The following is a 109,051-nucleotide window of genomic DNA, read 5'->3' on the forward strand; positions in this document are numbered from 1 at the left end:
GCGGCCCGGTACCTGGCCACGCTGGGCGCCGTCGACGCGGTCAACCTGGACGGCGGCGGATCCACCACCATGATCGTCGCCGGAGAGCTCCGCAACCGCCCCAGGGGCGGAGCGAAGGACGACGTCACCGAGCGGCCGGTCTCCAACGGGATCGGGATCTTCGACCAATAGCGCCCGACCAATGGCGCACTGCGGGCAGCACACAGGGGGACGAGCCCGGCTCGTCCCCCTGTGCGTACCGCGTGAGGACCGTCAGTCGAGGCGGACCGTGCCCGCGGGGGCGGAGAACAGGGCCCCGCCGCGGCTCATGGAGATGAAGACCTCGTATTCGCCCGGAGCCGCGTTCTTCAGGTCGATGCCCTTGTAGCCCGAGGTGGCGAAGTAGCCGTAGTCGTAGCTGTTGAAGTCCCCGCGCCGCATGTGCGCCCGCACCAGCGCGGCCTTGCCGGAGATGCCCAGCCGGAACGAGTAGGTGGCCTGGGGGCTGCGCAGGACCATGTAATAGGTGGCGTGCCCGTGCTGGGAGGCGTCCAGGCCGTGGATGAAGAACACGCCCTCCACGTGCAGGACGCGGCCCTTCTGCCAGGTCTTCTCCAGCGAGAAGGCAGTCTCCTGCGATACGTGCCCGATGATCGGGCGCCGCACCAGCTTGACGCTCTTCTCGTCGCCGGTCAGGCAGATCTCGAGGCTGCCGAAGGGGCGGCGCAGGTCGAAGGGGCGCCGGGCGACGAGCGGGGTCCGCCGGTCGATGCCCTCGGCCGGGCTGGTCACGCGTATCGACAGGTCGAACCTGCCGCCGGGTATGCCGGTCATCGCGATGCCGTTGGGGTGCTCCGGATCGAAGCCGCCGTTGACGTAGTCGCAGGCGTACTGGTCGAAGTAGAGGCTGTAGGTGTGCTTGGCCGGGGTGACGGCGAGCGGGAATTCCCAGCTCTTTCCGCCGCCTTCGACGACCAGGTGCTTGAGGGTCTGCACCTCCCCATAGGCGGATTCGCCGGGGATGAAGGCGTGGCCGCTGAGCTGGAGGTAGTTCGCGCGGATGTCCTGCTTGTTCAGAACGGCCAGCAGGGTGTCCGACTGGCGCCGCTCCATCAGGGTGTGCTGCCGCAGCGCCGGGTCGGGAACGGAACCGTTCTCCAGGAATCCCAGCCGGGGCTCGGCGCCGTCGGTGAGGGCGGTGAGCAAACCGCTCATCAGCGGCATGTTGTATCCGGAGACCTCGCCGTGCGCGCGGACCATATCGGACCTGGTCCGGATCACATTGAAGTTCTGGCAGTTCCAGAAGAGGTTCAGGTGCGGCGCGATCTCGACGGGGTACTGCTCGTCCGCCTCCGAGGTGAAGAGGTAGACGTTGTGGCCCTGGGCGCCGTACGTCTTCAGCAGTTCGGGAATGGCGTTGTTGAGCGCGTCCACATGCTGCTGCGGCATGTCCTCGCCCATCATGTACCGGCCGGTGTCGGCCCGGTCGCGCACGTAGTCGCCGATGAGGAACTGCGGCACCACGGAGACGATGTTCCGGAAACCGTATTTCAGGCCGTAGTACAGCGCCGCGCTGCCGCCCTTGGAGACGCCGAGCAGGCTGACGTCGCCCCGGGTCAGATTCAGCCCGGCCAGGGTGCGGTCGATGAGTGAGAGCACCGAGTGCTCGATGTCGAACGACATGTTCCGGCACATGTAATAGCTGTAGCGCTCGTCGAAGTGGTCGCGGATCCACAGGATGTTCGCGCGCAGGCCGAGCAGCGATTTGCCGGCGAAATGGTAGCCCTGGGGGGCGGCGAAACCGGAGAAGACGACGATCAGGTGGCGGGCGTCGCCTTCGGCGGGACGGAATTTGTACTCCACGGGCACCAGACCGGACGTGTCGGTTCCCGATACGATCGCGCGCCGGTCGATGGCCGCCGCATTGGGCACGAGCGGAGGGAGTGCTGAGTTCATGGAGTGTGCTTTCCTGCCCCTGTCGATATCCGTCGCCGCCTGCCGGAAGCCCCGGAAGTCTACCGAGAGCCCGATCCCGAGGTCGACCCCGTACGCCCCGGCCCGTCTGTGACGTTGGAAACGGACACCCCGAAAACGGCTGCTCCCGCACCCTGCCCGAGGGCCTGGTACGGGAGCAGCCGCAACGGTGCTACAGGTGTTAAGCGGGAATGCTGGCCACGCCCGGGGCCAGGAACTTCTTGCCGTTCACCCGCTCGGAGACGCCCTCACGGTCCAGGTACGGCGTGACGCCGCCCAGGTGGAAGGGCCAGCCCGCGCCCGTGATGAGGCAGAGGTCGATGTCCTGGGCCTCGGCCACGACACCCTCCTCCAGCATCAGGCCGATCTCCTGGGCCACCGCGTCCAGGACGCGGTCGCGGACCTGCTCCTCGGTGAGGACGACATCACCCTGTACGAGGAGGGCGGCGACCTCGGGGTCCAGCTCCGGCTTGAAACCGTTCTCGGCGGAGTAGACGTAGAAGCCGCGCTTGCCGGCCTTGACCACGGCCGCCAGGTTCGGGGAGACGGTGAAGCGCTCCGGGAAGGCGCGGTTCAGGGTCTCGGAGACGTGCAAGCCGATCGCCGGGCCCACGAGCTCCAGCAGCACCAGCGGGGACATCGGCAGGCCGAGCGGCTCGATGGCCTTCTCGGCGGTGACCACCGGGGTGCCCTCGTCGATGACGTTCTGGATCTCGCCCATGAAGCGGGTCAGGATGCGGTTCACCACGAACGCCGGGGCGTCCTTGGTGAGGACCGCGGTCTTCTTCAGCTTCCGCGCGACACCGAAGGCCGTGGCCAGCGCGGCGTCGTCGGTCTGCTCACCGCGGACGATCTCCAGCAGCGGGAGGATCGCGACCGGGTTGAAGAAGTGGAAGCCGACCACGCGCTCCGGGTGCTGGAGCTTGGACGCCATCTCGGAGACCGACAGCGAGGAGGTGTTGGTGGCGAGGATCGCGTGCGCCGGGGCGACCGCCTCGACCTCCGCGAACACCTTCTGCTTGACGGACATCTCCTCGAACACGGCCTCGATGATGAAGTCGGCGTCCGCGAAGCCCTCGGCCTTGTCCAGGACGCCCGTCACCAGGGCGGTCAGGCGGTTGGCCTTGTCCTGGTTGATGCGGCCCTTGCCGAGCAGCTTCTGGATCTCGGCGCGGACGTAGCCCACACCCTTGTCCACGCGCTCCTGGTCGATGTCGGTGAGGACCACCGGCACCTCCAGGCGGCGCAGGAACAGCAGCGCCAGCTGCGAGGCCATCAGACCCGCGCCGACGACGCCGACCTTGGTGACCGGACGGGCCAGCGCCTTGTCCGGGGCGCCGGCCGGGCGCTTGGCGCGCTTCTGGACCAGGTTGAAGGCGTAGATGCCGGAGCGCAGTTCGCCGCCCATGATGAGGTCCGCGAGCGCGGTGTCCTCGGCGTCGAAGCCCTTCTGCAGGTCGCCGTCCTTGGCCGCCTCGATGATCTCCAGCGCGCGGTAGGCCGCGGGGGCCGCGCCGTGCACCTTGGAGTCCGCGATGAAGCGGCCCTTGGCGACCGCCGCGTCCCAGGCCTCGCCGCGGTCGACCTCGGCGCGTACGACCGCGGTCTCGCCGTTCAGCACGCGGGCGGTCCACAGGAGCGACTGCTCCAGGAAGTCCGCGCCTTCGAACAGCGCGTCGGCGATGCCCAGCTCGAAGACCTGCTTGCCCTTGAGCTGGCGGTTCTGGTTCAGCGAGTTCTCGATGATGACCGAGATCGCGCGCTCGGCGCCGATCAGGTTCGGCAGCAGGGCGCAGCCGCCCCAGCCGGGAACCAGGCCGAGGAAGACCTCGGGCAGCGAGAACGCCGGGATGGCCTTGGAGACGGTGCGGTAGGTGCAGTGCAGACCGACCTCGACACCGCCGCCCATCGCCGCGCCGTTGTAGTAGGCGAAGGTGGGGACGGCCAGCGCGGCCAGGCGCTTGAAGACGTCGTGGCCGCCCTTGCCGATGGCGAGCGCCTCGTCGTGCTTCTTGAGCAGCTCCACACCCTTGAGGTCGGCGCCGACCGCGAAGATGAAGGGCTTGCCGGTGAGGCCCGCGCCGACGATGGAGCCCGCGAGGGCCTCCTGCTCGACCTGGTCGATCGCCGCGTTCAGGTTGGCGAGGGACTGCGGGCCGAAGGTGGTCGGCTTGGTGTGGTCCAGGCCGTTGTCCAGCGTGATGAGCGCGAAGCGCCCGGCGCCGAAGGGCAGGTCCAGGTGGCGGACGAGCGCGCGCGTGACGACCTCGTCCGGGAACAGCTCGGCCGCGCCCTTCAGGAGCTCAGTGGTGGTGGTGCTCACTTGCTGTCTCCCTCGGCGGTGAAGTTCGGGTTCTCCCAGACGACCGTGGCGCCCATGCCGAAGCCGACGCACATGGTGGTCAGGCCGTAGCGGACCTGCGGCTGCTCCTCGAACTGGCGGGCCAGCTGAGTCATCAGGCGGACGCCGGAGGAGGCGAGCGGGTGGCCGAAGGCGATGGCCCCGCCGTACTGGTTGACGCGGGCGTCGTCGTCGGCGATGCCGTAGTGCTCCAGGAACGCGAGGACCTGGACCGCGAAGGCCTCGTTGACCTCGAAGAGGCCGATGTCGTCGATCGTCAGACCGGCCTGCGCCAGGGCCTTCTCGGTGGCCGGGATCGGGCCGTAGCCCATGACCTCCGGCTCGACACCCGCGAAGGAGTACGAGACCAGGCGCATCTTGACCGGGAGGTTGTTCTCCCGGGCGAAGTCCTCGGACGCGATGATCGCGGCGGTGGCACCGTCGTTGAGACCGGCGGCGTTGCCCGCGGTGACGTTGCCGTGGACCCGGAACGGGGTCTTGAGGCCCGCCAGGTTCTCCAGGGTGGTACCCGGACGCATCGGCTCGTCGGCGGTGACCAGGCCCCAGCCCGTCTCACCGGCCGCCTCGTTGTTGTTGCGCACCGAGATCGGGACCAGGTCCTGCTGGATCTTGCCGTCGGCGTACGCCTTGGCGGCCTTCTCCTGCGAGCGCACGGCGTACTCGTCGGCGCGGAGCTTGGTGATCGTCGGGTACCGGTCGTGCAGGTTCTCGGCGGTCATGCCCATGAACAGGGCGGACTCGTCGACCAGCTTCTCGGAGACGAAGCGCGGGTTCGGGTCCACGCCCTCGCCCATGGGGTGGCGGCCCATGTGCTCGACACCGCCGGCGAGGGCGACGTCGTACGCACCGAAGGCCACACCGCCCGCGACGGCGGTCACGGCGGTGAGCGCGCCAGCGCACATGCGGTCGATGGAGTAACCCGGGACGGACTGCGGGAGGCCCGCGAGAATGCCGGCCGTACGGCCCAGCGTCAGGCCCTGGTCGCCGATCTGCGTGGTCGCGGCGATGGCGACCTCGTCGATCTTCGCGGGGTCCAGGTCCGGGTTGCGGCGCAGCAGCTCCCGGATCGCCTTGACGACGAGATCGTCGGCGCGGGTCTCGTTGTAGATGCCCTTCGGGCCCGCCTTGCCGAACGGGGTGCGGACGCCGTCGACGAAGACGACGTCCCTGACGGTACGAGGCACGTTGGCTCTCCTCCAGGTGCGGGTGTGCACTGCTGCGCGGGGGGCGTGCCCATTGCTGAGCGCCCGCTCACCTCTCCATGCTACTTGTCGGTAACCGGCATGCACAGCCCCCCTGGGAGGAGCGGCGAAGGTCACACTCCGCGGAACGGCGCAGCCGGGGGTTCGTGCCGGGCCGAGCCCGTGCGCGGGGCGGCCCCGCCCACGGGGTCAGCGGGCCGCCGGGACCGGGGCGCGCGGGACCGGGGTGCCGCGCATGGCGGCCGCCATGGCGGGGGAGGAGCGCAGGGTCTCCGAGACGAAGGTGCGGCGCGCCAGGCCCAGGGAGCGCAGCGCCGGGCCGTGGTCGGCCGCCACCACCGCGGCCGCGCCGGCGAGCAGGACCTGCCAGGCCAGGGTCGTCGCCCGGCGGGCGGGGCGGGCAGGGGCGCCAAGGCCTCCCGCAGCCGGACGCAGTGGAACGGCACGTGGCGCTCCTCGTCCGCCAGGATGCGGCCCGCCACCTGCGAGGTCAGGGGGTCGTCGCTGCCGTCCCGCACTGCGCGGTAGTACCGCAGGGCCACCACCTCCGCCACCATCAGCACCAGCAGCTCCACGCGCAGCCCCAGGAGCCTGCGCAGCCGGACGAACGCCGCGTCGCTCCAGTGTCCGGTCAGCGTCCGCGAGCCCCCGGCGGCCAGTAGCAGGGCCAGCATCCGCGCGTGGTTCCGCTCCTCCGCCACGAAGAGCCGTACGGCCCGCGCGTACGCCGCGTCACCGGCCCGGTCGGCCTTGCCGATGAGCGCGGAGCCGTCCCCGTCCTCGCCGACCTGGAACCGCTGCAGGCTCCGTGCGAGTTCCGGTGCGAGATCGGCGCCCCGGCTCCAGTCCGGATCGCCCAGCGCGGCCCGCCGCCCGCGTTCGGCCTCGAAGCCGGCCACCCACGCCTCGTACCCCTGATTGATCATGTTCAAAAACTAGCGATTCTTGAGCGTGTTCAAAAGGAGCGCTCGGCGGCTGTAGCGGAACCGGAACACGACGGAGCCCCCCGGCCGTCGTGGCCGGGGGGCTCCGCCGCGCGCGGCGCGGGTCAGTCGGTGTCGCTCTCGATGTCCGTGTCGGCGTCGGTCACGACCGGCGCCGGGACGGTGCCCAGTGCCGTGACCAGTGCCGCCGTCACCTGTTCGATCTGCCACGGGCGGGCCCCGTAGCCCGCCAGTGCCTCGGCCACCGCGTCGGCCTCCAGACGCTCCGGCGGCTCCCAGCACAGCCGGCGGACCGTGTCGGGGCTGATCAGGTTCTCCTGCGGCAGGTTCAGCCCCTCCGCCAGCGCCGACACGGCCGTCCGGGCGGCCGCGAGCCGAGCCGCGGCCTCCGGGTCCTTGTCCGCCCAGGAGCGCGGCGGCGGCGGACCGGCCGGGGTCGCCCCCGGCTGCGGCAGCTCGTTCTCGGGCAGGGCCTTCGCCCGCTCCACGGCGGCCATCCACTGGTCCAGCTGGCGCCGGCCCATGCGCTGCCCGTAGCCGGGCAGGGCGGAGAGGGCCTGCACGGTCAGCGGCAGGGCGAGCGCGGCCTCGACGATCGCACCGTCGCCCAGCACCTTGCCGGGTGACACGTCACGTCGCTGCGCGATCCGGTCGCGGGCCTCCCACAGCTCCCGGACGACGGCCATCTGCCGGCGCCGGCGGACCTTGTGCATGCCGGACGTCCGGCGCCACGGGTCCTTGCGGGGCGGCGCGGGCGGCGCGGCGGCGATGGCGTCGAACTCCTGGTGGGCCCAGTCCAGCTTGCCCTGCCGGTCCAGCTCCTCCTCCAGCGCGTCCCTCAGGTCCACGAGCAGCTCCACATCGAGCGCGGCGTAGCGCAGCCACGGCTCGGGGAGCGGACGGGTCGACCAGTCGACTGCTGAGTGGCCCTTCTCCAGCACGTAGCCGAGGACCCCCTCGACCATCGCGCCGAGTCCCACCCGCGGGAAGCCGGCGAGGCGGCCGGCCAGCTCGGTGTCGAAGAGGGAGGTGGGCGCCATGCCTATTTCGCGCAGGCACGGCAGGTCCTGGGTGGCGGCGTGCAGGATCCACTCGGTGCCGGACAGGGCCTCGCCCAGCGAGGAGAGGTCGGGGCAGCCCACCGGGTCGATCAGTGCGGAGCCCGCGCCCTCGCGGCGCAGCTGTACGAGGTAGGCGCGCTGGCCGTAGCGGTAGCCGGAGGCGCGCTCGGCGTCCACGGCGACGGGGCCGGTGCCCGCGGCGAAGGCCGCGACCACCTCGGCGAGAGCGGCGGCGTCGGCGACCACCGGAGGGATGCCCTCACGGGGTTCGAGCAAGGGAATCGGCAGCCCGTCGGACGAAACCTCGTCGTCCGGGGGGCCGCCCCCGGTGGTGGTGCGCAGGCCTGCTGCGGTTTCTTGGGCGTCGGTCACCGGTCAAGGGTATCCGTGGATGCGACGCGCCCGTCGCCGGAACGTTCCGGCGACGGGCGCGAGGGGGGAGTACGGAGGCTTCCCCGGGTTCTCCGGGAGTTCTCCCGGGGTCCGCCGAGGGGTATCGGCCGGGTCAGTGGATGATCCCGGTGCGCAGGGCGACGGCGACCATCCCGGCCCGGTCGCCGGTGCCCAGCTTGCGGGCGATCCGTGCGAGGTGGGACTTGACAGTCAGGGCGGACAGGCCCATCGAAACGCCGATGGCCTTGTTGGACTGGCCCTCCGCGACGAGGCGCAGGACCTCGACCTCGCGGCCGGAGAGCTCTCGGTAGCCGCCCGGGTGGCTCGGGGCACCCGGGGGGCGGCGGTGCATACGGGCCGCGGCAGCGCCGATGGGGGCGGCGCCGGGCCGGGACGGGAGCCCGATGTTGGTCCGGGTGCCGGTGACGACGTAGCCCTTCACTCCGCCCGCGAGGGCGTTGCGTACGGCGCCGATGTCGTCGGCGGCGGACAGGGCCAGACCGTTCGGCCAACCGGCGGCGCGGGTCTCGGAGAGAAGGGTGAGACCGGAACCGTCGGGCAGGTGTACGTCGGCCACGCAGATGTCGCGCGGGCTGCCGATGCGTGGACGTGCCTCCGCGATGGACGAAGCCTCGATCACGTCGCGTACTCCGAGGGCCCACAAATGGCGGGTCACGGTGGAGCGTACGCGCGGGTCGGCCACGACGACCATGGCCGTCGGCTTGTTCGGGCGGTAGGCGACCAGGCTTGCGGGCTGCTCGAGAAGAACGGACACCTAGGCCTCCTGGGGGGGAGTGGCGGGACGGCCGGCTCGGGGAAGGAAGCCGGTGCGAACCGTGCGGATGGTCACTGACTCCTTCGGCACGTCACCCGCCCGGCTTTAGGGAATGATCACGATTTGGTGAGTAACAATTCGGGCAATTCGGACGCACGATCGATCATAGGGTGATCAGAAGCCCACAAGGGGTGCACAGTTCCGACATTCGGCACGGGGCGCGGCCCCGCGCTTTCACCCCTGAGGGTGATGCGGACCGCGCCTCTGGGGCAGCGAGACCACGCCCGTCATCGTCTCGGTCGGTCCGACCGGGGGCAGCCCCGCGATCTGGCACAGCAGTTCGCACCATGCCGACAGGTGTGCGGCGGTGTCCGGCACCCCGCCCATTCCCTCGCGGGGCGTCCACGAGGCCCTGATCTCGATCTGTGTCGCCGGCCGCCGCTCTCCGAGCCCGCCGAAGTAGTGCGAGGCGGCCATGGTCACGGTCCCGCTCGCCTCCCCGTACGTCAGCCCGCGCGCGTCCAGCGCCCCCGTCAGCCAGGACCAGCACACCTCCGGGAGGAGCGGGTCCACGGCCATCTCCGGCTCCAGCTCCGCCCGGACGAGCGTCACCAGCCGGAAAGTGCCCTGCCAGGCGTCGTGTCCGGCCGGGTCGTGCAAGAGGATGAGCCGGCCGTCGGCCAGGTCCTCGTCACCGTCCACGACCGCTGCTTCCAGCGCGTACGCGTGCGGTGCCAGCCTCTGTGGCGGTTTGGTGGGGTCGATCTCGATCCCCTGCCGCAGCCTCGCCTTCTTCAAGCCGTCGACCGCCCGCCGGAACGGGAGTGGGACGGAGCTGTCCTTCGCGCTGTCCGTACCGTCAGCGCCATCTGAAAATCGTCCCTGAGCCGCAGCCATGCGGGGAAGACTAGGCGGAACGAGCGCCCGTACGGCGCAGGGACACCCGCGCCGGGCCGGGCACTTCTTCATACGTGCGAAGATTTGAGTCGTGAGCGCCAACACCCGCCCCACGGGCACGCCGAGCCAGACGTACGATTCCGCCTTCCTCAAGGCGTGCCGGCGCGAGCCGGTACCGCACACGCCCGTGTGGTTCATGCGGCAGGCGGGCCGCTCGCTCCCCGAATACCGCAAGGTCCGCGAGGGCACGCAGATGCTGGAATCCTGCATGCGGCCCGACCTCGTCACCGAGATCACGCTGCAGCCGGTCCGGCGCCACAACGTCGACGCGGCCATCTTCTTCTCCGACATCGTGGTCCCGCTGAAGGCCATCGGCATCGACCTGGACATCAAGCCCGGCGTCGGCCCGGTCGTCGCCCAGCCGATCCGCCGCCGCGAGGACCTCGCACAGCTGCGCGACCTCACCCCGGAGGACGTCTCGTACGTCACCGAGGCGATCGGCATGCTCACGGGTGAACTCGGCTCCACGCCGTTGATCGGCTTCGCCGGTGCGCCCTTCACCCTCGCGAGCTACCTGGTCGAGGGCGGCCCCTCCAAGAACCACGAGCACACCAAGGCCCTCATGTACGGGGACCCGGAACTCTGGGCCGACCTGCTGGACCGCCTCGCCGAGATCACCTCTTCCTTCCTGAAGGTCCAGATCGAGGCCGGCGCCTCCGCGATCCAGCTGTTCGACTCCTGGGTCGGCGCGCTCGCCCCGGCGGACTACCGGCGCTCGGTGATGCCGGCGTCGGCGAAGGTCCTGGAGTCCGTCGCCTCGTACGGAGTCCCGCGCATCCACTTCGGCGTGGGCACGGGCGAGCTGCTCGGCCTCATGGGCGAGGCCGGCGCGGACGTCATGGGCGTCGACTACCGGGTCTCGCTGGACGAGGCCGCGCACCGTGTCGGCCCCGGCAAGGCGCTCCAGGGCAACCTGGACCCGGCGGTCCTCTTCTCCACGGAGGAGGCCGTCCGTACCAAGGCGGACGAGGTCCTCGCCGCGGCGGCGGGCCTGGAAGGCCACATCTTCAACCTGGGCCACGGCGTCCTCCCGACGACCCCGCCGGACGCGCTGACCCGCCTGGTGGACTACGTCCACACCCAGACGGCACGCTGAGCCGGACCCCAACAGTTCCGACGACGTCGGTCCCGCGCCGTGCATGACATGGCGCGGGACCGACGTTTCGTACATCCGGCGGGGAGACCGACCGGACTCGCCGGGCCGGCGCGGCCGGGAGCCCCGGCGGGCTAGACCCCCGCCGCCCGCACCGCGGTGACCGCCTTGCGGGCCGCCACCAGGACCGGGTCCCAGACCGGGGAGAACGGCGGGGCGTAGCCCAGGTCCAGGGAGACGACCTGTTCCACCGTCATGCCGGCCGTCAGGGCCACCGCGGCCACGTCCACCCGCTTCGCGGAGCCCGGGCCGCCGACGATCTGGACTCCCAGCAGGCGGCCCGTGCGCCGCTCCGCCAGCATCTTCACCGTCATCTCCACCGCCCCCGGGTAGTAGCCCGCCGTGTTCGTCGAGCGGATCGTCGCGGTGACGAAGCGGAGGCCGACGGCCAGCGCGTCCCGCTCGCGCAGCCCCGTACGCGCGATCTCCAGATCGCAGACCTTGCTCACGGCCGTGCCGACCACGCCCGGGAAGGTCGCATAGCCGTCGCCCACGTTCGAGCCGATGACCTGGCCGTGCTTGTTCGCGTGCGTGCCCAGCGCGATGTGCCGCATACGGCCCGCCACCAGGTCCAGGACCTCCACGCAGTCGCCGCCCGCCCAGATGTTCTCGTGGCCCCGCACCCGCATCGACAGGTCCGTCAGCAGGCCCCCCGACTCGCCCAGCGGCAGTCCCGCCGCGCGGGCCAGCGCCGTGCGCGGCTCGACGCCGATGCCGAGGACCACGACGTCCGCCGGGTACTCCTCGCCCGAGGCCGTGGCCACGGCGCGGGCCCGGCCCTCCTCGTCGGGGAGGATCTTCGCCACCTCGGCTCCGGCGACCGTACGGATGCCCATGCCGTTCATCGCACTGTGCACCAGGCCGCCCATGTCCGGATCCAGCGTGGACATCGGCTGCTCCCCCCGGTGCAGCACGGTGACCTCGAAGCCCCGCCCGACCAGCGCCTCCGCCATCTCCACGCCGATGTACCCGGCGCCCACGACCACCGCCCGGCGGCCGGCCGTCCGCTCCAGGTCCGCCATCAGCCGCTGCCCGTCGTCCAGCGTCTGCACCCCGTGCACCCCGTGCGCGCCGATGCCCGGCAGCCGGGGGCGGACGGGGCGGGCGCCGGTGGCGAGGACGAGCTTGTCGTACTCCGTCCAGTACTCGGCGCCCGATTCCAGGTCCCGGGCGCGCACCCGCTGCCCCGCGAGGTCCAGTTCCAGGACCTCCGTCCGCGTCCGCAGGTCGATGTCCCGCGCGCGGTGCTCCTCGGGCGTCCGGGCGATCAGCTCGTCCGGGCCGCCGACCAGGCCGCCGACCCAGTACGGGATCCCGCACGCGGAGTACGAGGTGAAGTGCCCGCGCTCGAAGGCGGTGATCTCCAGCTCCGCCGGGCTCTTGAGCCGCCGGGCCTGTGACGCCGCCGCCATGCCCGCCGCGTCACCGCCGACCACCACCAGTCGCTGCCTGCCGTTCCCCATCCGCCCCTACCGTCCTTCCCCGCCGCCAGTGCCTACGGGGCCAACGCTACGGGCGGACGGGCGTTCAGTCCCGGACGTCCGTCGGAGGGTTCGCCGGATCGGCCGGTTCCGAAGGGGCGCCGGCCGGGGGCTTGGGCGTCTGCCACCCGGGCCCGGTCTGCGCCGGAAGCCGTCGCGTGGGCACAAGACCGGTCTTCGGCTTCGCGGGCCGCCACTTGCGGTACAGCCGGAAGCAGAGCAGCAGGACCCCGCCCGTCAGCAGGAACGGGGAGGCCGCGGCGAGCGCCATCAGCAGGTACAGGAGCGCGTCGGCGAAGACCCGCCAGCCACCGAACAGGGCGTCGCCCAAGCCCGGATCCGGCTTCTTCGGATCCTTCGCCGCCGACTGCCCCTTCTCCGTGAGCGTCAGCGTGATCGTGCCGAGCGAGGTCTGGTCCTTCAGCGCGGTCTGCTGGGCGAGCAGCGACTCCAGATCGGACTGGCGCTTGCTGAGCTCGGCCTCCAGCGTGACCACCTCACTCAGCCCGGTGGCCTTCTCCATCATCTCGCGCACCCGCGCCACGCTCGCCTGCTGGGTCTTGACCCGGCTGTCGACGTCCGCGACCTTCTGCGTCACGTCCTGCGCCTCGACCTTGCGGTCGAGCAGCTTCCCGCTGCCCTCCAGCGCGGCCAGGACCGCGTCGAAGCGCTCGCCCGGCACCCGCAGGGTCACCGTCGAGGTCATCGACCCGTCGGAATGGCGTGTGGTGGCCTCGTTGCCCACGTAGCCGCCCGCGTTCTCCGCCGCCGTCCGGGCCCCCGCCGCGGCCTTCTGGGCGTCCGCCGCCTCCACGCCCAGCGTCGCCGTCCGGATGATCTGGGTCCGGACCTCGGGGGTCTGCGGCTGCTTGCCGTCGGCGCTCGGCGCCGGTGCGCCCGGCGCGGCCGGAGCCGCCGCCGGGCCCTTCCCGTCGGCCTCCTGCCCCTGGAAGGCCGCCGAGTCCGCCGCCTTGTCCGAGGAGGCGTCGCCGGCGGCGCAGCCGGTGAGGACGAGGGCCCCGGCCAGGGAGAGCGCGGCCAGGGCCGTCGCCGAACGCCGCCCGTACCGTCCGTATCGTCCGTGCTGGGTGTGCATCGTTGGGTCCCCCCGGGAATCTGCGAATGTCGATGTCGAGGTTCTGACGTCCCGGGTCCCGTCCCGGGTTTCGTACGCACGGTCCCGAGGTGATGCCGAAGCGGTCACGGTCAGGCCTCGGTGACCGCCTGATGAGCGGTCTGAGACGATGTGTCCATGCACGAAGCGGACACGCGTACGGACCGGCCGGCTCCCGCCGGCCACATCGTCGTCATCGGCGGCGGTATCGCCGGCCTCGCGGCTGCCCACCGGCTGCTCGCCGAGGGCCTTCGCGTCACCCTCCTGGAGGCAGGCCCGCGCCTCGGCGGCAAGCTGCGCTCGGGCGAACTGGCCGGCCTGCGCGTGGACCTCGGCGCCGAATCCGTGCTCGCCCGTCGCCCCGAAGCGCTCGAACTGGCCCGCGCCGTGGGCCTCGGCGACGCCCTGCAGCCGCCCGCCACCAGCACCGCCCGCCTGTGGACCCGCGGCGTGCTGCGGCCCATGCCGACCGGCCACGTCATGGGCGTCCCCGGAGACCTCGGCCCGCTCGCCGCCTCCGGGGTGCTCTCCGCCGAGGGCCTGGCCCGGGCCGGGGCCGAGGAGGGACCGGCGCCCATCGAGGCCGACGAGGACGTGGCCGTCGGCGAGTACGTCGCCGCCCGCCTGGGCCACGAGGTCGTCGACCGGCTCGTGGAACCGCTGCTCGGCGGGGTCTACGCCGGCAATGCCTACCGCATCTCGATGCGCGCCGCCGTGCCCCAGCTCTTCGAGGCCGCCCGCACCCACGCCTCCCTGGGCGAGGGCGTACGGGACCTGCAGCGCCGGGCCGCCTCGGCTCCGAGCGGGCCCGTCTTCTCCGGCATCGACGGCGGCATCGGCAGGCTCCCGCTCGCCGTCGCCGACGCCTGCCGGGCGGCCGGAGCCCGGATCCTCCTCGACACCCCCGCGCGCGAGCTGACCCGTACCGCCACGGGCTGGCGCGTCGTCGCCGACACCCCGGCCGGCGCCGAGGCCATCGAGGCCGACGGGGTGGTCCTGGCCGTTCCGGCCGGTCCCGCCGCCCGGCTGCTCGACGGGTCCGCGCCCGTGGCGGCCGCCGAACTGCGCGGGATCGAGTACGCCTCCATGGCCCTGGTCACGATGGCGCTGCGGCGCTCCGAGCTGCCCGCCGCGGTCGCCCGGGGCGGCCCGAGCGGTTTCCTCGTACCGCCCGTGGACGGCCGGACCATCAAGGCCTCGACCTTCTCCAGCAACAAGTGGGCCTGGGCCGGGACCGATCCCGACATCTTCCTGCTGCGCACCTCCGTCGGACGCCACGGCGACGAGGGCGATCTGGGGCGCTCCGACGAGGAACTGGTCGAGGTATCCCTCGCCGACCTCGGCGCGGCCGTGGGGCTCGCGCCCGCCACCCGCCCGATCGCCTCCACCGTCACCCGCTGGGACGGCGGCCTGCCCCAGTACCACGTCGGTCACCTTGCCAAGGTGACCCGGATCCGCGCCGCCGTCGCGGCCCTGCCGGGCCTCGCGGTGTGCGGAGCGCTGTACGACGGGGTCGGCATCCCGGCCTGCATCGCCAGCGCCGGCAAGGCCGCCGACGTGGTGATCGCCACGTCGGGGACCGGTGGGGTACCCCTGGCACCGACCACTGATCAGCACACGGGACAATAGACAGATGACTGCACCAGAGAAGATTCCCAACGCGGGGAAGAAGGCGAAGGACCTCAATGAGGTCATCCGCTACACCCTGTGGTCCGTCTTCAAGCTGAAGGACGTCCTTCCCGAGAACCGCGCCGGCTTCGCCGACGAGGTCCAGGAGCTGTTCGACCAGCTGGCCGCCAAGGACATCACCGTCCGCGGCACCTATGACGTCTCCGGCCTGCGGGCCGACGCTGACATCATGATCTGGTGGCACGCGGAGACCTCCGACGAGCTGCAGGCCGCGTACAACCTGTTCCGCCGCACCAAGCTGGGCCGCGCGCTGGAGCCGGTCTGGTCGAACATGGCCCTGCACCGCCCGGCCGAGTTCAACAAGTCCCACATCCCGGCCTTCCTGGCCGACGAGACGCCGCGCGACTACGTCAGCGTCTACCCCTTCGTACGCAGCTACGACTGGTACCTGCTGCCCGACGAGGACCGCCGCCGCATGCTCAAGGACCACGGCATGATGGCCCGCGGCTACCCCGACGTGCGCGCCAACACCGTTGCCTCCTTCTCGCTCGGCGACTACGAGTGGCTGCTGGCCTTCGAGGCCGACGAGCTGTACCGCATCGTCGACCTCATGCGCCTCCTGCGCGCCTCCGAGGCCCGTATGCACGTCCGTGAAGAAGTGCCCTTCTACACCGGACGCCGCAAGTCCGTCGCCGATCTGGTGGCCGGACTCGCCTGATACCTCCCCTGGGGGGAAGAACCGGAGGACCGCCGACCGCGGTTCTGCCGGTGGATCGGGAGGCCCTGCCCCCGAATCGACGCAGCCGGAGATCCCGCCCGGAAGTTCAGACGACTGGCGGCAGCAGTGCCCTGGGGTGCCCCTGGGCCGTCGCTGCCCGGTCGTCCAGCGACACCGGTGCGGGCTCCGGATGCGGCGCACACGTGACATCCCGCCCCGGGGTGTCACCTGTCAGCAAGTACCGCTCCACGTGAGCGTCCACGCAGTCATTGCGTCCGCCGACCACTCCGTGGGTACCGGCCCCCTCCTCCGTCACCAGCGCGGCCCGCGGGCCGAGCCGCCGCAGCAGCTCCAGCGCACCCCGGTACGGGGTCGCGCCGTCCCGCTCGGCCGCCACGATCAGCGTGCGGGGGAGCGGGACGCCCGGCCGCAGCCCCACGTCCACCGGCCGCTGCCGCTCGCGGACCGGCCAGAAGGCGCAGGGCAGGTTCAGGAAGGTGTTGGTCCAGGTCTCGAAAGGGGCCGTACGGGCCAGCTCGGTGCTGTCGCGGTCCCAGGTCTCCCAGTCGGCGGGCCACGGGGCGTCGTTGCACAGGGTCGCCGTGTAGACGGCCGTCGCGTTCTCGGCCAGGGCGGCCGCCGCCGGGTCCGGGGCGGCGAGCTCCACGAGCGGGCGCGGATCGCCGCGCAGGAACGCCGCCAGGGCCGCCGCGCGGCCCGGCCAGACCTCGTCGTAGTACGCGGCCCGCAAGTACGCGGAGTGCAGCTGCCCCGTGCCGACCTCCCCGCCCGCCGGTTCGCGGGCGAGCGCGGCCCGCACCCGCTCGTAACTCGCCTGCACGGCCTCGGGGGTGGAGCCGAGCCCGTACGCGGCGTGGTGGCGGGCCGCCCAGGCCCGGAAGTCGGCCCAGCGGCGCTCGAAACCGGAGGCCTGGGCGAGGTTGTTGCCGTACCAGATCTTCCGCGGGTCGGGGTCGACGGCCGAGTCGAAGACCATGCGGCGGACGTGGCCGGGGTAGAGGGTGGCATAGACCGCGCCCAGGTAAGTGCCGTACGAGGCCCCCATGAAGGTCAGCTCGCTCTCGCCGAGCGCGGCGCGCAGCACGTGCAGGTCGCGGACGTTGTTCAGGGTCGTGTACGAGCCGAGGGACGCCCCGGCCCGCTCCGCGCAGCCGCGGGCATAGGCCCGTGCGGCGGAGATCCGGTCCTCCTTGGCGGTGGCGTCCGGCCGCGCGCCGGCGGCGTCCGCCGGGGCCTTGGCGTACTGCGCCGGGTCCTGGCAGGACAGCGGGTGCCCGGAGCGGCCGACCCCGCGGGGGGCGTAACCGACGAGATCGTAGGCCGCCCGGACGCGGCGCCACTCGGGCAGGTCGGCGACGAGCGGGAAGAACAGCCCGTTCCCGCCGGGTCCGCCGGGGTTGTACACGAGCGCCCCCTGCCGCCGGACCCCGCCCGCGCCGGAGGCTGCGGCCCGGCTGACGAGGAGCTCGGTCTGCGCCCCGTCGGGCCGGGCGTAGTCGACCGGGACCCGCAGAGCGCCGCACAGCACGTCCGGCCCGAGCCCCTCGGCGACGGGGCAGGGCCCGAACTCCAGCCCGTCGCGGGCACCCTGACGGCCTGTTCCCGAAGAGCCTGCCGGGCTGCCCGCGGGTCCCGTGCGCGCTGCGGCGGCCGCGGCCCGCCGGGCCACGAGCTCGGCGCCGGCCGCGGCCGGCGCGGCGGTCGCCGACGGGGGGCGGGGCGGGATCGGGGCAAGGATCGGCGCAACGGCCGGGGCGAGCGGTGGAGGGGCCGGTGGAGCGGACCCGGCGGCAAAGGCCGCCGGCAGGGAGGCGGCCAGCGCGACGGCGGCCAGCGCGACCGTGGCGGGCACCCGGGGCATGCGCATGGCGGGCCTCTCATCTCATCGGACAGTGCGATGAGATCCGGCGGGCGGCCTCCTGTACAGGACCGTCGGCCGGTGTCGTGCTCAATGCCCCCGTTGCCCCGGAATCCGCCCCCGCCTGCCGTAGGTGAGCGCCGCCCGCAGCTCGGGTTCGGTGACCGCGCGGAGCCCCCGCAGGGCCACCGCGGTGAGCGAGCCCCTCATGGCGCGCTCGCGCCCCAGTTCCACGAGCAGCCTGCGACCGGCGGGGGAGGCCCACGCGGACTGCGCGTGCCCCTCGACGCGGGCGATGGCCAGGCACCCCAGTGCGAGGATCAGCGGCAGTGCGAACCAGCACAGGATCATCGTGTTCGTGGTCTGCCCGGCGGGTACGCACAGTGCGGCCACCGCCATGGCGATGACCAGCCCGGTGGCCTGCCGGACCGACCGGATCCCCGCACCTATCTCCCGCTGGGCCCCGTCGCCCAGCGCGAGGCCGGCCTCTCCGAGCCGGTCCGCGAGGGCCCGTACGGCCGGATCCCGCGCCGCGACGGCCCGTACGGAGGTCACCGGCTCCTGCCCGTCCGGCCCGAACGCGCCGAGCACCGAGCGCTCGTACGGATCGAGGCCCACCGGGTCGACCACGGTCGCCCAGCCCGTGTACGCGAGCAGCAGCCGCCGCTGGCGCTGCATCGACAGCAGGGTCAGCTCGGCCACCCGCTCCGGGCCGCCGGCGAGGTAGGCGGCCTCGTACAGGTTCAGCTCGTGGTGGCGCGCTGCGGCGGTGCCCGGAGCGGGCTCCGCCGGTTCGGCGGCGGCCTTCAGGAGGCGGGCGCACGCGATCAGCAGCCCTGCCCAGGCGAGGAGGAGGAACAGGACCCAGAACATGTCCGAGTTCTACAATATGTGGAACCGGCCGGTACAGGTTTCTGTCGAGGTGTGAGCAGCTCGTGACGGCCCCGTGATGGAGGGTCAGGAACTGCTGCCGCAGCTGGAACTGGACGAACTGCTACAACTCGAACCGCTCGACCCGCTGGAGCAGCTCGAACCACTGGATCCACCGCTCCCGCAACTGCTCCCGGAGGAACCGCAGCCCGAGCCCGAGGAGCAGCTGCTGCCGCCCGAGGACCCGCAGCTCGACCCACCGGACCCGCCGCCGTCGGAGCTCGCGCACCAGACGACCGCGGCCCCGGCCAGCCAGGAGGACTCCGAGCTGCTGGAACGCGTGTGCGACTGGGCCGCCGCCAGCCGGGTCCCGCGGGCCGCCGGCACCAACTGCTCCCGCAGGTACGGGTCCCGCAGGCCCCGCAGCCCGAACAGCGAGGTCTGGACGTACGGGCTCAGGTCGGCCCGGTAGTGGGCCCGGATGTGGCGCAGCGCCGCTGCCCCCGCCGGGGTGATCCGCTGCCGGGCGCGGGAGGCGCCGATGGTGCCGAGGACGATGCCGCCCAGCAGAACGGGGAAGACCTCGACGACGAACGGCACGTGGAAGGAGCCGGAATCCTCCTGCAGCACGAAGCCGAGGAAGGAGAGCGGCAGCGAGAGCACCAGGCCCACCGCGCACACCACGGCCTGCACCACTCCGTGGCGCAGCCAGCGGTGCCGGCCGCCGGGGGTGGCGATCAGCCCGCGGGCAGCCAGCGCGTCGCCGGTCTCCTGAACGGCCGGGTCCCGCATGGCGGCGTAGCGGATCTGGTACAGCCACCCGGACGGGGCGCCTTGGTGGGCCTGGAGCACGGCCCGCTCGGCGGGGTCGGCGGCCCGCACCCCGGGCCGTACCTGGACGATGCCGGGCCCACCGACCAGCATCCGGCCGTCGCAGAGCAGCGAGACGAGCGCGGCGTCCACCACGGCGCCGGGCCCACCAGCCATGAAGGCGGCCTCGGACAGGTCGTGCAGGCGCGGGGCGGGGCCGAGCGAGGGCGGCTGCGACTGCCGCAGACCGCGCAGGAGGCTGACGCTGGAGGTGATGACGCCGATCCAGACGGCGACGGCGAGGAAGTCGAAGAGGTTCATGCGGCCCTCCCCACCAGGGCTCGGGCCCAGCGCACGGCCCGGCGCGGCGGCCGCGCCCCGGACCGCTCACGCCACCAGAGCGTGAGCCGGCGCCGGGCGGCGGGGTCGGCGGGCAGGTCCCGGACCAGCAGGTGCTCGGCGAAGTCCAGCGCGTCGCGCCGGTATCCGGCGGCCATGGGCCGGTGCCGGGCGTAGCCGAGGAAGGCCTCCCGGTACGCGTCCTCCCCGCCCAGGATCCCGGGCAGCTCGGGCGCGAGCCGGGCCACGACCCCGGCCCGCTTGGCCGCGAGCGCCCGCGCCTGGATCCGTACGCGCTGCCGGTCGAAGCCCTCGGGCACCGGCGTCCCGGCGACCAGCGCCGACAGCAGGGCGGTCTGCCCGATCCCGACCCTGGTCCGCACACCGTCCAGTCCGGCTTCGGCGGAGCGAACCCGAACCTCGGCGGGCCGAATCCCGGCTTCGGCGGAGCTCAACTCGGCCCCGCCGCCCTTCGAGGAGCCGGCCGGGGCGGACTCGGAATCAGCGCCGTCGGCGTTCGAGGCGCGGGTCCGGGCAGAGCCCGCAGGGCCTTTGCCCCGCAGCACCTCACGAATCGCGGCCAGCTCACCCGCGAGCTCCGCCTCCGCGGGAAAGTCGTCGTCCCGTTCCAGCAGCACTCCCGGCGGATCCACCCGCGCCCGGAGTTCCGCCAGCACGTCCAGCACCACCTTCGGTACGGGGTGCGCGTGCGTGTCGTGCCACACCCCGCCCCGCTCCACGCCCCCGGCGACGTGCACGTAGGCCAGCGCCTCCAGCGGGATCCCGTCCAGTACGGCGGCCGGGTCCTCCCCCCGGTTGACCCGGTTGGTGTGCAGGTTGGCCACGTCGATCAGCAGCCGCACGCCCGTCCGCTCCACGAGCTCCGTCAGGAACTGTCCCTCGGTGAGCTCCTCCCCGGGCCACGACACCAGTGCCGCGATGTTCTCCAGCGCGAGCGGCACGGGCAGGGAGTCCTGCGCGATCCGTACGTTCTCGCAGAGCACGTCCAGCGCGTCCCGGGTCCGCGCCACGGGCAGCAGGTGCCCGGCTTCGAGCACCTGCCCGGGCGCCACCGAGGAGGTCCGTACGAAGGCGATGTGCTCGGTGACCAGCGGAGCCCCCAGCGCCACCGCCCGCTCCCCGAGCGCGGCCAGCTTCGCCGGGTCCGGCCGGTCGGCGCCGCCGATCCCCAGCGAGACCCCGTGCGGCACCACGCGGACACCGCGTTCGATCAGCCGCAGCAAGGACTCCGGCAGGTGGCCGGGGCAGATGTTCTCCGCCACCACCTCGACCCAGTCCAAGCCGGGGAGGCCTTCCACCGCTCGCGCGATCTCCGGCCGCCAGCCGATGCCCACCCCCAGGTGTGCCATGGGCTTCATCTCCCCGCCCCCTCTCATCGGTCCGTGTGCCGATGTCATGGCCCCGACGGAGTCGGGCCAACCACCCAGGGGGACGTTCAGAGCAACATTTGAGGTTCCCTGCCGCGGGCCGCCCCGCCGGTACGCGTTACAGCCGTGCCCGCAGCGCCGGATGGTCCGCGACCACCGTGCACGAGCCGGGCGCGATCTCCGTGAACCCCGCGTCCCGCACCACCGGCAGCCCGCTCCCGGACAACTCCGTCCACCGCTCGCGCGCGGCCGTCCGTACGGCCAGGCGGAAGCCCGACTCGCGCCACGCGGCCCGCTCCGGGCCGGTCAGCTCCCACCACGCCAGCTGCGCCGCGTGACCGGCCTGGGCCATGGCCTTGCCGGCCGACATGTCCAGACCGGGGTTGAACCAGAGGACCGGCAGTCCGGCCCCGGCGGCCGGGGAAGGCTCCGGATCGTCCAGGTCGGTGCCCGACACCTGGAGCTTGGCCAGCTCCTTGGGCCAGCCGTCGAGCGGGACCGGCGGGAAGACCCGTACCTCGCAGACGGCGCCGTGGACCGTGAGACCCGGCAGGGTCCCGGCCTTGCGCCACTCCGCCCCGCGCGCCCTGCGCACCACCTTGCGGATCCGCGCGTCCTGCCAGTCCCGGACCGCCTCGGCCCACTCGCCCTCGCCGGCCGCCCGCTCGTCGGTGAGCAGTACGAGCACCGCGCGGGCGGCCGTCTCCAGGGCGTCGGTCCGGGCCGGCGGATCCGTCTTCTCGATCCGCACCACCAGCGGGAGGACGAACTGCGGTGCCTCGTCGCGGGCGATGCGCTCCTGCCGGAAGGGGCTGTCTGCCCCGACGGCGGGTACCTGGGTGTCGTGGCGCGTGTCCTCGGTGCTCATCCGGCCAAGTCTGCCAGCCTCCGCCCGCGGGACGGCCTCCGAGGTGGCCGCCGTCCGCCGACCGCGCCCGGTCGCGGCCCGGCGCGGGTGGGTAGGCTCGTACGCATGGACCAGACGGAGCAGCACGCGCCCGACTCCTCGTACTGCCCCGCCCCCGCGGCACCCGCCGGGCGGGTGGCCGGGCCGCCGTACGCCGACTGCGTGGAGTGCGGCAAGCCCACCGAGTACGGGGTCGCGACACCGGGCGTGGTGCTGTGCCCGGTGTGCGAGTGGCAGGACGCGCAGCGCACGGCCTGCTCCGGCTGATCCCGCGGGACCGGGGCTACTTTCCGATGAGCTCGGAGACCTTGACGAACCGGTAGCCGCGCTTGCGCAGCTCCGGGACGATCTTCCGGATGGCCTCCTCGGTGACCGGGGCGGCGCTGCGTGTGCAGTGCATGACCACGACCGAGCCGGGCTTCACACCGGCCAGGACCTGTTCGGCCACCGCGTCGGGGTCCTTCGCGAACGCGTCCCCGCTGACCACGTCCCACTGGACGGCCGTGACCTTGGCGGTGGAGATGGCCCGCAGCGCCTCGTCGTCGTAGCAGCCGCCGGGGAAGCGGAAGTACGGGACGGTGTTGACCGCGCCGGCCTTGTGGAAGGCCTCGAACGCCCGGTCCACGTCGGCACGGGCGGCGGCCTCGTCGAGGGTGGGCAGTCCGTAGCAGGGGGACTTGAAGGCGTGATGGCTGTACGAATGGTTCGCGATCTCGAAGTTCGGGTCCGTGCCGATGGACTTCGCCTGGTCCGGGTACTCCTCGGCCCAGCGGCCCGTCATGAACACCGTCGAGGGCACCTTCAGGGTGCGCAGCGCGGAAATCAGCTGCGGGTTGTCGAAGTGCTCGCCGCCCGCCGCGCGCGGCCCCTGATCGGAGGTCATGTCGGCGTCGAAGGTCAGGGCCACCGTCTTGTCGGTGTGCTGCTTCGCGCGGTCGAAGACGGGGGTCAGACCGCCCGGACCGGGAGCCATCGTCGGCGCCTTGCCGGGGGCTCCGGCCTGCGGGGCAGCCGGCGGACTGCTCTGCGGCCTCGACTGCGGGGCAGCGGAGACGGCGGCGGAGGGGGAGACCGGGGCCGGCCCGGAGGGGGCCGCGGAGGCTCCCATCCGGGCCTGGCCGCCGACGTCCGACGTACCGGCGCCAGCCGCGGAGGCTCCCATCCGGGCCTGGCCGCCGACGTCCGACGTACCGGCGCCGCTCCCGCACGCGGCGAGGGCGGCACTGAGGGCTGCTACGGCCGCGACGGCAGCCGTCCTGCGCACTGAGGTGATCACATACGCAAAATATATGACTATGTGGCGAGCAGGCGTGCGCGGCACTCCTCCACGTCGAAGTCACCCTTCGGGTACTGCGGCGCGATGCCCTCCAGATGCTCCAGCAGCAGTTTGCTGATCGCCCAGTTGCGGTACCACTTGCGGTCGGAGGGGACGACGTACCAGGGCGCGGCGTCCGTGGAGCAGCGCTCCAGGGTCAGTTCGTACGCCTGCTGGTACGCGGGCCACACGGAGCGTTCCTCGATGTCGCCCGCGTTGAACTTCCAGCGCTTGTCCGGGTTGTCGAGCCGCTCCAGGAGCCGCTTGCGCTGCTCCTCGTAGCCGATGTGGAGGAAGACCTTCACCACGGTGACGCCGTCGTCGGCGAGGGACTTCTCGAACCGGTTGATCTGCGCGTAGCGGCGGCCCAGCTGACTGCGCGGCACCAGGTCGCGGACGCGGGCGATGAGGACGTCCTCGTAGTGCGAACGGTCGAAGATGCCGATCTCGCCCGGTTGGGGGAGCGCCTTCATGATGCGCCAGAGGAAGGGGTGGTTCTGCTCCTCGGGCGTGGGCGCCTTGAAGGCCTTGATCCGGCAGCCGGAGGGGTTGAACAGGCCGATCACGTGCTTGACGGTGCCGCCCTTGCCACTGGTGTCCATGCCCTGGAGCACGAGCAGGACGCGGCGGCGGTCGCCGGCCGTGCTGGCGGCGTAGAGCCGCTCCTGCAGGGAGGCGAGCCGTTCGCCCATCTGCGCGGTGGCCGCCACGCCGGCCGCCTTGTCGGTGGGACCGGCCGGGGTGGCTCCGGTGCGGATGGCCCCGAGGTCGACGCGCTCACCGGAGGGGATGCGGAGCAGGGGGCTCAGAGGGGCGTCGTACCCGTGGCCGTGGCCTGCGGACTCGCCGCCCTTGGAACCCTTGGAGCTCTCGGCGGAGATGCGGAGCAGCTCGCGGAGCGAGAGGGGCTTGGACTTCGGCTTGCCACCGGTGGCGGCAGTGGCGGCGGCGCCGGCCCCGGGATCGGCCGGCTTCGCCGCCTTCACGGACGTGGCCGCCTTCGCCTCCTTCTCGGGACCGGCGGGCTTCGGGGCCTTACCCGCTTTCGGCTCCTTGGCGGGCTTCGCGGCCTTCACGTCCTTGGTGGCCTTCGCGCGCTTCTCTGCCTTGCTGTCCTTCTTGGCCACCGCTACCTACCTCGATCCCGTCGACTCCATACGATTTTCCACCACATCGCAGGTGGCCGCGATGTGGCGAAAGACCAGGCCGGGCGGGCCGGAAGGCGGTACGGGGTCACCGCCACGGACCCTTCACCGCGAAGGTGGTCCCGGGCGTGTACGCGTTCACGTACATCGTCCGGCTGTCCGGGGAGAAGGTGACGCCGGCGAACTCGCCCCACTCCGGCGCCCCCGGTTTCCCGACGTCGTCGGCGTTCCGGGCCATCGGGTAGACCTCGCCGCCCCGGGTCACGCCGAGGACGTACTGCCCGCCGCCGCCGTCCTCGCACACCATCAGGCCGCCGTCGGGGGCCAGGCAGATGTTGTCGGGGGAGTCGCCGGGGAGTTGGACGTCGGAGGCCGGGCCGAACACCACGTCCAGCCGGAGCCGCGCGCGCAGCGGGTCGTAGAACCAGACCTGGCCGTGGTGGTCGGCGGGGGAGCCCTCGCGGGTGCGGGAGTAGCTGGAGACGAAGTGGACGCCGCCGTTGCCCCAGTAGCAGCCCTCCAGCTTCTGGGCGTGGGTGATCCCGCCGGGTCCGAAGTCCTGGAGCCTGATGGGGGTCTGCGACGCGGACGGGTCCGGTACGGGGACCCACTCCACCGGGAACTGGGCCCCGGGTTCGTCCACCACGGCCAGGTTCGCCACTCCGGGGACCCGCAGGGCCTGCAGCTCGCCGCCCGCGCGCAGTGAGCCGAGGCCGCCGAGGGGGCGGGCGGGCAGGAACCGGTAGAAGAGCCCGAAGGGTTCGACGAAGGCGTCCTCGGTCTCGTAGACCACACCGAGGTACGGGTCCACGGCGACGGCCTCGTGCGCGAAGCGGCCCATCGCGGTGAGCGGGACGGCGCCGGAGCGGTGGGGGTCGGCGGGGTCGACCTCGAAGACGTAACCGTGGTCCTTGCCGTACCCCGAGGTCCCCGCCTTGTCCTCGGTCTCCTCGCAGGACAGCCAGGTGTTCCAAGGGGTGCGGCCACCCGCGCAGTTGACGGCGGTGCCGGCGAGGGCGACCCGCTCGGCGCTGACCCCTCCGGCGGGATCGAGCTCGAGGAGGGTGCAGCCGCCGAGGGCCTGGGGATCGTAGGTGAGCCCCTCGACGGGAGGGACCCGCAGGGCGGCCGTGGTCCGGTTCTCGTGGTTGCGCACCAGCCGGACCCGCCCGCCGCCCGCGCCGAAGGCGGCCATGCCGTCGAAGTTGCCCGGGACTGCGCCCTCTCCGGACCGCAGCGGGGTGCCGGCGCGCGAGAGGACCCGGTACGTGAACCCGGGCGGCAGATCGAGCAGCCCGGCGGGATCGGGCACGAGCGGCCCGTACCCCCGGGCGGCGGCGGGCGCGGGCCCGGTCCCGGCGAACAACGCGCCGAGGGCTCCGCCGAAGGCGACGGCGCCGGCCGTCATCAGACTGCGTCGGCTGAGGTTCATCGGCAACTCCGGTCGGTGAGACGGACAAGGGACGGGGCCGTGTTACCACGAGGCGCGGCGCCGTCCACGGCGGCACGGTGACCACGTCACCCCGCCGGCGGCAGCCCCCGCCCACGCCCCGCAAACCGTCCCGGGAACGGCCACGCATCGATTGTCGTAGGCCCGCGGCAGAGGCCGCGGTCATGGACACGGACACGGACACGGACACGTTCTGGGAGATCATCGAAACCGCGCGGGCCGAGGCGTCAGAAGCAGCCGACGTCCCGGACCGCTCCCCCGAGCGCACGCGCCCCCGCACGCACCGCGGCCCCGGGGCGCGTGCTCCGGGGCCGGGGTGGTGGTGCAGGGTGCCGCGACTGACCGGGCCCGGGGGCCCGTGGTCGGCGGTGGGGGTCAGGCCAGCTTGGCGCTGAGGGTGATGGTCGTGCCCGTCAGGGCCTGGCTGACCGGGCAGTTCTTCTTGGCGTCCTCGGCCGCGGCGACGAACGCGTCGTTGTCCAGGCCCGGCACCTCGCCCTCGACGGTGAGGTGGATCCCGGTGATGCCCTTGCCCGGCACGAAGGTGACGGCGGCCGAGGTGGTCAGCTTGGCCGGCGGGTTGCCGGCCTTCGCGAGACCGTTCGAGAAGGCCATGTTGAAGCAGCTGGAGTGCGCGGCGGCGATGAGCTCCTCCGGGCTGGTCCGCCCGTTCGCCTCCTCGTCGGTGCGCGCGGGCCAGGAGACGGGGTAGCTGCCGAGGCCGGACGAGTCGAGCGTGACGACGCCCTTGCCTTCGAACAGGTCGCCTTCCCAGACGGCATGTGCGTTGCGTGTGGCAGCCATGGTGGATCCCTTCGCGGAAGTGGAAACGGCCGGACCGTGGAACGGACCGGCGACTCCAAACCTACTGGGACACCAGGGGCTTCGCGTCGCGTGCCAGTGCGGTGAGCCGCGAGATGGCCCGGAAGTACTTCTTGCGGTAGCCGCCGTTCAGCATCTCTTCGCTGAACAGCCGGTCGAAGGCGACACCCGACGCCAGGACCGGTATCTCGCGGTCGTACAGCCGGTCGGCCAGGACGACCAGCCGCAGCGCCGTCGACTGGTCCGGGACCGGGCCGACATCGGTGAGGCAGACGGCCGTCAGGCCGTCGGTCAGGGCCCCGTACCGGCTGGGGTGCACCTTCGCCAGGTGTTCCAGCAGCCCCGGGAAATCGTCGAGGCTCGCCCCCTCGGTGGCGTACGCGGCCTTCGCCACCTGCTCGTCCGAGAACGGCGCGGGCGCCTCCGGCAGGCCGCGATGGCGGTAGTCCTGGCCGTCGATGCGCAGCGGACGGAACTGCGCGGAGAGCCCCTGGATCTCCCGCAGGAAGTCGGCGGCGGCGAACCGGCCCTCGCCGAGCTTGCCGGGCAGCGTGTTGGAGGTGGCGGCCAGCGCCACGCCCTGCTCGACCAGGCGGCTGAGCAGGGAGGAGACCAGCACGGTGTCGCCCGGGTCGTCGAGCTCGAACTCGTCGATGCACAGCAGGCGGTGCCCGCCGAGGGTCTGCACGGTCTGCTGGAATCCGAGCGCGCCGACGAGGTTGGTCAGCTCCACGAAGGTGCCGAAGGCCTTGAGTGCGGGCTCGGCCGGCGTGGCGTGCCAGAGGGAGGCGAGCAGGTGGGTCTTGCCGACGCCGTAGCCCCCGTCGAGGTAGACCCCGCGCGGTCCGGCCGCGGGAGCAGCCGGCTTGCGGGAGAACCAGCGCCGTTTGCCGGAGCCGCTCGCGTGCGCCCCGCCGAGGCCCGCGGCGAACTCCGCGAGGACGGTGACGGCCTGGGACTGGCTGGGCTGGGCCGGGTCCGGATCGTAGGTGTCGAAGCGCACCGAGTCGAAGCGCGGCGGCGGCACCATCTCGGCCACGAGCCGTTCGGCGGGCACTCGCGGCTCGCGGGCGCACAGGGACCCCGGCCCCGCGTCGGCTATCGGGGGCCGCCCGGAGGCTGATGCTGAGGGCGAGAGTGATGTTGACACAGCTCTTAACTCTACGGGGCGTGGCACACTGCACCGATGCGACGCCTGTTCCCTGTGACCGATCAGACATCAGCAGACCAGACCGACCGGGACTGGTCGCTGGACGAAATCGCCGAGGCGTACGAGTACCCCGAGCTCGGCCCGGACGGCCACTGGCTGCGGGCCAACATGGTCTCCACCCTGGACGGCGCGGCCCAGCACGACGGCCGCTCGCAGCCCATCTCCGGCGAGACCGACATGCGGATCTTCGGCACCCTGCGGGCCATCGCCGATGTGGTGGTCGTCGGTGCGGAAACGGTTCGCCAGGAGGGTTACCGCCCCGCGCGGGCCCGGGAGGCCTTCGCCGCCCGCCGTAGCGCGGCCGGTCAGGGTCCCGCCGCCGTCATCGCCGTGGTCACCGCGAGCCTGGACCTGGACTTCTCGCTGCCGCTGTTCACCTCCCCGCTGGTGCCCACCGTGGTGCTCACGGGCGCCGCCGCCCCCTCGGACCGGGTCGCCGAGGCCGTCGCGGCCGGGGCGCAGGTCGTGGTGGCCGGAGAGGGGGCGGGCGTGGACCCGGCCCGGGCCGTACGGGAGCTCGCGGACCGGGGGTTGCGCCGCCAGCTCACCGAGGGCGGGCCCCGGCTGCTGGGCCAGTTCGTCGCCGCCGACGCGCTGGACGAGCTGTGCCTGACGATCTCGCCGACGCTCACGGCGGGTGACGCTCAGCGGATCTCCGGCGGACCTTCCGTCACGGTTCCGCACCGGCTCGCGCCGGCCTGCCTGCTGGAAGAGGCCGGGTTTCTCTTCACGCGTTACCGTCGGATCTGAAGAGAGGCGGAATTTGTCGTTCCGCTTAGCTTCCGCTGGGCACATAACTGGGCAGGTATCCGCGCAGTCCCCGTGCGACAGCGGGGCAGGATGGTTTCCGCAGGGGCCGGCCGCCGGTCTCGGCCCACGAAGGAGAGGGCGTCCGTGTTCACGAGCGTATTGATGATCGAGCAGCCGCTTACCCCCGTAGACGTGGACTTCGTCACCACCCTCCACGGAGACGAGCCGGTCTCCTTCATCGTCCTCATGCAGCCCCGCGGTGACCGGGACCGGCTGCTGCGCGCCATCGACGACGTAGCGCTCGGTGAGCTTCCCGAGGCCATCCGCGAGGGTGAGGAACCGGAGGGCGACGCCGCCCGCGGCCCGGCCGAACTGGCGATCGAGCACTCCCTCGCGTCCCTGCGGGCCAAGGGAGCCAAGGCCGTCGGGCAGATCGTCGAGGACCACCCGCTCGACAAGCTGAAGGCGGTGGTGGCCGAGACCGGCGCCGACGAGGTGATCGTGCTGACCGCCCCGCACTACGTCGAGGAGTTCTTCCACTGGGACTGGGCCTCGCGGGCACGCCACAAGGTCGGCGTTCCGGTGCTCAAGCTCTTCGCCCACAAGGAATAGGGTGGAGGCGGCCGGACCCCGTGTCCGGCTGCCGTCCGTACCCGTTCGATCCTGGAGCTACCTGAATGAACCCCGGCCTGCCGACCGCCATGGAACGGCCCCACTTCATCGGCATCGGCGGCGCCGGGATGTCCGGCATCGCGAAGATCCTGGCCCAGCGCGGCGCCAAGGTGGCCGGCAGCGACGCCCGTGACTCCGAGACCGCCCAGGCGCTGCGCGCCCACGGCGCCACGGTCCACATCGGGCACGCCGCCGGCCACCTCGCAGACGACGCCACCTGTGTGGTCGTCTCCAGTGCCATCCGCGCCGACAACCCGGAGCTGGCCCGCGCCGCCGAGCTCGGCATCCCCGTCGTGCACCGCTCGGACGCCCTGGCCGGGCTGATGGACGGCCTGCGGCCGATCGCCGTCGCCGGCACTCACGGCAAGACCACCACCACCTCGATGCTGGCCGTGTCCCTCTCGGCGCTGGGCCTGGACCCCTCCTACGCCATCGGCGGCGACCTGGACGCCCCCGGCTCCAACGCCCACCACGGCGAGGGCGACATCTTCGTCGCCGAGGCCGACGAGAGCGACCGCAGCTTCCACAAGTACACCCCGCAGGTCGCGATCATCCTCAACGCCGAGCTCGACCACCACGCGAACTACGCGTCGATGGAAGAGATCTACGAGTCCTTCGAGACCTTCGTCGGCAAGATTCCGGCCGGTGGCACCCTGGTCATCGCCCACGGCCAGGCGGGCGCGGCCGAGATCACCCGCCGGGTCGGCGGCGCCGAAGGCCTCACCGTCGTCACGTACGGCGAGGAGCCCGAGGCCGACGTCCGGATCACCAAGATCACCCCGCGCGGGCTGACCAGTGAGGTCACCGTCGTCGTCGACGGCCGGATGCTCACCTTCACCGTGTCGGTGCCCGGGCGCCACTACGCGCACAACGCCGTGGCGGCCCTCGCCGCCGGTGTCGCGCTCGGCATCCCGGCGCACAACCTGGCCTCCGCCCTCGGCAAGTACACCGGGGTCAAGCGCCGCCTGCAGCTCAAGGGCGAGGCCGCCGGGGTCCAGGTCATCGACTCCTACGCGCACCACCCGACCGAGATGACCGCCGACCTGGAGGCCATCCGCGGCGCCGCCGGGGACTCCCGCATCCTGGTCGTCTTCCAGCCGCACCTCTTCTCCCGCACCCAGGAACTCGGCAGGGAGATGGGCCAGGCCCTCGCCCTCGCCGACGCCTCGGTCGTCCTCGACATCTACCCCGCCCGCGAGGACCCGATCCCCGGGATCACCAGCGAGATCATCATCGCCGCCGCCCGCGCGGCCGGCGCCGACGTCACCCCCGAGCACGACAAGGCCGCCGTCGCCGACGTCATCGCGGGAATGGCCAAGCCCGGCGATCTCGTTCTCACCATGGGTGCGGGCGATGTCACGGACCTGGGGCCGGCCATCCTGGCCCGTCTGTCGAACTGACGGCTCTGGAAGAGCGGGAAAGCGGGAGAGTCATGTCGTACGACGTAGAGAAGACGGACGAGCAGTGGCAGGCGGAGCTGACGCCGTCCGAGTACCAGGTACTGCGCCTCGCCGGGACCGAGCCCGCCTTCCGGGGTGAGTACACGGACACCAAGACGGAGGGCGTCTACAGTTGTCGCGGCTGCGGCTCCGAGCTGTTCCGCTCCACGGAGAAGTTCGAATCGCACTGCGGCTGGCCGTCCTTCTACGACCCGAAGGACTCCGACGCGGTCGAACTGAAGGCGGACGTCGCCCACGGCATGGTCCGCACCGAGGTCCTGTGCGCGAAGTGCGGCTCCCACCTGGGCCACGTCTTCGAGGGCGAGGGCTACCCGACCCCCACGGACCAGCGGTACTGCATCAACAGCATCTCCCTGCGGCTCACCCCCGGTGGAGGGGCCGCCGGGGCCTGAGCGGTCCGGCGCCCGTCCCGACGGCCCGGCGGACCCGCCGGGACGTCGGGACGTCGGGCGCAGCAGTCAGTCCTGGAGCTCGGTCGGGTACGTGGCGGCGCGGTTCGGGACGGGGGTCACGAGTGCTCTCGCCGCATGTGGCGTCCATGAGGACGGCGTCGAATCCGAAGAGGTGGGGGAACACCTGGAGGAATTCCCAGCCCGCCATCGGGAGTTCGTCGTATTCGACGGCCGGCTCGCGGTCGAGGATCCGTACCGTTTCGGCCAGCGTGCGCAGGTATTCGGTGGGCCCCATTCCGTCGGCGGACCGCGTCACTTTCTCCCTGGACTCCGGCGGAAACGACTCGAGCGTGCCGGACCGTGCGACGCAATCCCCGGCGAAGTCCAACACGCCGGCCGCGACATGGGCCGAGCAGTTCCAGCGGGGGGCCCAGTCCTTGCCGACCACCCGGATGCAGCGCCCGATCTCGTCGTCCGGATCGAGTGTCCCGCCCGACTCCTGGACCGAGACGGCGAGATCGACGAGCCGAAGCGCCGGGCCGCCCGTGAACAGTGACGGGGGGATGGCTGCACGTGCTCCACCTCTCTGGGGTGGGGGAGGGGGCGGTCAGTACCTGGGGCGGGCGTATGGGCGCGGGACGAAAAGCGGCCCGGGAGGCATGAACCGCCGCACGAGGGCTTCCGTTATCCAGGTGTACGGCCCACTGTCACGGAAGCAACGCCGACCGGTCCCCCGGGGCCGCTGTTCTTGGGGCGCCCCTGGAACAGCTTCCCTCCCCCCCCCCGCACCGTCTCACCCCGCAGAGGTCGTCGACACCATGGCAGAACTGAACCGCCGCAGGTTCCTGCAGATCGCAGGCGGCACCGCCGCCGTCACGATGCTGAACGAGAGCATCGCGCGCGCCGCCGCCATCCCGGCTCAGGGCAGCACCGGAACCATCCAGGACATCGAGCACATCGTCGTCCTCATGCAGGAAAACCGGTCCTTCGACCAGTACTTCGGCGCGATGAAGGGCGTACGGGGCTTCGGCGACCCGCGGCCGGTCCTGCAGGACAACGGCAAGTCGGTCTTCCACCAGTCCAACGGGACGAAGGACATCCTCCCCTTCCACCCGGAGGTGGCAGACCTCGGGATGCAGTTCCTCGAAGGACTGAACCACGACTGGGCCGGCGGCCACCAGGCGTACAACAACGGCAAGTACGACAAGTGGGTCCCGGCCAAGACGGCCACGACCATGTCGTACATGACGCGGAACGACATTCCGTTCCACTACGCCCTCGCCGACGCGTTCACCGTCTGCGACGCCTACCACTGCTCCTTCATCGGCGCCACGGACCCGAACCGCTACTACATGTGGACGGGCCACACGGGCAACGACGGGGTGGGCGGCGGCCCGGTCCTCGGCAACCAGGAGGCCGGGTACGGCTGGAAGACGTACCCGGAGCGCCTGGAGTCCGCCGGGGTCTCCTGGAAGGTCTACCAGGACGTCGGCGACGGCCTGAACGCCGCCGGCTCCTGGGGCTGGATCAACGACGCCTTCCGCGGCAACTACGGCGACAACTCGCTGCTGTACTTCAACAGCTACCGCAACGCCCAGCCCGGCAGCGCCCTGTACGAGAAGGCCCGCACCGGCACCAACGCCAAGGCGGGGGAAGGCTACTTCGACCGCCTGCGCGCCGACGTCGTCAACGGCACGCTGCCCCAGGTCTCCTGGATCGCCGCCCCCGAGGCGTTCAGCGAACACGCGAACTGGCCGACGAACTTCGGCGCCTGGTACATATCGCAGGTCCTCGACGCGCTGACCGCGAACCCGGCGGTGTGGGCGAAGACGGCCTTCTTCATCACCTACGACGAGAACGACGGCTTCTTCGACCACGTCGTGCCGCCGTACCCGCCGGCCTCCTCCGCGTGGGGCCTGTCCACCGCCGACGTCACGAAGGACCTGTACGCGGGCGGAGGCGGCTACGCGGCCGGGCCGTACGGTCTCGGCCCGCGCGTCCCAATGATCGTGGTCTCCCCGTGGAGCAAGGGCGGCTACGTCAACTCCGAGACCTTCGACCACACTTCGGTGATCCGCTTCATGGAGAAGCGCTTCGGGGTGCAGGAGCCCAACATCTCTCCGTGGCGCCGAGCCGTGTGCGGTGACCTGACCTCGGCCTTCGACTTCACCCAGGCGAACGCCGTGCCCGCCGGACTCCCTTCCACTGCCGGGTACGTCCCGCCGGACAAGAACCGCCACTCGTCCTACCACCCGACCCCGCCGGCGACGGGCGTCCTGCCCAAGCAGGAGGCGGGCGGCAAGCCGACGCGCGCACTGGGCTACGTCCCGTACGTGGACGGCAAGTCCGCAGTCACCACCGGCAAGTTCACCCTGACCTTCTCCTCGGGCCCCTCCCTGGGCGCCCACTTCCACAGCACCTCCGGCAACCGTACGGACGGCCCTTGGCCCTACACGGTCGAGGCGGGCAAGATCCTGTCGGACACCTGGAGCACCAGCAGCTCCACCGGCAACCAGATCGACCTCACGGTCTGGGGTCCGAACGGCTTCCTGCGCACCTGGAAGGGCCCGGCGAAGAAGGCCGGCCCGGAGGTCACGGCCCGCCACGACGCGGCCACCGGCAATCTGCTGCTGTCCCTGGCCAACGGGGGCACGGCGGCCGTCAACCTGACCGTCACCAACTCCTACGGCGGCGCGCCCCAGACCCTGCGCGTCGCGGCCGGCGGCACGGTCCCGTACACGGTGCCGCTGTCCGCCACGGCCCGCTGGTACGACGTCAAGGTCGTCTCCGACGCGGACGCCACCTTCCTGCGCCGTTTCGCCGGCCATGTGGAGACCGGCGCGACCGGAGTCTCCGACCCGGCGATCAAGACCGTCTGACGCGCCCCCCCGGAGCCCCGACCCCTCTCGTTCGCAACGGGGGCGGGGCCCCGGGGGGAGCGCGTGGCCCCGCGGTATGACCGCGGACCCGGTGGGCAGAACATACGGCGGCAATTGATTCAGCCCCCGTCACCGAGGGAGAACGCATGGCCATCGCCCACCGCAGGACCGGTACCGGCCCCGTCCGCGTCATAGTGCTGCACGACTGGTTCGGCACGTCCGCCAACTGGGGTTCCGTACTGGAGTACCTGGACCCGCAGGGGTTCTCGTACGCCTTCCTCGACTACCGCGGCTACGGCGACCGCAGGGACGTCCCCGGCCGCTACGGGCTCCCCGAGATCGCCGACGACGTCCTCGCCCTCGCCGACGAACTCGGCTGGGACACCTTCTCGCTCCTCGGCCACTCCATGGGCGGCAAGGCCATGCAGCAGGTCCTCGTCCGCGCCCCCGAGCGCGTCGAAAAGCTCGTCGGCATCAACCCGCTCCCCGCCGGTCCGTACGAGATGGACGACGCCACCCACGTCCTCTTCTACGGGGCAGCCGGCAACGCCGAGAACCGCCGCGCCATCCTGGACATCGTGACCGGCCGCCGCGCGAGCCCGTACTGGCTGGACCGGATGGTCGAGCACTCCCTCGCCGTGTCCCGGCCGGAGGCCTTCGCCGGGTACCTCGCCAGCTGGCAGCCGCTCGACCTGTCCACCGCCGTGAAGGGCAGCGCCGTCCCGGTGCTGGTCCTCGTCGGCGAGTACGACCTCGCGCTCACCGTCGACATCATGCGGGCCACCTGGCAGGTCTGGTACCCGAACTGCCGCGTCCAGCCGCTCCCCGGCGCCGGCCACTACCCGCCGCAGGAGACCCCGGTGTCCCTCGCCACCGAGGTGGAGGCCTTCCTGCGGAGCTGAGCGGGCATGATCACGCCGGCCGCACCCGGGCCCCGCACCCCGGACGCCGAGAGCCGGGACCACAGCCGCAGCGGACCTCCCGGCAGCGGGAAGCCCCCGGTCGCCCGTCAGGTGGAACGGAAAAACCCGTGAGGGGTACGAGGAAACCTCGTACCCCTCACGGGATCAACAGGGTGAGTGACGGGACTTGAACCCGCGGCCACCTGGACCACAACCAGGTGCTCTACCAACTGAGCTACACCCACCACGAAGGGCGGCGAACCGCCCGTTCGATGTGCAAGCACAGCATAGCTGATCAGCGGGGTGCCCCCGCGACGGCTTTTCGGGCGACCGGTGCGGCGACCGGTCCCGTCGCCCACCGGTCAGCGGCCCGGCGACGGCGCAGGCAACCCCGTACCCCGATTCCCATCCCCATGGATATGGGACCAAATCGACTCACCGGCCTGGATGCCGCCCGCGGCACGGCCGTCCTCGGCATGTTCGCCGTCCACGTCGGCCCGCCGCCCACGCCCGAGGGCCCCGGCTGGCTGTTCGTCGCCGCCGACGGCCGGGCGCCCGCCGTCTTCACGCTCATCGCCGGGTTCTCCCTCGCGCTCGCCCGCTCCCGCACCGCCGGGCCGCCGCCCCTGCGGACCACCCTGGTCCGCTGCGCGGTCCTCGCCGCACTCGGCCTGTTCCTCGCCGCGCCCTCGCCCGGCATCCTCGTGATCCTGGCCTTCTACGCCGTCTACTTCCTGGCCGCCGAACCCTTCACCCGGCTGCGCACCCGCACCCTGGCGGCCGTCGCCGCCGCCTCGGTGGTGCTGGGCCCGGTCCTCTCGTACCTCCTGGGCCCGGCCCTCGGGCTGCGCGCCGGCGGACGCGGTGCCACACCGGTCCCCGCCGACCTGGCGAGCTGGACGGGGGCCGGGGGGATGCTGCGGGACCTGCTGCTCTCGGGTGCGTACCCGCTGCTCACCTACTTCCCGTACGTCCTGGCCGGCATGGCCCTCGGCCGCCTCGCCGACCTGCGCGGCAAGCGGTCGCTGCGACGGCTCACCGGCTACGGGGCGGCCCTCGCCATCGCCGGGTACGGCGCCTCGTGGCTCGCGCTGGGACCCGGCGGCCGGCGGCGCGCGCCGCTGCTGCAGGCCGTCGCACGGGAACACCCCTGGGCGGCCGCGGACCCCGATCCGGTCGCGGCCGTGCTGCGGCAGCAGTTCGGCGCCGTCCCCAGCACCTCCTGGGACTGGCTGCTGACGGCCGGCCCCTACAGCCAGACCCCGCTGGAGACGATCGGGAACCGTGGGGTCGGGGCGGCCCTCATAGGCCTGCTCGCCCTGGCCGCGCACGGCGCGGGCCGGGCGGCGGCCCGGCTGCTGCGGCCGCTCGCCGCCGTCGGCGCGATGGCCCTGACGGTGTACGTGGTGCACGCGCTCGCGCCGGCGGTGTTCATGCCGGGCTGGAGCGGGTGGGAGGTCCTGGCCGGGTTCTCGGCGTCCGCGCTGATCGGGTGCGTGCTCTGGCGGCGTCCGCTGCGCGGTACGGAGCTGTACCGCGGGCCGCTGGAGTGGGCCCTGCGGGCGGCGACCCCGGCGGGGCGGGCGACGGGCTGAGCCCTGGGGGCCGGCCCGTAGGGCTGCCGTCATGGGCCCGGGGTGATCGGCGCGGCCCCCTGCCATCGGAGGGCGGAGCGCGGGAGGATCCCCGCATGGACCATGACTCCGATCCCTTCACGGCCGCCGACTACGCCGCCCGGATGGCCGCCGCCGCGCAGGCCGCCGCCGACGCGGGGCTGGCCGGCCTGCTGGTCGCCCCCGGGCCCGACCTGGCCCACCTCACCGGGTACCGGCCCGTCGACACCGAGCGGCTGACCCTGCTCGTCCTCGCCGCCGGGCAGGAACCCGTCCTCGTCGTCCCGGCGCTGGAAGCCCCCGACGCGGAGAAGTCCCCCGGCGCGGGCGCGCTGACCCTGCGGGACTGGGCCGACGGCAAGAACCCGTACGCCGTGACCTCGCCGCTGCTGGACGTGACCGGCCGCTTCGGGGTCAGCGACAACACCTGGGCCCTGCACCTGCTGGGCCTGCAACGGGAGTTGCCGAACACCTCGTACGCCTCGCTGACCGATGCGCTGCCGATGCTGCGCGCGGTCAAGGACGAGCGCGAACTGGCCCGGCTCGCGGCGGCCGGCGAGGCCGCGGACGCCGCGTACGAGCAGATCCTGCACGTCCCCTTCGCCGGCCGCCGGGAGAGCGACGTCGCCGCGGACCTGGCCGCGCTGCTGCGCGTGCACGGTCACTCCCAGGTGGACTTCACCGTGGTGGGCTCCGGGCCGAACGGCGCCAACCCGCACCACGAGGCCGGTGACAGGGTCATCGGGCAGGGCGACATGGTGGTCCTCGACTTCGGCGGACTCAAGGACGGGTACGGCTCCGACATCTCCCGGACCGTCCACGTCGGCGAGCCCACGGACGAGGAGCAGCGCGTCCACGACATCGTCCGCGAGGCCCAGTTGGCGGGCGTGGCCGCGGCCCGGACGGGAGCCGCCTGCCAGGACGTGGACCGGGCGGCCCGCGCGGTGATCACCGAGTTCGGCTACGGCGAGCAGTTCATCCACCGCACGGGCCACGGCATCGGCGTCACCACGCACGAGCCGCCGTACATGGTGGAAGGGGAGGAGCGGCTCCTCGTCCCCGGCATGTGCTTCTCGGTGGAGCCGGGGATCTACCTCCCGGGGCGGTTCGGCGTCCGCATCGAGGACATCATCACGGTCACCACGAGCGGCTGCCGCAGCTTCAACAACGCCTCACGGGAGCTGGCCGTCGTGGAGTAGGCGCGGCAGCGGGAGGCCGCCACCTCGCCGGGGCCCAGGACCCGGCGAGGTGCCAGGCGGTAGCCGTAGCCGGCGCTCTCCGGGCCGGCGCCAGAAGGCGGCCCGGAACCCGTCGGTGAAATCGTGCGGGACGGGGAAGGGCAGCACGGTGTGCGCGTCCAGCGCCCCGGTCACCACGGACAGCGGGGTGAAGGCGGAGCGATCCAGCTTCCCGACCTCCGGCAGGTACTCCTCGAAGAGCCACAGCTCCGTCCGGTGCTCCGGATCCCAGGTGAAGACGGCCTGGCGCCGGGAGGCCCGCCGCAGTTCGGCCCGACAGGTGTGCGGGCGGGCCCTAAAGGCCCAGCACCACCGCCGACTCGGCCGGTACGTGGACCCGGCCGTCGGCGTCCGGATGCTCGACGGGGAGCCACGCGGCCAGGACCCGTACCCCGTTGCGGCCGAGCGCGACGGTGACCGGTTCCCCGCAGAGGTTCACCACCACGCGGACGTCGCCCCGGCGGAACGTCAGCCAGCGGTGCTCCTCGTCGTGGGCGATCCGCAGTGCCGCCAGATCGGGATCGCGCAGGTCGGAGTGGGTCCGGCGAAGTGCGAGCAGGATGCGGTACCAGTCCAGCAGACGGGCGTGGGAGGCTCGGCCCGGCTCCGACCAGTCGAGGCACGAGCGGTCCCGGGTGGCGGGGTCCTGGGGGTCGGGGATCTCCTCCGCCTTCCAGCCGTGCTCCGCGAACTCCCGCCGCCGGCCCGCCCGTACGGCCTCGGCGAGATCCGGGTCGGGATGGTCGGTGAAGTACTGCCACGGCGTGCCGGCACCCCACTCCTCGCCCATGAACAGCATCGGCACGAACGGCCCGGTCAGCGCCACGGTCGCCGCGCACGCCAGCAGCCCGGGGGACAGGGAGGCCGCGAGCCGGTCGCCCAGTGCGCGGTTGCCGATCTGGTCGTGGGTCTGGGTGTAGCCGAGGAAGCGGTGCGCCGGGGTGCGGCCGCGGTCCACCGGGCGGCCGTGGTGACGGCCCCGGAAGGAGGACCAGGTCCCGTCGTGGAAGAAGGCCCGGGTCATGGTCTTGGCGAGGGCCCCCAGCGGGGCCTCGGCGAAGTCCGCGTAATAGGCCTGGGACTCACCGGTCAGCGCACAGTGCAGGGCGTGGTGGAAGTCGTCGTTCCACTGCGCGTGCAGGCCCAGGCCTCCGGCGGCGCGCGGGCTCGTGGTGCGCGGATCGCAGCGGTCGGACTCCGCGATCAGGAACAGCGGCCGGCCGGTCTCGGCGGCGAGCTCGTCCACCGCCGCGGACAGCTCCTCCAGGAAGGTCAGCGCCCGCCCGTCGGCCAGCGCGTGCACCGCGTCCAGCCGCAGCCCGTCGATCCGGTAGTCGCGCAGCCAGGCGAGGGCGCTGCCCAGGAAATAGGCGCGCACCTCGTCGGAGCCGGGCGCGTCCAGGTTCACCGCCGCGCCCCAGGGGGTGTGGTGGGTCTCGGTGAAGTACGGGCCGAAGACGGGGAGGTGGTTGCCGGAGGGCCCGAGGTGGTTGTGGACCACGTCGAGCACCACACCGAGCCCGGCGGCGTGCGCGGCCTCCACGAACCGGGCCAGCCCGGCCGGGCCCCCGTACGGCTCGTGCACCGCCCAGGGCGCGACCCCGTCGTACCCCCAGCCGTGCCGCCCGGGGAAGGAACAGACGGGCATCAGCTCGACGTGGGTGACGCCGAGGGCGGTGAGGTGGCCGAGGCGGGCGGCGGCCGAGTCGAAGGTGCCCTCGGGGGTGAAGGTGCCGATGTGCAGCTCGTACAGGACGGCGTCCTGGAGCGGGGTCCGGGGCGCCGGCGCGGGGGACTCGGGGGTGAACCGCGCGAAGTCGACGACTGCCGAGAGCCCGTCGGGCCCTTCGGGCAGGCGTCGGCCGCGCGGGTCGGGGCGCAGGGGGCGCTGGGGCTGGCGAGGGTCGTCCCCGGCGTCGTCCGGGCCGCCGCCGAGCAGGAATCCGTACCGGGATCCGTCGGCGGCCGGGGCCTCCACGACCCACCAGCCGTCGCGCTCCGGATCGGGCGCCATCGCGTACGCGGCCCCGTCGAGCCGCAGTGCGACCCGGTCTGTCAGCGGTGCCCACACCTCGAACTGCACGGACGGTCCCCTCGTCTGGCGGCGCTGTCCCAACCTGCGTGTCCGGGCCATCATCCCCGGCTCGACGCGGGAGTTCTGGACACTCTGCCCCCGACGGGCCGACAATCACCCTGTGACGTCGAGTTTCGAGTTCCCCGCCTACCCCGCTCCGCGGCTCTCCGATGCCGAGCGCGACCGCGCGCTCGGCCAGCTCAGGGAGGGCGCCGCCGTCGGCAAGCTGTCGCACGACACCTTCCTGCGCCGCATGGAACTCGCCCTCGTCGCCCGCCGCTCCGAGGACCTCGCCGTGCTCACCGCGGACCTGGAGGGCCGGGAGGGCGCGGAAAGCCCGTGGACCCGTCGGCTGTTCGGCTGGGTCGGGCGGGCATCGGCCGTGTCCGTGGGCGTACGGCGGGCCTGGGCCGTGGAGAAGCTGCCCCCGCTGCTCCTCCCGCACCCGAGCGCCGGACCGCTGCTGATCGGCCGCGACCCGGGCAACGGACTGCGCCTGAGCCACGAGACGGTCTCGCGGGCCCACGCCGAACTGGGCATCCGGGACGGGGTCTGGGTGGTGCGGGACCTCGGCTCGACGAACGGGACCACGGTGAACGGGCGCCGGGTGACGGGCTCGGCGGTGGTCCGCGACGGGGACCAGATCGGCTTCGGACGGATGTCCTTCAGGCTGTCGGGCGGCTGAGGTCCGGGCGAAGGCAGTCCAGCGCTCAGGGACTGCTCCGGGACTGCCCAGGGGCCGCCCCGGGACCCGGTTGGCGGCCGGATGCGGGCCGCGCGCAGGATGGCACCCATGGAACACATGTCTGCCGCCCCCGTCGTACGGCCCGCGCGCCCCGAGGACCTGCCCCGCCTGGTCGAGCTCATGGGTGAGCACATGGTGTACGAGAGGTCCGCGCCCCGTACGGCCGCTCTCGCCGACCGGCTCGGCGCGCAGCTGTTCGCCGACGGGGCCCGGCTCTGGGTGCTGCTGGCCGAGACCCCGCGGGGCGAGGTCGCCGGGTACGCCGCCTGCTCCGCCGAGTTCTCCTTCTGGGAGGCCCGCCACCACCTCCACATGGACTGCCTCTACCTGGCCGAAGAGGCCCGTGGCCACGGCCTCGGCGCCGCCCTGATGGACGAGGTGGCCGCGCTCGCCCGCGGGCTCGGCCTCGGCCACGTCGAATGGCAGACGCCCGACTGGAACGAGGGCGCGATCCGCTTCTACGACCGGCTCGGGGCCACCGGCAAGCCGAAGCTCCGGTACGCCCTGCCGGTCCAGTAGCTCCCGCAGGACGGGGGCCGGGGGCCGGTGGCCGGCCGTCCGGGACGCCCCCGGCTACCGCCCCGCCGCCACGAGCCGGTCGTAGGCCGCCAGCACGACCCGGGACTGGTGCTCCACCTGCGTGGCCACCGGGACCCAGCGCGCCTGGAAGCGGTCCGCGAACTCCTCGCACCATCCCGTGACGAGCCGGTCCACGGCCGGCGCCGCCGGATGCCCCTGGGCGTGCAGCACCCGCAGCAGCATCGCGGCGGCGCGCAGCGAGAGCCGCCGCCCGAAGGCGTCGATGCTCCCGATGTACGCCGCCGTGGCCTCGGCGGGGGCCCCGGCGCATGTCCACTCGGCGGTGATCCGGGGGATCAGCGCGAGCGTCCAGTCCACCGCGCGGAGCAGGGCCGCGGCGGCCGGATCCGTACCGTCGGCCGCTCCCTCCCGCAGGGCCGACACCCGCGCGGCGTCGGCGGTGAGCCGCCCGGCCAGGACGCGCAGGGCGCCGCGCGGGTCGGGGTGCGGGGCCGGGTCGTCCACCAAGTCCGAGGCCCACATCGGGACTTCGACGATCGCGGTGGTGCCGGCGTGGCGGTGGGCGTGGTACCAGGTGCTGAGCCGGGTGTCCTCGGGATGGAACGGCCCGTCGGCCGAGGTGCCGGGGGCGGGCATCACGAAGATCCCCGCCCCGGGCGAGGACCACCCCGAGGCGTCGGAGGCGCTGGTCTCCACCGGTATGTGCAGCTCGGCCGCCGATTTGCCGAAGGGCTCGGCGAGGCCGGGTATGTCACGGGTCAACTGCACCCAGGAGCCGCCGAGATCGGTGCCGTGCAGGGAGACCTGGAGGGCGGGGCGGAGCTCGTCGATGAGGCGGGTCAGGGCGAGGGTCTCGGGCGGGAGGCGGTCCGGGGGCAGTAAAGACGGCGCCCACTCGGGCTGTTCGGGACCGGGCGGCCGGAAGAAGTTCCGGTGGTAGTCGAGCAGGGAGTACGGGCGGGGCGTGCGGTGCAGGGCCGCTCCGTCGGGGTCGGCGCAGAGCAGGAAGTGCCAGGCGGCCCGGCCCGTGGCCGCGGGTTCGCGGATCAGGTGCCGGGCGAGCGCGAGGGCGGTTGCCCCGCCCACGGGCTCGTTGGCGTGGGCCCCGGCGACGACGAGCACGGTGTGCCGGGCGTCGGCGCCGACGGAGAGCAGCCACAGGGGCTCCCCGGCCCGGGAGGTTCCGGCCTGGCGAAGGCGGACCCGGGAGGGGTCCTCCTCCGCCAGGGCCCGGGCGGCCAGGGCCAGTTCGTGAGGGGTGGGGTAGCACATGTCACGGATGAGGGTCACAGGTGATCCCATTCCCGCCGTGACAGTTCCCTAGTGCTGTGGCCGGGAAGGTTATCGGCGCCGGGCGCCGCGACCGGCGAACGTTCCGGCCGCGACGCCCAGCCCTGTCCCGACCGTACGGCCCGCGGGGGAGGACGGCGCCCTCGCGGGCCGGGCGGAGTCAGGCCCGGTCCGGCTCCTCCCGCAGCAGCACGGCGACCGGCGAGGCCCCGTCGAGGAGCTCCGCGAGCAGCGCCGTGCCCTCGTACGAGGCTTCGTACGAGGCCTTGCGCGCGACCCCCGGCGCCCCGAGGACCGCCAGCCGCCGCCAGCGGCCCGGCGGCAGGGCCAGGACGGTGTCCCGCCAGCCGCCCGCCCCGGCCAGCCGGTGCGACAGGCGGGTGGCCACCGCCACCAGGCCGGCCGAGCGGGCGAAGGCCACGCAGTGCTCCGCCGCCGGGCCCCGGGCGGGCAGTGGCGCGTAGCCGGCGAACAGTCCGGGCCTGCTCCGGCGCAGCCGCAGCAGGGCGGCGGTGAGGGCGAGCTTCTCCTCGGCCGTTCCGCTCGGCGTGGCCCCCGCGTCCAGCCGGGCCAGGGCCTCCCGGGGGAAGACGGCGGGCCGCCGGTTGTCGGGGTCGACCAGGGCCCGGTACTCCGTCTCGGCGCCCTGGTAGACCTCCGGGACCCCGGGCATGGCCAGGTGCAGCAGCGCGGCCCCGAGCAGGTTGGCGCGGGCCGCCGCCGCCAGGGACCCGGCCGGCTCCGGCGCCGCCGCCGGGAGGTGCCCCGGGACCGTGGCCTCGTACGCCGGGTCCTGCTCGGTCCACGTGGTGTGCAGGGCGGCTTCGCGGACGGCCTTGAGCAGGGCCTGCGCGAGGCGGGCGGCGCGCTCCGGACCGGCACCGTCGGCCCCCAGCCCGAACGCCGTCTGCCATGCGACCCAAGCGAGTTGGGGGTCCGCACCGGCCGGTGCGGGTACGGACTCCGGGTCCTGCGAGAGCACTGAGATCCGCGCCCGGACGTCCGCGCTGCGCTTCGTGTCGTGCGTGGTCAGCACCGTCCCGGAGCGGGGCCACAGCCTCGCCCGCTCGGCGCAGTACGCGTGGAACTCCGCCACCGTGAGCGCCGGAGCCCCCGGATCCCCGCCCACCTCCGTGGCCGACAGCAGCGGGGCGTACCGGTAGAAGGCCCTGTCTTCGAGCGACTTGGCGCGCAGGGCCGCCGAGGTCTGGGCGAAGCGGGCCGCGAAGGCCCCGTCCCGCAGTAGGAGTTCGCGCAGTGCGGCCACCGGGCCCGCGCCGGCCTGCGCGGCGGCCCGCTCCAGGGCCCCGGGCGCGAGCTGCGGATCGCCGGGGTAGGGTCGGTAGACCGGGTAGGCGATGAGCAACTCGCGTACTGCTGGAGCTAGTTCCGGTCCGGCCAGTCGTTCCAGGGTGGCCAGTTCGGCGGCCAGGTCCCCGGTCAGCACCTCCCGGGCTCCGGCCGCGGCCGTCCGCTCCCACCGGGGCTGCCCGGTCGCCTTGCGGAACCGGGCGTCGAGCCGCGCGGCCCCGGCCGGGTCGGTCAGCATCCCGTCCACCCGGTACAGCGCGTCGTACCCGGTGGTCCCGGCCACCGGCCAGTCGGGAGCCAGCCGTTCCTCGCGGGCGAGGATCTTCTCGACCACCACCCAGCAGTCCGCCCCGACGGCCTCCCGCAGTCGCCGCAGGTAGCCCGCGGGGTCGGCCAGACCGTCCACGTGGTCGATCCGAAGTCCCTCGACGACCCCGTCCCGGACCAGCTCCAGCACCTTGGCGTGGGTGGCCTCGAAGACCTCGGGGTCCTCGACGCGGACCCCGATCAGCTCCGAAATGGTGAAGAAACGGCGGTAGTTGAGGCCGGTTCGGGCTTCCCGCCAGCACGCCGGCCGGTACCACTGCGCGGCGAGCAGCGCTGCCGGCTCCAGGCCTGCCGTGCCCTCCCGGAGCGGGAACTCCAGCTCCCCGATCCGCAGTACGGATGGCTCGCCCGGCCCCTCGGTGTCCGGCCCGGACCCGAACCCGGACCCAGCCCCGGCCCCGGTCCCGGTCCTGACCTCGATGTCGCCCGGATCCAGGGGCTCGGCGAGCACCGGCAGCAGCAGCCTGCCCCCGCCCGCCTCCCAGTCGATGTCGAACCAGCGCGCGTACCGCGAGGCGGGTCCCTCCCGCGCGACCTCCCACAAGGGCCGGTTGAGGCGCAGCGGCGAAGGCAGGGCCATGTGGTTCGGCACGATGTCGAGCACCAGTGCGAGGCCGTGCCCGCGGGCCTCGGCGGCCAGGGCCCGCAGCCCGTCCTCCCCGCCGAGCTCCACGCGGACCCGCGTGTGGTCGGTGACGTCGTAACCGTGGGACGAACCGGGCACCGCCTCCAGTACGGGGGACAGGTGCAGGTGTGAAGCGCCGAGCGAGGCGAGGTACGGTACGACGGCCCGTGCGTGGTCGAAGGTGAACTCGGGGCGCAGCTGGAGGCGGTAGGTCGACGCCGGGGTGACGGCCGGTGGTGCATCGGATGTGGGCCGGTTGAACTCGGGGCGGGGACTACCTGTGTGCGGGGGCAGGCTCATGAGAACGTACGTACCCAGGATGCGGGATTCCGTGCCATTACCCAATGCATCCGGGTGACTGCACCGGGTTAACGTTGCTCAAGTGTTTGGAACCGTCAACACCTATCGCAAAGTCATCGCCCTGACCGGGCCCCTTCTCCCGATCATCTCCTTCTTCGCACGAATGCCCGTCGCGATGTCGCAGTTCGGCAGCGTTCTGCTGGTCGCGGAGACCAGTGGCTCGCTCGCCACCGCGGGCATAGTCGGCGGCACCCTCTCCGCCGGACAGGTGGTCTTCGGACCCGTCCTGGGCCGGCTCGCCGACCGGTACGGCCAGCGTCCCGTCGTCCTGACGGCCGCCGCGGTCAACGCGGTGGCGACCGCCGCCCTGGTGGCCGGGGCACTCTCCGGCCTCGCGACCGTCCCGCTCGCCGCGATCGGCGCCGTCACCGGGGCCTCCGTCCCGCTGATCGGACCCCTCGCCCGTACCCGTTCCGTGGCCCTGGCCCACCGTGCCAAGGCCGACGAAGGCGTCGTGGGCGCCATCCACTCCCTCGAAGGCACCCTGGACGAGGTCTCCTTCGTCTTCGGGCCCGCCCTCGTGGGGCTGGCCACCCTCGTCGCGCACCCGGCCGTGGCCCTCGGCGGGGCGGCCGCCATCGTCGCCGTCTTCGGCACCTTCTACGCGCTGCACCCGACCGCCGCCGTCACGGCCGGAGCTCCCACCGGGAGCCGCCGCGAGAAGGAGCGCTCCCGGATCCGCCCGCCGCGCGTGGTCTTCGCGATACGGGGCTCCCTCGCCCTCCAGGGCGCCATGTTCGGCGCCTGCCAGGCCGGGATCGCCGCCCTCACCGCACAGTTGGGCGTCCCCGGCCAGGCCGGCATCGTCTACGCGGCCATGGGCGTCGTCAGTGCCGCCGTCGGGCTCTCGCTCGGCGCGCTGCCCGCCCGCTTCGGACTGCGGCTGCGCTGGCGGGTGGCCACGGCCGCCGCGCTCGTACTCTCCGTACCGCTGCTCTTCACGAACACCCTGTGGCCGCTGTACGTGGTCGTCACCGTGCTCGGAGCCGCCTACGCCCCGCACCTGATCACCGCCTTCGCCATCACCGAGCGCGCGGTGACCCCGTCCCGGCTCGCCGAGGCGATGGCCTTCGCGGCCAGTTCGCTCGTCGCCGGCCAGGCCGCCTCGCTGGCCGTCGCCGGGCGGCTCGCCGAGTGGTACGGGCCCGCCGCGGCCTTCGCGGTGGCCGTGGGGGCGGCCGCCCTGTGCCTGGTCCTGGCCCTGGTCACCCGGGTGCCCCCGGGCCGTACGCACGCCCCGGCGGCTTCCGTCGGGCGTGCCCGCACGGAAGCCGTCCTGGGAGGCGCCGCCTACGCCGGGCGCTGAAGCACGACCAGACACCGTCCTGTCAATGTCACCCGGTCCCCGGCCGCGTACTGCGGCCCGGTACCGGGTGACAACACCTCCGACCGGGACGTGTCCACGATCAGGCGCCACTGCGTACCGTGCCCGGCCGGGACCGTGAAGTCCTGCGGTTCGGCGCCCGCGTTGAACATCAGCAGGAACGAGTCGTCGGTGATCCGCTCCCCGCGGGTGCCCGGCTCCGAGATGGCTTCCCCGTTCAGGAACACCGCCAGCGCCCGCGCGTGCTGGGCCTGCCAGTCGCGGGCCCGCATCTCCTCGCCGTGCGGGGTGAACCAGGCGATGTCCGATAGCTCGTCGTGCGTCCCCTCCACCGGCCGGCCGTGGAAGAACCGGCGCCGCCGGAACACCGGGTGCTCCCGCCGCAGCCACACCATCTGCCGGGTGAACTCCAGTAGGGCGGGCGCCGGTTTGCCGGGCTCCGGCCAGGTCACCCACGACAGCTCGTTGTCCTGGCAGTAGGCGTTGTTGTTGCCGCCCTGGGTGCGGGCGAACTCGTCCCCGTGGCTGATCATCGGCACGCCCTGGGAGAGCATCAGCGTGGCGATGAAGTTGCGCATCTGCCGCTCGCGCAGTTCCCCGATCTCCGGATCCTCCGTCGGCCCCTCCGCCCCGCAGTTCCAGGAGCGGTTGTGGGTCTCGCCGTCCCGGTTGCCCTCACGGTTGGCCTCGTTGTGCTTCTCGTCGTAGGAGACCAGGTCGTTCAGGGTGAAACCGTCGTGGCAGGTGGCGAAGTTGATCGAGGCCAGCGGCCGCCGTCCGTCGTCCTGGTAGAGGTCGGACGAGCCCGTGAGGCGTCCCGCGAACTCCGCGAGCGTGCGCGGCTGCCCGCGCCACAAGTCCCGTACGGTGTCCCGGTACTTGCCGTTCCACTCGGTCCACAGCGGCGGGAAATTGCCCACCTGGTAGCCGCCCTCGCCCAGGTCCCAGGGCTCCGCGATCAGCTTGACCTGGCTGACCACCGGATCCTGCTGGACCAGGTCGAAGAACGAGGACAGCCGGTCCACCTCGTGGAACTGGCGGGCCAGCGTGGCCGCCAGGTCGAAGCGGAAGCCGTCCACGTGCATCTCGGTGACCCAGTACCGCAGCGAGTCCATGATCAGCTGGAGCACGTGCGGGGAGCGCATCAGCAGCGAGTTCCCCGTACCCGTGGTGTCCATGTAGTGCCGGGGATCGTCCGCGAGCCGGTAGTACGAGGCGTTGTCCAGGCCCCGGAAGGACAGCGTCGGGCCCAGGTGGTTGCCCTCGGCGGTGTGGTTGTAGACCACGTCGAGGATCACCTCGATGCCGGCCTCGTGCAGGGCCCGGACGGCCGACTTGAACTCCAGCACCTGCTGGCCGCGGTCGCCCGAGGCGTAGCCGTTGTGCGGGGCGAAGAAGCCGATGGTGTTGTAGCCCCAGTAGTTGCTGAGCCCGTCGTCGACGAGCCGGTGGTCGTTGACGAACTGGTGCACCGGCATCAGCTCCAGCGCCGTCACCCCCAGTTTGGTCAGGTGGCCGATGACCGCCGGGTGGGCGAGCGCACCGTACGTGCCGCGCAGCTCCTCGGGGAGATCGGGGTGACCCATGGTCAGGCCCTTCACGTGGGCCTCGTAGAGCACGGTGTGGTGGTACTCGTGGCGCGGCGGGCGGTCGTTGGCCCAGTCGAAGTACGGGTTGACCACGACCGAACTCATGCTCTTGGGCGCGGAGTCCAGGTCGTTGCGGGAGTCGGGCCGGCCGAAGTGGTAGCCGTACACCTCCTCGCCCCAGTCCACGCTGCCCGCGACGGCCCGCGCGTACGGGTCCAGGAGCAGCTTGGCCGCGTTGCAGCGCCGGCCGCGCTCGGGCTCGTACGGGCCGTGCACGCGGAATCCGTAGCGCTGGCCGGGCATGATGCCCGGCAGGTAGGCGTGCCGGACGAAGGCGTCGGTCTCGCGCAGTTCGATCGCGGTCTCCGAGCCGTCGTCGTGCAGCAGGCACAGCTCGATACGTCGGGCGGCCTCCGAATAGACCGCGAAATTGGTGCCGGCGCCGTCGTACGTGGCGCCGAGCGGATACGGGTGTCCCGGCCAGACCTGCATAGGAAACGACTCTTCCCCTCCGTGTCGGGCTGATCCGGCATGGACCACGTCATCCAGATCTTCCCCGAAAGAGGGCTCTCACGCGGGGACTTGGGAGGGTCCTACCGGGTGACCCGGAGAGCTGATAAGAGGGTCGGCGGACCATGGTGAGATCCGACTGTGGGGAGATCCGGTCGTCGGTACAGCAGATAATGAGCCAACGGACTGACCGCGTACGGGTCATGGGCCCGCATCGGGCCGCGGTGGCCCGCATCGGGCTGCAGGGTGCCGCGCACGCGGAGTACCCTTCCGTGATCACTGGAGACGGGCGTCCAGACGCAGGAGGCGGTGCACGGGTGAGCTCGGGAGGTCTGGAGCTGCCCCCTGGTGACAGCGGTCACGAGGGCGGCCCGGCGGACGCCGCGGGCGGTGTGTCCGGCGCGATCCCCGCCGGGGCCGTGTCGCTGGCCCCGCCGGAGGCCGGTGGGACCGGAAAGGCGCAGGCCGGAGCCGGGGCCGAGCTGGACTGGGGCGCGGACGCCTGGAGCGAGGTCCGGACCCGGGCCCAGCGCGCCGGCCGTGCGTACATCTGGCTGAACCTGATCGAACAGCGGTTGCGGTCCGTGGTCGGAGCGGTGCTCCGGCCCGTCTACGAGCCCGTGCACGGCGGCGACGACTGGGTGGTGGCGGCCGCGGGCCCCGCCGGCCAGGAGTGGGTGCAGCGCGCGGTCGCCGTACGCGAGGTCAGCCGCCGCAAGGGCTACCTGCTGGACTCCGCCGACGACAACGTGCTGAGCTTCCTCACCCTGCCGCAGCTGCGCGAACTGATGGTCCAGCACTGGCCCTGCTTCGAGCCGTACTTCGACGACCGGCGCGAGATCGAGCAGGCGCTGGACGAGCTGGAGGTCACGCGCAACGTCGTCTCGCGCAACCGGGCCCTGTCGCGGCCGGTCCTTGAACAGGCCGAGCGTGCGTCGGCGCGGCTGCTGGAGGTGCTGGGCGGCGGCGCGGGTTCGCCGGCGGCGGACCGGCTGCCCATCGACGCGGTCGAGGACCTGGTCGGCGACCGGTACGCGGACGTCATCTCCGTCCACCCGGACCGGGTGCGGCTGCAGCGCCAGCTCCCCGCAGAAGACCTGTTCGGCGGCGCCCGGCGGCTCGACGCCATCGGCATCGGGCTCAACCTGCTGGTCCAGAACTTCTCCGGCCGAAGACTCGTACGCCTCACCGAGGCCGGCTGCCGGGTGCGGCTGCTGTTCCTGAACCCGGCGAGCAGCGCCGTCAAACGGCGCGAGCGGGAGCTGGGGCTGCGCAAGGGCGAGCTGAGCCGGTCGGTGGAGATGAACATCCTGCACGTGCGACGGGTCCGGGCGGGCCTGCGCGACGCCTCGGGCTTCGAGATCCACGTCTTCGACGAGACCCCGCGCTTCACCGCCTACCTGGTGGAGGGCGAGTCCTCGGGCATCGCGGTGGTCCAGTCGTACCTGCGCCGGGCCCGGGGCATGGAGGCGCCGGTCCTGGTCCTGCGGGGCGGGGGGCGGGCCGCGCAGGCGCGGCCGGACCACGAGCACGGGCTGTTCCCGACCTACCGCGAGGAATTCGAGTCGATCTGGCAGGACTCCCGCCCGGTGTCGTGATCGCGGTCGTCGGCCCCCGGCGGCCGGCCTGTCAGTGGCCCGTGTCAGGCTGAAAGCCGTTGACGTAGAGGGACGGGTACGGGGGGCACGCGATGGGGGACTGGGCCGGGGACTGGATGGGGGACTGGCACGGCGGGCCGATGGTGGCCTTCGACCTGGAGACCACGGGGACCGACATCGAGTCCGACCGTATCGTGACGGCGGCCGTCGTGGCGGTCGGGCCGGACGGGCAGGTGATGCGGGAGCGGACCTGGCTGGTCGACCCGGGAGTGCCCATCCCGGAGGAGGCCTCGGCCATCCACGGCATCTCCACGGATCACGCCCGCTCCCGGGGGATGGCGGCGGCCGCGGCGATCGAGGAGATCGCCCAGACGCTGGTGGAGGCACTGAGCTCGGGAACCCCGCTGGTGGTGATGAACGCGCGGTACGACCTGACCCTGCTGGACCGCGAGTGCCGCCGCCACGGGATCCGTCCGCTGGGCGAGCGCTGGCCGGGGCAGCCCGCGCCGCCCGTCATCGACCCCCTCGTCCTGGACAAGCACGCGGACCGGTACCGCAAGGGCAGGAGGACCCTCCAGGCCCTCTGCGAGCACTACGGCGTGACCCTGGAAGCGGCGCACGACGCGGGCGCGGACGCGCTCGCGGCGGCCCGCGCCGCCCGGCGGATGGGGGCCGCCCACGCGGCGATAGGGGCGGTCGCCCTGGCGGACCTGCACGAGCTGCAGATACGCGCGGCGGCCGAGCAGGCGGCCTCGCTGCAGAGCTACCTGCGGCGCACCTCGGACCCCGAGGCGATAGTCGAGCGGGCCTGGCCCGTCGTGCCGTACCGGGTCTGACGGGGCCCTCGCTGGTGCTGTGACCGGAAAGGTTCACCGTGTCGCGGTGCCCGGCACGGCACCTCTCCCCCAGCTACCGCTGGGAGGTGCCCCCTGCGTTGTCGGACCACGCCGGTACGTCCAGTACGGGTCGTGGTCCTCCGCCTCGCGATGCACCGCACCAGACACCGCGACCCGGCAAACCTTCCCGGCCACAGCAGCACTAGCGCAGCAGCCAGTCCCGGGTGAGCTCCATGACCTCGGCCCGGCTGCGGGTCCCGTGGTCGGCCGCCATGAAGTGGCCCGCGATCCGCAGGGAGTAGAACATCGTGGACCGCACCTCGACGTCGTCCCCGTCGGGGCAGAACGCGCCGAACAGCGAACGCAGGTAGTTCATCCGGAGGTTGTCGACGCGCCGCATCCGCTGCGCGACGGACGGCTCGCGCCGGGCCCAGTCGCGGACCGCGAGCTCGACGGCGACGGCCCGCGCCGGCTCTTCCGAGGCCGCGACGATCGAGAACAGCCGCTTCAGCTTGGCCCTGGGCTCGCCGCCCGCGGCCTCCACCTGTTCGATCACGGCCCCGGCGGACTCCCGCTCCCAGGTGTCGAGCATCTCGGCGATCAGCGCGTCCCGGTTGCCGAAGTGCCCGTAGAAGCCGCCCTTGCTGACGCCGAGCACCTGCGCGAGCGCCTCGATCCGCACGGCCTGCGGTCCTCCGGCGGCCAGGGCGCGCAGCCCCTCCTCGATCCAGCCGCCGCGCGGCGTTCGGGTCGCGCCCACGAGATGGCTCCCCTCATACGCAGAAGAGATCTATACGGTGCCGTATAGATCGGTGCTAGCCTTCTTGTATACGGCAGCGTATAGACAGCGGCATCGGGACAGCGGCGCAGAGGCAGGGACTTGCCCATGAGACTCCCCGGAACCACGCACACCGACCGGCCCTGGCGGATCCACGAGATCGCCGGCGACTTCCGGGTCGAGGACGTGTGGGAACTCCCGACACCGGGCGGCCCGGACGATCTGGCACGCCTCGTGGAGCAGTTCGAGAAGGGCCGGGGCGATCACGGCGGCTCCCCGGTGGTGCGCACGCTCTTCGCGGTCCGCTGGAAGCTCGGGGCGCTGTTCGGCTGGGACGGGCCCGCCGGCGGCATCGGCGGCAGGGTGGCGAGCCTGCGGGACCGGCTGCCCGAGGACCTCCGAGGGAGCGCCGGCGATCCAGGGTCCGGCTCGTCCCCATTCACCGCCGTCTACCGGACGCACGACGAGTGGGCAGCGGAGATCGCCAACCGGACCATGCACGGAATCCTGCACATCGGCTGGGTCCCCGACGAGGACGGAGCCGGCGGCTACCACGGCCGGATGGCCGTCCTGGTGAAGCCGAACGGCCTCCTCGGCGCCGTCTACATGGCCGGCATCAAGCCCTTCCGCTACCTCGGGGTGTACCCGGCGCTGCTGCGCGGCATCGGCCGAGCGTGGCAGGCCGGACGCGAGGGCCCCGGCCCGGCCTGAGCGTCGCCCGGGGCGCCGAATCAGCTTTCCGGCCACCGGTCGCGGTAGACGACGTGGAGCCCGCTGCCCGCGGCGACGGAGTTGTCGCCATGGCTCATCCGCGTGCAGTAGTGCTGATGGTCGGGGTGGGCCAGGACGTAGCCGGGAGCCCGGTGGGCGACGTCGGCGAAGAGCCACGCGGTGTCGGCGAACACCCGGGCGCTCCCCGTCAGGAACAGCGTTCCGGCGCGCAAGTGCTGGTGGAAGCGGTCCCGGTTCTCTTTGTGGTGGCGCTGCGGCCAGGGGTCGGCCGACAGGTCCCGGGGAGCCGGCCCGGGGAGCCTCGCGGTCTGCCGCAGGCCCGGGCCCAGCCGCGCCCGCAGCTCCTTCCAGCGCGAGGGTGCGAACTGGAGCGAGTGGTGCAGCAGGACGAGGTCGAGCCCCGGCTCTCCCGTCTCCGGGTCGGTGCGCCGCAGCGGGACGTGGACCAGGGAGCGCGGGGAGGTGGCGGCGAGCGACCACAGTCCGGCGATGAGCTGTGCGCCCTCCTGGTCCACCTGGGCATGCAGGTACCGGTTGCCCTCGGACAGCGCCGCGCGGGCCGGCGGCCGGGCCGGGCGGATCACCTTGAACTCCGTGGGGCCGAGCCGGGCCCGGTGGATGGTGAGAAGCAGTTTCATGTGCGGAGATTGAACCGGGGCACTAGAAGGCGTGCCAGCGGATTTCCGGGTCGCCCTCGCGCAGGGAGGCCACGCGGCGGCGGAATTCGGCCAGGGCCTTCGGGTTGGCCGGGGCGTGCTGGGAGACCCAGGCGCAGCTGGCCGTTTCGCGGGCTCCTCGCAGGACCGCGCAGCCCTCCCAGTCGCGCACGTCCCATCCGTACGCCGTCGCGAACGCCTCGTACGAATCGCCGGGCAGTCCGTACCGGTCGCGGGAGAGGGCCATCACCACCAGGTCGTGTTCCCGCAGGTCGGCGGAGACCGTCTCCAGGTCGACGAGGACCGGCCCGTCCGGGCCCACATGGACGTTGCGGGGCAGGGCGTCGCCGTGGATCGGACCCGGGGCGAGGTGGGGGGTGAGGGCCGCGACCTGGCCGGCGTACCCGTCGCGGCGGGACCGCAGGTAGGCCGCGTCGGCCGGATCGATCGCCTCGCCCGCCAGCCGCAGCCAGCGCTCCACCCCGCCCAGCAGATCGCGCGCGGGCAGTACGAAGGGGGGCGCGGGCAGGGCGTGGATCTGCCGCAGCAGCGCCGCGAGGTCCTCCGGGCCGGCCGGGCGGACCGCGTCGGGGAGTTGGTGCCACAGCGTCACCGGGTGCCCGTCCACCAGCCGGGGCCGCGGCTCGGCCGCGCGGACCGCCGGTACCCCGGACTCCGCGAGCCAGCCCGCCACCGCGAGTTCGAGCTCGGCGCGCGGCAGCAGGGCCGCCTCCCGGCCGACCTTGGCGACCAGTCCGCTGCCGAGCGCGAAGACGGCGTTCTCGCCGAGGGCCAGCAGTCGGGGGGCGGGCGACCCCGCCCGTGCCAGGCCCGCCGCCGTCAGGGCGTCCCTGGCCTGTGCCTCGTCCATGCCGTCTCCGCAGTCCGTCCGTTTCCCCGGGTGTCCCGGGCGCCACCGGGCTGTCGCACGGGTGCTCTTGACCGGACAAGTTTCGCATCCCGGCCCGCCGTTCCCTCCTTGTCCCGCCCCGTCCTTCCCATCCCCTTTCTCGTATCGGTTGCACGAGACGTATCGTCTCGTTATCTTGGACGCATGACCACGACCCCGAAGCCCGCCCACATCGCCATGTTCTCCATCGCCGCCGCCGGCCACGTGAACCCGAGCATCGAAGTGATCCGCGCACTGGTCGCCCGCGGCCACCGGGTCAGCTACGCCATCCCCGCCGGCTACGCCGACAAGATCGCCGAGACCGGCGCCACCCCGGTGATCTGGAACTCCACCCTCCCCACCGAGGACGACCCCGAGGCGTGGGGCACCGAGCTCATCGACAACATCGAGCCCTTCCTCGACGACGCCGTCCAGGCGCTCCCACAGCTCGCCGCCGCCTTCACGGGCGACGAACCGGACCTCGTCCTCCACGACATCACCGCCTACCCGGCGATCGCCCTCGCCCACCGCTGGGGCGTACCCGCCGTATCCCTCTCCCCGAACCTGGTCGCCTGGACCGGTTACGAGGAGGAGGTCGCCGAACCGATGTTCGCCGAACTGCGCGCCTCCGAGCGCGGGCAGGCGTACTACGCCCGGTTCCGGGCCTGGCTCGACGAGAACGGCATCGACGAGGACAGCGACCGCTTCATCGGCCGTCCCCGCCGCAGCATCGTGCTCATCCCGCGCGCCCTGCAACCGCACGCCGACCGGGTCGACGAGGCCGTGTACACCTTCGTCGGCGCCTGCCAGGGCGACCGCAGCGCCACCCAGGGCACCTGGGCGCGCCCGGCCGCCGCGGCCGGGAAGAAGCTCCTCCTGGTCTCCCTCGGCTCCACCTTCACCAAGCAGCCGGCCTTCTACCGGGCCTGCGCCGAGGCCTTCGCCGAGCTGCCCGACTGGCACGTGGTGCTCCAGATCGGCAAGTTCACCGACGAGGCCGAGCTCGGCGAGATCCCCGCCAACGTGGAAGTCCACCGCTGGGTGGCGCAGTTGGACATCCTGCGCCAGGCCGACGCCTTCATCACCCACGCCGGCGCCGGCGGCAGCCAGGAGGGGCTGGCCACCGGCACCCCGATGGTCGCGGTCCCGCAAGCCGTCGACCAGTTCGGCAACGCCGACATGCTGGCCGCCCTCGGCGTCGCCCGGCACGTCCCGATGGCCGAGGCCGACGCCGCGACCCTGCGCGAGGCCGTCCTCTCCCTCGTCGCAGACCCGGAGGTGGCCGCCCGCGCGCAGGCCATCCGCGTACAGATGGCCACCGAGGGTGGCACCCGGCAGGCCGTCGACCTGATCGAGGCCGAACTGTCCGCGTCGCCGGCACTGTCAGGGGGGAGCCCTATCGTGCAGGCATGACCAAGACGAAGTACGCGGCGCTGCTCCGGGGCATCAACGTCGGCGGGAACAAGAAGGTCCCGATGGCCGAGCTGCGCCAGGTCCTGCAGGACCTCGGCCACGAGGACGCGCAGACGTACCTGCAGAGCGGCAACGCCGTCTTCGCCAGTACGACGGGGAAGACCCCGACGGCCCTCGCCCGCGAACTGGAGGCCGCCATCGAAGCCCACTTCGGCTTCCGCGTCCCCTGCCTGGTGATCGACGGCGCCCACCTGCGCGCCGTCGCCGCCGCCTGTCCCTTCCCGGCCGCCGAGCTGGAAGGCAAGCAGCTCCACGCCACCTTCTGCTCCGAGCAGCCCGCCGAATCCCGCTTCGCCTCGATCGACGCCCCCGGGTACCTCCCGGAGGAGTACCGCGTGGGCGACCACGTCATCTACCTCTACGCCCCGAACGGCCTGGGCCGCTCGAAGCTGGCCGAAGCCCTGGCGAAACCGGCCGTGGTCAAGGGCCTGGACGTGACCAGCCGCAACTGGAACACGGTCGCCAAACTCGTCGAGCTCACCCGGGACTGACCCGTGGACTTCGCCGGCCTCGCCGCACTGGCCTCCAACGTGGTCGAGAGCCGCCCGCACGGCCCGGTACCCGTCGACTGGCCGGCAGTGGAGGCCTGGCTCGGGCTGCCCCTCCCGGCCGACTACAAGCAACTGGCCGACACGTGGGGGCCGGTGCAGTTCGGCGGACGGATCGCCGTGGTGACCCCGTTCGAGGCCTGGGACACGGCTGCCTGCTGGTGAGTGCCGCTCAGTCGGCCAGACCGTTCAGCAGGGTCATCTCGTGCGGGGTCAGGCGGACCGTCGCCGCGTCCAGGTTCTCCGCCAAGTGGTCCGGGGAGCCCGTGCCCGGGGTGGGGCAGAGGACCGGGGAGTGCTGGAGGAGCCAGGCCAGAGCGATCTGGCCGGTGGACGCGCCGTGTTCGGCGGCGACCGCCGTCAGGGCGGCCGCGTTCTCGCGGGTCAGGGAGCCGCTGCCCAGCGGGTAGTAGGGGAGGAAGGCGATACCGCGGGCCTCGCACAAGGAGAGGAGCTCCGCCGAGGAGCGGTCCCGGAGGTTGTACGGGTTCTGGACCGAGGCCACCGGGACCAGGGACAGGGCCTCCCGGAGCTGGTCCGCCGTCACCGTGTTCAGCCCGATGTGGCGGATCTTGCCCTCCGCCCGGAGCTCGGCCAGCGTGCCCAGCTGTTCCGCCGCCGGGACGGCCGGGTCGAAGCGGTGCAGCTGGTACAGGTCGATCCGGTCCAGCCGGAGCCTGCGCAGGCTCGCCTCGCACATGGTGCGCAGGTCCTCGGGACGGCCCGCCGCATGCCACTGGTCGGGGCCGGTGCGCACCACCCCGCCCTTCGTGGAGACCACCAGCCGTTCCCCGTACGGGTGGAGGGCCTCGGCGACCAGCTCCTCGGCCAGGTGGGGGCCGTAGTTGTCGGCGGTGTCGATCAAGGTGACCCCGCCGGCGACGGCGGCGCGCAGCAGCGCGACCGATGCGGGGCGGGCGGCGCGCGGGCCCCAGTAGCCGGCGCCGACCAGGCCGCCGGTACCGAGTCCGAGGCGGCGTACGGGAAGGTCTCCGCCAAGACTGAACGTCTCATCCACGTCAACAGACATGGCCCGACCGTAACCCAGGCCCGCGGATGTGCCAGGCTCCTCGGCATGCGTTACATCATCATCGGCGCCGGAGCGATCGGCGCGACCATCGGCGGACGGCTCGCGGAATCCGGCAGCGAGGTCGTGCTCGTCGCGCGCGGCGCCCACGCGGAGGCCCTGCGGGCCCACGGGCTGCGGCTCACCACGGCGGACGGGGAGCGGGTGCACCACCTGCCCGTCGTCGGCGGCCCCGCCGAGCTCGGCGAACTGCGGCCGGACGACGTGCTGTTGCTGACGGTCAAGACGCAGGACGCGCTCGCCGCGCTGGAGGCGTGGGCCGACGCGGAGGTCTCGGGCGGTGGCACGGCGGCGCAGCGGCTGCCGCTGCTGTGCGGGCAGAACGGAGTGGAGAGCGAACGCCTCGCCCTACGGCGCTTCGCGCGCGTGTACGGGGTCTGCGTATGGCTGCCGGCGACCTTCCTGGAACCGGGGGTGGTCTCCGCGCTGTGCGCGCCGCTGACCGGGATCCTGCACATCGGCAAGGCCGCAGGGGGCGCCGACGCGCCGGCCCGGCGGATCGCGGCCGACCTGGAGAAGGCAGGCTTCGCGGCGCCGGTCGTCGAGGACGTGATGCGGTGGAAGCACGCGAAGCTGCTGGGCAACCTCGGCAACGCGATCCAGGCGACGACCGGACCCGAGCCGGAGCCCGCGAAGGCGGCGCTGCTGCTGCGGGCGATCCGCGAGGCGCAGGCCGCCTTTGCCGCCGCCGGGATCCCCTGGGCCTCGGAGGCCGAACAGTCGGCCGCCCGCGACGGGAAGGTCGAGGCGCCGGCCGGTGAGGTACGGGGCGGATCGTCCTGGCAGTCGCTCGCGCGGGGGACGGGGTCGGTGGAGGCGGATTATCTGAACGGGGAGATCGTGCTGCTCGGGCGGCTGCACGGGGTGGCTACGCCGGTGAACGACACGCTGCGGCACGCGGCGAACATCTTCGCGCGGGAAGGGCTGCCGCCCGGGGCGATGTCCGTCGCGGACCTGACGGCGCTCGCCGATGAGGCCGTGGCCAGGGCGTAACCCCGCGGGTGTGGCTCCGCCTTGGACCCCCTTGGACCGTGCGGCGCCGCTGCCGGGACTGGAGGGGTCGCCGGTGGTGCCGGAGGGTCGTCGGCGGGGTTGGAGGGTGCAGGCCCGGCCGGCGCGGGCTCAGGCCGTCAGGGCCGGGATGCGGGCGGGGGTGACGGTGGCCGCGTCGTAGCGGTGCAGGAGCAGGCGGGCCAGTTCCGGGGAGGGGCCCAGGACGGCGGAGACCACGTCGGCGCCGGCGGCTTCGGCGCCCGCCGCGATGCGGTCGGGGAGCCGGCCGGGGGCGATCACGTACGGGGCGACCGCGATCCGGCGGACGCCCTGAGCGCGCAGCGCCCGTACGGCGTCCTGCGTCCGGGGGAGAACAGCGGAGGCGAACGCAGGCCGCACGGCGCACCAACCGGTGTGCCGCCACTCCCGCGCGATTTCAGCGATCACTGCGATCGCCTCCGGGTCTGAGGAACCGGCGGACGCGAGCACCACACCGGTGGTGGCGCGGTCCGCCGGAGTGAGGCCGGCTTCCCACAGCCGCCGCTCCAAGGTCGCCAGCAGCAGCGGCGACGGGCCGAGCACATCCGCGATCCGGACCGAGAGGTCCGGCAGGTGGGACGTGGCTCCCGCGAGCACCGCCGGGATGTCGGACTTGGCGTGGAAGGCCCGGGTGAGCAGGAGCGGGAGTGCCACGATCTCCCGTACGCCCGACAGGTAGAGGGAGGCCACCGCCTGGTCGACGGTCGGGGTGTCGAAGTCCAGGAAGGCGGTCTCCACGCGCAGCCCCGGCCGCAGCGCCCGTACCCGCCGGGTGAGGGCGTGCACGGTCGCCGCGTGCCGCGGGTCGCGGCTGCCGTGGGCTATGACCAGCAGGGCGGGGGAGCGTGTGGAGCGCGCCGACACGGTGATCAGCTCTTGACCAGCAGGCCGCGGGTGCGCAGCACCCACCGCTCGACCGGGCTGAAGATCAGCAGGTCGATCGCGATGCCGACGACCAGGATCAGGATGATCGCGAGGAACACGCCGGGCAGGTCGATGTTGTTGCGCCCGTTTTCGAGGAGCTGACCCAGGCCCAGGCCCAGGTCGGGGGAGCTGGCGATGATCTCGGCGGCCATCAGGGAGCGCCAGGAGAAGGCCCAGCCCTGCTTGAGGCCGGCCAGGTAACCGGGCAGCGCGGCCGGCATGACCACGTGCCGGGCGCCGCGCAGGCCGGTGGCGCCCAGGGTGCGGCCGGCGCGCAGGAACAGCGGCGGGATCTGGTCGATGCCGGAGACGAGGCCGTTGGCGATGGACGGGACGGCGCCGAGCAGGATGACGGTGTACATCATCGCGTCGTTGAGTCCGAACCAGAGCACCGCCGGGGGCACCCAGGCGACCGAGGGCAGCGACTGCAGACCCTGCAGGATCGGGCCGATCGCGGCGCGGACGAACTTCACCCGGGCGACGAGCAGACCGAGCGGGGTGCCGATGGCCAGGGCCAGCAGGAAGCCGAGCAGACCGCGCGAGACGCTGGTCCAGATGACTTCGAGCAGGGTGCCCTTCAGCCACATGTCGGACAGGCTGTCCCAGACGGCGGACAGGGCGGGGAGCTTCGTTTCGTCGGTGACCTTCGTGGCGACGAGGACCTGCCAGACGAGGAGGACCAGACCGACGGCGATGGCCGGCGGCAGGACCTTCTTGACGAGGACCTCGCGGATCGGGGTGCGGTGGGTCTGGACGGCGTCGAGGGCGTCGAGGCCCGCCTCCAGCCCGGCGAGATCGTCGGCCTTGGCCTTCGGCTGGGTCTCGGGGGTGGTGTCAGTGCTGGCCATGGCGGCGGATCTCCCCACGCAGGTGTTCAGTGATCTCAAGGGACAGCTCCGCGACGTCCGCGTCCTCGATGCGGCGCGGCTGCGGGATGCCCACGGTCCACTCCTTCGCGACCCGGCCGGGGCGCGAGGACAGCAGGACCACACGCTGCGCGAGCCGTACGGCCTCGCGGACGTTGTGCGTGACGAACAGGACGGAGAGGTTGGTCTCTTCCCAGATGCGGGTGAGCTCGCCGTGCAGCACGTCGCGGGTGATGGCGTCGAGCGCCGCGAACGGCTCGTCCATCAGCAGCAGCTGGCTGTCCTGGGCGAGCGCCCGGGCCAGGGCCACGCGCTGGCGCATGCCGCCGGACAGCTCGTGGACCCGCTTGCCGTACGAGCCGGCGAGCCGGACCAGTTCCAGCAGCCGTTCGGCCTCCGGCTTGCGGTCGGCCTTGGCCACCCCGCGCAGGCGCAGGGCGAGTTCGATGTTCTTGCCCGCGGTGAGCCACGGGAAGAGGGCGTGCTCCTGGAACATCAGGGCCGGACGGCCGCCGGGGGTCTCGATCGACCCCGCGGACGGCTTGTCCAGTCCGGCGACCAGGTTGAGCAGGGTGGACTTTCCACAGCCCGAGGCACCCAGGATGGTGACGAACTCTCCGGGAGCGACATCGAGGCTGATGTCGTCCAGGACGAGCTGCGATCCGGCCGGGCCGGAGAAGGACTTCGAGACGTGCTCGATCCGAGCGGCGTGCGTCTGCTCCGCTACGGTGCCCTCGGCAGCCTTGGCAAGCATGGTGGCCATGGTCGTCACCTCCTGGGATTCGGGACGGGTACTGAAGGGGTTGCTGGAGGGGTTACTTGGCGCCGAGACCGGCGTCGGAGACCTCGGGCTTGCCGGCGGCCTTCAGCACCTTGTTCAGGAGCTTCAGGTCGTAGATGCCGTTCAGATCGGGGGTCTGGATGAGCTTGGCCTTGACCGCCCAGTCCGCCTCGGTCTTCAGGGTGCCGGCCAGCGGGTCGTCGGTGACGAGGATGCTCGGCCAGGCCGGGTCGATGATGCCCGCTTCGAGTTCCTTGCCGCCCAGGGTCTTCAGCGCGGCGTTGGCGGAGGCCTTCGCCTTGCCCTGGTTGGCGTTGATCCACTCGTTCGTCTTCACGGTGCCGCGCAGCACCGCCTCGACGACGTCCCCGTGCTCCTTGAGGAACTTCTGCGACACGATGATGTTCGTGATCACGAACTTCTTGTCGGGCCACAGATCGGTCTCGTCGAGGAGGACCTTTGCGCCCTGGGAGACCAGCTTGGAGGCCGTGGGCTCCGGCACCCAGGCGCCGTCGATCGAGCCCTGCTTGAAGGCGTCCGGGGTGACCTTGTTGTCCGTGCGGACGACGGACACGTCACCCTTGCCGGACTCCGGGTCGACGGTCCAGCCCTTGGTGCCGATCCAGTTGAGGAACGCGACGTCCTGCGTGTTCCCCTTCTGCGGGGTGGCGATCTTCTTGCCCTTGATGTCGTCCAGGGTCTTGATCTTGTCCGGGTTCACGACGAGCTTGACGCCGCCGGAGGCGGAGCCGGAGATGATCCGGAGGTTGGAGCCCTTGGACTTCACGTACGCGTTGATCGACGGCGAGGGGCCGATGAAACCGATGTCGAGAGAGCCGCCGTTGAGGGCTTCGATCTCGGACGGACCGGCGTTGAAGGTCTGCGGCTTGATCGTGGTGGAGCCGAGCTCCTTGGCGATCAGGCCTTCCTGGATGCCGACCAGCGCGGTGGCGTGGGTCAGGTTCGGGAAGTAGCCGATGCGGACCTCGGAGGCAGAGAGCTTCTTGCCGGCGTCGTCGGCGACGTTCTTCGCGGGAGCGTCGTTCTTCTCGGCCTGGGCGCCGTAGCCGCACGAGGCGAGCGCCCCGATCAGGAGCGGGAGGGCGGCAGCGGTGGCGATGCTGCGGCGCAGGGTCTTACGCGGGATACCGATGGCAGGCACGGGAGGACTTCCTCTCGTAACGTCGTGTCACGACGCACGTCTTCGTTTGCTGAACAAGGGCAGGCACAGCTCGTGGGGGGTGTGGGCGCGCATGCGGTGCGCGTACGTCATCACGCACATCGCCCCACACCTCCCTGGCCACTGCCGAGGGAGCCGCTGCCTACACGGCCGCCCTCCTTCGCGAAGGTGGAGTAGATATCGGCGGGCATGATCAGAAGTCCCACCCTTCTTCATCGGCCTGGATGGTGGTCTCGGCCTTGGAGGCGAAGGATTCGCCCACCATGCCGGCCGCCAGGGTCGTACCGTCCGCCGGGTCGATCAGCAGGAAGGACCCGGTGCGGCGCGAGTCGGCGTACGAGTCGAGCGCGAGCGGCTCGGCGGTACGGACGACGACCCGGCCGATGTCGTTGGCCACCAGCTGTCCGGGGTTCGGGTGCTGGGACAGGTCGTCCAGGGTCAGCCGCGAGGGGATCTCCTTGACGATCGCCTTCACCGTGCGCGTGGTGTGCTTGATCAGCACCCGGGCGCCCACGGCGAGGGGCTGGTCCGCCACGTGGCAGACCGTCGCCTCGACGTCCTGCGTGGTGGCGGGGGAGCTCGACGACGGCGCGATCAGGTCGCCGCGCGAGATGTCGATGTCGTCCTTGAGCCGCAGGGTCACCGACTGCGGGGCCCACGCGATGTCGACGCTCTCGCCGAGCGCGTCGATGCCCTCGATGACCGAGGTGCGGCCCGACGGCAGTACGGTGACGGCTTCGCCGACGCGCAGCACGCCGGAGGCGATCTGGCCGGCGTAGCCCCGGTAGTCCGGGTTCTCGGCGGTCTGCGGACGGATCACGTACTGCACCGGGAAACGCGCCGGGCAGGCGGTGAGGTCGTGGCTGACCGGGACGGTCTCCAGGTGCTCCAGCACCGTCGGGCCGCCGTACCAGTCCATGTTGGCGGAGGGCTCCACCACGTTGTCCCCGGCCAGGGCCGAGATCGGGATGGCGGTGATCTCCGGGACGCCCAGGTCGGAGGCGTACGCGGTGAACTCCTCGGCGATCGATGCGAAGACGGTCTCCTCGTAGCCCACGAGGTCCATCTTGTTGACCGCGAGGACCACGTGGGGCACCCGCAGGAGGGCCGCGACGGCGGCGTGCCTGCGGGTCTGCTCGATCACGCCGTTGCGGGCGTCGACCAGCACCACGGCGAGGTCGGCGGTGGAGGCGCCGGTGACCATGTTCCGGGTGTACTGCACGTGCCCGGGGGTGTCGGCCAGGATGAACCGGCGCCGGGCGGTCGCGAAGTAGCGGTAGGCCACGTCGATGGTGATGCCCTGCTCCCGCTCGGCCCGCAGGCCGTCGGTGAGCAGCGCGAGGTCCGGGGTGTCCTGGCCGCGGGCCTGGGACACCGCCTCGACGGCTTCGAGCTGGTCGGTGAGGATCGACTTGGAGTCGTGCAGGAGGCGTCCGACCAGGGTGGACTTTCCGTCGTCGACGGAACCGGCGGTCGCGAAGCGCAGCAGCGTGGTCGCCGACAGATCGGCGAACTGCTCGGTGGTGGAGGTCATGGTTAGAAGTACCCTTCGCGCTTGCGGTCTTCCATCGCGGCCTCGGACATCTTGTCGTCGGCGCGGGTCGCGCCCCGCTCGGTGAGCCGGGAGGCGGCGATCTCGGTGATCACGGCGTCCAGCGTGGTGGCGTCGGAGTCGACGGCGCCGGTGCAGGACATGTCACCGACGGTGCGGTAGCGGATCAGACGCGTCTCGGTGGTCTCGTCGCCCTTGGCGCCGCCCCACTCGCCGGCCGTCAGCCACATGCCGTTGCGCTTGAAGACCTCGCGCTCGTGGGCGAAGTAGATCTCCGGCAGTTCGATGCCCTCGCGGGAGATGTACTGCCACACGTCCAGCTCGGTCCAGTTGGACAGCGGGAAGACGCGGACGTGCTCGCCCGGGGCGTGGCGGCCGTTGTAGAGCTGCCACAGCTCGGGGCGCTGGCGGCGCGGGTCCCACTGGGAGAACTCGTCGCGCAGGGAGAAGACGCGCTCCTTGGCGCGGGCCTTCTCCTCGTCGCGGCGGCCGCCGCCGAAGACTGCGTCGAACTTGAGGCTCTGGATCGCCTCCGTGAGGGGGACGGTCTGCAGCGGGTTGCGGACGCCGTCGGGGCGCTCGCGGAGCTTGCCGGCGTCGATGTACTCCTGGACGGAGGCCACGTGCAGGCGCAGGCCGTGCTTGGCGACGGCGCGGTCGCGGTAGTCCAGGACCTCGGGGAAGTTGTGGCCGGTGTCCACGTGGAGCAGGGTGAACGGCACCGGGGCCGGCGCGAACGCCTTCAGCGCCAGGTGCAGCATGACGATCGAGTCCTTGCCGCCGGAGAAGAGGATCACCGGCTTCTCGAACTCGCCCGCCACCTCACGGAAGATGTGCACGGCCTCCGACTCGAGGGCGTCGAGGTGCGACAGCGCGTAGGGCGCGTCCGTCCCTTCGTGGACGTGTGCGACGGTGGCGGTCATGCCAGACCCCTCTCGGTGAGCAGAGCGTGCAGGGCCGAAGCCGACTCCTGTACGGACTGCGTGTGCGACTCGATACGGAGGTCCGGGGACTCCGGTGCCTCGTACGGGTCGTCGACCCCGGTCAGACCGGAGATCTCGCCCGCCGCCTGCTTGGCGTACAGGCCCTTCACGTCACGCTCGGAGCACACCTCCACCGGAGTGGCCACGTGCACTTCGAGGTAGCTCGTTCCCTCGGCCGCGTGCCGCTTGCGGACGGCCTCACGGCTGTCCGCGAACGGCGCGATCACCGGGACGAGCGCCTTCACGCCGTTGGACGCGAGGAGTTCGGCGACGAAGCCGATCCGCTGCACGTTGGTGTGCCGGTCCTCGCGGCTGAAGCCGAGGCCGGCGGAGAGGAACTCGCGGATCTCGTCGCCGTCGAGGACCTCCACGCGGTGGCCCTCGGCGCGCAGCCGGTCGGCCAGCGCGTAGGCGATGGTGGTCTTGCCCGCGCTCGGCAGCCCGGTCAGCCACACGGTGGCGCCCTGGTCGCTCACGCTCATCTGCTTCGTCTCCGTCGGTTCCGTACTCGGTATGTCCGTACGCGATGTGTCTGTCATCAGCCGTGCAGTCCGCACTCGGTCTTCCCGAGCCCGGCCCAGCGGCCGGAGCGGGCGTCCTCGCCCGGGGCCACCCGGCGGGTGCAGGGGGCGCAGCCGACGGAGGCGTAACCGTCCATCAGCAGCGGGTTGGTGAGGACACCGTGCTCCAGGACGTACGCGTCCACGTCGTCCTGGGTCCAGCGGGCGATCGGCGAGACCTTGACCTTCTGCCGCTTCTCGTCCCAGCCGACCACCGGGGTGTTCGCCCGGGTCGGGGACTCGTCGCGGCGCAGGCCCGTCGCCCACGCGCTGTACGCGGTCAGACCCTCTTCGAGGGGCTTGACCTTGCGCAGCGCGCAGCACAGGTCGGGGTCGCGCTCGTGCAGCTTGGGGCCGTACTCGGCGTCCTGTTCGGCGACGCTCTGGCGCGGGGTGAGCGTGATGACGTTGACGTCCATCACGGCCTCGACCGCGTCACGGGTGCCGATGGTCTCCTCGAAGTGGTAGCCCGTGTCGAGGAAGACCACGTCCACGCCGGGGAAGGCGCGGGAGGCGAGGTGGGCGACGACCGCGTCCTCCATGGAGGAGGTCACGGCGAACTTCTTGCCGAAGGTCTCGGCCGCCCAGGTGAGGATCTCCAGCGGGGAGGCGTCCTCGAGGTCCCGGCCCGCCTGCTCGGCCAGTGCCTTGAGACTGCCGACGCCGAGACCGGCGTCTTGAGTGGTGGTCATATCTCGTCCCCTCCAGCTGCGTCGGACTGAACACCCCGGGCCAGCAGCCCGAGGTACTTCAGCTGGAAGGCTCGATTGCAGGCCCTGCATTCCCAGGCGCCGTGGCCTGTTTCGTTCGGGAACAGGTCCTCGTCGCCGCAGTACGGGCAGTAGAACGGTGCGGCGCGCTCGCTCACACTGTGCTCCTCGTGTTGTTCACTGCGTTCACGACAAGTCCTCGTCCTTCGCCCGGGTCGCCCAGGAGGCGAAGCGCTCGCCGTCCTCGCGCTGGTCCTCGAAGCGCGTGACGACCCGCTCGACGTAGTCCGGCAGACCGGCCGCGGTGACCTTGAGGCCGCGGACCTTGCGGCCGAAACCGGCCTCCAGGCCGAGCGCGCCGCCCAGGTGGACCTGGTAGCCCTCGACCTGGTTGCCGTCGTCGTCCAGGACCAGCTGGCCCTTGAGACCGATGTCCGCCACCTGGATACGGGCGCAGGCGTTCGGGCAGCCGTTGATGTTGATGGTGAGCGGCTCGGCGAACTCCGGCAGGCGGCGCTCCAGTTCGTCGATCAGCGAGGCGCCGCGCGCCTTCGTCTCGACGATGGCCAGCTTGCAGAACTCGATGCCGGTGCAGGCCATCGTGCCGCGGCGGAACGGGGACGGGTTGACCCGCAGGTCCAGCGCCTCCAGGGCCGCGACGACGGAGTCGACCTGGTCCGCCTCGATGTCGAGCACGATCATCTTCTGCTCGGCGGTGGTGCGCAGCCGGCCGGAACCGTGCTGCTCGGCGACGGCGGCGATCTTCGTCAGGGTGGCGCCGTCGACCCGGCCCACGCGGGGCGCGAAGCCGACGTAGAAGTTGCCGTCCTGCTGCTGGTGCACGCCGACGTGGTCGCGCCACTGGCCGGTGGGCTGCTCGGGCGCGGGGCCGTCGGTCAGCTTCCGCTCGAGGTACTCGTCCTCGAGGACCTGGCGGAACTTGGCCGGGCCCCAGTCGGCGACGAGGAACTTCAGACGGGCGCGGGTGCGCAGCCGGCGGTAGCCGTAGTCGCGGAAGATCGAGATGACGCCCTCGTAGACGTCCGGGACCTCGTCGAGCGAGACCCAGGTACCCAGGCGCACACCCAGCTTCGGGTTCGTGGAGAGACCGCCGCCGACCCAGACGTCGAAGCCGGGGCCGTGCTCGGGGTGGTTCACGCCCACGAAGGCGATGTCGTTGATCTCGTGCGCCACGTCGAGCAGCGGCGAGCCGGAGACCGCGGACTTGAACTTGCGGGGCAGGTTGGAGAAGTCCGGGTTGCCGACGATGCGGCGGTAGATCTCGTCGATGGCGGGCGTGCCGTCGATGATCTCGTCCAGCGCGATGCCGGCGACGGGCGAGCCGAGGATGACGCGGGGGGTGTCACCGCAGGCCTCGGTGGTCGAGAGGCCGACGGCCTCCAGACGGCGCCAGATCTCCGGGACGTCCTCGATGCGGATCCAGTGGTACTGCACGTTCTGCCGGTCCGTGAGGTCGGCGGTGCCGCGGGCGAACTCCTCGGAGATCTCGCCGATGACGCGCAGCTGCTCGGTGGTCAGCCGGCCGCCGTCGATGCGCACGCGCAGCATGAAGTACTTGTCGTCCAGCTCCTCCGGCGCCAGGATCGCGGTCTTGCCGCCGTCGATCCCGGGCTTGCGCTGGGTGTAGAGGCCCCACCAGCGCATACGGCCGCGCAGGTCGTTGGGGTCGATCGAGTCGAAGCCCGCCTTGGAGTAGATGTTCTCGATGCGCGCCCGCACATTGAGACCGTCGTCGTCCTTCTTGAACTGCTCGTTGCCGTTGAGGGGCGTGTGGTGTCCGACAGCCCACTGGCCCTCACCGCGGTGACGGCCGGTCTTGCGGCGCGCGGCGGCGCCGGGTGCGGCGGCTGCGGTCGTTTCGGGGGTGGCGGCCATGGCGGTACGTCCTTCTTCGGCGGCTCGAGGCAGGGGCAGGGGGGAGCAGCGGCGTGACCCCTGGCGCGCGTGGAGCGGATGTGGCTGATGTGCTGCTGTTCCGGGCGGCGATCGGCCTACAGGGGACTGCGGTGGTGACGAGGGCGAGCGGTGGTTCGCTTCCGCGGCGACGTCGGTGCGGGGCGCTGTCGCGGCGGGGCTGTGCGTCAGCTCGCCGGACAGATGGCGCTGGACATGCGGCCGAGGTCGACGTGCCGCCGACTCACCAAGGCAATTCCAGCTCCGTTCATGGCGGAAGCGTGGCATGTGGCGATTGGAGGAGTCCACTACTGTCCACGATTCGGACGAAGTCGTCTCACATCGCAAGATCTTCGTGACGGGGGTCACCTCAGGAGCCCCTTGGGGGCCAGGAACCACATGCTCGAACCACATGCCCGCGTCCGGGTACGGCGCCGCTGCCGGGGGCTGAGGGTCACCCGAAGCGCCGGTGAACCTTTCCGGTCACAGCACTAGGCGCCGGGCCAGGGGCCGGGGGTGTGGCCGGACTCCTTCTGTTCCGTCTCCTCCTTGAAGACCTTGAAGCCGCGCCTGAGGTAGTTCGCCATGGCCGTCGGGCCGTCGTCGCTGCACGTGTGGAGCCAGACGCGGCGCGTCGGGGCCAGCTCCGGCCAGCGCTCGGCCAGGGACCAGGCCCGCTCGATGCCCACGGTCAGCAGGTGGCCGCCGATGCGCCGGCCGCGGAATTCGGGGAGGAGGCCGAAGTACATGATCTCCACCACACCGTCGGGCTGCGGGTCGAGTTCCACGTACCCCGCCGGGGTGCCCCGGTCGTACGCCACCCACGTCTCCACCCCGGGACGGCCCAGCTGCTCCACCCACTGCGCGCGGGTCAGCGACAGCCGGTCCGTCCAGTGGATGTCGCCGCCCACCGAGGCGTAGAGGAAGCGGCTGAACTCGGGGGACGGGACCTCCGACCGGACGATCCGGATCTCCGGGCCCAAGGCGGCCGCCGCGACGAGGTCGGACGGCGCGGTCATTTCCAGGGACCAGGTGGTCAGTGTGCTGGTGCTCATGGAAGTCAGGGAACCATGTCGGTGTCCGGCGGGCCCAGCCGGGCGCTGATGACCGCCGGCGCCGTGGAGTGCGGCAGCAGCGAGGCCGGGTTCCCGGGGCGGATCAGCTCCACCTCCACGTCGTGCGCGAAGCGGTACGGGCGGTGGGCCAGCACGCCGCCGAGGTTGCGGCGCACCCGGGAGATCTCCGCGCGGACCGTCACCGTGCGCGTCGGGTCTCCGAACAGCTCCTGCGCCAGCTCCGCCGCCGAGCGCCCCCGGGGGGACTCCGCCAGCAGGAACAGCAGCTCCGCGTGGCGGGGGCTCAGCTCCTGGGACCAGCTCCCCGCGGCCCCGTAGACGGTGGCCCGCCAGGCCCCCGGCCGGCTGAGGTCGAGGACGACGCGGGCGGCCGCCCCGGAGCCGGTACGGGCTTCCGCGACGTTCAGCAGCCAGCCGCCCGGCAGCGGCTCCACCAGGCAGTCGCCCAGCTGCGGTACCCACACCCGGCCGGGCCCGAAGGACTTCGGCAGCGGGATCCGCTCCGTCGGCGCCAGCCCCGTGACGGCCGCCGTCCACCCGTGGGCGTCCACGGCCAGCGCCCGCCCCGGCATCCGGGCCAGCAGCGGGGCCGCCACCGACCTCAGCCGCTCCAGGGACTCCAGGTGGCGCACCCGCAGCTCCCGTTCCGCGAGCCGGGCCACCGAGCTCACCCACGTCAGGGTCGCCGGGTGCATGGTGGCCAGGGGCCCGCTGACGTCGAGGACCCCGAGCAGCTGTCCGTCGCGGGGGTCCCGTACGGGGGCTCCGGCGCAGGTCCAGTCGTGGTGGCTGGAGACGAAGTGCTCCGCCGAGAACACCTGGACCGGTCTGCGGGCCACCAGGGCGGTGCCGACGCCGTTGGTGCCGACCACGGCCTCGTCCCAGTCGGCGCCCACCGCGAAGCCGAGCCGGTCCGCCTTGCGCAGGATCGAGGAGTGGCCCTCCCGCCACAGGAGCCGCCCGTCGGCGTCGGCGACGACCATGATGTGCAGGGCGTCGTCCAGGGAGGGCAGCAGCCCTTCGCGCAGGACCGGCAGCAGGTCCCGTAGGGGAGAGGTCTGTCGCCGTTCCTCGGTCTCGGCGGCCGACAGCATCCGCGAGCGGCTGTCGCGGTCCGGATGGACCCCGCCCGCCACCATCCGGCGCCAGGATTCGGCGATGTCCGGGCGCGGCGCGGTCGGCGGCCGTTCCCCGGCGAGCGCGGCCGCCCGTACCCCCTTGAGCAGACGTGCGGCCTCCCGCGCGTCCATGGCCGAGATGCGTGCCGCATCGACCGCGCTGCCTGTGGTGTGAGCCACCGGAACCTCCCCGTGCGGAACAGATGTACGACGGTCTCCGCCCAGGGTGGCGACCGGTCCGCGCCGCTTCCCGGGGCGGGCCGGTACGCCCGGAGGGCGGTTCCGAGTCAAAGGTTGCAACGTCCTGCAACTCTCGCCAAGTCCCGGTCGGCCGATCGAAACTGGGCGGACGCCGCCGAGCGGCGTGACAGCTCCTTCCTCGGGGCTTATCTGATCAGGGGTGGTGCCGAGTCGGCGCGGCGCCATCCCTGATCCAGGTCAACACCAGGTCAACGGGTCCGGATGCCGGCCGGGCGGTTTGTTCGGAGGGTTGGGGCCCTCCGCTAGCCCGCGATCCGGGCCCGTTCAACTACGGATCCCAGATCCAGACTGTGCGGCAGCGTGCCGAAAGCCGCGCCCCAGTCGCCGCCCAGGCGTGAGGCGCAGAAGGCGTCGGCCACCTCCGGCGGCGCCCAGCGCACCAGCAGGGACCCCTGCAGGACCAGGGCCATACGCTCCACCACCCGGCGGGCCCGCGCCTCGATGCCGTTCAGGTCCGCCAGCTCGGTCAGCAGGTTCTTGATGGCCGAATCCAGCCGGTGGTCGGCTCCGCGGGCCAGGCCGAGCTCCTGGAGGAAGGCGTTCAGCGCCTGCGGCTCGCGCTGGAGGGCGCGCAGCACGTCGAGGGCCTGTACGTTGCCCGATCCCTCCCAGATGGAGTTCAGCGGGGACTCGCGCAGCAGCCGGGGCAGCCCGGACTCCTCGACGTAGCCGTTTCCGCCCAGACACTCCAGCGCCTCCGCCACCATCGGCGTACAGCGCTTGGTCACCCAGTACTTCGCCACGGGCACCGCGATGCGCAGGAAGGCCCGCTCCTGCTCGGTGCCGGCGTCGTAGGCGGCGGCCAGGCGCAGCGTGAGGGTGGTGGCCGCCTCCGACTCCAGAGCGAGGTCGGCGAGCACGTTGCGCATCAGCGGCTGGTCGATGAGCGGTGCTCCGAAAGCAGAGCGGTGCTCCGCGTGGTGAGTTGCCTGCGTCAGGGCCTGCCGCATCAGCGAGGCCGAGCCGATCACGCAGTCGAGCCGGGTCGCCGCGACCATCTCGATGATGGTCCGCACCCCCCGGCCCTCCTCGCCCACCCGGCGTGCCCACGTCCCGTCGAACTCCACCTCGCTCGACGCGTTCGACCGGTTACCCAACTTGTCCTTCAACCGCTGGATCGCGAAGACGTTGCGCGTACCGTCCGGCAGCACCCTCGGCACCAGGAAACAGGTCAGCCCGCCCGGCGCCTGCGCCAGCACCAGGAACCCGTCGCACATCGGCGCCGAACAGAACCACTTGTGCCCCGTGAGCAGGTACTCGCCCGACGCGTCGAGCGGCACCGCCGCCGTCGTGTTCGCCCGGACGTCGCTGCCCCCCTGCTTCTCCGTCATCCCCATCCCGAAGAGCACCCCGGCCTTCTGCCCGGCCGGCCGCAGACCCTCCTCGTACACGTGCGAGGTCAGCCGCGGCTCCCATTCGGCGGCCAGCTGCGGATCGGTCCGCAGCGCCGGCACCGCCGCGTGGGTCATCGACACGGGGCATCCGTGCCCCGACTCCGCCTGCGACCATACGAAGAACCCGGCCGCCCGCCGCAGATGGCCCGCCGGCCGTCCCCACGCGTCGGTGAGCCCGGCTCCCACCGCGTGCCCGAGCAGGCGGTGCCACGCCGGGTGGAACTCCACCTCGTCGATCCGGTTGCCGTACCGGTCGTGCGTCTTCAGCTTCGGCGGGCTCTCGTTCGCCTGTGCCCCCCAGTCCTGTGCTTGCCGGGACCCGGCCGCGCGCCCGAGGTCCGTGAGCTCCTGCCTTACCTCCGCCGCGAGTTCGGGCGCGGCGTCGGCGAGGTGCCGCTCCACTCCCTCGCTCAGGACCCGGTCGCTGCCGTAGACGTCGTGGCCCACGAGGGGCGGGGGCTGGTTGCTGACTGTGTGGGTGCTGGCTGCCATGACTTCATCTTCGCCGTCCACTCCCGGTTCGGGCCAGGGGTGAAGGCGATCTCCACGCGGCGGCGCGGAGCACCAGAATGCGTCGCGTCGTCAATGTCCCGTGCCAGGGCGGTCGCGCCTGCGCTCACACCGCACGTGCGGCCACGGTGGGCGCACTCCATCTCCATGTTCTACCGACCGGGCCGGTCCGTCGCGAAGCCCGACCGGCAAGGCGGGAAGCCCCTCTTTTAGGACGGGGAGGAGTCACGCGGATACCGTAAGGACGTGCAGCACGCAGAAGAAACACCCGAGCGGATCCCGGGACGGCTCCACCGGGCCCGCGCCCTCTACCGCAACGTCTCCAAACGCAAGATGGCGTGGCTGCTGCTCAAAGACACCGTGAACTCGTGCATCGAGTACCGGATCCTCGGCCTCGCCGCCGAGGCCGCCTTCTTCACCCTGCTTTCGCTGCCCCCGCTCTTCCTGGGCCTGCTGGGCCTCCTCGGGTACGTGGACGGCTGGTCGGGCGGTACGACCGTCGCCAGCATCGAGGAGAACATCCTGCGGGCGGTCGGCACCGTGCTCTCCGACCGGGGCGTCAACGACATCGCCAAACCGATGCTCGACGACGTCACCAACCGGGGCCGTCCCGACCTGATCTCCCTCGGTTTCGCCTTCGCCCTCTGGTCGGGCTCGCGCGCCGTCAACGTCTTCATCGACACCATCACCGTCATGTACGGGCTCGACGGACATCGGGGGATCGTCAAGACCCGGCTGCTGGCCTTCGTCCTCTACGTCGCCGCCCTGCTGATCGGCGCCATCGTGCTGCCGCTGATGGTGGTCGGCCCGGACGCGGTGGTGCGGCTGGTGCCCTGGAGCACGGAGGTGATCGCGGTCCTGTACTGGCCCGTCGTCACGCTGCTCTGCATCGTCTTCCTGACCACGCTCTACCACGTGTCCGTCCCGGTCCGCTCGCCCTGGATCGAGGACGTGCCCGGCGCGCTGGTCGCCCTCGCCATGTGGGTGTTCGGCTCGTTCCTGCTGCGGATCTACCTCACCAACACGGTGGAGGGCCCGACCATCTACGGGTCGCTGGCCGCCCCCGTGGCGATCCTGCTGTGGATCGGCATCTCCGCCTTCGCCGTCCTCGTCGGGGCCGCCGTCAACGCCGCGATCGACCGGGTCTGGCCCTCGGTGGCCACGGCCGCGGCGCGCGAGGCGAACGAGCGGGTCCGCGAGGCGGAGGCCGCCCAGCTGGTCGCCCGGGCCGCCGCCTGGCGGGCACTGGCCGAAGGGGAGTCGGAGGACGACGAGGGTGAGGAGGACGGCGGCATGCCCTCGGAGTTCCCGGAGCGCTGGTCGAAGTTCCTGCCCCCGGAGGACTACCACTCCCGCCTGCGCAAGCACTGACCACCGCCGCAGCCTGGTGTCCGTGGCTGATTCCGGGTGCGAGGAACGGCGTCCCGGACGGTTGCCGGAGCGGTGCTCCGGCGGGTCGAGGGGACCGGCGGCGGCATGGTGCTGCCCGACGGCTGCATGGACCTGCTGTGGGTCGACGGGCGGCTCCTGGTGGCCGGACCCGATACGGCCGGGCACCGCGCCGGAGAGGTCCAGGGCTCCGGATTCGCCGGGATCCGGCTGGCCCCCGGCACGGCGCCCGCGCTGCTCGGCGTACCGGCCCGCCTCCTGCGCGACCGGCTTGCCCTCGCGCTGAGTCGGCGCGGGCTCGCTCAGGCGGCGGTGGCGGCGGCCGGATACGCCGACCAGGAGCACTGCACCCGCGAGGTGCGCGCCCTGGCGGGGACCACCCCGGGGGTCTACGCGGTGGGGCTGGCGGGTTCGGAGGCTTCGGCGGTTCCGGCGGTTCTGGAGGCGGCGAAGAGGGAGATTCCGGAGCCGTCCGGGTCGAGGACGACGGCGTAGCGCTGCCCCCAGAAGGCGTCCCAGGGCTTCAGGTGGCCCGTGTGCCCGGTCTCCGTCAGCTCGGCGTACAGCGAGTCCACCTCGGCGGGGGAGTCGCACAGGAAAGCGAGCCCGACCCGGCCGTCGGTCGTGGGGCGGGTCCAGGACGGGTCGAAGGAGCGGATGACCTCCTCCGTGTCCCAGCCGATCCGCTGCCCGCCCGGCAAGGCGGCTTCGACGTGCGGCTGGGAGTCGGCCGCGGCGGGCACGTCGATGCCCAGGCGGCGGTAGAAGGCGAGCGATGCGGCCATGTCGGAGACGACGATGCCGATCATGTCGAGTCGGGGAGTCATGAGCTCACCGTAGGCGGGCCGGGCCCGGCCGGTCTTGAACGAATCGGACACCGGCGGACGGCCGTCCCCATGGCCGCACGGCCTCATGGCCCCCGGCCTCATGTCCCCACGGCCCACGGCCCACGGCCCACGGCTCCGCGCGGGGCCGTCCGGGCCGGTCACGCGGCGGGGTCCTCGTCCTGGGGCAGGTGGCGGTAGACCGTGGCCCGGGAGACGCCGAGAGCGGCGGCGATCGCGGTCGCCCCGCTGCCCGCCAAGTGCATCCGGCGGGCCGCCTCGATCATGGCCGGGCTCATGGAGGCGGGCCGCCCGCGCCGGCCCCCGGGCACGGGCCGCGCGGCCGCGGGCCCGCCGGATCCGCCCGCTCCACCGGGCCCTTCCGGCCCGTCGAGCAGGCGCCGTACGCCGTCCAGGACGGCTGCGCGCAGGGCCGGTACCGGGGCGTCGGCGAAGAGCACCACCGGGTCGGAGAGCATCGCGACGGCCTGGGCGGCCCGCACCCGCTCCGCGAATCCTGGATCCGCCCCCGCGACCAGGAAGTTGGCCCGGAGCATGGAGTCGCGCAGGCGGGCGAAGGCCGGGCCGGGGGTGACCAGGGCCATGTCCTGGAGGTTGAGGCGGAGCAGGTGGCGGTGGGTCAGCCAGACGTCGAGGACCCCCTCGATGGCGGCCCACCGCGCCCGCTCCGAGCGGCCGGAGGCGCCGGTCCTGCCGGGCCCGTCGGCCGCGCCGGATGCCGCCGCGCGGGCCAGGGCGTCCGCCAGATCGCGGAGCATCGGCTCTACGAGGGCGCCGAGGATGTCGGCCTTGCCGGGGAAGTGGTAGAGCACCGCCGGCTTGGAGACGCCCACCCGTTCGGCGATCTCCCGCAGTGAGGTCTCGTGGAAGCCGTGGACCCCGAACAACTCCATGGAGACCCGCAGGATCCGCTTCCGGGTATCGGAAGCCGTCTCGGTCATCGACTCCTCGGACGACGCTACGAGGGTGCTGCCCGTCTCGTAAATCGTCTCAGAATCTTCCGTTCTGTGGTTCTCCATGGGGAACAGCTTAATGTCCCGCCCGACTTGAGGCCGGACCATAATGGCCGCCACTGACCGACGGTAAGCCGGAGTGGGCTCGGTCCGGATGTCCCGTAAAAACAAGTGGCGTGCTCCCGAGGCCGCTTGTTACGGTGGGGACGTTCCCGCCGCTCGGTGCGGGACCGCAGTTCGGCACGTATGCAGACCCGGAGGTGAGTTCATTGATGACTGTCATGGCGCAGGGCGTTGCCCGCACTCAGAAGACCATCAATGTCACTTCTGTGGTCTCCGGCTGACCTCTCACCTCTTTCGCGCCCGGTAGCGGCGCGCATCGCCGGGGCCACCCTGTGAAGGGTTTCCCTTGTCTCTCCCCGCTTCCTCTTCTTCTCTTTCTTCTCTCCCGCAGGCCTCCGGGCTCCCGCACGCCCTGACCCCCTACGGCTGGGACGAGGCGTGGGCGGCCGAGTTCGCCCCGTACGCCGATCAGGGTCTGCTGCCCGGCCGGGTGGTACGGGTCGACCGCGGCCAGTGCGACGTCATGACGGCGGACGGCATCGTCCGCGCCGACACCGCCTTCGTCACCCCGCACGATCCCCTCCGGGTCATCTGCACCGGCGACTGGGCGGTGCTGGAGGCGCACGGCAACCCGCGCTACGTGAAGACGTACCTGCCGCGCCGGACCGCGTTCGTGCGCTCCACCTCGTCCAAGCGGTCCGAGGGCCAGATCCTCGCCGCGAACGTCGACCACGCGATCATCGCGGTGTCTCTGGCCGTCGAACTGGACCTCGGCCGCATCGAGCGGTTCCTCGCGCTCGCCTGGGAATCGGGGGCGCAGCCGCTCGTGGTCCTGACCAAGGCGGATCTCGTCCCGGACCCGGTCACCCTCGGACACCTCGTCGAGGACGTGGAGACGGCGGCCCCCGGGGTCGGGGTCCTCACGGTGTCCTCGATGACCGGAGAGGGCACGGACGTGCTCGCGGCGGTCGTCGGGAGCGGTACGAGCGTGCTCCTCGGAATCTCCGGCGCGGGCAAGTCCACGCTGGCCAACGCCCTTCTCGGGACCTACGTGATGGAGGTCCAGGAGACGCGCGACGCCGACGGCAAGGGCCGCCACACCACCACGACGCGCAACCTGCTCGCGCTGCCGGGCGGCGGCGTGCTGATCGACACCCCCGGGCTGCGCGGCGTCGGGCTCTTCGACGCGGAGGCGGGCGTCGGGCAGGTCTTCTCGGAGATCGAGGAGTACGCGGAACGGTGCCGCTTCCACGACTGCGCCCACGAGGCGGAGCCGGGGTGCGCGGTGCGGGCCGCGCTGGCCTCCGGGGAGCTGTCCGAGCGGCGGATGGAGAGCTACCGCAAGCTGCTGCGTGAGAACCAGCGGATCGTCGCGAAGACCGATGCGAGGCTCCGCTCGGAGCTCAAGCGGGACTGGCGGCTCCGCTCGGCGGAGGGCCGCGCGAACTACTCCGCGAAGCGCACCGGCCGGGCCTGACACCCCGGACCCGGGGCTCCGGCCCCGGCTTCCCTTAGCCCCTCCCGCCACCTGCGGGAGGGGCTACGGCCGCTCACGCCCCCGGCCGGCTGCCGGCCCGTTCGGGTGGTGCCCCGCAAGGGACGGCCTGGGTCCGGGCCGACGGCCCGGGCCAGGCCCCCGACGACGGACTGGGTCACGCTCGACGGCCTAGGCCAGGCCCCAGGCGAGGACGCGGTCCGGGTGGATGCGGATGACCTCCGGGCTGAAGTGGGGGCCCAGGGAGTGCGGGCCCACCTCCAGCGTGGCGCGGCCGCGGATCTCGATGCCGCGGACCTGCCACGGGCGGGTGCTGACCAGGTCGTCCACGACCAGTGACAGCCGGGGGTTCGTGGTGAGGTTGCGCCACTTCTTCGTCGTGCCCATCGCCAGCCCGCCCACCAGGACCGTCCCGTCGTCCTGCGGGAAGAATCCCACCGGGTTCGCCTGCGGCTGCCCGGCCGCGTCCACCGTCGCGAGCCGGCCCAGGTGCTGCGAACGCAGGTATGCCAGTTCGGCTTCACTGAAACCCTTGAACTCCGTCATGGGGGAGACGATCCCACCCGGATCCGCTCGGCGCATCGGGCCGAGGACCTAGCCGGGCCTACGCCGAAAGCCCCGTCCGGCGGACTGGGCCCAGGACCAGGGGGCGCAGGACTCGGCGCACCCCCACGCCTACGCCCACAGCACCGTCCCCACCCAGGCCCCCACCACCAGCAGGCACGCGAACAGCTCCACCAGCACGCTCGTCCCCACCGCCCGCATCACCGCCCGTACCGACGCCCACGCCTCCCCGTGGCTGCCCAGACGGCGCCGTTCGCACAGGTAGATGCCGCCCACGAAGCCCGGGACCGCCCCCAGCACCGGCACCAGCACGAAGCCCAGTACCGCCCCCGCACCCGCGTGCACCACCATCCGGCGGGTGACGCCCACCCCCCGGAGCCGCCGCGGGGGCAGCTGCCACTTCACCACCTGCACCACCAGCAGCAGCGCCGTCGCACCCACCAGCAGGCCCCACGCCACCGACGACTGCTCGTGCAGTGCCCACCACAGGAGTCCGGCCCAGACCAGCAAGGTGCCGGGGGCGCCGGGGACCAGTACCCCGAGCAGTCCGAGCACCAGCACCAGCCCCACCAGGAGCAGCTGGGGCAGCTGAGGCAGATCCATCTGCTCAGCCTGCCCGGCCCCGGGCTATCGAGCCACCCAGCCCCGTTCGTACGCGTGCCAGCCCAGCTGGAGCCGGGTCGTGACCCCGGACAGCTCCATGAGGCCCTTGACCCGGCGCTGCACCGTCCGCAGGCCCAGCTCCAGGTGCTTCGCCACGCTCGCGTCCGTCATCCCCGCCAACAGGAGGGTGAGGATCTCCAGATCCGTGGCATCCGGTCCGCCGCCCGATTCCTCCGGCGCCCCCGTGGAGCCCAGCCGCAGCGGCAGCGACTCCCGCCAGACCGCCTCGAAGAGGCCCATCAGGGACTCCAGCAGCCCCGACGCGTGCACGACCAGCGCCGCCGGCTCCGCGCCGCGCGCCGTCAGCGGCACCATCGCGAGCGTCCGGTCCGCGATCACCAGTTTGGTCGGCACCTGGCCCGTCACCCGGATGTGCTCGCCGCGCGCCAGCGCCGTGGATGCCTCGCGGATCCCCCTCGGCAGGGTGAGCACCTCCCGTTCGATGACCACCCGGTACGCCACGCCCCGTACGGCCGCCCGCTCCTCCGCCTCGTTCTCCGTCCCCGTCACCACCTGCGGCCGGCCGCTGACCAGCGCGCACACCTCCTCCGCCGCGCCGAGCTGGAGCTGGTGGAAGCGGTGGGCCACCGCGCTCGCCCCCGTCACCACCTCCACCAGGTCGTACACGGCCGGCTCGGCGGCCTCCGCCCGGTACTCCTGCGCCAGCAGGGCCGCCGTCAGCTCCGCCTGCTCCAGCTCGTGCCGCTGCTGGGTGAGCAGCGCGCCCAGTGCCACCCCCGGCGGGGCCGCCACCCATCGGCCGGGGCGGGCCGAGGACTGGGCGGCGAGCCCGTGCCGTTCGAGGTGGCGCAGGGTCCGTTCGGTCTGCTGCTCCGGCAGTGTCAGCCGGTGCGCGAGGTCCGGTATCTCCGCGGCCCCCAGCGCGACCAGCGCGCGGTAAGCCGACTCCTGTCCTTCGTCCAGGCCTATCGCACTCAGCAACTCGTCCACCCAACCCTCTCGGCACCGTTCCTGGCGGGAAGCGGCCACGGCGCAAACCCGCCGCCGACATCATCGCCGCACCCCCCGGCACTCTGCCAAGGTGACGCCACCGCAGCACCAACATCCGCTGGCCAGAAGCCATTTACGCGGCCCTTTCGCCGTGCAATGCACTAGTTGGCCGGAATTCACCTGGGGAGAGCGATGCGCCCGATATCGCGTACGGCAATGGGAGCCGCCATCGCGGCCGTCCTGGCCGTCACGGCCGTGGGTCCGTCCACGGCACAGCCGAGCGAGGGAGCGTCCGGAGCCGGGGCCGCCGCCGTGAAGAAGCCCCTCGTCGGCAGCGGGGCGGCCGCGCAGCAGCCCACCGCGCCCGTCACGGTGACCCTGGTCACCGGTGACCGGATCCTGGTCTCCACCGACGCGGCGGGCCGCACCGCCGCCACCGCGATGCCCCGCGAGGACGGCTCGCAGCCGCTCGTGCAGACCCGCCAGTCGGGCAAGGACCTCTACGTCTACCCCGAGGGCGCGGTCAAGGCGCTCGCCGCGGGCAAGGCCGACGAGGAGCTCTTCAACGTCACCGGCCTGATCCGGCAGGGCTACGACGACGCGCACGCCGAGAAGCTCCCGCTCATCGCGGTGTACGAGGGTTCCGCGAGCCCCGCGCGCAGCGCCCCGCCGGTACCGCGCGGCGCCGAGCGCTCGCTCGTCCTCGGCTCCATCGGCGGCGTCGCGCTCGCCGCCGACAAGGAGAAGGCCGCCGACTTCTGGGCCGACGTCACCGGCGCCAACGTGAACCCCCACTCCCGCTCGGCCGCCTCCGCCCCGCTGAAGAAGCTGTGGCTGGACGGCAGGGTCCAGGCGAACCTGGAGCGTTCCACCAAGCAGGTGGGCGCCACCGCCGCGTGGGCCGCCGGGTTCGACGGCACGGGCACCAAGGTCGCCGTCCTCGACACCGGCACCGACCTCGAACACCCCGACCTCAAGGGCCGGGTCGCCGCAGCCGAGAACTTCACCGACTCCGACACCGTCGAGGACCGCCAGGGCCACGGCACCCACACCATCTCCACCGTCGGCGGCTCCGGCGCGGCCGGCGCGGGCGCGAAGAAGGGCGTCGCCCCAGGCGCCCAGCTGCTCAGCGGCAAGGTCCTCAACGACTCCGGCTACGGCCTGGATTCGTGGATCATCGCGGGCATGCAGTGGGCCGTCGACAGCAAGGCCGACGTGGTCTCCATGAGCCTCGGAGACCCCTCCCAACTGTCCTGCGACGACCCGATGGCCGCCGCCACCGAGGCCCTGGCCAAGAGCAGCGGCACCCTCTTCGTCATCGCCGCCGGCAACTCCGGCCCCGGCAACAACACCGTGTCCTCGCCCGGTTGCGCGCCCAGCGTGCTGACCGTCGGAGCCGTGGACCGCGACGACAAGACCGCCTCCTTCTCCAGCCGCGGCCCGGCCGGCCTGGAGCACACCCTCAAGCCCGAGATCGCCGCCCCCGGGGTCGGGATCTCGGCCGCCGCCGCGGGCGGACGCGGGGTGTACGCGTACCAGTCCATGTCCGGTACCTCGATGGCCACCCCGCACGTCGCGGGCGCCGCCGCCATCGTCAAGCAGCGCCACCCCGACTGGACCCCGCAGCAGATCAAGGCCGCCCTGGTCGGATCCGCCAACACCGCGGTCCCGGGCGACGTACGGGAGACCGGCGGCGGCCGCCTCGACGTCAAGGCCGCCATCGACACCACCGTCACCAGCGCCCCCGCGGTCCAGGGCGGCACCTACAACTGGCCGCAGGACCGCAGCGACCGCGCGAGCGCCGAGGTCCCGTACACCAACACGGGCACCAAGCCCGTCATGCTGAGCCTCTCCGTCGAGAAGGTCACAGGCAACGACGGCTCCGCCGTCCGCAGCCAGGTCGCCCGCCTCGACAAGCGCACCGTGACCGTACCGGCCGGCGCCACCGTCAAGGTGCCGCTCGCCCTGGACCCCTCCGCGAAGCTGGAGCGCTCCCAGTACGGGGACGTGACCGGCCGGGTCGTCGCCGAGGCGAACGGCGTGCGCGTCTCCACCCCCTTCTCCCTCTACGTGGAGCCGGAGACGGTCACGCTGCGCGTCAAGCTCATCGACCGCGCGGGCAAGCCGGCCTCCGGCCCGTCCTCCCTGGACGTGATCGGCACCGACGACGCCTCCGGTGAGCGCCGCTTCAACGACGGCTCCGCCGACCAGGTCTACCGGGTCCGCCCGGGCTCGTACTTCCTCTCCGCCTTCGTCGGAACCCCCGACGCCGGCGAGAACGCCGAGATGACCGACTCGCTCACCTACCTCGGCCGCCCGCAGACCGAGGTCGGGAAGGACACGGTGATCGTGCTGGACGCCCGCAAGGCGGCCCGGCTGAGCATCGCCACCGACAAGCCCACCGAGGCGCGCAGCACCACCCTCGCCTTCGCCCGTTCCTGGGGCGAGTCCTGGCTGCACGCCGGCACCGCCATGGGCGGCCGTACCATCCGCGGCTACTACGCCTCGGTCGACGGCAAGGCCAAGGAGGGCGACTTCGAGTTCGGCAGCTACTGGCGGGCGGCCGCGCCGCTGCTCTCCGAGCTGAAGGCGAACGGCGGCCCGGTGCTGCACCCGCTCACCGCGTCCACCGGCAGCGACAACCTCGACGGGACCGGCAGCGCCCCGCTCGTCAACGCGGGTACGGGTACGGCCGAGGAGCTCGCCGCCGTCGCCGCCAAGGGCGCGATCGTCCTGGTCAAGTCCGCGGACGCCGCGATGTACCAGGTCGCGGAAGACGCGAAGGCGGCCGGCGCCAAGGGCGTCCTCGCCTACCGTGACGCCCCCGGCCGCTGGCAGGCCTTCACCGGTTACGCGGGCGGCGCCCTGCCCGTCATCTCGGTGGAGTCCGGCGAGGGGCAGGCCCTGCTGGCCCGGCTGGGCAAGGGCAAGGTCACGCTGAGCTGGAAGGGCAGCGCGAAGAGCCCGTACGTCTACAACCTCGCGCAGATCGAGAAGGGCCAGGTCCACGGCGACCGTACCTACCGGGTGCGCGACCGCGAGCTCGGCGCCGCCCTGTCGGCCTACCAGTCGATGGGCGTCGCCGCCGACTACACCGATCTCACCGGCGCCTACCGCCCGATCGGCAGCGCCGTGTACTTCGGCGGCATCGACACCGTCGCGGTACCGGGCAAGCGCACCGAGTACTACTCCGCCGGGGACACGGCCTGGGACCACATGGTCTCCAGCAGCTTCCCGTGGGGCGAGTTCATGACCGACCAGCAGCGCACGTACAAGGCGGGCTCCACGCGCGCCGAGAACTGGTACGACGGGGTCATCGGCCCGGTCGCACCGCTCGACACCGCGGGCGAGCAGCAGCTGGCGGCCGAGCGGCAGGGCAACCTGATCGGCTTCGCCTCCGCGATGTGGGGCGACAGCGGCCACTACGCCCAGCAGGGCGGCTTCGGTGACCTCGGCAACGTCTCGCTCAAGGTCGACGGCGAGTCGCTGGGCGACAGCGGGTACCCGTCCGGGGTCTTCGAGGTCCCGGCCGAGGACTCCGCGTACGAACTGACCCAGCAGCTGGAGAAGTTCGGCCAGCCGACCCGGACCTGGCAGCGTTCCTCGGCGATCCGCACCACCTGGACCTTCCGCTCGAAGCTGGACGCGACGCAGTACTCGCAGGCGCTGCCCGTCCTCTTCCCGCGGATCTCCGCCCCGCTGGACGGCATGAAGACGCTGGCCGCGGCCAACGGCCAGAAGATCGGCCTCGGGGTCAGCGGGCACGCGGGCTACACGCCGGGCGCTCTCAAGTCGGCCAAGCTTTCGTACTCGTACGACGAGGGCGGCAGCTGGAGCGAGGCGAAGGTGAGCGAGCGCGGCGGGAAGTGGACCGCGAGCGTGGACCACACCGGAGCCGCGGGCAAGCTGGTCATGCTCAAGGTCGAGCTGACCGACACGAACGGCGCCACCGTCACCCAGATGGTCGCGCGGGCGTACGGCATTCGCTAAGTCGTACGACATAGAGCAGGGGGGTCCATCGGACGGCGGTCCGATGGACCCCCCTTTTTCCCGCGTTCGCCGGATTTCGGCCGCACGGGAGCCCGACAATGAGGGCCATGAGTCAGCGGGACGCGGGCGCGGATGACTGGTGGCAGAAGCTCTATGAGGACCCGGACGCGGTACCGGATCCCGACCCCCGGGACACACTGGAACACCGCTTCCGCTCGGCAGCGGTCCTGGTGGCCCCGGCCCCCGTACCCAGCCCCCGGAGGGATCCGGGTCCGGTGACGGAACGCGCGGCGAATCCGGAGGCGGTGGAGCCTCTGGAGCCTGGCGTGCCTCCGGAACCTTCGGTGTCGGCTCCCGGGCCGGTGGCGGGGCCGTCCGCCTCGGCTCCCGGGCCGGTGGGGGAGGCGGAGACCGGCCCGCCCGGTCCGCCCTCGCCGGGTCCCGTGGCGCCGGCGAGTCCGGAGCCGTGGGCGCAGGGCGCGTACGGGGAGCCCGTGCTGCCGCCGCCACGGGATCCCCGGGAGGGCGGGCAGACCTGGTACGCGCTCGGGAACGTCGACGTCCCGCCCGCGCTGCCCGCCGAGGAGTCCGGGGAACGGTCCGACTGGAGCTGGGACCTGCGGGACGACGCGCCCGCAGCGGCTGCGCTCCCCGACCCGGACCCGGCCGGGCCGGTTCACCCGTTCCCGGGGGACCCGGCCGTGTCCGACTCCGCCGGGGGTGCGGGAGCCGGTGCCGATGTCGGCAGGGGCACCGGTACGGAGCCCGGCACCGGCTCGGGCCCGAACCCGAACCCGGGTATGGCGTCCGGCACTGGTTCCGACTCGGTCCCGGGTACGAGTACGGGGGGTACGGGCTTCCGCACCGGGCCGGTTCCGGGCACGGATACGGGCCCAGGCCCCGGCTTCGCCCTCGGGTCCCACCCTGGTTCCGGTTCGGGCTGGGGCTCCGCTCCCGACTCGGGTTCTGGTTCCGGGGGCTCCGATACGGGCCAGGGCCAGGCTCCTGGTCCGGCCTCCGGTTCCGCTCGCGGCTCCGCCACCGGGTCGGCCTACGACCCTGCTGGGGGTTCGGCCTCCGGCCGCGTTCCCGACTCCGCTCCGGGGCCGGACCCCGGCCCCGGCTCCGACCTCGTCGGCAGTTCTGGCACCCGTTCAGGCTCCGGCATCGCTCCCGGCTCCGGTCTCGGCCCGGGCTCCGTTCCCGGCCCCCGCCCCGGTTCCGGGTCCTCGTCAGGTACCGGCCCCGCAGGTGGGCAGGTGCCCGCAGTCGGAGCCAGGCCCGGGGACAGCTCCCCGCCCGGGGACGACGGCGGGGAGTCCGGGGTCTCGGGTCCCCCGCGGCCGGCGGTGACGCATCTGGGGGCCCGGCCGCCCACCTACGCCGCCGAGCCCGTCGCGCTGCCCGCCGCCGACCCGGCCGGGCTTGCCGCGCTGACCCCCGACACCGTGCTGGAGGGGGCCCAGTACGGCGGCTACACGCTGCGCGCGGCCTCCCTGCGCGGGGACTCCGCGCGGTTCCGGGGCGAGGGCCGGCGGGACTTCCTGCTCACCGCCCGCTTCGGCACCGGCCCCGACGCGCTGGTCCTGGTCGTGCTCGCCGGCGGGGACCGGGCCGCGCCCGGAGCCGCCGAGGCCGCCGCCGAGGTGTGCCGGTCCGTCGCGGGGGCCGTCGGGCGGAGCCAGGAGCGGCTGTCGCAGGACATCCGCGACGGCCGGCGCGAAGCCCTGCGTTCCGGCCTGCAGCGGCTCACCGACCGCGGCTACGGGCAGCTGCGCGCCCGCGCCGCCGAGCTGGGGCTCCCGGAGGACGGCTACACGGCCGGGCTGCGCGGACTGCTGCTGCCGGTCGACCCCGGCTGCCGCACCCGGGTCTGCTTCGGCGCGGGCGCGGGCGGGCTGTTCCGGCTCCGCGACGGACAGTGGCGGGACCTGGAGGAGTCCGCGCCCGCACTGACGCCCGCACCGGCGCCCGCACCGACCGGCCCGCCCGGATTCCGCTTCCGCTTCCGGGCTTCCGTGGCCCGGCCCGGCGACACCCTGCTCCTGTGCTCCGGCGGCCTCGCGGACCCGATGCGGGAGGAGGAGCCGCTCTCCGCCGAACTCGCCGCCCGCTGGGGCGACGCATCCCCGCCGGGCCTCGCCGCCTTCCTCGCGGACACCCAGCTCCGCCTCAAGGGCTACGCCGACGACCGCACGGCCGCCGCGGTCTGGGAGGCGTAACCGGGCGGATCATGCGTGGATGGAAGGCGCACACGGCAGAGCCGAACCGGAAGGCGCCCCCTCCATGGCCAAGCAGAACGTGGCGGAACAGTTCATCGACATTCTCGTGCGCGCCGGCGTGCGCCGGATGTACGGAGTCGTCGGGGACAGCCTCAACCCCGTCGTCGACGCGATCCGCCGCACCGGCGGCATCGACTGGATCCAGGTGCGCCACGAGGAGACGGCCGCCTTCGCGGCCGGCGCCGAGGCCCAGATCACCGGCACCCTCGCCGCGTGCGCGGGCTCCTGCGGCCCCGGCAACCTCCACCTGATCAACGGGCTCTACGACGCCCACCGCTCGATGGCCCCGGTCCTCGCACTGGCCTCGCACATCCCCTCCAGCGAGATCGGCCTCGGCTACTTCCAGGAGACCCACCCCGACCGGCTGTTCACCGAATGCAGCCACTACAGCGAGCTGATCTCCAACCCGCGCCAGATGCCCCGGGTCCTGCAGAGCGCCGTCCAGCACGCCATCGGGCGCGGCGGGGTCAGCGTGGTGTCCCTGCCCGGGGACATCGCCTCCCAGCCCGCGCCGGAACAGAGCGTGGAGCACGCGCTCGTGACCGCGCGGCCGACCGTACGGCCCGGCGACGGCGAGATCGACAAGCTGGTCCGGCTCATCGACGAGGCCGACCGGGTCACCCTCTTCTGCGGCAGCGGCACGGCCGGCGCGCACGCCGAGGTCATGGAGTTCGCCGGCCGGGTCAAGGCCCCCATCGGGCACGCCCTGCGCGGCAAGGAATGGATCCAGTACGACAATCCGTACGACGTCGGGATGAGCGGGCTGCTCGGCTACGGCGCCGCCTACGAGGCCACCCACGAGTGCGATCTGCTGATCCTGCTCGGCACGGACTTCCCGTACAACGCCTTCCTCCCCGACGACGTCAAGATCGTCCAGGTGGACATCCGGCCGGAACACCTCGGCCGCCGCTCCAAGCTGGACCTCGCGGTCTGGGGCGACGTACGCGAAACCCTGCGCGCGCTGAACACCAGGGTGAGGGCCAAGACCGACCGCCGGTTCCTCGACCGGATGCTCAAGAAGCACGCGGACGCGCTGGAGGGGGTGGTGAAGGCCTATACGCGCAAGGTGGAGAAGCGCACGCCCATCCACCCCGAGTACGTGGCCGCGGTCCTCGACGAACTCGCCGACGAGGACGCCGTTTTCACCGTGGACACGGGCATGTGCAACGTGTGGGCGGCGCGCTATCTTTCCCCGAACGGAAAGCGCCGCATCATCGGCTCCTTCAGCCACGGCTCCATGGCCAACGCCCTTCCGCAGGCCATCGGCGCACAGTTCGCCGAGCCCGGACGTCAAGTGGTGTCGATGTCGGGCGACGGCGGGTTCTCCATGCTGATGGGAGATTTCCTCACCCTGGTGCAGTACGACCTCCCCGTCAAAGTGGTCCTCTTCAACAACTCATCGCTCGGAATGGTCGAGTTGGAGATGCTGGTTTCCGGCCTTCCCTCGTACGGGACGACGAACAAGAACCCCGACTTCGCGGCGATCGCCCGCGCGGCGGGCGCCTACGGGGTCCGGGTGGAGAAGCCCAAGCAGCTCACAGCGGCTTTGAAGGATGCCTTCAAGCACAAGGGACCTGCTCTGGTGGACGTGGTCACGGACCCCAACGCACTGTCCATTCCACCGAAGATCAGCGCTGAAATGGTGACCGGATTCGCACTGTCGGCCAGCAAGATCGTGCTGGACGGAGGGGTGGGCCGGATGATCCAGATGGCGCGATCCAACCTCCGCAACGTGCCGCGTCCCTGAGCCCGGATGCGTGCGGATTGCCCCGGAGGGCATGCATCCCGTAGGCCTGTTCGACAGGCGGGCCTACGGGATGCGGGCATACGGGAGGTACATCGCCGTGCGGGTGGGGGCGAAGGCCGGAAAGCTGTGGCGCAGAGGGCGGCCGGTGCCGCGCGAACCGTCGGCCGAGGAGGGGGCGGCGGTGGACACGCCGGGGATCACCCGGAGCGTGCGGCGGGCCGATCTCAAGGCAATTGGGGAAGTCCGTCAGGATTTACGCGAATTGATGCGCCATCGGTGCCGGGTGGAGGCCGCGGAGGTGGCCGAGCTGCTGGTCACCGAGCTCGTCACCAATGCCCTCGTCCACACCGACCAGGGCGCGGAGGTCTCGGCGACGCTCGCGGCGGACCGGCTGCGGGTGGAAGTCCGCGACTACGCCGCCCGCAGGCCCCGGCCGCACGTACCGTCCGCCGACGACGGTACGCACGGCAGGGGGCTGGTGCTGGTGCAGTCGCTGGCCGACGCCTGGGGTGTGGACGCGCTGGGACTGGCGCTGGGCGGCGGCAAGGTGGTGTGGTTCGAGCTCGACGGAGCGAAGGGCGCGGGGCCCGCCTGAGTGATCGGGCGGGACCCGCGAACCGCGGCTCCTGAACGGGTCGTTTCCCGTCACATCAGCCGAACTGCTGCTCCAGATCCTTCAGTTTGCGTTCGAGCGAATCCAGTCGGGGCAGCGTCTGAGTGTCGTCCTCGGCGGTGAGGTCCACCGTCCGGGGGCCGACGGCCGTGTCAGCGGGTTCGGTTCCGCTCACGGCCTGCAGGGAGGGCCGGCGCCGTAGGGGCAGTTGTCCGGTTTCCGCTATGGCCGGCTCCGCGCCGGCCGGCGCGGAGCCCGTTCCGGGGGCCAGCCCCGGCACATCGACCTGACGGGCGCGGGCCACGCGCCCGAACGCCCGGTTCTGCCGGCCGAGCGCCTTGATGTGCGCCCGGTCCAGGCGGTGTTGGTCCCGCCTGCGGTGCCGGTCCTGCTCCTTCTCCTTCTTGTCCTCGCGCACCTCGTCCACGGCCTCGTCGAGCGTGCGGACCCCTTCCAGCAGCATCAGTGACCATGCGCCGAAGGTCTCCCGGGGTGCCCGCAGCCAGCGGACCATCCGGATTTGCGGCAACGGCCTCGGGATCAGGCCCTGTTCGCGCAGTGCCGCCCGGCGGGTCTGCTTCAGGGCGCGGTCGAAGAGCACGGCCGCCGACAGCGACATGCCGGAGAAGAACTGCGGAGCGCCGTCGTGGCCGATGCCGCGCGGGGCGTGCACCCAGTTGAACCAGGCGGCGGCTCCCGCGAACAGCCAGACCAGCATGCGCGAGCCGAGGGCCGCGTCGCCGTGGCTGGCCTCACGTACGGCGAGCACCGAACAGAACATCGCGGCGCCGTCGAGGCCGAAGGGGACCAGGTACTCCCACCCTCCGGAGAGGTTGAGGTTCTGCCGGCCGAAGCCGACCAGGCCGTGGAAGGAGAGGGCTGCCGCGACCGCCGCGCAGCAGAAGAGCAGAACGTAGGAGGCGGTCCCGTAGACGGCTTCCTTGCGCCGCCGCCGCTCCTCGCTGCGCTCCCAGCTGTCCTCGGCCGCCGAGGCCTTCTCGCCTTCGCGCTTGCCCCGGGCCAGTACCGCCACTGCCGCAAGTACGCCCAGGATCAGGAGGCTGCCGGGCAGCAGCCAGTCCAGCGATATGTCGGTCAGTCTCATGCGGTTGTCCCTTGCCTCGCGTATGCGGCTGTTCGGCTTGTGGCCGGTGCGGCTTTCCGGGCGCCATAGTGGCGCAGCCGGTGAGCCGTACACGCGGGTTTCGGGGCAAGTGGACGCCAACGAGGGGCGGAGCCCGCCGAATAGGGCGTCGCGGATCGAACTCCAGCTCGGGCAAAGCGGGTTGAGTTCGATTTCCGTCAGCCGGACGAGTGGGTTCAGTGGCGGGGGTGAAGGTGTGCGAAGCCGGCGGCGGTCCGTGGCGCCGTACGGACGTCCGGGCGGCGGGGCGGCCGGACGGCGGCCGGGCCGTGGACAGGCCGCGGTCAGGCCGTGGTCAGCCGGGCGATCCGGTCCGCGTCGCAGGTGCGGGGGCAGGTGACGCAGGTGTCGTCGGGGCGGATCGTGTAGAAGAAGCAGCAGCTCGCCCGGTCGCGGGTGGGCAGCTCCCGGCCGTCCGGGGCTTCCAGGGTGCGGAAGCCCGCGCCGCCCGTGTAGGGGGCGGTCGAGCCGGGGAAGAGCAGGTCCAACTCGCGCATGGCGCGCCGCTCTTCGGCGTCGCCGAGCAGGTTGCCGACGTACCAGAGGCTCTCGACGACGTCGTCGGTCACCATGCCCCACAGGGCGCGCCGCCCGCGCCGCATCCGCGGGCCGAAGCCCTCCATGACCGGTTCGAGGTGCTGGGCCACCGCAGCCCGCACCTCTGCGCGCAGCGCGTCCTCGTCGGGCACGACCCGGGCCCCGGGGAGCGCGGCCGCCGGGTCGTCCGGCAGGCAGGCGAAGGAGCCGGCACGGACGGCCATCCGGCCGTTCGTCCGGTCGAAGGACACGGCGCCCGGCGGCAGCAGTGGCACGCGCCGGTCCAGGAACCACGGAACGGTGATCAGCAGACAGGCGGTCCACGCGTACCGGTGCAGCCCGAACCCCGCCACCACGTCGGGCCGGCCCCGCTGCCCGTAGTCACGGAGCATTTGGGCTTCGTCCCACGCGAGGAACGCCTCCAGGGCCTCGCCGCCCGCCGCGAGCTCGTCCGCCCCGACCCACCCCGCACCGCGAGGGGAGGGTTCGTACGGAGCGAGCTCGGTGACGCGCAGTCCGCCGTAGGCGTTGGTCAGTCGTGCGTAGGCGTCCGCCACCGGAGAGCCGGCCGGGGCGGGGGTGCGTACGGGGCTGACGTGGCCTTGGACGGGCGCGACGGCCGTGACGGTCATGGAGAACCACCGAATCACACGATCGTTAACAGGTAAGCCTTACCTTACCTGATCTCCGTAGGGCGTGGGAAGCCGGGCTATCCTTCGGATTGGTCGAGACCTGTGGGAGGACCGAGTGCGAGATACGGCCCGAACCCGGGTACCGGAACAGCAGAACCGCAAGGTGGTACGCCACTCCGTGCGCGGGCAGGTCCTCGACGCCCTGCGCGCGGCGCTGGTCGAAGGCGAGCTGGCGCCGGGGGAGATCTACTCCGGCCCGGCCCTGGGGGAGCGCTTCGGGGTCTCCGCGACGCCCGTGCGCGAGGCGATGCAGCAGCTGGCGCTGGAGGGCGTGGTCGAATGCCTCCCGAACCGTGGCTTCCGGGTCCTGACCCGGACCCCGGCGCAGATGGCGGAACTGGCCGAGGTCAGGGCGCTGCTCGAAGTCCCCGTGATGCTGCGGCTCGCCCGTACGCTGCCGCCCGAGGCCTGGGCAGCGCTGGGGCCGGTGGCGGCCCAGGCCGCGGAGGCGGCGGCCGCGGGTGATCTGGTGCGGTACGCCGACGCGGACCGGGCCTTTCACCGCGCGGTGCTGGCCCTGGCGGGCAACGGCCAGCTGCTCCTGGTCGCGGACGGCCTCCACCGCCGCTCCCAATGGCCCCTGCCGGGCCCCCGACGCCCCCGCCGGACGGACCTCGTCGCGGACGCGGCGGAGCACGTGGCAATGATCGGCGCCCTCACCACGGGCGACCTCCCCCTGGCGGAGTCCCTGACCCGAGCCCACTTCACCCACCCCTGACGGCCCGAGCCCCCGTGCCCGCCGCCGGGAACCAGCCCCCGGCCCCCCGCGCCTCAATCGCCGGCGGGGCTGAATACGGCCAGCTGCGAGTGGGCGCCGCCCTACCTGTGCGGGTCGCCGGGGGGTCGCCTCAATCGCCGGCGGGGCTTGGTTTTTGGCTGGTGTCGCCCTGTGCGTGCGGGTGGGTTGGGCTGAGGGTGGTCTCGCACGCCGGGGGCTGGATGGGGCTGCGCCGGCCTACCTGTGCGGGTCGCCGGGGGGTCGCCTCAATCGCCGGCGGGGCTTGAGTTTGGCCGACGTCGTCCTGCTTGCATGGGTGGGCGGGGCTGAAGGTCGCCTCAATCGCCGCCGGGGCTGGAATTGGCTCGCCTCAGCCCGCAAGTGCGGCTTGGCGGGTGGGGGATCCAGACCGCGGCGCGATTCCGGCCTCGCCCGGGGGACCGTCCCAGCGGTGGCCGGGGGAGTTTGAGCCCCGGGAGCGGTTCAGCCCGTGCGGCGTTTGAGGACCGGGGTCTGGGGCGGAGCCCCAGGGGTCTTCCAGCCCGTCCGGCGTTTGAGGGCCGGGTCAGGGCCGGGCCCTGGGAACGGTGGAAGGGAGGGGAGGGGACTTCGCCCCGCAGGGCCGAACGAGCCGCACCCGCCCACCGGGCCAGCATGAGTCGGCCCTGGCAGGCACCCCGGCCGGCCACCGCCGGACGGAGTCCGGCGCAGCGGGGCGAAGCCCGGGAGGCCCGCCAGGGCCGAGCGGCGCGAGCGCCGCGTCAAGAGGCGTCAGGAAGGCGTCGGCGCCGGCTGGAGCTGGTCCGCCAGCCAGGTGGGGATGCCGCCGAGGAGGTGGAAGAGGCGGCGCGCCTCCGCACGGAGCCGGGTCGCCTCCGGCTCCGGTTCGGCTTCCGCGAGGGCCGCCAGCGCCGGAGCCGTGCCCACCAGGAAGCCCAGGTCCTCCCGGATGCGGAGGGACTCCGCGAAGCCCTGGCGGGCTTCGGCGACCTCCCCGTCCCGCAGGGCCAGCGCGGCCAGGTGCCGCCACGTGAAGGACAGGAGCAGGGTGTCACCGTGGGTGAGCGCCCCCGCATGGGCCCGCCGGTACGCGGGCAGCGCCGACGAAGGCGCGTCCGCCAGGTGCTCGGCGACCAGACCCCGCCGGAAGTCCAGGAGTGGCCGGGTACGCGACCCGGGGGACAGCAGCGCCGCCGCCCGGCCGAGTGCGGAGCGGGCCTCGTCGGCCCGGTCGCGTACGCCCAGTACGGTCGCCGCGTACGCCAGGTGGCCCCGCTCGCACGCGGCCGCGCCCCGGTCGTCGTCGTCCTGGGCGACGGCTTCGGCGACCCGCAGCGCGTCCTCCGCCTCGGCCCAGCCCTGTGCGGTGAACAGGCAGCGCTCGACGAGCAGTCCGGTCCGCTGTACGGCGGCTCCGGCGTCGTGCAGGTGCGGAATCAGCAGCGCCGCCGCGTCGGTCCAACAGCCGCGCGAGCGCAGCCGCCATATCGCCCGCTGGAGGGGGTCGTCTCCCCCGATAGTTCCGGCACTGGACATGGCGGTATCCGCCACATTGCCCTCCCCAAAGCAACCAAGCAGCACGTCGTTGAGCCCTGGGGCGAAATGAGAGCACGGATCGGCAGGTTCGGCCAAGGGGTCGGGTGAACTCTTTCACAAAGTCCGGACGGATCATCAGTCACCCCCGCCCTGCCCGGGCCCGGCCGCGGCCCCGCCCCGCCCGGCCCCCCGGCCGGTCGGGCGGCGGATCTTCTCAGCTCATCCGCAGTGCCAGGAAGAAGTCGAGCTTGTCCTCGAGGCGGGAAAGGTCCCGCGCCGTCAACTGCTCGATTCGCCCGACCCGGTACCTCAGCGTGTTGACGTGGAGGTGCAGCCGCGTCGCGCAGCGGGTCCACGAGCCGTCGCAGTCCAGGAAGGCTTCGAGCGTGGGGATGAGCTCCGCCCGGTGGCGGCGGTCGTAGTCCCGCAGCGGGTCGAGCAGCCGGGCCGTGAAGGCGCGGCGGACGTCGTCCGGGACGAACGGGAGCAGCAGGACGTGCGAGGCCAGCTCGTGGTGTCCGGCCGCGCAGACCCGGCCCGGGCGGGCCGCGGCGACCCGGCGGGCGTGCCGGGCCTCTTCCAGGGCCCCGCGGAGCCCTTCGGCGGAGGACACGGCCGCGCTGACGCCCAGTGTGAGCCGGCCGTCGTCGGCGAGCCCGGCCGCCAGGGGGTCGCGTACGGACGCGAGCAGCGTTTCCGCGTGCAGGGCGGTGTCGGGGCCCTTCTCCTCGCCCGGCTCCGCGGCGGGCGCGGGAAGCGGTACGAGGGCGATCGCCTCGTCCCCGGCGTGCGCCACGGCGATCCGGTCCGAGGGTTCCGGCCCGGAGATCGACGGGTCCACGAGGATCTCTTCCAGCAGCGACTGGGCCACGGGACCGCCGGCGATGTCCCCGCCGTCCCAGTCGACCCGTGCCACGACGACCTGCCAGTGCGGGGCGGTGCCCAGCCCGGGCAGGAGCACCGGCGCGGCCACCCGCAGGCGGGCGGCGATCTCGGCGGGCGGAGCGCCCGTCTGGACCAGCTCCAGCACCTCCTGGGCGAGGCGGCGGCGCACCGTACGGGCCGCGTCGCGGCGGTCCCGCTCGACCGCGATCAGCTGGGTGACGCCCTGGAGCAGGTCGAGCCGCTCGGCCGGCCAGTCGCCCGCGTCGGCCTCCACGGCCAGCAGCCAGTCGGAGAGCACGCTCTCGCGGACGTCCCGGGCCGCAGGTCCGGCGGCGCCGCGCCCGTGTCCCCTGATCGGGAAGAGGGAGTAGGTAATACCCTGGATGGAGATCCGGTGCGGTCCCCTGCGGCCCGTCCGGACCGCCGCGAGGTGTTCGCTCGCCAGCGCCGCGCAGACGCCCGGCGCCAGGGGTTCGCCCGCTCCGGCGATCTGCCGGCCCGTGGGCGAGAGCACCCAGGCCCGGAGATCGAGGTCCGTGGTGAGCAGATCGAGCACCACATCGGGGCCACCGCCGGCCGGACCGGAGGTCATGAGCCGCCGATGGCGGTCCACGACGGCCGCGAGGTCCCCGGCTCGCTCTCCCGACACCTGGCGCACCACATACTCGGTGATGGTGGCGAATGCAACGTCTTCGTTTACAGCGAACAACGGCAGACGGTTGCGCAGACACGCCGTGACGAGGTCGTCGGGAATGTCGCCCAGTTCGGCCTCGCCGGCCGCGAGCCCGGCCACGCCGGCGCTCGCGAGGATTCGTACGAACGGCTCGGAATCGGCTGAATTTCGTCTCCAGGCCAGGCCAGTGAGGACTAGTTCACCCCCGGACAGGTATCGGCTGGGATCCCTGAGGTCGGTCGTCATGACCCCGCGGACCGTCCGGTCCAGTTCTTCCTCGCCGCCGAGCAGCCGCAGCCCCAGCGCCTCGGTTTCCAGCAGTGCGCGCAGCCGCATGATGTCGCCGCCGATCTGTCTCGAATGTTGCCGTTGGAAATCGGGCAGGTCGTCGCATCCTGCCTTTCATACGAATCTACAAGACGAGGGAGGTCCCCAGCCAACTCCTTCATGGTTTCGGTGACTGCACCCGGGGGACACACGGCCGGTGTACTGAGTCCACACCGCGTTAACAGCACGTGAACGACCAGTCGAGGGCCCTTAGGCCTCCTGGCTTGAAGTGAACGACCCGATTGAGAAGAAGAGAGCCGCACATGGACTTCCTTCGCCCCGCCAGCTGGGAGGAGGCGCTCGCCGCTAAGGCCGAGTTCCCCACAGCTGTGCCGATTGCGGGTGGCACCGATGTGATGGTCGAGATCAACTTCGACCACCGTCGGCCGGAGTACCTCCTGGACCTGAACCGCATCGGTCTCCTGCGGGAGTGGGAGGTCGGCGAGGACGTGGTTCGTCTGGGCGCCTCCGTCCCGTACACGCAGATCATGGAGAACCTCCGCACGGAGCTTCCGGGACTCGCGCTCGCCTCGCGCACGGTCGCGTCCCCGCAGATCCGTAACCGCGGCGGTGTCGGCGGCAACCTCGGTTGCGCCTCGCCGGCCGGCGACTCCCACCCCGCGCTGCTCGCGGCGGGCGCGGAGGTCGAGGTGGAGTCCGTACGCGGATCCCGCCTCATCCCGATCGACGAGTTCTACACGGGCGTCAAGCGCAACGCGCTGGCCGCCGACGAGCTCATCAAGACCGTCCACGTCAAGAAGGCGGACGGACCCCAGCAGTACTCCAAGGTCGGCTCCCGCAACGCGATGGTCATCGCCGTCTGCGCGTTCGGCCTGGCGCTGCACCCCGAGACCCGCACGGTCCGCACCGGAATCGGTTCGGCCGCGCCGACTCCGATCCGGGCGAAGGTTGCCGAGGAGTTCCTGAACGCCGCGCTCGAAGAGGGTGGCTTCTGGGAGTCCGGCAAGGTCATCACCCCGTCGATCGCCAAGCAGTTCGGTGACCTCGCCTCCGGCGCGGCCAACCCGATCGACGACGTCCGCGGCACGGCGAAGTACCGCCGCCACGCGGTCGGCATCATGGCTCGCCGCCAGCTCGTCTGGACCTGGGAGCAGTACCGCGGTACCGGAAACGGCCGCTCGCTTGAAGGGGCTGCGTAATCATGCGCGTCAATTTCACTGTCAACGGTCGTCCGCAGGAAGCCGACGACGTCTGGGAGGGCGAGTCCCTCCTGTACGTTCTGCGCGAACGCATGGGCCTGCCGGGTTCGAAGAACGCCTGTGAGCAGGGCGAGTGCGGTTCCTGCACCGTCCGTCTCGACGGCGTGCCGGTCTGTTCCTGTCTGGTCGCGGCCGGTCAGGTCGAGGGCCGCGACGTCGTGACCGTCGAGGGCCTGGCGGAGTTCGCCAAGCAGCGCGACGAGCACGGCCACGGCGGTGCCTGCGGTACCGGTGGCGGCTGCGGCGGCAAGGGCGGCGTCACTCTGGACGCGGCCAAGCAGTGGCAGGCGCACGGGCCCAACAGCGAGCGCCCCTCGCGGGCGGGCGACTCGCAGACCGGCGAGGGCGTGGAGCTCTCCACCATCCAGCAGGCGTTCATCGACGCCGGCGCCGTGCAGTGCGGTTTCTGCACCCCGGGCCTCCTGGTCCAGGCCGACGCGCTGCTGGAGGAGAACCCCTCCCCGTCCGACCAGGACATCCGTGAGTCCCTGTCCGGCAACCTCTGCCGCTGCACGGGCTACGAGAAGATCCTCGACGCGGTCCGCCTCGCGGCCGCCCGGCAGTCTGAGGCGGTCTGATCATGGCCCAGAACACGCGCACGGTTCCGGCGGGTACGCCGACCAACGTCACGCAGAAGCACACCAAGGGTGGCATCGGCGAGTCCACGCTGCGCCCCGACGGCACCCTCAAGGTGACCGGTGAGTTCGCGTACTCCTCGGACATGTGGCACGAGGACATGCTGTGGGGCCAGACGCTCCGCAGCACCGTGGCCCACGCCGAGATCGTCTCGATCGACATCTCCGAGGCCCTGGCGATGCCGGGTGTCTACTCGGTGCTGACGTACGACGACCTGCCGGCCGAGATGAAGAACTACGGCCTCGAGATCCAGGACACCCCGGTTCTCGCCAACGGCCGGGTCCGTCACCACGGTGAGCCGGTAGCCCTCGTGGCGGCCGACCACCCGGAGACCGCCCGCCGCGCGGCCGCCAAGATCAAGATCGACTACCGTGAGCTGCCGCTCGTCACGGACGAGGCCTCGGCCATCGCCCCGGACGCGCCGCTGATCCACGAGGGCCGTGACGACCACCACATCGGTCACGTCCCGCACCCGAACATCGTGCACCGCCAGCCGATCATCCGCGGCAACGTGGAAGAGGCCCGCAAGCGCGCCGATGTCATCGTCGAGGGCGAGTACACCTTCGGCATGCAGGACCAGGCCTTCCTCGGCCCGGAGTCCGGTCTGGCCGTGCCGTCCGAGGACGGCGGTGTCGAGCTGTACGTCGCCACCCAGTGGCTGCACTCGGACCTCCAGCAGATCGCCCCGGTCCTGGGCCTGCCGCCGGAGAAGGTCCGCATGACGCTCTCGGGCGTCGGCGGTGCCTTCGGTGGCCGTGAAGACATCTCGATGCAGATCCACGCCTGCCTCCTGGCCCTGGCCACGAACAAGCCGGTCAAGATCGTCTACAACCGCTTCGAGTCCTTCTTCGGCCACGTGCACCGTCACCCGGCGAAGCTGTACTACGAGCACGGCGCCACCAAGGACGGCAAGCTCACGCACATGAAGTGCAAGATCGTCCTGGACGGCGGCGCGTACGCGTCCGCTTCCCCGGCGGTCGTGGGCAACGCCTCCTCGCTCTCGGTCGGTCCGTACGTCCTGGAGGACGTGGACATCGAGGCGATCGCGCTCTACACGAACAACCCGCCCTGTGGCGCGATGCGCGGCTTCGGCGCCGTCCAGGCCTGCTTCGCCTACGAGGCCCAGATGGACAAGCTCGCGGCGAAGCTGGGCATGGACCCGGTCGAGTTCCGCCAGCTCAACGCCATGGAGCAGGGCACGGTCATGCCCACCGGCCAGGTCGTGGACGCCCCGGCGCCCGTCGCCGAGCTGCTGCGCCGGGTCAAGGCCCGCCCGATGCCGCCGGAGCGCCAGTGGGAGACCGCCGGCGAGAGCGCGGACGTCCGCGCGCTGCCCGGTGGCCTCTCCAACACCACCCACGGTGAAGGCGTCGTACGCGGCGTCGGCTACGCGGTCGGCATCAAGAACGTCGGCTTCTCCGAGGGCTTCGACGACTACTCCACCGCCCGCGTGACCCTCGAGGTCATCAACGGCGAGCCCGTCGCGATGGTCCACACGGCCATGGCGGAGGTCGGCCAGGGCGGTATCACCGTCCACGCGCAGATCGCCCGTACCGAGCTGGGTGTCACGCAGGTGACCATCCACCCGGCCGACACGCAGGTCGGCTCCGCCGGTTCCACGTCCGCCTCGCGGCAGACGTACATGACCGGTGGCGCCGTGAAGAACACCTGTGAGGCCGTCCGCGAGGCGGTTCTGGAGATCGGCCGGCGCAAGAACGGCTCGTACCACCCCGCGTGGGCGACCGCCGAGCTGCTCCTCGAAGGCGGCAAGGTCGTCACCGATGGCGGAGAGGTCCTCGCGGACATCGCCGACATCCTTGAGGGCGAGGACGCGATCGACCTCGAGCTCGAGTTCCGTCACGCCCCGACCGAGGCCTTCGACCTGGTCACCGGCCAGGGCAACGGCCACGTCCAGTACACCTTCGCCGCGCACCGCGCGGTCGTCGAGGTGGACACCGAGCTCGGTCTCGTCAAGGTCGTCGAGCTGGCGACCGCCCAGGACGTCGGCAAGGCGCTGAACATGCTCTCCGTGGTCGGCCAGATCCAGGGTGGTACCACCCAGGGCCTGGGCGTCGCGATCATGGAAGAGATCATCGTGGACCCGAAGACCGCGAAGGTGCGCAACCCCTCCTTCACGGACTACCTGATCCCGACCATCCTCGACACCCCGACCATCCCGGTCGACGTCCTGGAGCTCGCCGACCCGAAGGCCCCGTACGGCCTGCGCGGTATGGGCGAGGCCCCGACCCTCTCGTCCACCCCGGCCGTCATCGCGGCGATCCGGGCGGCGACCGGTCTGGAGATCAACAAGACGCCGATCCGTCCGGAACTGCTCACCGGCACCCTCTAGGGACGGCGTGGTCCGGGGGCCTCGCGGCCCCCGGACCCCCCAGATTTCCGGGCGGTGTGACCACGACGGAACGTCACACTTCCAGTCGCACCGCCCGGAGCACAGAAGTCCGGAGTCATCAGTACCGCACCGCTCGCGGTCAGTTTCACCGGAAGTACCCCAGCAACACCCCCGGTCGCACCACCTACCCCCCGGTGTCACCAGCAATACCAGTCGTACCGCAAAACCCACGCAGTACCCGCAGTACACGCAGTGCACCATTTGCGTCGCCTCGGGCCGTCACCCCGGGTCGTGCAGCCAAACGCGGTTTCCCAAATCCCGTGTCTCCAATCTTTATGCGGGTGCCCCTTTGAACCTTGGGAGTTAGGCACCATGACCCAGTCCTCTGTAGAGCCCAAGACCAGTGCGGAGGAGGCCGGAGACGGCTCTCCGAACCCCGCTGGGCAGCCTTGGCTCGACCGGTACTTCCACATATCCAAGCGTGGATCCAACGTCGGCAACGAAGTGCGTGGCGGTATCACGACCTTCATGGCCATGGCGTACATCCTGCTGCTGAACCCCCTGCTCCTGTCGGGCAAGGACGTCGAGGGCAGCGCGTTGGCAGCCTCGGCGGTCATCACCGCCACGGCGTTCGCCGCGGCCGTCACCACCCTGCTCATGGGCTTCGTCGGCAAGGTGCCGCTCGCCCTCGCCGCCGGCCTCTCGGTGTCCGGTGTGCTGGCCTCGCAGGTGGCCCCCCAGATGACCTGGCCGCAGGCCATGGGCATGTGCGTGGTCTACGGCGTCGTGATCTGTCTCCTGGTCGTCACCGGCCTCCGAGAGATGATCATGAACGCGATCCCGCTCGCGCTCAAGCACGCGATCACCATGGGCATCGGCCTCTTCGTCGCCCTGATCGGCTTCGTGAAGGCGGGCTTCGTCGGCAACGGTGGGGAGTTCATGCCCCCCGTGCAGCTCGGCGCCACCGGTGAGCTTTCCGGCTGGCCCGTCCTGCTCTTCGCCATCACGCTGGTCTCCATCTTCATGCTGCAGGCCCGCAAGGTCCCCGGCGCGATCCTGATCGGCATCGTCGGCGGCACCATCCTGGCCGCGATCCTCAACGCCATCGTGGACATCGACCCGAAGGCCTGGAAGAACGGCCCGCCGGTGCTCGAGGGCTCCGTGGTCTCCAAGCCCGACTTCTCGCTCTTCGGCGACGTCAGCTTCGGCGGCTGGGGCGACGTCGGCTACATGACGGTCGGCATGATCGTCTTCACCCTGGTGCTCGCGGGCTTCTTCGACGCGATGGCCACCATCATCGGTGTCGGCACCGAGGCCAAGCTGGCCGACGAGCAGGGCCGCATGCCGGGCCTGTCCAAGGCGCTGTTCATCGACGGCGCCGGTGGCGCCATCGGCGGCATCGCGGGTGGCTCCGGCCAGACCGTGTTCGTCGAGTCCGCGACCGGCGTCGGTGAGGGTGCCCGCACAGGCCTCGCCTCCGTCGTCACCGGCCTCTTCTTCGCCGCCTGCCTCTTCTTCACCCCGATCACGCAGATCGTCCCGGGTGAGGTCGCCTCCGCCGCCCTGGTCGTCATCGGCGCGATGATGATGCAGAACGCCCGCCACGTGGACTGGGCCGACAGCTCGACCGCGATCCCGGTCTTCCTGACCGTCGTGGTCATGCCGTTCACCTACTCGATCACGGCCGGCGTCGCCGCCGGTGTGATCTCCTACGTCGCCATCAAGGTGGCGCAGGGCAAGGCGCGTGAAATCGGTGCCTTCATGTGGGCGCTGACCGGCATCTTCCTGGTGTTCTTCGCGCTGCACCCCATCGAGGGCTGGCTCGGCGTCGGCTAGGCCCGGCGATGATCCGTACCTGACCCTCCACGCATCCGATACTGGAATCCGAACCCCTCCGAGGAGGCCCCCCATGCTGGACATCGCCGAAGAACTGAACCGGTGGGTCGAGCAGGGGCGTGACTTCGCCGTCGCCACGGTCGTGGCGGTCGGCGGGAGCGCACCCAGGCAGCCCGGAGCGGCCCTCGCCGTCGACAGTGACGGCACGGCCATCGGCTCGGTTTCCGGTGGATGTGTGGAGGGTGCGGTGTACGAGCTGTGCCAGCAGGCGCTGGAGGACGGGGAAACCGTCCAGGAGCGCTTCGGGTACAGCGATGACGATGCCTTCGCGGTAGGTCTGACCTGCGGCGGGATCATCGACATCCTGGTCACCCCGGTTCCCGTGGGCTCTCCCGCCCGGGAGGTGTTCGCGGCTGCGCTGGCCGCCGCCGCCCGAGGGGAGGCGGCGGCGGTCGCACGGATCGCCGAAGGCCCGGCCGAGCTGATGGGCCGCGCCCTACTGGTCCGGGGCGAAGGCTCCTACGAAGGCGGGTTCGGCGGCCACCCCGAGCTGGACCGCGCCATCGCCGACGAGGCCCGGGCCATGCTCGACGCCGGCAAGACCGGCGTGCTGGAGATCGGCGCGGACGGCCGGCTCTGCGGAGAGCCGCTCAAGGTGCTGGTCGAGTCCAGCGTCCCGCCGCCCCGGATGATCGTCTTCGGTGCGATCGACTTCGCCTCCGCCCTGGTGCGGATCGGCAAGTTTCTCGGCTACCGGGTCACGCTGTGTGACGCCCGGCCCGTGTTCGCCACGAAGAACCGTTTCCCCGATGCGGACGAAATCGTGGTCGACTGGCCGCACCGCTACCTGGAGGAGCAGTCCTCCACGGGTACGGTCGACGGCCGGACGGTCCTCTGCGTCCTCACGCACGACGCCAAGTTCGACGTACCGCTCCTCGAACTGGCCCTCAAACTTCCCGTCGCCTACGTGGGCGCCATGGGCTCCCGCCGCACCCACGAGGACCGCAACAAGCGGCTCCGTGAGGTCGGCGTCACCGAACTCGAACTGACCCGGCTGCGCTCCCCGATCGGCCTGGACCTCGGCGCCCGCTCCCCGGAGGAGACCGCGCTGTCCATCGCCGCCGAGATCGTGGCCAACCGGCGCGGCGGCACCGGCGCTGCCCTGACCGGCGCGCACATCCCGATCCACCCGGACGTCTCGAACACGGTGATCAGCAGGATCGGTTCCGTCGCTTGAAGAGGTGACGGGCTTTAGCGCGGTGTGGAAAGGGCGCAACCCCGTGGGGGTTGCGCCCTTTCGTTGTTCCGCCTATCTTACCGGCCGGTAACAGTGTCTCCCCGTAACGGAGTTGACCGGATGTCTGCCAGTCGCTCGAGTAATCGCCGCGCCCTGCCCGCGATGGCGGCCGTGGCCGGGCTGGCCTTGGCCGCCCTCGTGGCGGGCCCCGCGCCCGCGGCGGGCGCCGGGTCCGCCGGACCGGGCCCGCGCGAGGTCTTGTTCGTGGGCAACAACTGGGAGGGCACCGCCGACGTCCTCGCCTCCACCGGGGACCTCGCCAAGGTGGGCCGGATCGACATGGTCCCGGACAAGGAGGAGCGGCTCCGGGAGATCTACCTCAACCCCGTGAAGCTCGCCTACTTCCTGGGTGTGCGGGCCACCGCGGGAGAGGGTCACGACCAGTTCGTGGACGACATGTACACCACCCCGGACGGCTCCGCCGTCGTCGCCTCCCGGCCCAGCTTCGCCGACGTCGTCTCCATCGACGTCCGCACCGGCCGGGTCAACTGGCGCTTCCCCGTGGCCGGTTACCGGGCCGACCACATGGCCGTCTCCCCGGACGGCACGCGCGTGGCGATCTCGGCCTCCACCGCCAACACGGTGCACGTCCTCGACATCGCGAGCGGCCGCCAGGCCGGCTCCTTCACCACCGGCGACAAACCGCACGAGAACACCTACACCCGGGACGGCCGCTTCCTGTGGAACAGCTCCATCGGTGACGTGACCTCCGCCCTCGACGCGCCCTGGCTGGACTGGACGAAGGGCGACCGGAAGATCACGGTCGTCGACGCGCAGACCTTCCGCCCGGTCCGGGTGATCGACATGCGGGCCCGCCTCGACGCCTTCGGCCGCTCCGACCTCTCCGACGCGGTCCGGCCCATGTCCTTCGCCCCGGACGAGTCGAAGCTCTACTTCCAGGTGTCCTTCTTCAACGGCTTCGTCGAGTACGACGTGGCCGCGGACCGGATCACCCGGATCAAGACCCTCCCCCAGAACCCCGCCACCAGCACCGACCGCACCACCTGGGTCAACGACTCCCGGCACCACGGAATGTCCATGAGCCCGGACGGGGCCAAACTGTGCATCGCGGGCACCATGGACGACTACGTGACCGTAGTGGACCGCGCCACCCTGGAGCAGGGGCCGCTCGTACCCGCCGCCAAGCCCTACTGGGCCACCGTCGACGGCGACGGCTCCGGATGTGTGATCTCCGAGAGCGGCGCCGACCGGGTCACGGCCATCGACTTCGCCACGGGCGCCAAGCGGGTGTCCGTACCCGTCGGCGACCACCCGCAGCGGGTCCGGATCGGGCACGTCCCGGCGGACTGGACGGGTCCGGCGGCGCGCTGACCCGGAACGGGGAAGGGCCGGAACGGCGAAGGACCGGAACGGGGAGGGCCCGAACGGGGTAGGCCGGAAACCGCCCCTTATCAAGTGACTGGTCTGCGATGACCGATTAGTCTCCGGATCATGGTGGACATCCGCGAGGTACCCGAGGCCGACATCGACCGTGCTCTGGAGCTCGCGTACCTGGTCTTCCACGACCGTCCCGAGAAGGAGGGGCGCGAGCGCCACCACGACCTGCTCCGCCACTGCCTGCGGATCGGGGCGTACGAGGGCGACGCGATCGTCGGATTCATGGCCGCGCACGACTTCCGCCTCTCGGTGCCCGGGGCGGACCTGCCCTGCCCCGGGCTCACCTTCGTCTCCGTCGCCCCCACCCACCGCCGCCGCGGCGTACTGACCGCCCTGATGGGCGAGACACTGCGCCGGGCGGGGGCGGCCGGCAGCCCCGTCGCCGCCCTGTGGGCCTCCGAAGCCGCCATTTACGGGCGCTTCGGCTACGGCAGCGCGACCCAGGGCGCCACCATCGAGATCGACTCCACCCGGCCGCTGGCCCTGCGCATCGAACCGGACCGGCGGCCGCTGCGGCTGGTCGCCCCCGGGGACGCGGTCGCCGTCGTCGGCCCGTACCACGAGGCGGCCCGCAGGGTCCGGGCCGGGCGGCCGACCCGCACGGTCCTGCGCTGGACCGAGGAGTGGCTCACCGAGCAGGACGAGGAGGACGAGGAACTCAGCCCGCCCCGGATCATCTCCCTGGGCGAGCCGGGGGAACCGATCGCGGGCTACGTCCTCTACCGCACCAAGCCGGAGGCGGACGCCGCGGCCGTACGGACTCCGGGCCAGGTCCAGGTCCACGAGCTGGAGGCCGACACCCCGGCGGTCGCCGCCGCCCTGTGGGAGTGCGTGGCCTCCCTCGACCTCACGGGCCGGGTCACCGCGTGGGGCCGGCCGGCCGACGACCCGCTCCTGCACTTCGCCGCCGACCGGGACCAGGTCAGGGTCACCGCGGTGTTCCCGGCGCTCTGGCTGCGGCTGGTCGACGTGGCGGCGGCGCTGACCGCGCGGTCCTGGGCGGCGCCCGTGGAACTCGTACTGGAGCTGACCGACGTACGGCTGCCCGCGAACGCGGGGCGGTTCCTCCTCAAGGCCGGGCCGGACGGGGCGGCGTACCAACCCGCCGCGGGCCGGGCCCCGGACCTGACCCTGGACGTACGGGAGCTCGCGGCCTGCTACCTCGGCGGGACCCGGGCCGTCGAACTGGCCGCGGCCGCACTGGTGGTGGAGCACAGCCCCGGCGCGGCGGCCGCCCTGGACGCGGGGCTGCGGACCCCGCTGCTGCCGCACACGGCGGACGAGTTCTAGGGCTACTCGGCTCCGCCGTACCGGGCTTCCGCGTCCGCGGCGGCGCGCTGCTCGCGGAAGTTCAGCACGTAGGCGTCGTGCACCGGCGCGCTCTCGTACTTCAGTAGGGCCTCGTCGTTGCTGGTGAGGGCCATCCCGGTGTAGGTGTGGCTGCCCGTGAAGATGAGCTTCTGGTCCTTCACGCCCTTGTAGGAGCCCTCGATGAGCAGGTACTTGGTGTGGCTGAACGTTCCGGAGGCCTGGGGGTCGGCCGGGTTCTTCAGCTCGTCGTTGGCCAGGCGGTGGAGGGTGATCTTGCCCTTCGCGGTCGTCCGCGTGAGCCAGTAGGCCGTCTCCCGGTGCACGCCCTGCGCCTCGTAGTCGGCGAGCTTGCCGTAGACGATGTCGACGAAGCAGCCGGCGTCGGCCAGCCTCCAGAGCTTCTCGGCCACGGCCGGCCGGGAGATGTGACCGTTGGCGATGCGGATCACGGTGCGGCCGTCGGCCGTGCCGTGGCCCGGGGTGTTCCCGTGGCAGACAGCCACCGGCTGTCCGTCGGGACCGGTCACGGGGGTCTCGATCATGCTCAGGATGTTCTCGACGACGTCCGTCTTGGCGTCGGGGTTCGTCGAGTTGCGCGGGAAGAAGTAACCCTTGGCAGGTGCCGCCTCCACGTCGATCGCCAGGTTGTCGACCCGCCCGGAACCGTCCGGCCGCGCCTGCGAGGCGGTCATGAGGTCGAAGTAGCGGGTGTAGCCGGCATACAGGGCCTCGTTGCCTGCGACGGTCATGGCGTCGTTCCAGGCGGACTCGCGGTCCCAGGTGGTGAGGTTGCCGGAGGACTGCACGACGACGTTGTCGACCGGCTTGCCCTTGTCGGGCGAGCCGCTGCCGGTGGTCCGGGAGAAGAGGAACATCTTGTTGTGGTTGACGCCGCCCGTGCCCTTGGCCAGGCAGGGCTGGTCCGGGGCGCACACCCTGAACCAGGAGGTTCCGTACGTCGCGCCCGCGGGCGGGACCGCGGCGAAGGCGGTGGTCAGCTTGTCCCGCACCAGCGCACCGGCGCCGGCCATCCAGGGGTTGCTGACGGTGTCGTCGTCGACGAGGACCTGTACGTTCACGTTCCTGCGGTGCGCCGCCGCGAGCTGGTCCGCGAGCCAGCCCGACCCGAACATGTACAGGGATATACGGATCTCCGACCCACTCCGGGCGCCGTTGACGAGGCGCCCGAGGTGGCTGAGGATCGCGCCCTGCTCGGCTGCCGTGCCCTTGGGCCTGTTGAAGAGGGGGCCGGTGGTCACGTACGTCGTCGTGTCCTCGGCGGAGGCAGCCGGTGCGCCCACCGTCAGGAGGCTCCCGAGGAGGAGCGCGGTGAGCAGTCTCTTTCTGATCATGGCCGCTACTTTATGGCGGCTCTACTGTGCGCGATCGCCCGGGACGCCGTCGGGCGGGCGGGTGGGGGCGGTCGCAGGTGGGTGGGGGCGGGCGAGCGGACCGCCCCCACCCCGGGCCCCGGAGGGCCCGGTTCAGCGGGTGGGCAGTGAGATCCGGGCGGCCGACATGCCGAAGGAGGGGTCCAGGACGCCGGTGGAGATCCCGTCACCCAGCCGGTGCAGGTCCTCCTCGCGGTAACGCCGCGCGTTCCGGTGCCAGTTGAGGATTCCGGCGAGCCAGTCCCGCAGCTCGCCGACATAGTCGTCGAGTCCGGACCGGGCGCCCTCCTCCAGCTTCCAGTCCTCGTAGAGCAGCGGCAGCTGGGCGTCGACGATGTGCTCGAACTCCTCGGTGCGCTGCGTCATCAGCGAGTGGCAGATGTGCAGGGCCTCGGCATAGCCGATGTCGAAGAAGTTGCGGGTGACGAGTACGTAGTTGTGCACCTCGCCCTCGACCTCCACCTCCTTCTGGTAGGAGAAGATGTCGTTCATCAGGCACGCGGCGTCGGCCGCGGCGTTCTCCAGGGAACGGATGGTGCCGGAGGCGTAGATCTCCTCGGGGATGCCCCGGCCCGCCTGGCCGAGCCGGCACAGGTACATGGTGAGGTAGGTGCCGAAGGTGCGGCGGCGCATCTCGGCGTAGTCCACCGGGTCCGGGATGCGGTTCAGGAGCTGGTTGTCCACCTCCCACAGCCAGCTCTCCAGCATGTCCACGAGGGTGGCCCGGAACTCCGCGCGCACCGTGGGGCCCATGTCCCGGCTGGTGCGCACCCACAGGTCGCCGAGGGCGCGCTCCATCGCGGTCGCGGGCACCGCCTGTTCGGCGTGGTCCACCGGGATCATGGCGAGGAGCCGGGCGTGCGTGGCCTTGGCCGCCGCCGGGTTCTTGGCCTGCGCGAAGACCACCGGGTAGTAGTCGTCGCCGTACGTGCCCCAGGTCAGCCACGAGGCGTTGAGGGTCAGTGCCTCGGGGGTGGCGTCGGGGTCGATGCCGGCCGAGCAGAGCGCGAAATCGTAGCCGCGCAGCTTCTCCTCGTTCCAGATCGCGGAGCCGGGGTCGCCGGGCTGGGGGTGGAGCAGGCCCATCTCCCGCGCCCAGGCCACGGATTCCTCGCGTGCGCGGGCGTGGTGCGGGCTGAGGGTGAGCGGGAACGGCATGTAGATGTCCGGGATGACGGACGGACCGGTGCGCTCGAAGGGGACGTGGGTGAAGGAGCGCCGGCGCAATTCCAGGGCGCGGGGGGCGAGGATGGAGCGGAGGTCGAGGGCGGTGGTGCCGAGGCCCGAGGGCATGAAGGGCAGGGTGAGCGGGGCGGTGGCCCGGGCCTCCTTGTTCATGTAGCGGCTGGAGACCATGTGCCACTCGTGGCCGCCGGACTGCCAGTCCTGCAGGCCCTTGGCGTAGGCGAGGACGGCGGCGGTCTCCGCCGGGTTCATGGCGTGGTCGGCGAAGAGCTGGGGGAGTTCGGCGAGGGCGGTCTGCTCGAACTGGTGGAGCCGGGAGGTGAGGAGGTCGTTGGAGGCCTCGGCCGCCTCCTGGGTGGTGCAGCCCAGGAACGTCTCCAACACCAGGATGGCGTTGGAGAGTTCGCCTTCCTCGGAGACCTCGCGCTGGTAGGAGAAGATGTCGTTCCTGATGTGCACGGCGTCGGAGAAGGCGTCGCGCAGTACGCCGAGCGGGCGGGAGTGCGCGACGCGCGCCGGGACCTCGGCGGACACGTACTCGATGAGCCCGGCCGACCAGGGTGCGCCGCCGACCTTGCGGCGCATCTCGATGTACTCGAGGGGGTTGGAGATCCGCCCGATGTTGATGTTGGCGAGTTCCCACATCGACTCGTTGAGCAGGTTCCTGGTGGACTCGGAGAACCGCTCCCGCCAGTCCATCGACATGGCCGGGACGGTACGGGCCCACAGGTCGGCGAGGCCGGCCTCGACGGGGTTGGTCGCCTCGGGAAAACCGCCGGAGGAGGGGCCCAGGTCCATCGGCATGAAGGCGGCGAGCCGGTCGAGGTACGCCTTGGCGCCCTCACGGTCCTGGGAGCGCTTGTACATCTCCAGGAAGTGGTCGTCGAAGAAGAAGACCCACACGTACCAGTCGGTGATCAGGGACAGCGCCTCGCTGCCGCAGTCGGGGTGGGTGTAGGAGCACAGCAGGGCGTAGTCGTGCGAGTCGAGGTCGCTCTCCTCCCAGACGCCGGAACCTTCCAGCATCCCGAAGGCGCGGGCCCACTTCTTGGTGTGGACCCTGGCGTCCTCCAGGTGGGGGTTCAGTCGCGCCGGATAAGGCACATAGAAATCCGGCAGTTGAAACGGCTGCGTCACGGCAGGGTGGGCCTTTCATCTGTCTGTCCCGTTCGTTTCCCACGAGATCAGCAGGGCCCTACCCATGATGCCGGTGGGATAAGGGGTAGTTCACTTCATCAGGTGACGCGTGTGCCGTTCTGTGACGTATCGGGCTGGCAACCGGTAAAGAGACGGGTGAGGCGGCCAGGCAAGGGCCGGGGAGGGCGTCCCTCCCCGGCGCGGGGGCTCAGGCCCCGGCGGACTTCAGCTCGTCGAACGCCGGGTAGAACTTGCGCAACAGGCCGAAGGTCTCGGGGAAGTCGAGCTGGCCGGGGGCCGAGCTGGCGCCGAAGAAGGAGTAGGTGATCAGCGATCCGAGGGCCGGGAAGAAGACCCGCGAGACCGCTCCGGTCTCGCCCATGGCGATGACGATCAGCCGGGTGCCCTCGGCCCCGGCGCGCAGCAGCAGCGAGGCCAGCCGGCGCACGTCCCCCTCGGACTGCACCATCGTGGACACCTTGACCACATCGGCGCCGGCGCTCTTCGCCTCGTCGATGACGGTCTGGAGTTCCTCGGTGGCCGGGGTGAATTCGAAATTGTGGTAGGAAACGAGCGCCACCGTGTCATGTCGGTGGGCGGCCTCGATCACCTCGGACAGGATTTCCCCGGAGGAAAGCTCGATGTCCACGGCCTGGACCTGAGGGGCGAGGGCGCGGAACAGTTCGAGCCGCTCCGCTTCCGTGCCCTTCCAGTCGCCGCCCTCGCGAGCGGACCGGATCGTGGCCAGGACCGGCAGTGCCTTGAACGCGTCCACCTGCGCCAGGACATGGGCCGTGTCGGTCGCCGCGTACCTGTCGACGCGCAGTTCGGCCACATCGACACCGGCGCTCTTCGCGGCGTGTGCGCGCGGCTCGGTTTCGCTGTCGTCGAAGCTGACGGCCACCAGCGGAATGCCGCCGTCGAGAAGTGCCCGCAGTGAATTCATTTCTTGGTCACAGCCTTTTCGATTCCGATATCCGAGCGAACCACATGGTGAACGGGGCGGATTATACGTGGAATCGACCGGGGTGAGGGGGGTCGCCCGCCCCTTGGTCGGGCGAGTGCCCGGCGCGCCCGAAGGCGCTGGCGCCGCGTCGGCTGGCCGGCGGGCCTCAGGTCCCCGTCGGGATGGGCCGTGCGCCGGGCCTGGATGGACAGGCCCCAGTCGTCGCCCGTCAGGGCGGTGAGCGAAGCGGGGAACAGGCCGTCCTGCTCGCCCGTCCCGTGGGGGGGCCCGCCCGGCCTGACCTCCCGTACGAGGTGCCGCGCCCCCGCGCGGTCCCCCGC

At 72.2% G+C, this 109,051-nt stretch carries 91 protein-coding genes, 1 tRNA gene and 2 pseudogenes (1 of these 94 running past the window's edge); 38 read left to right on the top strand and 56 right to left on the bottom strand.

The genetic code is table 11. The features are described 5' to 3' along the window. Positions 1 to 171, top strand: the 3' portion of a protein-coding gene (locus OTB20_RS20205) for a phosphodiester glycosidase family protein (protein ID WP_267819383.1). The gene continues 1,083 nt to the left of window position 1, outside the view; 171 of the gene's 1,254 nt are visible here — the last part of the coding sequence; its start codon lies off the left edge, out of view; the stop codon is at positions 169 to 171. Between the two features lie 81 nt (positions 172 to 252). Here the strand turns inward: OTB20_RS20205 and OTB20_RS20210 are convergent, their stop codons facing one another. From OTB20_RS20210 to OTB20_RS20240, 7 genes and pseudogenes are all read right to left on the bottom strand, one after another. Next, positions 253 to 1,935 carry a hypothetical protein gene (locus OTB20_RS20210; RefSeq protein WP_267752839.1) on the bottom strand — a complete coding sequence of 561 codons (1,683 nt, stop codon included), beginning with the start codon at positions 1,933 to 1,935 and terminating at the stop codon, positions 253 to 255. A 199-nt stretch (positions 1,936 to 2,134) separates the two neighbouring features. Then, complete coding sequence (locus OTB20_RS20215) at positions 2,135 to 4,276, bottom strand: 3-hydroxyacyl-CoA dehydrogenase NAD-binding domain-containing protein (protein WP_267819385.1); 2,142 nt, start codon at positions 4,274 to 4,276, stop codon at positions 2,135 to 2,137. Next, entirely contained in the window at positions 4,273 to 5,499 is a 1,227-nt protein-coding gene (locus tag OTB20_RS20220) for a thiolase family protein (protein WP_267752841.1), read from the bottom strand. Before OTB20_RS20220 ends, OTB20_RS20215 begins: the two co-directional genes overlap by 4 nt. 207 nt (positions 5,500 to 5,706) lie before the next feature. After that, a pseudogene (locus OTB20_RS20225) lies at positions 5,707 to 6,443 on the bottom strand (ferritin-like domain-containing protein). 122 nt (positions 6,444 to 6,565) lie between these two features. Further along, positions 6,566 to 7,894 carry a ribonuclease D gene (locus OTB20_RS20230; protein ID WP_267819387.1) on the bottom strand — a complete coding sequence of 443 codons (1,329 nt, stop codon included), beginning with the start codon at positions 7,892 to 7,894 and terminating at the stop codon, positions 6,566 to 6,568. A gap of 133 nt (positions 7,895 to 8,027) precedes the next feature. Next, entirely contained in the window at positions 8,028 to 8,690 is a 663-nt protein-coding gene (locus OTB20_RS20235) for a response regulator transcription factor (RefSeq protein ID WP_214956508.1), read from the bottom strand. Between the two features lie 234 nt (positions 8,691 to 8,924). After that, on the bottom strand, positions 8,925 to 9,587 hold the full coding sequence (locus tag OTB20_RS20240) for a DUF3000 domain-containing protein (protein WP_267752848.1): 663 nt from the start codon (positions 9,585 to 9,587) through the stop codon (positions 8,925 to 8,927). A gap of 91 nt (positions 9,588 to 9,678) precedes the next feature. On the opposite strand from OTB20_RS20240, the gene hemE reads away from it, so the two are divergent. Continuing rightward, positions 9,679 to 10,743, top strand: a complete 1,065-nt coding sequence (hemE, locus tag OTB20_RS20245; protein WP_267819389.1) for a uroporphyrinogen decarboxylase — start codon at positions 9,679 to 9,681, stop codon at positions 10,741 to 10,743. A 131-nt stretch (positions 10,744 to 10,874) separates the two neighbouring features. On the opposite strand, the gene OTB20_RS20250 is transcribed toward hemE, so the two are convergent. Then, on the bottom strand, positions 10,875 to 12,263 hold the full coding sequence (locus tag OTB20_RS20250; protein ID WP_267819390.1) for an FAD-dependent oxidoreductase: 1,389 nt from the start codon (positions 12,261 to 12,263) through the stop codon (positions 10,875 to 10,877). A 64-nt stretch (positions 12,264 to 12,327) separates the two neighbouring features. Further along, positions 12,328 to 13,377 carry a DUF4349 domain-containing protein gene (locus tag OTB20_RS20255; RefSeq protein WP_267819392.1) on the bottom strand — a complete coding sequence of 350 codons (1,050 nt, stop codon included), beginning with the start codon at positions 13,375 to 13,377 and terminating at the stop codon, positions 12,328 to 12,330. Positions 13,378 to 13,533: 156 nt separating this feature from the next. Here OTB20_RS20255 and hemG point away from each other — a divergent pair, with 156 nt between their 5' ends. Further along, complete coding sequence (gene hemG / locus OTB20_RS20260; RefSeq protein WP_267819394.1) at positions 13,534 to 15,024, top strand: protoporphyrinogen oxidase; 1,491 nt, start codon at positions 13,534 to 13,536, stop codon at positions 15,022 to 15,024. 4 nt (positions 15,025 to 15,028) lie between these two features. Next, positions 15,029 to 15,742: a hydrogen peroxide-dependent heme synthase gene (gene hemQ, locus OTB20_RS20265; protein ID WP_267819395.1), complete on the top strand. Its 714-nt coding sequence runs from the start codon at positions 15,029 to 15,031 to the stop codon at positions 15,740 to 15,742. Between the two features lie 106 nt (positions 15,743 to 15,848). On the opposite strand, the gene OTB20_RS20270 is transcribed toward hemQ, so the two are convergent. The 5 genes from OTB20_RS20270 to OTB20_RS20290 form a co-directional block, all read right to left on the bottom strand. Continuing rightward, complete coding sequence (locus tag OTB20_RS20270; RefSeq protein ID WP_267819396.1) at positions 15,849 to 17,630, bottom strand: alpha/beta hydrolase; 1,782 nt, start codon at positions 17,628 to 17,630, stop codon at positions 15,849 to 15,851. An 81-nt stretch (positions 17,631 to 17,711) separates the two neighbouring features. Beyond that, the gene (locus OTB20_RS20275) at positions 17,712 to 18,494 is read right to left on the bottom strand and encodes a TIGR04222 domain-containing membrane protein (RefSeq protein ID WP_267819398.1); all 783 of its coding nucleotides are present in this window, start codon (positions 18,492 to 18,494) and stop codon (positions 17,712 to 17,714) included. 84 nt (positions 18,495 to 18,578) lie between these two features. After that, positions 18,579 to 19,622: a TIGR04222 domain-containing membrane protein gene (locus OTB20_RS20280; protein ID WP_267819399.1), complete on the bottom strand. Its 1,044-nt coding sequence runs from the start codon at positions 19,620 to 19,622 to the stop codon at positions 18,579 to 18,581. After that, complete coding sequence (locus tag OTB20_RS20285) at positions 19,619 to 21,019, bottom strand: DUF692 domain-containing protein (RefSeq protein ID WP_267819400.1); 1,401 nt, start codon at positions 21,017 to 21,019, stop codon at positions 19,619 to 19,621. The genes OTB20_RS20280 and OTB20_RS20285 overlap by 4 nt, the downstream gene beginning before the upstream one ends. A gap of 127 nt (positions 21,020 to 21,146) precedes the next feature. Next, a complete protein-coding gene (locus OTB20_RS20290; RefSeq protein ID WP_267819401.1) occupies positions 21,147 to 21,896 on the bottom strand; it encodes an aminoacyl-tRNA hydrolase in 750 nt (249 codons plus the stop codon). 105 nt (positions 21,897 to 22,001) lie between these two features. Here OTB20_RS20290 and OTB20_RS20295 point away from each other — a divergent pair, with 105 nt between their 5' ends. Further along, positions 22,002 to 22,202 (top strand): hypothetical protein, encoded by a 201-nt coding sequence (locus OTB20_RS20295; RefSeq protein ID WP_243331418.1) that lies wholly within the window; start codon positions 22,002 to 22,004, stop codon positions 22,200 to 22,202. A gap of 16 nt (positions 22,203 to 22,218) precedes the next feature. Here OTB20_RS20295 and OTB20_RS20300 read toward each other — a convergent pair whose 3' ends face one another. The 5 genes from OTB20_RS20300 to zapE form a co-directional block, all read right to left on the bottom strand. Continuing rightward, complete coding sequence (locus OTB20_RS20300; RefSeq protein ID WP_420716444.1) at positions 22,219 to 23,211, bottom strand: polysaccharide deacetylase family protein; 993 nt, start codon at positions 23,209 to 23,211, stop codon at positions 22,219 to 22,221. Between the two features lie 17 nt (positions 23,212 to 23,228). Continuing rightward, complete coding sequence (locus tag OTB20_RS20305; protein ID WP_420716446.1) at positions 23,229 to 24,131, bottom strand: PPK2 family polyphosphate kinase; 903 nt, start codon at positions 24,129 to 24,131, stop codon at positions 23,229 to 23,231. Positions 24,132 to 24,483: 352 nt separating this feature from the next. Further along, on the bottom strand, positions 24,484 to 25,827 hold the full coding sequence (locus tag OTB20_RS20310) for an alkaline phosphatase PhoX (protein ID WP_267819402.1): 1,344 nt from the start codon (positions 25,825 to 25,827) through the stop codon (positions 24,484 to 24,486). Positions 25,828 to 26,220: 393 nt separating this feature from the next. Beyond that, positions 26,221 to 26,649 carry an OsmC family protein gene (locus tag OTB20_RS20315; protein WP_267752865.1) on the bottom strand — a complete coding sequence of 143 codons (429 nt, stop codon included), beginning with the start codon at positions 26,647 to 26,649 and terminating at the stop codon, positions 26,221 to 26,223. Positions 26,650 to 26,710: 61 nt separating this feature from the next. Then, on the bottom strand, positions 26,711 to 27,817 hold the full coding sequence (gene zapE, locus OTB20_RS20320) for a cell division protein ZapE (protein ID WP_267819404.1): 1,107 nt from the start codon (positions 27,815 to 27,817) through the stop codon (positions 26,711 to 26,713). A 36-nt stretch (positions 27,818 to 27,853) separates the two neighbouring features. On the opposite strand from zapE, the gene OTB20_RS20325 reads away from it, so the two are divergent. From OTB20_RS20325 to msrB, 4 genes are all read left to right on the top strand, one after another. After that, positions 27,854 to 28,627, top strand: a complete 774-nt coding sequence (locus OTB20_RS20325; protein WP_267819406.1) for a pyrimidine reductase family protein — start codon at positions 27,854 to 27,856, stop codon at positions 28,625 to 28,627. 144 nt (positions 28,628 to 28,771) lie between these two features. Then, on the top strand, positions 28,772 to 29,239 hold the full coding sequence (locus OTB20_RS20330; RefSeq protein WP_267819408.1) for an indole-3-glycerol phosphate synthase: 468 nt from the start codon (positions 28,772 to 28,774) through the stop codon (positions 29,237 to 29,239). Positions 29,240 to 29,304: 65 nt separating this feature from the next. Continuing rightward, positions 29,305 to 30,699, top strand: a complete 1,395-nt coding sequence (murC, locus tag OTB20_RS20335; protein ID WP_267819410.1) for a UDP-N-acetylmuramate--L-alanine ligase — start codon at positions 29,305 to 29,307, stop codon at positions 30,697 to 30,699. A gap of 32 nt (positions 30,700 to 30,731) precedes the next feature. Beyond that, the gene (gene msrB, locus OTB20_RS20340) at positions 30,732 to 31,151 is read left to right on the top strand and encodes a peptide-methionine (R)-S-oxide reductase MsrB (RefSeq protein ID WP_267752871.1); all 420 of its coding nucleotides are present in this window, start codon (positions 30,732 to 30,734) and stop codon (positions 31,149 to 31,151) included. Here the strand turns inward: msrB and OTB20_RS20345 are convergent. Beyond that, entirely contained in the window at positions 31,120 to 31,467 is a 348-nt protein-coding gene (locus tag OTB20_RS20345; RefSeq protein WP_267819411.1) for a hypothetical protein, read from the bottom strand. The two genes, msrB and OTB20_RS20345, sit on opposite strands and share 32 nt — an antisense overlap. Positions 31,468 to 31,969: 502 nt before the next feature. On the opposite strand from OTB20_RS20345, the gene OTB20_RS20350 reads away from it, so the two are divergent. Together OTB20_RS20350 and OTB20_RS20355 are read left to right on the top strand one after the other, a co-directional pair. Further along, positions 31,970 to 34,030, top strand: coding sequence for a phosphocholine-specific phospholipase C (locus tag OTB20_RS20350; RefSeq protein ID WP_267819412.1), 2,061 nt, complete (start codon positions 31,970 to 31,972; stop codon positions 34,028 to 34,030). Between the two features lie 146 nt (positions 34,031 to 34,176). Further along, entirely contained in the window at positions 34,177 to 34,932 is a 756-nt protein-coding gene (locus tag OTB20_RS20355; protein WP_267819414.1) for an alpha/beta fold hydrolase, read from the top strand. A gap of 172 nt (positions 34,933 to 35,104) precedes the next feature. On the opposite strand, the gene OTB20_RS20360 is transcribed toward OTB20_RS20355, so the two are convergent. Beyond that, positions 35,105 to 35,177: transfer RNA gene (locus tag OTB20_RS20360), tRNA-His, on the bottom strand. Between the two features lie 174 nt (positions 35,178 to 35,351). Between OTB20_RS20360 and OTB20_RS20365 the strand changes: the two genes are divergently transcribed. Both OTB20_RS20365 and OTB20_RS20370 read left to right on the top strand, forming a co-directional pair. Continuing rightward, complete coding sequence (locus tag OTB20_RS20365) at positions 35,352 to 36,527, top strand: heparan-alpha-glucosaminide N-acetyltransferase domain-containing protein (protein WP_267819416.1); 1,176 nt, start codon at positions 35,352 to 35,354, stop codon at positions 36,525 to 36,527. A 95-nt stretch (positions 36,528 to 36,622) separates the two neighbouring features. Next, on the top strand, positions 36,623 to 37,744 hold the full coding sequence (locus OTB20_RS20370) for an aminopeptidase P family protein (RefSeq protein ID WP_267819418.1): 1,122 nt from the start codon (positions 36,623 to 36,625) through the stop codon (positions 37,742 to 37,744). 334 nt (positions 37,745 to 38,078) lie between these two features. On the opposite strand, the gene treZ is transcribed toward OTB20_RS20370, so the two are convergent. Then, complete coding sequence (gene treZ / locus OTB20_RS20375) at positions 38,079 to 39,866, bottom strand: malto-oligosyltrehalose trehalohydrolase (protein WP_267819420.1); 1,788 nt, start codon at positions 39,864 to 39,866, stop codon at positions 38,079 to 38,081. Positions 39,867 to 39,978: 112 nt separating this feature from the next. On the opposite strand from treZ, the gene OTB20_RS20380 reads away from it, so the two are divergent. Both OTB20_RS20380 and OTB20_RS20385 read left to right on the top strand, forming a co-directional pair. Further along, positions 39,979 to 40,542 carry a DUF1707 and FHA domain-containing protein gene (locus OTB20_RS20380; RefSeq protein ID WP_267819422.1) on the top strand — a complete coding sequence of 188 codons (564 nt, stop codon included), beginning with the start codon at positions 39,979 to 39,981 and terminating at the stop codon, positions 40,540 to 40,542. 108 nt (positions 40,543 to 40,650) lie between these two features. Beyond that, positions 40,651 to 41,121: a GNAT family N-acetyltransferase gene (locus tag OTB20_RS20385; RefSeq protein WP_324290398.1), complete on the top strand. Its 471-nt coding sequence runs from the start codon at positions 40,651 to 40,653 to the stop codon at positions 41,119 to 41,121. Between the two features lie 54 nt (positions 41,122 to 41,175). Here OTB20_RS20385 and OTB20_RS20390 read toward each other — a convergent pair whose 3' ends face one another. Together OTB20_RS20390 and treY are read right to left on the bottom strand one after the other, a co-directional pair. Further along, entirely contained in the window at positions 41,176 to 42,432 is a 1,257-nt protein-coding gene (locus OTB20_RS20390) for a M14 family zinc carboxypeptidase (protein WP_267819424.1), read from the bottom strand. A gap of 160 nt (positions 42,433 to 42,592) precedes the next feature. After that, on the bottom strand, positions 42,593 to 44,995 hold the full coding sequence (gene treY / locus OTB20_RS20395) for a malto-oligosyltrehalose synthase (RefSeq protein ID WP_267819425.1): 2,403 nt from the start codon (positions 44,993 to 44,995) through the stop codon (positions 42,593 to 42,595). 82 nt (positions 44,996 to 45,077) lie between these two features. Between treY and OTB20_RS20400 the strand changes: the two genes are divergently transcribed. Beyond that, positions 45,078 to 46,361 carry an MFS transporter gene (locus OTB20_RS20400; RefSeq protein ID WP_267819427.1) on the top strand — a complete coding sequence of 428 codons (1,284 nt, stop codon included), beginning with the start codon at positions 45,078 to 45,080 and terminating at the stop codon, positions 46,359 to 46,361. Here OTB20_RS20400 and glgX read toward each other — a convergent pair. Next, entirely contained in the window at positions 46,346 to 48,460 is a 2,115-nt protein-coding gene (glgX, locus tag OTB20_RS20405) for a glycogen debranching protein GlgX (RefSeq protein ID WP_267819428.1), read from the bottom strand. The genes OTB20_RS20400 and glgX overlap by 16 nt on opposite strands. 335 nt (positions 48,461 to 48,795) lie before the next feature. On the opposite strand from glgX, the gene OTB20_RS20410 reads away from it, so the two are divergent. After that, positions 48,796 to 50,076: an SAV2148 family HEPN domain-containing protein gene (locus tag OTB20_RS20410; protein ID WP_267819430.1), complete on the top strand. Its 1,281-nt coding sequence runs from the start codon at positions 48,796 to 48,798 to the stop codon at positions 50,074 to 50,076. A 92-nt stretch (positions 50,077 to 50,168) separates the two neighbouring features. Then, entirely contained in the window at positions 50,169 to 50,912 is a 744-nt protein-coding gene (locus tag OTB20_RS20415; protein WP_267752893.1) for an exonuclease domain-containing protein, read from the top strand. 202 nt (positions 50,913 to 51,114) lie between these two features. Here OTB20_RS20415 and OTB20_RS20420 read toward each other — a convergent pair whose 3' ends face one another. Next, positions 51,115 to 51,672 carry a TetR/AcrR family transcriptional regulator gene (locus OTB20_RS20420; RefSeq protein ID WP_267819432.1) on the bottom strand — a complete coding sequence of 186 codons (558 nt, stop codon included), beginning with the start codon at positions 51,670 to 51,672 and terminating at the stop codon, positions 51,115 to 51,117. A gap of 126 nt (positions 51,673 to 51,798) precedes the next feature. On the opposite strand from OTB20_RS20420, the gene OTB20_RS20425 reads away from it, so the two are divergent. Beyond that, positions 51,799 to 52,401: a DUF2867 domain-containing protein gene (locus OTB20_RS20425; protein ID WP_267819434.1), complete on the top strand. Its 603-nt coding sequence runs from the start codon at positions 51,799 to 51,801 to the stop codon at positions 52,399 to 52,401. Between the two features lie 20 nt (positions 52,402 to 52,421). Here OTB20_RS20425 and OTB20_RS20430 read toward each other — a convergent pair whose 3' ends face one another. Together OTB20_RS20430 and OTB20_RS20435 are read right to left on the bottom strand one after the other, a co-directional pair. Continuing rightward, the gene (locus OTB20_RS20430; protein WP_267819436.1) at positions 52,422 to 53,060 is read right to left on the bottom strand and encodes a hypothetical protein; all 639 of its coding nucleotides are present in this window, start codon (positions 53,058 to 53,060) and stop codon (positions 52,422 to 52,424) included. Between the two features lie 22 nt (positions 53,061 to 53,082). Further along, the gene (locus OTB20_RS20435) at positions 53,083 to 53,949 is read right to left on the bottom strand and encodes a phosphotransferase enzyme family protein (RefSeq protein ID WP_267819438.1); all 867 of its coding nucleotides are present in this window, start codon (positions 53,947 to 53,949) and stop codon (positions 53,083 to 53,085) included. A gap of 148 nt (positions 53,950 to 54,097) precedes the next feature. On the opposite strand from OTB20_RS20435, the pseudogene mgt reads away from it, so the two are divergent. The 3 genes and pseudogenes from mgt to OTB20_RS20450 all read left to right on the top strand — a co-directional run bounded on the left by mgt (position 54,098) and on the right by OTB20_RS20450 (position 56,153). Next, positions 54,098 to 55,380: pseudogene (gene mgt / locus OTB20_RS20440) on the top strand (macrolide-inactivating glycosyltransferase). Further along, complete coding sequence (locus OTB20_RS20445) at positions 55,377 to 55,931, top strand: DUF1697 domain-containing protein (protein WP_267819442.1); 555 nt, start codon at positions 55,377 to 55,379, stop codon at positions 55,929 to 55,931. The pseudogene mgt and the gene OTB20_RS20445 overlap by 4 nt, the downstream one beginning before the upstream one ends. A gap of 3 nt (positions 55,932 to 55,934) precedes the next feature. Beyond that, positions 55,935 to 56,153: a hypothetical protein gene (locus OTB20_RS20450; protein WP_267819444.1), complete on the top strand. Its 219-nt coding sequence runs from the start codon at positions 55,935 to 55,937 to the stop codon at positions 56,151 to 56,153. Positions 56,154 to 56,160: 7 nt separating this feature from the next. On the opposite strand, the gene OTB20_RS20455 is transcribed toward OTB20_RS20450, so the two are convergent. Then, on the bottom strand, positions 56,161 to 57,018 hold the full coding sequence (locus OTB20_RS20455) for an aldo/keto reductase (RefSeq protein WP_267819446.1): 858 nt from the start codon (positions 57,016 to 57,018) through the stop codon (positions 56,161 to 56,163). A 45-nt stretch (positions 57,019 to 57,063) separates the two neighbouring features. Between OTB20_RS20455 and OTB20_RS20460 the strand changes: the two genes are divergently transcribed. Beyond that, positions 57,064 to 58,068 (top strand): ketopantoate reductase family protein, encoded by a 1,005-nt coding sequence (locus OTB20_RS20460; RefSeq protein WP_267819448.1) that lies wholly within the window; start codon positions 57,064 to 57,066, stop codon positions 58,066 to 58,068. A gap of 129 nt (positions 58,069 to 58,197) precedes the next feature. Here the strand turns inward: OTB20_RS20460 and OTB20_RS20465 are convergent, their stop codons facing one another. From OTB20_RS20465 to OTB20_RS20525, 14 genes are all read right to left on the bottom strand, one after another. Beyond that, entirely contained in the window at positions 58,198 to 58,971 is a 774-nt protein-coding gene (locus OTB20_RS20465; RefSeq protein WP_267819449.1) for a sirohydrochlorin chelatase, read from the bottom strand. A gap of 5 nt (positions 58,972 to 58,976) precedes the next feature. Further along, the gene (locus OTB20_RS20470) at positions 58,977 to 59,879 is read right to left on the bottom strand and encodes an ABC transporter permease (protein ID WP_267819451.1); all 903 of its coding nucleotides are present in this window, start codon (positions 59,877 to 59,879) and stop codon (positions 58,977 to 58,979) included. Next, positions 59,866 to 60,660 carry an ABC transporter ATP-binding protein gene (locus tag OTB20_RS20475; protein WP_267819452.1) on the bottom strand — a complete coding sequence of 265 codons (795 nt, stop codon included), beginning with the start codon at positions 60,658 to 60,660 and terminating at the stop codon, positions 59,866 to 59,868. Before OTB20_RS20475 ends, OTB20_RS20470 begins: the two co-directional genes overlap by 14 nt. 52 nt (positions 60,661 to 60,712) lie before the next feature. Beyond that, positions 60,713 to 61,831, bottom strand: coding sequence for an aliphatic sulfonate ABC transporter substrate-binding protein (locus OTB20_RS20480; protein ID WP_420716447.1), 1,119 nt, complete (start codon positions 61,829 to 61,831; stop codon positions 60,713 to 60,715). Between the two features lie 220 nt (positions 61,832 to 62,051). Then, a complete protein-coding gene (locus tag OTB20_RS20485; protein ID WP_267819456.1) occupies positions 62,052 to 63,392 on the bottom strand; it encodes a sulfate adenylyltransferase subunit 1 in 1,341 nt (446 codons plus the stop codon). 2 nt (positions 63,393 to 63,394) lie between these two features. Continuing rightward, positions 63,395 to 64,333, bottom strand: a complete 939-nt coding sequence (gene cysD / locus OTB20_RS20490) for a sulfate adenylyltransferase subunit CysD (protein ID WP_267819458.1) — start codon at positions 64,331 to 64,333, stop codon at positions 63,395 to 63,397. Next, positions 64,330 to 64,875 (bottom strand): adenylyl-sulfate kinase, encoded by a 546-nt coding sequence (cysC, locus tag OTB20_RS20495; protein WP_267752919.1) that lies wholly within the window; start codon positions 64,873 to 64,875, stop codon positions 64,330 to 64,332. The genes cysD and cysC overlap by 4 nt, the downstream gene beginning before the upstream one ends. A 56-nt stretch (positions 64,876 to 64,931) precedes the next feature. Next, on the bottom strand, positions 64,932 to 65,645 hold the full coding sequence (locus OTB20_RS20500) for a phosphoadenylyl-sulfate reductase (RefSeq protein ID WP_267819459.1): 714 nt from the start codon (positions 65,643 to 65,645) through the stop codon (positions 64,932 to 64,934). Then, positions 65,642 to 65,821: a hypothetical protein gene (locus OTB20_RS20505; protein ID WP_267752922.1), complete on the bottom strand. Its 180-nt coding sequence runs from the start codon at positions 65,819 to 65,821 to the stop codon at positions 65,642 to 65,644. The genes OTB20_RS20500 and OTB20_RS20505 overlap by 4 nt, the downstream gene beginning before the upstream one ends. 28 nt (positions 65,822 to 65,849) lie before the next feature. Then, positions 65,850 to 67,559 carry a nitrite/sulfite reductase gene (locus OTB20_RS20510; RefSeq protein WP_267819460.1) on the bottom strand — a complete coding sequence of 570 codons (1,710 nt, stop codon included), beginning with the start codon at positions 67,557 to 67,559 and terminating at the stop codon, positions 65,850 to 65,852. Positions 67,560 to 67,765: 206 nt separating this feature from the next. After that, on the bottom strand, positions 67,766 to 67,849 hold the full coding sequence (locus OTB20_RS42470) for a putative leader peptide (protein WP_309550570.1): 84 nt from the start codon (positions 67,847 to 67,849) through the stop codon (positions 67,766 to 67,768). A gap of 219 nt (positions 67,850 to 68,068) precedes the next feature. Beyond that, on the bottom strand, positions 68,069 to 68,632 hold the full coding sequence (locus OTB20_RS20515) for a GNAT family N-acetyltransferase (RefSeq protein ID WP_267819462.1): 564 nt from the start codon (positions 68,630 to 68,632) through the stop codon (positions 68,069 to 68,071). Between the two features lie 5 nt (positions 68,633 to 68,637). Continuing rightward, positions 68,638 to 69,903: a GAF domain-containing protein gene (locus OTB20_RS20520; RefSeq protein ID WP_267819521.1), complete on the bottom strand. Its 1,266-nt coding sequence runs from the start codon at positions 69,901 to 69,903 to the stop codon at positions 68,638 to 68,640. A gap of 371 nt (positions 69,904 to 70,274) precedes the next feature. Beyond that, positions 70,275 to 71,918 carry an acyl-CoA dehydrogenase family protein gene (locus OTB20_RS20525; RefSeq protein ID WP_267819464.1) on the bottom strand — a complete coding sequence of 548 codons (1,644 nt, stop codon included), beginning with the start codon at positions 71,916 to 71,918 and terminating at the stop codon, positions 70,275 to 70,277. A gap of 264 nt (positions 71,919 to 72,182) precedes the next feature. Between OTB20_RS20525 and OTB20_RS20530 the strand changes: the two genes are divergently transcribed. Beyond that, on the top strand, positions 72,183 to 73,307 hold the full coding sequence (locus tag OTB20_RS20530; protein WP_267819466.1) for a YihY/virulence factor BrkB family protein: 1,125 nt from the start codon (positions 72,183 to 72,185) through the stop codon (positions 73,305 to 73,307). A gap of 72 nt (positions 73,308 to 73,379) precedes the next feature. Continuing rightward, positions 73,380 to 73,820 carry a DUF6597 domain-containing transcriptional factor gene (locus OTB20_RS42820; protein ID WP_420716445.1) on the top strand — a complete coding sequence of 147 codons (441 nt, stop codon included), beginning with the start codon at positions 73,380 to 73,382 and terminating at the stop codon, positions 73,818 to 73,820. On the opposite strand, the gene OTB20_RS20540 is transcribed toward OTB20_RS42820, so the two are convergent. Further along, a complete protein-coding gene (locus tag OTB20_RS20540; protein WP_267819468.1) occupies positions 73,715 to 74,203 on the bottom strand; it encodes a VOC family protein in 489 nt (162 codons plus the stop codon). The genes OTB20_RS42820 and OTB20_RS20540 overlap by 106 nt on opposite strands. A 107-nt stretch (positions 74,204 to 74,310) precedes the next feature. Continuing rightward, the gene (locus OTB20_RS20545; protein ID WP_267819469.1) at positions 74,311 to 75,189 is read right to left on the bottom strand and encodes a TetR family transcriptional regulator; all 879 of its coding nucleotides are present in this window, start codon (positions 75,187 to 75,189) and stop codon (positions 74,311 to 74,313) included. 409 nt (positions 75,190 to 75,598) lie between these two features. On the opposite strand from OTB20_RS20545, the gene rsgA reads away from it, so the two are divergent. After that, positions 75,599 to 76,663 carry a ribosome small subunit-dependent GTPase A gene (gene rsgA / locus OTB20_RS20550; RefSeq protein ID WP_420716448.1) on the top strand — a complete coding sequence of 355 codons (1,065 nt, stop codon included), beginning with the start codon at positions 75,599 to 75,601 and terminating at the stop codon, positions 76,661 to 76,663. 189 nt (positions 76,664 to 76,852) lie between these two features. On the opposite strand, the gene OTB20_RS20555 is transcribed toward rsgA, so the two are convergent. From OTB20_RS20555 to OTB20_RS20565, 3 genes are all read right to left on the bottom strand, one after another. Then, a complete protein-coding gene (locus tag OTB20_RS20555; protein ID WP_267819473.1) occupies positions 76,853 to 77,227 on the bottom strand; it encodes a PPOX class F420-dependent oxidoreductase in 375 nt (124 codons plus the stop codon). A gap of 129 nt (positions 77,228 to 77,356) precedes the next feature. After that, positions 77,357 to 77,848, bottom strand: a complete 492-nt coding sequence (locus OTB20_RS20560) for a DUF456 domain-containing protein (protein ID WP_267819475.1) — start codon at positions 77,846 to 77,848, stop codon at positions 77,357 to 77,359. 24 nt (positions 77,849 to 77,872) lie between these two features. Continuing rightward, the gene (locus OTB20_RS20565) at positions 77,873 to 78,850 is read right to left on the bottom strand and encodes a helix-turn-helix domain-containing protein (RefSeq protein ID WP_267819523.1); all 978 of its coding nucleotides are present in this window, start codon (positions 78,848 to 78,850) and stop codon (positions 77,873 to 77,875) included. Between the two features lie 201 nt (positions 78,851 to 79,051). On the opposite strand from OTB20_RS20565, the gene OTB20_RS20570 reads away from it, so the two are divergent. From OTB20_RS20570 to OTB20_RS20580, 3 genes are all read left to right on the top strand, one after another. Beyond that, positions 79,052 to 82,849, top strand: a complete 3,798-nt coding sequence (locus OTB20_RS20570; RefSeq protein ID WP_267819477.1) for a S8 family peptidase — start codon at positions 79,052 to 79,054, stop codon at positions 82,847 to 82,849. Positions 82,850 to 82,956: 107 nt separating this feature from the next. Beyond that, positions 82,957 to 85,071 carry a protein phosphatase 2C domain-containing protein gene (locus OTB20_RS20575; RefSeq protein ID WP_267819479.1) on the top strand — a complete coding sequence of 705 codons (2,115 nt, stop codon included), beginning with the start codon at positions 82,957 to 82,959 and terminating at the stop codon, positions 85,069 to 85,071. A gap of 64 nt (positions 85,072 to 85,135) precedes the next feature. Then, on the top strand, positions 85,136 to 86,878 hold the full coding sequence (locus tag OTB20_RS20580; protein ID WP_267819481.1) for a pyruvate dehydrogenase: 1,743 nt from the start codon (positions 85,136 to 85,138) through the stop codon (positions 86,876 to 86,878). A gap of 63 nt (positions 86,879 to 86,941) precedes the next feature. Here OTB20_RS20580 and OTB20_RS20585 read toward each other — a convergent pair whose 3' ends face one another. Then, positions 86,942 to 87,067 carry a hypothetical protein gene (locus OTB20_RS20585; RefSeq protein ID WP_267819526.1) on the bottom strand — a complete coding sequence of 42 codons (126 nt, stop codon included), beginning with the start codon at positions 87,065 to 87,067 and terminating at the stop codon, positions 86,942 to 86,944. Positions 87,068 to 87,086: 19 nt separating this feature from the next. Between OTB20_RS20585 and OTB20_RS20590 the strand changes: the two genes are divergently transcribed. Beyond that, positions 87,087 to 87,473 (top strand): ATP-binding protein, encoded by a 387-nt coding sequence (locus OTB20_RS20590; protein ID WP_420716449.1) that lies wholly within the window; start codon positions 87,087 to 87,089, stop codon positions 87,471 to 87,473. A gap of 55 nt (positions 87,474 to 87,528) precedes the next feature. Here the strand turns inward: OTB20_RS20590 and OTB20_RS20595 are convergent, their stop codons facing one another. Further along, positions 87,529 to 88,596: a DUF2637 domain-containing protein gene (locus tag OTB20_RS20595; RefSeq protein ID WP_267819483.1), complete on the bottom strand. Its 1,068-nt coding sequence runs from the start codon at positions 88,594 to 88,596 to the stop codon at positions 87,529 to 87,531. A gap of 323 nt (positions 88,597 to 88,919) precedes the next feature. Further along, positions 88,920 to 89,804 (bottom strand): (2Fe-2S)-binding protein, encoded by an 885-nt coding sequence (locus OTB20_RS20600; protein ID WP_267819484.1) that lies wholly within the window; start codon positions 89,802 to 89,804, stop codon positions 88,920 to 88,922. Positions 89,805 to 89,919: 115 nt separating this feature from the next. Between OTB20_RS20600 and OTB20_RS20605 the strand changes: the two genes are divergently transcribed. Beyond that, on the top strand, positions 89,920 to 90,582 hold the full coding sequence (locus OTB20_RS20605; protein ID WP_267819486.1) for a GntR family transcriptional regulator: 663 nt from the start codon (positions 89,920 to 89,922) through the stop codon (positions 90,580 to 90,582). Between the two features lie 771 nt (positions 90,583 to 91,353). Here the strand turns inward: OTB20_RS20605 and OTB20_RS20610 are convergent. Both OTB20_RS20610 and OTB20_RS20615 read right to left on the bottom strand, forming a co-directional pair. Further along, the gene (locus OTB20_RS20610; protein WP_267819488.1) at positions 91,354 to 92,133 is read right to left on the bottom strand and encodes a hypothetical protein; all 780 of its coding nucleotides are present in this window, start codon (positions 92,131 to 92,133) and stop codon (positions 91,354 to 91,356) included. Between the two features lie 199 nt (positions 92,134 to 92,332). After that, a complete protein-coding gene (locus tag OTB20_RS20615) occupies positions 92,333 to 94,012 on the bottom strand; it encodes a PucR family transcriptional regulator (RefSeq protein ID WP_267819490.1) in 1,680 nt (559 codons plus the stop codon). Between the two features lie 254 nt (positions 94,013 to 94,266). On the opposite strand from OTB20_RS20615, the gene OTB20_RS20620 reads away from it, so the two are divergent. The 7 genes from OTB20_RS20620 to OTB20_RS20650 all read left to right on the top strand — a co-directional run bounded on the left by OTB20_RS20620 (position 94,267) and on the right by OTB20_RS20650 (position 104,030). Then, positions 94,267 to 95,163, top strand: coding sequence for an FAD binding domain-containing protein (locus OTB20_RS20620; RefSeq protein ID WP_267819492.1), 897 nt, complete (start codon positions 94,267 to 94,269; stop codon positions 95,161 to 95,163). 2 nt (positions 95,164 to 95,165) lie between these two features. After that, the gene (locus OTB20_RS20625) at positions 95,166 to 95,801 is read left to right on the top strand and encodes a (2Fe-2S)-binding protein (RefSeq protein ID WP_267819494.1); all 636 of its coding nucleotides are present in this window, start codon (positions 95,166 to 95,168) and stop codon (positions 95,799 to 95,801) included. Positions 95,802 to 95,803: 2 nt separating this feature from the next. Continuing rightward, positions 95,804 to 98,209 carry a xanthine dehydrogenase family protein molybdopterin-binding subunit gene (locus OTB20_RS20630; protein ID WP_267819496.1) on the top strand — a complete coding sequence of 802 codons (2,406 nt, stop codon included), beginning with the start codon at positions 95,804 to 95,806 and terminating at the stop codon, positions 98,207 to 98,209. 372 nt (positions 98,210 to 98,581) lie between these two features. Further along, complete coding sequence (locus tag OTB20_RS20635) at positions 98,582 to 100,045, top strand: NCS2 family permease (RefSeq protein ID WP_267819498.1); 1,464 nt, start codon at positions 98,582 to 98,584, stop codon at positions 100,043 to 100,045. A 73-nt stretch (positions 100,046 to 100,118) separates the two neighbouring features. Beyond that, a complete protein-coding gene (locus OTB20_RS20640; protein WP_267819500.1) occupies positions 100,119 to 101,282 on the top strand; it encodes an XdhC family protein in 1,164 nt (387 codons plus the stop codon). A 120-nt stretch (positions 101,283 to 101,402) separates the two neighbouring features. Then, on the top strand, positions 101,403 to 102,674 hold the full coding sequence (locus OTB20_RS20645) for a YncE family protein (RefSeq protein WP_267819502.1): 1,272 nt from the start codon (positions 101,403 to 101,405) through the stop codon (positions 102,672 to 102,674). A gap of 120 nt (positions 102,675 to 102,794) precedes the next feature. Then, positions 102,795 to 104,030, top strand: coding sequence for a GNAT family N-acetyltransferase (locus tag OTB20_RS20650; protein WP_267819504.1), 1,236 nt, complete (start codon positions 102,795 to 102,797; stop codon positions 104,028 to 104,030). A gap of 2 nt (positions 104,031 to 104,032) precedes the next feature. Here the strand turns inward: OTB20_RS20650 and OTB20_RS20655 are convergent, their stop codons facing one another. From OTB20_RS20655 to aroD, 3 genes are all read right to left on the bottom strand, one after another. Continuing rightward, a complete protein-coding gene (locus OTB20_RS20655) occupies positions 104,033 to 105,403 on the bottom strand; it encodes a phospholipase D-like domain-containing protein (RefSeq protein ID WP_267819506.1) in 1,371 nt (456 codons plus the stop codon). Positions 105,404 to 105,535: 132 nt separating this feature from the next. Beyond that, positions 105,536 to 107,764 carry a terpene synthase family protein gene (locus tag OTB20_RS20660; protein ID WP_267819508.1) on the bottom strand — a complete coding sequence of 743 codons (2,229 nt, stop codon included), beginning with the start codon at positions 107,762 to 107,764 and terminating at the stop codon, positions 105,536 to 105,538. Positions 107,765 to 107,972: 208 nt separating this feature from the next. Further along, positions 107,973 to 108,710, bottom strand: coding sequence for a type I 3-dehydroquinate dehydratase (gene aroD / locus OTB20_RS20665; RefSeq protein WP_267819510.1), 738 nt, complete (start codon positions 108,708 to 108,710; stop codon positions 107,973 to 107,975). Between the last annotated feature and the right edge of the window lie 341 nt (positions 108,711 to 109,051).

Origin of the sequence: Streptomyces sp. H27-H1 (genome assembly GCF_026627445.1) — a bacterium.
Lineage (GTDB): Bacteria > Actinomycetota > Actinomycetes > Streptomycetales > Streptomycetaceae > Streptomyces.

What these genes read in the sequence shown, in the direction of transcription:
- OTB20_RS20210 (WP_267752839.1), bottom strand. Translation starts at nt 1,935, where the DNA reads ATGAACTCAGCACTCCCTCCGCTCGTGCCCAATGCGGCGGCCATCGAC.
- OTB20_RS20240 (WP_267752848.1), bottom strand. Translation starts at nt 9,587, where the DNA reads ATGGCTGCGGCTCAGGGACGATTTTCAGATGGCGCTGACGGTACGGAC.
- OTB20_RS20250 (WP_267819390.1), bottom strand. Translation starts at nt 12,263, where the DNA reads ATGGGGAACGGCAGGCAGCGACTGGTGGTGGTCGGCGGTGACGCGGCG.
- OTB20_RS20255 (WP_267819392.1), bottom strand. Translation starts at nt 13,377, where the DNA reads ATGCACACCCAGCACGGACGATACGGACGGTACGGGCGGCGTTCGGCG.
- hemG (WP_267819394.1), top strand. Translation starts at nt 13,534, where the DNA reads ATGCACGAAGCGGACACGCGTACGGACCGGCCGGCTCCCGCCGGCCAC.
- hemQ (WP_267819395.1), top strand. Translation starts at nt 15,029, where the DNA reads ATGACTGCACCAGAGAAGATTCCCAACGCGGGGAAGAAGGCGAAGGAC.
- OTB20_RS20270 (WP_267819396.1), bottom strand. Translation starts at nt 17,630, where the DNA reads ATGCGCATGCCCCGGGTGCCCGCCACGGTCGCGCTGGCCGCCGTCGCG.
- OTB20_RS20275 (WP_267819398.1), bottom strand. Translation starts at nt 18,494, where the DNA reads ATGTTCTGGGTCCTGTTCCTCCTCCTCGCCTGGGCAGGGCTGCTGATC.
- OTB20_RS20280 (WP_267819399.1), bottom strand. Translation starts at nt 19,622, where the DNA reads ATGAACCTCTTCGACTTCCTCGCCGTCGCCGTCTGGATCGGCGTCATC.
- OTB20_RS20285 (WP_267819400.1), bottom strand. Translation starts at nt 21,019, where the DNA reads ATGAAGCCCATGGCACACCTGGGGGTGGGCATCGGCTGGCGGCCGGAG.
- OTB20_RS20290 (WP_267819401.1), bottom strand. Translation starts at nt 21,896, where the DNA reads ATGAGCACCGAGGACACGCGCCACGACACCCAGGTACCCGCCGTCGGG.
- OTB20_RS20295 (WP_243331418.1), top strand. Translation starts at nt 22,002, where the DNA reads ATGGACCAGACGGAGCAGCACGCGCCCGACTCCTCGTACTGCCCCGCC.
- OTB20_RS20310 (WP_267819402.1), bottom strand. Translation starts at nt 25,827, where the DNA reads ATGAACCTCAGCCGACGCAGTCTGATGACGGCCGGCGCCGTCGCCTTC.
- OTB20_RS20315 (WP_267752865.1), bottom strand. Translation starts at nt 26,649, where the DNA reads ATGGCTGCCACACGCAACGCACATGCCGTCTGGGAAGGCGACCTGTTC.
- OTB20_RS20325 (WP_267819406.1), top strand. Translation starts at nt 27,854, where the DNA reads ATGCGACGCCTGTTCCCTGTGACCGATCAGACATCAGCAGACCAGACC.
- murC (WP_267819410.1), top strand. Translation starts at nt 29,305, where the DNA reads ATGAACCCCGGCCTGCCGACCGCCATGGAACGGCCCCACTTCATCGGC.
- msrB (WP_267752871.1), top strand. Translation starts at nt 30,732, where the DNA reads ATGTCGTACGACGTAGAGAAGACGGACGAGCAGTGGCAGGCGGAGCTG.
- OTB20_RS20350 (WP_267819412.1), top strand. Translation starts at nt 31,970, where the DNA reads ATGGCAGAACTGAACCGCCGCAGGTTCCTGCAGATCGCAGGCGGCACC.
- OTB20_RS20355 (WP_267819414.1), top strand. Translation starts at nt 34,177, where the DNA reads ATGGCCATCGCCCACCGCAGGACCGGTACCGGCCCCGTCCGCGTCATA.
- OTB20_RS20365 (WP_267819416.1), top strand. Translation starts at nt 35,352, where the DNA reads ATGGGACCAAATCGACTCACCGGCCTGGATGCCGCCCGCGGCACGGCC.
- OTB20_RS20370 (WP_267819418.1), top strand. Translation starts at nt 36,623, where the DNA reads ATGGACCATGACTCCGATCCCTTCACGGCCGCCGACTACGCCGCCCGG.
- OTB20_RS20385 (WP_324290398.1), top strand. Translation starts at nt 40,651, where the DNA reads ATGGAACACATGTCTGCCGCCCCCGTCGTACGGCCCGCGCGCCCCGAG.
- treY (WP_267819425.1), bottom strand. Translation starts at nt 44,995, where the DNA reads ATGAGCCTGCCCCCGCACACAGGTAGTCCCCGCCCCGAGTTCAACCGG.
- glgX (WP_267819428.1), bottom strand. Translation starts at nt 48,460, where the DNA reads ATGCAGGTCTGGCCGGGACACCCGTATCCGCTCGGCGCCACGTACGAC.
- OTB20_RS20415 (WP_267752893.1), top strand. Translation starts at nt 50,169, where the DNA reads ATGGGGGACTGGGCCGGGGACTGGATGGGGGACTGGCACGGCGGGCCG.
- OTB20_RS20425 (WP_267819434.1), top strand. Translation starts at nt 51,799, where the DNA reads ATGAGACTCCCCGGAACCACGCACACCGACCGGCCCTGGCGGATCCAC.
- OTB20_RS20430 (WP_267819436.1), bottom strand. Translation starts at nt 53,060, where the DNA reads ATGAAACTGCTTCTCACCATCCACCGGGCCCGGCTCGGCCCCACGGAG.
- OTB20_RS20435 (WP_267819438.1), bottom strand. Translation starts at nt 53,949, where the DNA reads ATGGACGAGGCACAGGCCAGGGACGCCCTGACGGCGGCGGGCCTGGCA.
- OTB20_RS20445 (WP_267819442.1), top strand. Translation starts at nt 55,377, where the DNA reads ATGACCAAGACGAAGTACGCGGCGCTGCTCCGGGGCATCAACGTCGGC.
- OTB20_RS20455 (WP_267819446.1), bottom strand. Translation starts at nt 57,018, where the DNA reads ATGTCTGTTGACGTGGATGAGACGTTCAGTCTTGGCGGAGACCTTCCC.
- OTB20_RS20460 (WP_267819448.1), top strand. Translation starts at nt 57,064, where the DNA reads ATGCGTTACATCATCATCGGCGCCGGAGCGATCGGCGCGACCATCGGC.
- OTB20_RS20470 (WP_267819451.1), bottom strand. Translation starts at nt 59,879, where the DNA reads ATGGCCAGCACTGACACCACCCCCGAGACCCAGCCGAAGGCCAAGGCC.
- OTB20_RS20475 (WP_267819452.1), bottom strand. Translation starts at nt 60,660, where the DNA reads ATGGCCACCATGCTTGCCAAGGCTGCCGAGGGCACCGTAGCGGAGCAG.
- OTB20_RS20485 (WP_267819456.1), bottom strand. Translation starts at nt 63,392, where the DNA reads ATGACCTCCACCACCGAGCAGTTCGCCGATCTGTCGGCGACCACGCTG.
- cysD (WP_267819458.1), bottom strand. Translation starts at nt 64,333, where the DNA reads ATGACCGCCACCGTCGCACACGTCCACGAAGGGACGGACGCGCCCTAC.
- cysC (WP_267752919.1), bottom strand. Translation starts at nt 64,875, where the DNA reads ATGAGCGTGAGCGACCAGGGCGCCACCGTGTGGCTGACCGGGCTGCCG.
- OTB20_RS20500 (WP_267819459.1), bottom strand. Translation starts at nt 65,645, where the DNA reads ATGACCACCACTCAAGACGCCGGTCTCGGCGTCGGCAGTCTCAAGGCA.
- OTB20_RS20510 (WP_267819460.1), bottom strand. Translation starts at nt 67,559, where the DNA reads ATGGCCGCCACCCCCGAAACGACCGCAGCCGCCGCACCCGGCGCCGCC.
- OTB20_RS42470 (WP_309550570.1), bottom strand. Translation starts at nt 67,849, where the DNA reads ATGAACGGAGCTGGAATTGCCTTGGTGAGTCGGCGGCACGTCGACCTC.
- OTB20_RS20515 (WP_267819462.1), bottom strand. Translation starts at nt 68,632, where the DNA reads ATGAGCACCAGCACACTGACCACCTGGTCCCTGGAAATGACCGCGCCG.
- OTB20_RS20520 (WP_267819521.1), bottom strand. Translation starts at nt 69,903, where the DNA reads ATGGACGCGCGGGAGGCCGCACGTCTGCTCAAGGGGGTACGGGCGGCC.
- OTB20_RS20525 (WP_267819464.1), bottom strand. Translation starts at nt 71,918, where the DNA reads ATGGCAGCCAGCACCCACACAGTCAGCAACCAGCCCCCGCCCCTCGTG.
- OTB20_RS20545 (WP_267819469.1), bottom strand. Translation starts at nt 75,189, where the DNA reads ATGGAGAACCACAGAACGGAAGATTCTGAGACGATTTACGAGACGGGC.
- OTB20_RS20555 (WP_267819473.1), bottom strand. Translation starts at nt 77,227, where the DNA reads ATGACGGAGTTCAAGGGTTTCAGTGAAGCCGAACTGGCATACCTGCGT.
- OTB20_RS20560 (WP_267819475.1), bottom strand. Translation starts at nt 77,848, where the DNA reads ATGGATCTGCCTCAGCTGCCCCAGCTGCTCCTGGTGGGGCTGGTGCTG.
- OTB20_RS20570 (WP_267819477.1), top strand. Translation starts at nt 79,052, where the DNA reads ATGCGCCCGATATCGCGTACGGCAATGGGAGCCGCCATCGCGGCCGTC.
- OTB20_RS20575 (WP_267819479.1), top strand. Translation starts at nt 82,957, where the DNA reads ATGAGTCAGCGGGACGCGGGCGCGGATGACTGGTGGCAGAAGCTCTAT.
- OTB20_RS20580 (WP_267819481.1), top strand. Translation starts at nt 85,136, where the DNA reads ATGGCCAAGCAGAACGTGGCGGAACAGTTCATCGACATTCTCGTGCGC.
- OTB20_RS20595 (WP_267819483.1), bottom strand. Translation starts at nt 88,596, where the DNA reads ATGAGACTGACCGACATATCGCTGGACTGGCTGCTGCCCGGCAGCCTC.
- OTB20_RS20600 (WP_267819484.1), bottom strand. Translation starts at nt 89,804, where the DNA reads ATGACCGTCACGGCCGTCGCGCCCGTCCAAGGCCACGTCAGCCCCGTA.
- OTB20_RS20615 (WP_267819490.1), bottom strand. Translation starts at nt 94,012, where the DNA reads ATGCGGCTGCGCGCACTGCTGGAAACCGAGGCGCTGGGGCTGCGGCTG.
- OTB20_RS20620 (WP_267819492.1), top strand. Translation starts at nt 94,267, where the DNA reads ATGGACTTCCTTCGCCCCGCCAGCTGGGAGGAGGCGCTCGCCGCTAAG.
- OTB20_RS20625 (WP_267819494.1), top strand. Translation starts at nt 95,166, where the DNA reads ATGCGCGTCAATTTCACTGTCAACGGTCGTCCGCAGGAAGCCGACGAC.
- OTB20_RS20630 (WP_267819496.1), top strand. Translation starts at nt 95,804, where the DNA reads ATGGCCCAGAACACGCGCACGGTTCCGGCGGGTACGCCGACCAACGTC.
- OTB20_RS20635 (WP_267819498.1), top strand. Translation starts at nt 98,582, where the DNA reads ATGACCCAGTCCTCTGTAGAGCCCAAGACCAGTGCGGAGGAGGCCGGA.
- OTB20_RS20640 (WP_267819500.1), top strand. Translation starts at nt 100,119, where the DNA reads ATGCTGGACATCGCCGAAGAACTGAACCGGTGGGTCGAGCAGGGGCGT.
- OTB20_RS20645 (WP_267819502.1), top strand. Translation starts at nt 101,403, where the DNA reads ATGTCTGCCAGTCGCTCGAGTAATCGCCGCGCCCTGCCCGCGATGGCG.
- OTB20_RS20650 (WP_267819504.1), top strand. Translation starts at nt 102,795, where the DNA reads ATGGTGGACATCCGCGAGGTACCCGAGGCCGACATCGACCGTGCTCTG.
- OTB20_RS20655 (WP_267819506.1), bottom strand. Translation starts at nt 105,403, where the DNA reads ATGATCAGAAAGAGACTGCTCACCGCGCTCCTCCTCGGGAGCCTCCTG.
- aroD (WP_267819510.1), bottom strand. Translation starts at nt 108,710, where the DNA reads ATGAATTCACTGCGGGCACTTCTCGACGGCGGCATTCCGCTGGTGGCC.